The organism is Loktanella salsilacus (assembly GCF_900114485.1).
Taxonomy (GTDB): domain Bacteria; phylum Pseudomonadota; class Alphaproteobacteria; order Rhodobacterales; family Rhodobacteraceae; genus Loktanella; species Loktanella salsilacus.
The window spans coordinates 56,051-156,135 of record NZ_FOTF01000010.1 but is presented as its reverse complement, the minus strand read 5'-3'; the positions used below and the strand labels follow the sequence as shown (position 1 = coordinate 156,135).

The 100,085-nt window shown below is 61.7% G+C and carries 95 protein-coding genes, 2 tRNA genes, 1 pseudogene and 1 riboswitch (1 of these 99 cut by a window edge); of the genes and pseudogenes, 38 read left to right on the top strand and 60 right to left on the bottom strand.

Annotated elements, in window-relative coordinates; all coding sequences use genetic code 11:
• From tnpC to BM131_RS11000, 6 genes and pseudogenes are all read right to left on the bottom strand, one after another.
• On the bottom strand, positions 1-1,056 hold a 1,056-nt coding region (gene tnpC / locus BM131_RS11030), incomplete at its 3' end, for an IS66 family transposase (RefSeq protein WP_090189395.1).
• A 62-nt stretch (positions 1,057-1,118) separates the two neighbouring features.
• Positions 1,119-1,466: an IS66 family insertion sequence element accessory protein TnpB gene (tnpB, locus tag BM131_RS11025; RefSeq protein ID WP_090189393.1), complete on the bottom strand. Its 348-nt coding sequence runs from the start codon at positions 1,464-1,466 to the stop codon at positions 1,119-1,121.
• A complete protein-coding gene (tnpA, locus tag BM131_RS11020; protein WP_090189391.1) occupies positions 1,463-1,837 on the bottom strand; it encodes an IS66-like element accessory protein TnpA in 375 nt (124 codons plus the stop codon). The genes tnpB and tnpA overlap by 4 nt, the downstream gene beginning before the upstream one ends.
• Before the next feature lie 310 nt (positions 1,838-2,147).
• Positions 2,148-2,519, bottom strand: a complete 372-nt coding sequence (locus BM131_RS11010; protein ID WP_090189389.1) for a hypothetical protein — start codon at positions 2,517-2,519, stop codon at positions 2,148-2,150.
• 102 nt (positions 2,520-2,621) lie between these two features.
• Positions 2,622-2,834, bottom strand: a pseudogene (locus tag BM131_RS11005) (ATP-binding protein); the annotation flags it as partial.
• Complete coding sequence (locus BM131_RS11000) at positions 2,798-3,295, bottom strand: DUF3987 domain-containing protein (protein WP_175499284.1); 498 nt, start codon at positions 3,293-3,295, stop codon at positions 2,798-2,800. The pseudogene BM131_RS11005 and the gene BM131_RS11000, both read right to left, overlap by 37 nt.
• Before the next feature lie 623 nt (positions 3,296-3,918).
• On the opposite strand from BM131_RS11000, the gene BM131_RS10995 reads away from it, so the two are divergent.
• Entirely contained in the window at positions 3,919-4,182 is a 264-nt protein-coding gene (locus tag BM131_RS10995; RefSeq protein ID WP_090189385.1) for a hypothetical protein, read from the top strand.
• Positions 4,183-4,186: 4 nt separating this feature from the next.
• On the opposite strand, the gene BM131_RS10990 is transcribed toward BM131_RS10995, so the two are convergent.
• Together BM131_RS10990 and BM131_RS10985 are read right to left on the bottom strand one after the other, a co-directional pair.
• On the bottom strand, positions 4,187-5,527 hold the full coding sequence (locus tag BM131_RS10990) for a DUF6538 domain-containing protein (RefSeq protein WP_090189383.1): 1,341 nt from the start codon (positions 5,525-5,527) through the stop codon (positions 4,187-4,189).
• 139 nt (positions 5,528-5,666) lie between these two features.
• Positions 5,667-5,756 (bottom strand) — tRNA-Ser (locus tag BM131_RS10985).
• A gap of 223 nt (positions 5,757-5,979) precedes the next feature.
• Between BM131_RS10985 and BM131_RS10980 the strand changes: the two genes are divergently transcribed.
• The 7 genes from BM131_RS10980 to BM131_RS10950 are packed head-to-tail and all read left to right on the top strand — an operon-like array spanning position 5,980 to position 12,395.
• Positions 5,980-6,870, top strand: coding sequence for an SPOR domain-containing protein (locus BM131_RS10980; protein WP_245754215.1), 891 nt, complete (start codon positions 5,980-5,982; stop codon positions 6,868-6,870).
• A gap of 20 nt (positions 6,871-6,890) precedes the next feature.
• Positions 6,891-8,093 carry a D-alanyl-D-alanine carboxypeptidase family protein gene (locus tag BM131_RS10975; protein WP_090189381.1) on the top strand — a complete coding sequence of 401 codons (1,203 nt, stop codon included), beginning with the start codon at positions 6,891-6,893 and terminating at the stop codon, positions 8,091-8,093.
• The gene (tmk, locus tag BM131_RS10970; protein ID WP_090189379.1) at positions 8,090-8,701 is read left to right on the top strand and encodes a dTMP kinase; all 612 of its coding nucleotides are present in this window, start codon (positions 8,090-8,092) and stop codon (positions 8,699-8,701) included. The genes BM131_RS10975 and tmk overlap by 4 nt, the downstream gene beginning before the upstream one ends.
• Positions 8,698-9,816, top strand: a complete 1,119-nt coding sequence (locus BM131_RS10965; protein WP_090189377.1) for a DNA polymerase III subunit delta' — start codon at positions 8,698-8,700, stop codon at positions 9,814-9,816. The genes tmk and BM131_RS10965 overlap by 4 nt, the downstream gene beginning before the upstream one ends.
• A 16-nt stretch (positions 9,817-9,832) precedes the next feature.
• Positions 9,833-10,618: a TatD family hydrolase gene (locus tag BM131_RS10960; protein ID WP_090189375.1), complete on the top strand. Its 786-nt coding sequence runs from the start codon at positions 9,833-9,835 to the stop codon at positions 10,616-10,618.
• The gene (locus BM131_RS10955; RefSeq protein WP_090189373.1) at positions 10,615-11,409 is read left to right on the top strand and encodes an MBL fold metallo-hydrolase; all 795 of its coding nucleotides are present in this window, start codon (positions 10,615-10,617) and stop codon (positions 11,407-11,409) included. Before BM131_RS10960 ends, BM131_RS10955 begins: the two co-directional genes overlap by 4 nt.
• Before the next feature lie 56 nt (positions 11,410-11,465).
• The gene (locus BM131_RS10950) at positions 11,466-12,395 is read left to right on the top strand and encodes an AEC family transporter (protein WP_090189371.1); all 930 of its coding nucleotides are present in this window, start codon (positions 11,466-11,468) and stop codon (positions 12,393-12,395) included.
• Between the two features lie 25 nt (positions 12,396-12,420).
• Here the strand turns inward: BM131_RS10950 and BM131_RS10945 are convergent, their stop codons facing one another.
• The 6 genes from BM131_RS10945 to BM131_RS10920 all read right to left on the bottom strand — a co-directional run bounded on the left by BM131_RS10945 (position 12,421) and on the right by BM131_RS10920 (position 18,412).
• Positions 12,421-13,650, bottom strand: a complete 1,230-nt coding sequence (locus tag BM131_RS10945) for an ABC transporter permease (RefSeq protein ID WP_090189369.1) — start codon at positions 13,648-13,650, stop codon at positions 12,421-12,423.
• Positions 13,651-13,655: 5 nt separating this feature from the next.
• On the bottom strand, positions 13,656-15,320 hold the full coding sequence (locus BM131_RS10940; protein ID WP_090189367.1) for an ABC transporter permease: 1,665 nt from the start codon (positions 15,318-15,320) through the stop codon (positions 13,656-13,658).
• Between the two features lie 2 nt (positions 15,321-15,322).
• The gene (locus BM131_RS10935) at positions 15,323-15,610 is read right to left on the bottom strand and encodes a DUF1330 domain-containing protein (protein WP_090189364.1); all 288 of its coding nucleotides are present in this window, start codon (positions 15,608-15,610) and stop codon (positions 15,323-15,325) included.
• A 103-nt stretch (positions 15,611-15,713) separates the two neighbouring features.
• Positions 15,714-16,829: an extracellular solute-binding protein gene (locus tag BM131_RS10930; protein ID WP_090189362.1), complete on the bottom strand. Its 1,116-nt coding sequence runs from the start codon at positions 16,827-16,829 to the stop codon at positions 15,714-15,716.
• A 76-nt stretch (positions 16,830-16,905) separates the two neighbouring features.
• The gene (locus BM131_RS10925) at positions 16,906-18,000 is read right to left on the bottom strand and encodes an ABC transporter ATP-binding protein (RefSeq protein ID WP_090189360.1); all 1,095 of its coding nucleotides are present in this window, start codon (positions 17,998-18,000) and stop codon (positions 16,906-16,908) included.
• Between the two features lie 325 nt (positions 18,001-18,325).
• Positions 18,326-18,412 (bottom strand) — tRNA-Leu (locus BM131_RS10920).
• 112 nt (positions 18,413-18,524) lie between these two features.
• Between BM131_RS10920 and lipB the strand changes: the two genes are divergently transcribed.
• Entirely contained in the window at positions 18,525-19,187 is a 663-nt protein-coding gene (gene lipB, locus BM131_RS10915) for a lipoyl(octanoyl) transferase LipB (protein ID WP_090189358.1), read from the top strand.
• 11 nt (positions 19,188-19,198) lie between these two features.
• On the opposite strand, the gene BM131_RS10910 is transcribed toward lipB, so the two are convergent.
• Positions 19,199-19,588, bottom strand: coding sequence for a hypothetical protein (locus BM131_RS10910; RefSeq protein ID WP_090189356.1), 390 nt, complete (start codon positions 19,586-19,588; stop codon positions 19,199-19,201).
• A gap of 271 nt (positions 19,589-19,859) precedes the next feature.
• On the opposite strand from BM131_RS10910, the gene ctaD reads away from it, so the two are divergent.
• Entirely contained in the window at positions 19,860-21,533 is a 1,674-nt protein-coding gene (ctaD, locus tag BM131_RS10905) for a cytochrome c oxidase subunit I (protein ID WP_090189354.1), read from the top strand.
• A gap of 57 nt (positions 21,534-21,590) precedes the next feature.
• A complete protein-coding gene (locus BM131_RS10900; RefSeq protein WP_090189352.1) occupies positions 21,591-22,007 on the top strand; it encodes an ASCH domain-containing protein in 417 nt (138 codons plus the stop codon).
• Here BM131_RS10900 and BM131_RS10895 read toward each other — a convergent pair.
• A complete protein-coding gene (locus BM131_RS10895) occupies positions 22,004-22,456 on the bottom strand; it encodes a GNAT family N-acetyltransferase (protein WP_090189350.1) in 453 nt (150 codons plus the stop codon). The genes BM131_RS10900 and BM131_RS10895 overlap by 4 nt on opposite strands.
• A 129-nt stretch (positions 22,457-22,585) precedes the next feature.
• On the opposite strand from BM131_RS10895, the gene BM131_RS10890 reads away from it, so the two are divergent.
• Complete coding sequence (locus tag BM131_RS10890; protein WP_090189348.1) at positions 22,586-23,074, top strand: DUF2244 domain-containing protein; 489 nt, start codon at positions 22,586-22,588, stop codon at positions 23,072-23,074.
• Positions 23,075-23,204: 130 nt separating this feature from the next.
• Here the strand turns inward: BM131_RS10890 and BM131_RS10885 are convergent, their stop codons facing one another.
• Positions 23,205-23,669, bottom strand: coding sequence for a GatB/YqeY domain-containing protein (locus BM131_RS10885; RefSeq protein WP_090189346.1), 465 nt, complete (start codon positions 23,667-23,669; stop codon positions 23,205-23,207).
• 158 nt (positions 23,670-23,827) lie between these two features.
• Between BM131_RS10885 and carA the strand changes: the two genes are divergently transcribed.
• On the top strand, positions 23,828-24,991 hold the full coding sequence (gene carA, locus BM131_RS10880; RefSeq protein WP_090189345.1) for a glutamine-hydrolyzing carbamoyl-phosphate synthase small subunit: 1,164 nt from the start codon (positions 23,828-23,830) through the stop codon (positions 24,989-24,991).
• Positions 24,992-25,080: 89 nt separating this feature from the next.
• A complete protein-coding gene (locus BM131_RS10875; RefSeq protein WP_090189343.1) occupies positions 25,081-26,997 on the top strand; it encodes a glycosyltransferase family 2 protein in 1,917 nt (638 codons plus the stop codon).
• Here BM131_RS10875 and BM131_RS10870 read toward each other — a convergent pair.
• The gene (locus BM131_RS10870) at positions 26,951-27,604 is read right to left on the bottom strand and encodes a GntR family transcriptional regulator (RefSeq protein WP_090189341.1); all 654 of its coding nucleotides are present in this window, start codon (positions 27,602-27,604) and stop codon (positions 26,951-26,953) included. The genes BM131_RS10875 and BM131_RS10870 overlap by 47 nt on opposite strands.
• Positions 27,605-27,713: 109 nt before the next feature.
• On the opposite strand from BM131_RS10870, the gene BM131_RS10865 reads away from it, so the two are divergent.
• On the top strand, positions 27,714-28,904 hold the full coding sequence (locus tag BM131_RS10865) for a UbiH/UbiF family hydroxylase (RefSeq protein WP_090189339.1): 1,191 nt from the start codon (positions 27,714-27,716) through the stop codon (positions 28,902-28,904).
• Here the strand turns inward: BM131_RS10865 and BM131_RS10860 are convergent.
• The 3 genes from BM131_RS10860 to BM131_RS10850 form a co-directional block, all read right to left on the bottom strand.
• Positions 28,901-30,034, bottom strand: a complete 1,134-nt coding sequence (locus BM131_RS10860) for an aminotransferase class V-fold PLP-dependent enzyme (RefSeq protein ID WP_090189337.1) — start codon at positions 30,032-30,034, stop codon at positions 28,901-28,903. The genes BM131_RS10865 and BM131_RS10860 overlap by 4 nt on opposite strands.
• Positions 30,035-30,100: 66 nt before the next feature.
• Entirely contained in the window at positions 30,101-30,550 is a 450-nt protein-coding gene (locus BM131_RS10855; protein WP_090189335.1) for an Lrp/AsnC family transcriptional regulator, read from the bottom strand.
• Positions 30,550-31,005 carry an Lrp/AsnC family transcriptional regulator gene (locus BM131_RS10850; RefSeq protein WP_090189333.1) on the bottom strand — a complete coding sequence of 152 codons (456 nt, stop codon included), beginning with the start codon at positions 31,003-31,005 and terminating at the stop codon, positions 30,550-30,552. Before BM131_RS10850 ends, BM131_RS10855 begins: the two co-directional genes overlap by 1 nt.
• A gap of 133 nt (positions 31,006-31,138) precedes the next feature.
• Here BM131_RS10850 and ilvC point away from each other — a divergent pair, with 133 nt between their 5' ends.
• Positions 31,139-32,161 (top strand): ketol-acid reductoisomerase, encoded by a 1,023-nt coding sequence (gene ilvC, locus BM131_RS10845; protein WP_090189418.1) that lies wholly within the window; start codon positions 31,139-31,141, stop codon positions 32,159-32,161.
• 48 nt (positions 32,162-32,209) lie between these two features.
• Here the strand turns inward: ilvC and BM131_RS10840 are convergent, their stop codons facing one another.
• Positions 32,210-33,616: an aldehyde dehydrogenase family protein gene (locus BM131_RS10840; protein WP_090189331.1), complete on the bottom strand. Its 1,407-nt coding sequence runs from the start codon at positions 33,614-33,616 to the stop codon at positions 32,210-32,212.
• A 158-nt stretch (positions 33,617-33,774) separates the two neighbouring features.
• Here BM131_RS10840 and BM131_RS10835 point away from each other — a divergent pair, with 158 nt between their 5' ends.
• Positions 33,775-34,689: a DMT family transporter gene (locus BM131_RS10835; protein WP_090189329.1), complete on the top strand. Its 915-nt coding sequence runs from the start codon at positions 33,775-33,777 to the stop codon at positions 34,687-34,689.
• A gap of 74 nt (positions 34,690-34,763) precedes the next feature.
• Here BM131_RS10835 and glmM read toward each other — a convergent pair whose 3' ends face one another.
• The 8 genes from glmM to BM131_RS10795 all read right to left on the bottom strand — a co-directional run bounded on the left by glmM (position 34,764) and on the right by BM131_RS10795 (position 45,077).
• Complete coding sequence (gene glmM, locus BM131_RS10830; protein ID WP_090189327.1) at positions 34,764-36,107, bottom strand: phosphoglucosamine mutase; 1,344 nt, start codon at positions 36,105-36,107, stop codon at positions 34,764-34,766.
• The gene (gene folP, locus BM131_RS10825; RefSeq protein ID WP_090189326.1) at positions 36,107-37,114 is read right to left on the bottom strand and encodes a dihydropteroate synthase; all 1,008 of its coding nucleotides are present in this window, start codon (positions 37,112-37,114) and stop codon (positions 36,107-36,109) included. Before folP ends, glmM begins: the two co-directional genes overlap by 1 nt.
• Positions 37,111-38,034 (bottom strand): dihydroneopterin aldolase, encoded by a 924-nt coding sequence (locus BM131_RS10820; RefSeq protein ID WP_090189415.1) that lies wholly within the window; start codon positions 38,032-38,034, stop codon positions 37,111-37,113. The genes folP and BM131_RS10820 overlap by 4 nt, the downstream gene beginning before the upstream one ends.
• 63 nt (positions 38,035-38,097) lie before the next feature.
• Positions 38,098-38,772, bottom strand: a complete 675-nt coding sequence (locus tag BM131_RS10815; protein WP_090189324.1) for a cell wall hydrolase — start codon at positions 38,770-38,772, stop codon at positions 38,098-38,100.
• Positions 38,773-38,910: 138 nt separating this feature from the next.
• Complete coding sequence (locus BM131_RS10810; RefSeq protein ID WP_090189413.1) at positions 38,911-41,445, bottom strand: putative PEP-binding protein; 2,535 nt, start codon at positions 41,443-41,445, stop codon at positions 38,911-38,913.
• A gap of 139 nt (positions 41,446-41,584) precedes the next feature.
• Entirely contained in the window at positions 41,585-43,633 is a 2,049-nt protein-coding gene (gene glyS / locus BM131_RS10805) for a glycine--tRNA ligase subunit beta (RefSeq protein WP_090189322.1), read from the bottom strand.
• On the bottom strand, positions 43,633-44,160 hold the full coding sequence (locus tag BM131_RS10800) for a DUF6446 family protein (protein ID WP_090189320.1): 528 nt from the start codon (positions 44,158-44,160) through the stop codon (positions 43,633-43,635). The genes glyS and BM131_RS10800 overlap by 1 nt, the downstream gene beginning before the upstream one ends.
• Positions 44,157-45,077: a glycine--tRNA ligase subunit alpha gene (locus tag BM131_RS10795; protein WP_090189318.1), complete on the bottom strand. Its 921-nt coding sequence runs from the start codon at positions 45,075-45,077 to the stop codon at positions 44,157-44,159. Before BM131_RS10795 ends, BM131_RS10800 begins: the two co-directional genes overlap by 4 nt.
• A gap of 169 nt (positions 45,078-45,246) precedes the next feature.
• On the opposite strand from BM131_RS10795, the gene BM131_RS10790 reads away from it, so the two are divergent.
• The 3 genes from BM131_RS10790 to BM131_RS10780 all read left to right on the top strand — a co-directional run bounded on the left by BM131_RS10790 (position 45,247) and on the right by BM131_RS10780 (position 48,223).
• Positions 45,247-47,049, top strand: coding sequence for a trypsin-like peptidase domain-containing protein (locus BM131_RS10790; protein ID WP_090189316.1), 1,803 nt, complete (start codon positions 45,247-45,249; stop codon positions 47,047-47,049).
• Positions 47,050-47,147: 98 nt separating this feature from the next.
• Positions 47,148-47,585, top strand: coding sequence for a PACE efflux transporter (locus BM131_RS10785; protein ID WP_090189315.1), 438 nt, complete (start codon positions 47,148-47,150; stop codon positions 47,583-47,585).
• 155 nt (positions 47,586-47,740) lie between these two features.
• Positions 47,741-48,223, top strand: a complete 483-nt coding sequence (locus BM131_RS10780) for a hypothetical protein (protein WP_090189314.1) — start codon at positions 47,741-47,743, stop codon at positions 48,221-48,223.
• 36 nt (positions 48,224-48,259) lie between these two features.
• Here the strand turns inward: BM131_RS10780 and BM131_RS10775 are convergent, their stop codons facing one another.
• From BM131_RS10775 to metZ, 3 genes are all read right to left on the bottom strand, one after another.
• Positions 48,260-49,708, bottom strand: coding sequence for a TrkH family potassium uptake protein (locus tag BM131_RS10775; protein WP_090189312.1), 1,449 nt, complete (start codon positions 49,706-49,708; stop codon positions 48,260-48,262).
• Between the two features lie 54 nt (positions 49,709-49,762).
• Positions 49,763-50,866, bottom strand: coding sequence for a GTP cyclohydrolase FolE2 (gene folE2, locus BM131_RS10770; RefSeq protein ID WP_090189310.1), 1,104 nt, complete (start codon positions 50,864-50,866; stop codon positions 49,763-49,765).
• A gap of 114 nt (positions 50,867-50,980) precedes the next feature.
• Complete coding sequence (gene metZ / locus BM131_RS10765) at positions 50,981-52,156, bottom strand: O-succinylhomoserine sulfhydrylase (protein WP_090189308.1); 1,176 nt, start codon at positions 52,154-52,156, stop codon at positions 50,981-50,983.
• Positions 52,157-52,201: 45 nt separating this feature from the next.
• Positions 52,202-52,279, bottom strand: a riboswitch (SAM riboswitch).
• Between the two features lie 102 nt (positions 52,280-52,381).
• Here metZ and BM131_RS10760 point away from each other — a divergent pair.
• Genes BM131_RS10760 through BM131_RS10750 form a run of 3 tightly spaced genes read left to right on the top strand, consistent with a single transcriptional unit; the run spans position 52,382 to position 53,827 of the window.
• The gene (locus tag BM131_RS10760) at positions 52,382-52,705 is read left to right on the top strand and encodes a hypothetical protein (protein WP_090189306.1); all 324 of its coding nucleotides are present in this window, start codon (positions 52,382-52,384) and stop codon (positions 52,703-52,705) included.
• Positions 52,706-52,734: 29 nt separating this feature from the next.
• Positions 52,735-53,442, top strand: a complete 708-nt coding sequence (locus BM131_RS10755) for a glutathione S-transferase N-terminal domain-containing protein (protein WP_090189304.1) — start codon at positions 52,735-52,737, stop codon at positions 53,440-53,442.
• A gap of 55 nt (positions 53,443-53,497) precedes the next feature.
• Positions 53,498-53,827, top strand: a complete 330-nt coding sequence (locus BM131_RS10750) for a PilZ domain-containing protein (RefSeq protein WP_090189303.1) — start codon at positions 53,498-53,500, stop codon at positions 53,825-53,827.
• A 12-nt stretch (positions 53,828-53,839) separates the two neighbouring features.
• Here the strand turns inward: BM131_RS10750 and BM131_RS10745 are convergent, their stop codons facing one another.
• From BM131_RS10745 to ftsY, 3 genes are all read right to left on the bottom strand, one after another.
• A complete protein-coding gene (locus tag BM131_RS10745) occupies positions 53,840-54,451 on the bottom strand; it encodes an inner membrane-spanning protein YciB (protein WP_090189301.1) in 612 nt (203 codons plus the stop codon).
• A 12-nt stretch (positions 54,452-54,463) separates the two neighbouring features.
• On the bottom strand, positions 54,464-55,366 hold the full coding sequence (locus BM131_RS10740; RefSeq protein ID WP_090189299.1) for a DMT family transporter: 903 nt from the start codon (positions 55,364-55,366) through the stop codon (positions 54,464-54,466).
• Positions 55,367-55,439: 73 nt separating this feature from the next.
• The gene (ftsY, locus tag BM131_RS10735) at positions 55,440-56,573 is read right to left on the bottom strand and encodes a signal recognition particle-docking protein FtsY (protein WP_090189297.1); all 1,134 of its coding nucleotides are present in this window, start codon (positions 56,571-56,573) and stop codon (positions 55,440-55,442) included.
• Positions 56,574-56,687: 114 nt separating this feature from the next.
• On the opposite strand from ftsY, the gene BM131_RS10730 reads away from it, so the two are divergent.
• Positions 56,688-57,569, top strand: a complete 882-nt coding sequence (locus BM131_RS10730) for a lytic transglycosylase domain-containing protein (protein ID WP_090189296.1) — start codon at positions 56,688-56,690, stop codon at positions 57,567-57,569.
• A gap of 9 nt (positions 57,570-57,578) precedes the next feature.
• Here BM131_RS10730 and BM131_RS10725 read toward each other — a convergent pair whose 3' ends face one another.
• Positions 57,579-59,264, bottom strand: a complete 1,686-nt coding sequence (locus tag BM131_RS10725) for an NAD(P)H-dependent oxidoreductase subunit E (RefSeq protein WP_090189294.1) — start codon at positions 59,262-59,264, stop codon at positions 57,579-57,581.
• A 182-nt stretch (positions 59,265-59,446) separates the two neighbouring features.
• Between BM131_RS10725 and BM131_RS10720 the strand changes: the two genes are divergently transcribed.
• The gene (locus BM131_RS10720) at positions 59,447-60,466 is read left to right on the top strand and encodes an alkane 1-monooxygenase (protein WP_090189411.1); all 1,020 of its coding nucleotides are present in this window, start codon (positions 59,447-59,449) and stop codon (positions 60,464-60,466) included.
• Positions 60,463-60,846: a hypothetical protein gene (locus tag BM131_RS10715; RefSeq protein WP_139222616.1), complete on the top strand. Its 384-nt coding sequence runs from the start codon at positions 60,463-60,465 to the stop codon at positions 60,844-60,846. Before BM131_RS10720 ends, BM131_RS10715 begins: the two co-directional genes overlap by 4 nt.
• Here BM131_RS10715 and xseA read toward each other — a convergent pair.
• The gene (gene xseA / locus BM131_RS10710; protein WP_090189290.1) at positions 60,843-62,300 is read right to left on the bottom strand and encodes an exodeoxyribonuclease VII large subunit; all 1,458 of its coding nucleotides are present in this window, start codon (positions 62,298-62,300) and stop codon (positions 60,843-60,845) included. The two genes, BM131_RS10715 and xseA, sit on opposite strands and share 4 nt — an antisense overlap.
• A gap of 72 nt (positions 62,301-62,372) precedes the next feature.
• Between xseA and purD the strand changes: the two genes are divergently transcribed.
• Entirely contained in the window at positions 62,373-63,641 is a 1,269-nt protein-coding gene (gene purD / locus BM131_RS10705; RefSeq protein WP_090189289.1) for a phosphoribosylamine--glycine ligase, read from the top strand.
• A 153-nt stretch (positions 63,642-63,794) separates the two neighbouring features.
• Here purD and BM131_RS10700 read toward each other — a convergent pair whose 3' ends face one another.
• The 5 genes from BM131_RS10700 to BM131_RS10680 all read right to left on the bottom strand — a co-directional run bounded on the left by BM131_RS10700 (position 63,795) and on the right by BM131_RS10680 (position 68,702).
• Positions 63,795-64,304, bottom strand: a complete 510-nt coding sequence (locus BM131_RS10700; RefSeq protein ID WP_090189287.1) for a CarD family transcriptional regulator — start codon at positions 64,302-64,304, stop codon at positions 63,795-63,797.
• A 201-nt stretch (positions 64,305-64,505) separates the two neighbouring features.
• Positions 64,506-64,841, bottom strand: a complete 336-nt coding sequence (gene fdxA, locus BM131_RS10695) for a ferredoxin FdxA (RefSeq protein WP_090189285.1) — start codon at positions 64,839-64,841, stop codon at positions 64,506-64,508.
• Between the two features lie 51 nt (positions 64,842-64,892).
• Positions 64,893-65,279, bottom strand: coding sequence for an RNA-binding S4 domain-containing protein (locus BM131_RS10690; RefSeq protein WP_090189283.1), 387 nt, complete (start codon positions 65,277-65,279; stop codon positions 64,893-64,895).
• The gene (locus BM131_RS10685) at positions 65,276-68,113 is read right to left on the bottom strand and encodes a helicase-related protein (protein WP_090189281.1); all 2,838 of its coding nucleotides are present in this window, start codon (positions 68,111-68,113) and stop codon (positions 65,276-65,278) included. The genes BM131_RS10690 and BM131_RS10685 overlap by 4 nt, the downstream gene beginning before the upstream one ends.
• Positions 68,114-68,141: 28 nt before the next feature.
• Complete coding sequence (locus BM131_RS10680; protein ID WP_090189278.1) at positions 68,142-68,702, bottom strand: tetratricopeptide repeat protein; 561 nt, start codon at positions 68,700-68,702, stop codon at positions 68,142-68,144.
• A gap of 72 nt (positions 68,703-68,774) precedes the next feature.
• On the opposite strand from BM131_RS10680, the gene BM131_RS10675 reads away from it, so the two are divergent.
• The 6 genes from BM131_RS10675 to BM131_RS10650 all read left to right on the top strand — a co-directional run bounded on the left by BM131_RS10675 (position 68,775) and on the right by BM131_RS10650 (position 75,741).
• Positions 68,775-69,062 carry an SCP2 sterol-binding domain-containing protein gene (locus BM131_RS10675; RefSeq protein ID WP_090189276.1) on the top strand — a complete coding sequence of 96 codons (288 nt, stop codon included), beginning with the start codon at positions 68,775-68,777 and terminating at the stop codon, positions 69,060-69,062.
• Complete coding sequence (locus tag BM131_RS10670; protein ID WP_090189274.1) at positions 69,062-69,997, top strand: alpha/beta fold hydrolase; 936 nt, start codon at positions 69,062-69,064, stop codon at positions 69,995-69,997. The genes BM131_RS10675 and BM131_RS10670 overlap by 1 nt, the downstream gene beginning before the upstream one ends.
• Positions 69,998-70,194: 197 nt before the next feature.
• A complete protein-coding gene (locus tag BM131_RS10665) occupies positions 70,195-71,217 on the top strand; it encodes a ligase-associated DNA damage response exonuclease (protein ID WP_090189272.1) in 1,023 nt (340 codons plus the stop codon).
• On the top strand, positions 71,214-72,803 hold the full coding sequence (locus BM131_RS10660; RefSeq protein WP_090189271.1) for an ATP-dependent DNA ligase: 1,590 nt from the start codon (positions 71,214-71,216) through the stop codon (positions 72,801-72,803). The genes BM131_RS10665 and BM131_RS10660 overlap by 4 nt, the downstream gene beginning before the upstream one ends.
• 12 nt (positions 72,804-72,815) lie before the next feature.
• Positions 72,816-73,865: an endonuclease/exonuclease/phosphatase family protein gene (locus tag BM131_RS10655; protein ID WP_090189269.1), complete on the top strand. Its 1,050-nt coding sequence runs from the start codon at positions 72,816-72,818 to the stop codon at positions 73,863-73,865.
• A 55-nt stretch (positions 73,866-73,920) separates the two neighbouring features.
• Positions 73,921-75,741, top strand: a complete 1,821-nt coding sequence (locus BM131_RS10650; protein WP_090189267.1) for a M3 family oligoendopeptidase — start codon at positions 73,921-73,923, stop codon at positions 75,739-75,741.
• 41 nt (positions 75,742-75,782) lie between these two features.
• Here the strand turns inward: BM131_RS10650 and BM131_RS10645 are convergent, their stop codons facing one another.
• From BM131_RS10645 to BM131_RS10635, 3 genes are all read right to left on the bottom strand, one after another.
• Positions 75,783-76,739 carry a Gfo/Idh/MocA family protein gene (locus tag BM131_RS10645; protein ID WP_090189266.1) on the bottom strand — a complete coding sequence of 319 codons (957 nt, stop codon included), beginning with the start codon at positions 76,737-76,739 and terminating at the stop codon, positions 75,783-75,785.
• An 80-nt stretch (positions 76,740-76,819) separates the two neighbouring features.
• Positions 76,820-77,716, bottom strand: coding sequence for an RNA polymerase sigma factor RpoH (gene rpoH, locus BM131_RS10640; RefSeq protein ID WP_090189264.1), 897 nt, complete (start codon positions 77,714-77,716; stop codon positions 76,820-76,822).
• Positions 77,717-77,879: 163 nt separating this feature from the next.
• Entirely contained in the window at positions 77,880-78,911 is a 1,032-nt protein-coding gene (locus BM131_RS10635; protein WP_090189262.1) for an RluA family pseudouridine synthase, read from the bottom strand.
• A gap of 305 nt (positions 78,912-79,216) precedes the next feature.
• On the opposite strand from BM131_RS10635, the gene BM131_RS10630 reads away from it, so the two are divergent.
• From BM131_RS10630 to BM131_RS10620, 3 genes are all read left to right on the top strand, one after another.
• Positions 79,217-80,506: a M23 family metallopeptidase gene (locus BM131_RS10630; RefSeq protein ID WP_245754214.1), complete on the top strand. Its 1,290-nt coding sequence runs from the start codon at positions 79,217-79,219 to the stop codon at positions 80,504-80,506.
• Positions 80,507-80,805: 299 nt separating this feature from the next.
• Entirely contained in the window at positions 80,806-81,450 is a 645-nt protein-coding gene (locus BM131_RS10625) for an aspartate/glutamate racemase family protein (protein WP_245754213.1), read from the top strand.
• Positions 81,443-82,195, top strand: a complete 753-nt coding sequence (locus BM131_RS10620; protein ID WP_090189260.1) for a hypothetical protein — start codon at positions 81,443-81,445, stop codon at positions 82,193-82,195. Before BM131_RS10625 ends, BM131_RS10620 begins: the two co-directional genes overlap by 8 nt.
• On the opposite strand, the gene BM131_RS10615 is transcribed toward BM131_RS10620, so the two are convergent.
• The 9 genes from BM131_RS10615 to BM131_RS10575 are packed head-to-tail and all read right to left on the bottom strand — an operon-like array spanning position 82,155 to position 91,414.
• Entirely contained in the window at positions 82,155-83,507 is a 1,353-nt protein-coding gene (locus tag BM131_RS10615; protein ID WP_245754212.1) for an amidase, read from the bottom strand. The two genes, BM131_RS10620 and BM131_RS10615, sit on opposite strands and share 41 nt — an antisense overlap.
• A 7-nt stretch (positions 83,508-83,514) precedes the next feature.
• Positions 83,515-84,420 (bottom strand): N-carbamoyl-D-amino-acid hydrolase, encoded by a 906-nt coding sequence (locus BM131_RS10610; RefSeq protein WP_090189258.1) that lies wholly within the window; start codon positions 84,418-84,420, stop codon positions 83,515-83,517.
• A complete protein-coding gene (locus tag BM131_RS10605) occupies positions 84,413-85,531 on the bottom strand; it encodes a diaminopropionate ammonia-lyase (protein WP_090189256.1) in 1,119 nt (372 codons plus the stop codon). The genes BM131_RS10610 and BM131_RS10605 overlap by 8 nt, the downstream gene beginning before the upstream one ends.
• Positions 85,528-85,989 carry a RidA family protein gene (locus BM131_RS10600; RefSeq protein WP_090189255.1) on the bottom strand — a complete coding sequence of 154 codons (462 nt, stop codon included), beginning with the start codon at positions 85,987-85,989 and terminating at the stop codon, positions 85,528-85,530. Before BM131_RS10600 ends, BM131_RS10605 begins: the two co-directional genes overlap by 4 nt.
• The gene (locus tag BM131_RS10595) at positions 85,986-86,957 is read right to left on the bottom strand and encodes an ABC transporter ATP-binding protein (protein WP_090189253.1); all 972 of its coding nucleotides are present in this window, start codon (positions 86,955-86,957) and stop codon (positions 85,986-85,988) included. Before BM131_RS10595 ends, BM131_RS10600 begins: the two co-directional genes overlap by 4 nt.
• On the bottom strand, positions 86,954-87,997 hold the full coding sequence (locus BM131_RS10590) for an ABC transporter ATP-binding protein (protein WP_090189251.1): 1,044 nt from the start codon (positions 87,995-87,997) through the stop codon (positions 86,954-86,956). The genes BM131_RS10595 and BM131_RS10590 overlap by 4 nt, the downstream gene beginning before the upstream one ends.
• Positions 87,984-88,877 carry an ABC transporter permease gene (locus BM131_RS10585; protein ID WP_090189249.1) on the bottom strand — a complete coding sequence of 298 codons (894 nt, stop codon included), beginning with the start codon at positions 88,875-88,877 and terminating at the stop codon, positions 87,984-87,986. The genes BM131_RS10590 and BM131_RS10585 overlap by 14 nt, the downstream gene beginning before the upstream one ends.
• Positions 88,874-89,827, bottom strand: coding sequence for an ABC transporter permease (locus BM131_RS10580; RefSeq protein ID WP_090189248.1), 954 nt, complete (start codon positions 89,825-89,827; stop codon positions 88,874-88,876). Before BM131_RS10580 ends, BM131_RS10585 begins: the two co-directional genes overlap by 4 nt.
• Before the next feature lie 42 nt (positions 89,828-89,869).
• Entirely contained in the window at positions 89,870-91,414 is a 1,545-nt protein-coding gene (locus BM131_RS10575) for an ABC transporter substrate-binding protein (RefSeq protein ID WP_245754211.1), read from the bottom strand.
• A gap of 569 nt (positions 91,415-91,983) precedes the next feature.
• Between BM131_RS10575 and BM131_RS10570 the strand changes: the two genes are divergently transcribed.
• Complete coding sequence (locus tag BM131_RS10570; protein WP_090189244.1) at positions 91,984-93,174, top strand: NADH:flavin oxidoreductase/NADH oxidase family protein; 1,191 nt, start codon at positions 91,984-91,986, stop codon at positions 93,172-93,174.
• A gap of 82 nt (positions 93,175-93,256) precedes the next feature.
• Here BM131_RS10570 and BM131_RS10565 read toward each other — a convergent pair whose 3' ends face one another.
• The 4 genes from BM131_RS10565 to BM131_RS10550 are packed head-to-tail and all read right to left on the bottom strand — an operon-like array spanning position 93,257 to position 97,451.
• Positions 93,257-94,291, bottom strand: coding sequence for a glycosyltransferase family 4 protein (locus tag BM131_RS10565; RefSeq protein ID WP_090189242.1), 1,035 nt, complete (start codon positions 94,289-94,291; stop codon positions 93,257-93,259).
• The gene (locus BM131_RS10560) at positions 94,288-95,268 is read right to left on the bottom strand and encodes a glycosyltransferase family 2 protein (protein ID WP_090189240.1); all 981 of its coding nucleotides are present in this window, start codon (positions 95,266-95,268) and stop codon (positions 94,288-94,290) included. The genes BM131_RS10565 and BM131_RS10560 overlap by 4 nt, the downstream gene beginning before the upstream one ends.
• Before the next feature lie 20 nt (positions 95,269-95,288).
• Positions 95,289-96,209 (bottom strand): glycosyltransferase, encoded by a 921-nt coding sequence (locus tag BM131_RS10555; RefSeq protein WP_090189239.1) that lies wholly within the window; start codon positions 96,207-96,209, stop codon positions 95,289-95,291.
• Positions 96,210-96,215: 6 nt separating this feature from the next.
• Positions 96,216-97,451 (bottom strand): oligosaccharide flippase family protein, encoded by a 1,236-nt coding sequence (locus tag BM131_RS10550; RefSeq protein WP_090189237.1) that lies wholly within the window; start codon positions 97,449-97,451, stop codon positions 96,216-96,218.
• Between the two features lie 240 nt (positions 97,452-97,691).
• On the opposite strand from BM131_RS10550, the gene BM131_RS10545 reads away from it, so the two are divergent.
• On the top strand, positions 97,692-98,879 hold the full coding sequence (locus BM131_RS10545; protein WP_090189235.1) for a polysaccharide biosynthesis/export family protein: 1,188 nt from the start codon (positions 97,692-97,694) through the stop codon (positions 98,877-98,879).
• A 92-nt stretch (positions 98,880-98,971) separates the two neighbouring features.
• Here the strand turns inward: BM131_RS10545 and BM131_RS20670 are convergent, their stop codons facing one another.
• On the bottom strand, positions 98,972-100,085 hold the 3' portion of the coding sequence (locus tag BM131_RS20670; RefSeq protein ID WP_090189233.1) for a WecB/TagA/CpsF family glycosyltransferase. It continues 266 nt past the right edge of the window; only the last 1,114 of its 1,380 coding nucleotides appear in the window; its start codon lies off the right edge, out of view; it ends in the stop codon at positions 98,972-98,974.

Sequence of the window (100,085 nt, the reverse complement as noted above, 5' to 3'; positions counted from 1 at the left end):
GTGCGCCCAACAGGCCGCCTCGCGTAAACGGGGGGTGCCGTCAGGCTCTGGCTCATAAAGCTTAGCATAGCCCTTGTAGCCGTCAGCCTGAAGGATGCCGCGGGCGCTGGCCAGATGGCTCAGGACATGCTCTTCCTTCCAGTCCTGTGCGAACCGATAGACGGCCCCGGGCGGGCTTGATCCAGCCCAAGGGCGCTGGTCGCGCACATAGGCCCAGATCCGGCCCTGCCTGACGCCTTTACCAAGCCCCTTGTCGCGCAACGACCGGTCCAGCACACGGATCGGCGTGTCATCTGCGTGCAGCAGATCGCTGCCCATGATGTCCGCCTCAATCCGTTCGATCAGTGGCGAAAGGGTCTTCATGGCCCGCCCGCACCAGCCCACAAGCGTGGTCTCGGGAATGTCTGCGCCCATGCGGGCAAAGATCTCGTGCTGGCGATACAAAGGAAGATGATCATCAAATTTTGAGACCAGAATATGGGCCAGCAGGTTCGGACCTGCCATGCTGCCCGGGATTGGCCGGCTGGGCGCAGGCTCCTGCACCATTCGCTCACAGCGCCGGCAGGACTTCTTGATCCGGGCGATCTGGATCACCTTCATCTGGGCTGCAATCATGTCCAGCAGTTCGCTGACATCCTCGCCCACAACCCGCAGATCGCCGCCGCAGTCAGCGCAGCATGTGCCGGGATCAAGCTCACAACGCTCGCGCGGTGTCGCATCAGAGACACGTGGGCGGCGGCGCAGAGCGGGCGCATCGGCAGCCTCTGGAGACGGCTCATTGTGTCCTTCGTCGATGGGCGCTTCATCACCCTCGGCCACGGCCAGCAGCAAGTCTTCAAGCGCCAGTTCCAGTTGCTCGATCTCGCGTTCGATCTTCTCGGAGGATTTGCCGAAAGCCAGCTTCTGCAACTTGGCGATCCGCAGGCGCAGGGCCTGAACCAGCTGGTCGTGGACCCGCAATGTCGCCGAGATCTTGGCATTCTCGGCCTGCAAAGCCGCAATCATCGTTTTCAATATGGCGGGATCATCTGGCAGATTTTGCGTTACATTTGACATGCACATTTCTACCACAGGGCACGTGATAGCGCTATAAAAACAAAGCGTTTTGAATCATATATTCAGCCCACACGGGCCGGCGGTCCGCCCCAATCCGGCCTGCGCCAGTCAATGCCTTCCCAGAGCATGGCGAGCTGCGCGGACGTCAGCCGGACGGCACCCTCGGTCATCGCAGGCCAGGGAAAGCGGCCGCGCTCCAAGACTTTGTAGTAGAGACAAAAGCCCTGGCCGTCCCAATACAGAAGCTTGAGCCGGTCGCCCCTGCGGCCGCGAAAGGCGAAGACCGCACCGCCCGTCGGCTTCTGGCGCAGCACATCCTGAGTCAGCGCCGCAAGACCGGCGATGCCTTTGCGCATGTCCGTCACGCCGCAAGCCACGTAGACGCGAACGCCAGTGCCCGGACCAATCATACCGCTTCCACTGCGCGGATCAGCTGCGTCAGCGCCACTGCAGCCATGTTGCTGTCGAAGTGCAGGCTGCGGCCGTTGCGCAGGCGCACCTCGACCGCCATCGGGGCCGCAATGATGGGCGTGTCTGCAATGGCGGGAACGCCATGCGTCGGAATATCAAAAGGAAGGAAGAGAGTACCAACGTCAGGCGACCAAAGTCCTTTGTTCTTCAGATCATGTCGCCACGCATAGATCTGTTGCCGCGTGATCTCGTGACGCTGCGCCACCTGCGTGACCGTCGCATCATCTACGCCCACCGCCATGACAATTCCGAGTTTCTCCTCGTCGCTCCAGCGACGCCGACGTTCAAACCCAAGTATCTCACCACGCATCGCCGAACCCACCTAAGATACGTCGCTAACGACGTCGTTAAGCACGTATCTTAGCAAATCAGCCGGAAATCAGGCAGGCGGTCACAACGAAGTGGTTACTCTACACCGGGGTCACCCGTGGCAAGAAACTGGTCGTTCTGGTCGGTCAAAAGCGGGCCGTCGCCATCGCTGTCAAAAACGTATCGGGGCGCAAGCGCTGGTCGAAACTTGATGACTGGTTGAGAGACGGAAAACTATCCCTGATAGGTAAACGTTAGCTGTATCGCACCAGCGGGTTAGCTTTCCGGTCCAAAGTTCCGCACCAAGTTGATTAAGTCAGGCGCTGGTCAGGAAAGGCCTCCGCACCCTCTGTGACCAGCGCCTTGGTATCCCCCCAGACAGAAACCGAGATATGAGCCTTTTTGTCGCCTGACAGCTTCGAGGTTATCAGCTCAACGATGCGGACCCTGAGATGAGAGTTCCGTGCCAACGCCGGACGCAAGAGGCTGGCTGTTTGTTCTCCCAATGTTCCGATCCGGACCAAACGTCTCTTGCCGAACAAAAGGATCCACCGCTCCTTGTTCACGGCGTGGGATTTCACCCTTCCATCTTCCAACATTCTCAGCTCCACGGCATCGCCCAGCGTGAGCCAATCGGGACACTTCTCAACCATCAGCGCTGTTTTGTAGATCAGGACATCCATGTCTTTTCCGGTCGCTTTGAGATCTGCTGTGTTGATTGTCACTGAGAACTGACCCGGCATTGTCACCGAGACTTGACCCACCCAGTTGTTATGTTCTTTGCGTCATGATGGCGTCAATGCTGCTGTCTCCTTTCGTTTCTTTTTCGCGGTCTCTGAGCTGGCCTTGAACCGATAGCTGTCATTACCGGTATCCAGGATGTGGCAGCGGTGGGTGAGGCGGTCGAGGAGCGCGGTAGTCATTTTCGCATCGCCGAACACGCTGGCCCATTCGCTGAAGCTCAAGTTGGTTGTGATGACGACGCTGGTGCGCTCGTATTCGCATCGTTGGTACCCGTCGCCGCCAGGATGCGTTGATGCTGCGCATCGTCCGCAGCGATTTCGGCACGCTCTCGTTCAGTCAGGTCCCGATCGTCCCCATGCGCGGCCCGCAGCCGCTGTTCGAGCTTTTCGTAAAGATCGACAACGGCCCAGATGGCAGGCGACTTAGCCGCCCCGGACGTGCCAACGGTCATGATCCACAGCACGGCTAGGAACCAGGTGCCTGGCCCCGCGGTCGCAACGCGCGCATTGCCGATGGCCGCACCGCATTTTCCCAGAAGAACCGCCAAGAACGTGCCACCGGCCTGCGCCCTCTGCTCAGCCCAGTCTGTATAGGTCGACCGCAACGTCTCTGCCGGTACGCCGACATCGGGCGCGTCGCCGGTCGCTTCGGCAGCGGGCTTTAGCCAGTCCGCACCGACGGCGCTATCACCGCTCTCGCGTGCGGATTTCTGCATCGGTCGAGGTGCTGAGTCTGGTTGGGGTTCGGGCTGGCCCGTCGGCGACTCTTTCGCCGCAGGCGGACCGATCGGGCGGGGCGGCCCCTTCGGCCATTCAGGCTTGTCGTTCGTCATGATTCACGTTCTCCGTTCTCGTGTTTCGCGGCCACCGTGGAAAATCGACGTTGGCCTTAAAGACGGTTTTCGGAGTGAAAAGTGGACTCACGATGTAGCAAACTTGGCTAAGTTGGGAGAACAATCTAAATTTGGACGACTTGCCAGTTTGCGCGGTCATAGACTTCCGAGGTCAAAATTCCCCATGGGAGCGACAATTCCGCTGCAGATCTTCGTGACGCTGGATCAGGGGTCTTGCGGGGCCACGTCCCGGTCCAGCGACGCGCCAAGGCGTTCATGGCAAACAGTTCAAACGCAGCGGCCGATCGTCTCGGAAAGACGGCCTTCAAAACGCGATGCAAGTGTCTCGATGCCGCCGTCCACGGAAACTTCATGCGTATCCACAGCTTTCTCCTGGCGATCAGGTGTATTTGCGTTCCGGACCTGATAAATCTAACCCATCGCGTCCCTGACGCTCTCCCGCCCAGTCACACCCCAAAGGATGCGCTCACGCGCACTGAAAAGTCTTGCCTATTGATCTGACATCGCAAAGCAACGCCGCCGACTGCGCCCCTGCGCAGCCGGCCGCTTCGCGTGCGCAGACAAAAGGGCAGGTCATTGACGTTGCACGCATAGAAGCCGCACTTGAGCTTGTCGCGATCCTGCTTGACGAGAACGAAGCTTACCTGCCGATTTTCCTGCGTCTCGAGGCCGAGCTCGAGGCCGCGCGAGTCTCCTCCAGCGCCTTGGCCCGAGCAAGAGCGCTAGCCAAACAGGCTCGCGCCCGCTGACAGGTCACATCAGGTGTTCGGGAACAGGAAGGGCGATCTTGGATACCACATTGCGCCGCATTTGCAGTTCGATATCGTCCCCATAGACTTCGCGCCCACGAATTTCCTTGACGCTATGGCCCATGATTTCGCCCCTGTCATCCATGGCCACGCCGGCTGCCTTCAATCGGCTTTCCCACATGTGGCGCACCCCGCCTATTGTCACACCCTTAGGTAACAAATCGTTCTCACGCAGAAACTTGTTTACGGTATCGGAATAGTTTCGCGTGTGGCGATACCGCGGGAAGCCGTCTGGGTGGCGCCTCGCGGCGGCCAGCGCGAGACCGACAAGCGGCACCTGACGCTCAGAATGAATGTTTTTGATCTCCCGTCGGTCAATCTCATCTTTTTCGCCATCTTCATTAGCGATAAGAAGGTGAGGAATAGCGACATTTAACTGGAATGCGTGGGCCGGCAGCTCGAAGATTTCCGACTGGCGACATCCGGTCTCGATGCTAATTAATAAGATATCCCGCGCCTCGTTGTTCAGGCCGTCAAGCGCGCCGGGCTTCAGCCAGCGCTCTGTGATCCAGTCGACAGGCACTTCCTTTTTACGTGCAGGTTTGGCGTGCCGGTCTCTAATCGTCACGCCGGCGTAAGGCCGCGGCGGGTCGGGATGCTCGAGATGGTCGTAGTATCGCCGCAGCATCCCGCTCATATAGGTGAGATCCTTGTTCGCGCTGTCAATCTTTAGCTTCTCGGTTACTAAACGCGCCTTCCACCACTTGCGATGCACGCGCGCCTCAGCCGCGCCGATCTGCGCGACAGAGCGATCTCCACCGAGAGCTGTAATTAAGTTGGCAACCGACCGCTTGCGATCATTGCGCCACAACCGCATTTGCTGCGTGCTTTTGAAGCGGTTCTCATGAGCCGAAATCTCTTCGATGTGCGCCACCAAGTCGGAGAGCAGCAGTCCCGGTTCCTCGACCCCGCCCAAGACTGCCAGCGCCGTTTCCGGCTCCGGTAAGCCAATCTTGATCTGCGTTGATTCCACCCTTGCAAGCAGTTCAGCCAACGGCAGCGTCGATACGGCCTCCGCTGTCAGAAAAGCATATCCTCTCGTCGCCGCCAGGTTGCGGGCGGCGCGAAAGCGAGCCTCGGCATCGCCGTCACGTCCGGCGAGCTTCGCCTCCCATCCATCCAGATATCCGCTCCAGACCCGCTCCAATTTCTGGCCCGCGATCGTCCTAGAATCGGTCTTCAAGCTTTCCCAGATCACAGGGCGCGGCTCAACCTCCGCATACCGCGACGGCACACGACGCTTCAAATAGTAGGTCTTGCCGCGCAGGATGAGATTGTCAGACATTGCTTCCACCACCGCCTAGTGTAGCAGAATGTGGGGCAAAATGGGTAGCAAATCAAGGCTGATAACTAATACTACACAGAAATTTATTAGTTAAGTATCTAAAATATAGTAAAAAATTTAAAATAAGTCAAATTCAATCTGGCGGAGGCTCAGGGATTCGAACCCTGGGAGGGCTCACACCCTCGCCGGTTTTCAAGACCGGTGCATTCGACCACTCTGCCAAGCCTCCGCGATGCGCGCGTCATAAGGCAAGCTGCGGGGCGCGTAAAGTCACTTCACGCTTTGGGGAAATCCGCGCAGGGGCTGCGCGGAACTCTTTCAAAACGGCAGGCATAGCGCTAGGGTGCGGTTAATTGCGGCCTCCCCCTTGGGGGCGGGCTGCGCATACGGGTGTGCGCTGATCAAGGCCGTGTGAAACGGTAGGCCACGCCCAAAGATCAAAAGGGCGAGCAATGGCGGACACATCGCAAATCACGGCAGCTTCGAACACACTGCGGCGGACCGCCGGGGTGATGGCTTTGATGGCAGCGACGGCACTGGCCGGATGTGACAAGATGCCAAGCTTTGGCGCGGGCGCGACCGGAAACGGCGCGGCAGGTGCGGTTGCCACGGACGGCATGTCGCTGGTCGAACGCGACATCGAAGCACCAGAAGTGTTTTCGATCTCAGAAGCAGGCCTGTGGGACGGTCGCCCGTCGCTGGGCGGCGTTTGGGTCGCCCACCCCACCGTCACCGACCCAGAGCGTGTGATCATCCGCAACCCGTCCAACGGTAAGTTCGTGATCGGTGCCCTGTTCCGCCGAGAGCTGGAAAACCCCGGCCCCGCGCTGCAAGTGTCGTCTGACGCGGCAGAAACGCTTGGTATCCTTGCTGGATCGCCCACAACGCTCAGCGTCATCGCGCTGCGCCGTGAAGAGGCCCCAGCGCCGACGGAAACTGCGATCACTGATTTCGACGCACCTGAAGTCATCGCCGCCACGCCGCTGGAACCCGCTAGCACCGAGCCCACCAGCACAGGCGCAGAGCCTGCCCCCGCCGTGACGACCGAACTGGCCGCCGCAACACCTGCGCCCGCCCCGGCCCCGGCACCCGCTGCGACAGGCTCTTCGCTTGATAAGCCTTTCATCCAGATCGGTATTTTCAGCGTAGAGGCAAACGCCAACACCACAGCTGACCGTCTGCGCGACAACGGCTTGTCGGCGCAGGTTCTGGCCGGAAACAGCCAAGGCAAAGCCTTCTGGCGCGTCATCGTTGGCCCCGCCCCAACAGCGGGCGACCGCAGCGCCGTGCTGACAAAGATCAAGGGACTTGGCTTCCCGGATGCCTACGCCGTTACCAACTAGACCCTGCCGGAGCGCTTTTCATGTTTGCCACTCTTCGCCCCTTTGCGGCCCTGCTGATCTGCGCCGTCGCTGGCAGCGCGCAGGCGCAGGCCTTTAACACCTCTGCGCGCGCGGCCTATGTGCTGGACGAAAGCACTGGCACGGTCCTGCTGGCCAAAGACGCCGACCGGCCCTTGCCGCCTGCGTCCATGTCCAAGCTGATGACAATCTACATGGCGTTCGAGGCGATTGCCGATGGCCGCCTGCGCATCGACGAAGAACTGCCCGTGTCGGAACATGCCGCCAGCTATGACGGGTCGAGCATGTTTCTGGACACCACCGACCGCGTCAAAGTCGAAGACCTGCTGCGCGGCGTGATCGTCTTGTCCGGCAACGACGCCTCTGCCGTGCTGGCAGAAGCGCTGTCGCCAGACGGCACAGAGGCCGGCTTTGCCCGCATGATGACCGACCGGGCGCGGCAGATGGGGATGATGAATTCGACCTTTGCGAATTCGAACGGCTGGCCTGCCAAAGGCCACGAGATGTCGATGCGCGACCTTGGCACGCTGGCCGATCACCTGATCACCGACTACCCCACGTTCTATCCGATCTTTTCCGAACAGGAATTCCTGTTCGATGGCCGCGTGCCGTCCAACAGCCAGAATCGCAACCCGATCCTTGGGCTTGGCATCGGGGCTGACGGTCTGAAAACCGGCCACACGACAGAGGCGGGCTACGGCCTTGTCGGGTCCGCCAAACAGGACGGCCGCCGCATCATCTTTGTCCTGTCGGGCATGGACAGCACCGCAGAGCGGCGCGAGGAAAGCGAGAAAGTCGTCAACTGGGCCTTTCGCCAGTTTGCGCAAAAGGACGTCGCGACCAAAGGCACCGTGATCGCCGACGCCTCTGTCTGGATGGGCGAGGCTGAGCAGGTCGGTCTGACCGTGGCGAACGATTTGTCCTTGCTGATCCCCGTGATGCAGCAAGACAACCTGACCGCCGATGTCGTCTATGACAGCCCCGTGCGCGCGCCGATTGCAGCAGGCGAGCAGTTGGGCGAGTTGGTGATCAACCTTGAAGGCATGCCCGAAAAGCGCATCCCGCTGGTCGCCGACCGCGACGTAGCGCTTGGCGGCTTTATGCCCCGCATGAAAACTGCCGCGAATGTGCTGATGGGCAAAATCACCGACGCCGCCGCGAATGACACCCCGGCAGAGGCAGACGCCCCCGCCGACCCCGCATGAGCGAAGCGCCACGTTTCATCACCTTCGAGGGCATCGACGGGTCCGGAAAATCCACGCAGGCCCGCCTGCTGGCCGATGCCCTGCGCGCGGATGGCACGGATGTCGTCCTGACGCGCGAACCCGGCGGCAGTCCGGGAGCCGAAGAAATCCGCAACCTGCTGCTGACCGGTGACACCGACCGCTGGTCTGCGATGACGGAAATCCTGCTGTTCACAGCCGCCCGCCGCGATCATCTGGAAAAGACCGTGTTGCCTGCGCTGGACGCGGGCAAAATCGTCATCAGCGACCGCTTTGCCGACAGCACCCGCGTTTATCAGGGCGCGACGCGCGGCGATCTGCGCCCCACCGTCGATGCCCTGCACAAGCTGACCATCGGCCGCGAGCCTGACCTGACCCTTATCATCGACATGGACCCCGCGATTGCGCTGCGCCGCGGCCTTGCCCGGTCCAGCGGCGAAGACCGGTTCGAGGATATGGGCCTAAGCTTTCAGGAAACCCTGCGCCACGGCTTTCTGACCTTGGCACGCGACAACGCCGATCGCTGCGTCGTGATCGACGGCAACCGCGATCCCGCTGCTGTCGCCTCTGAAATCCGGGCCCACCTGTGAGTGACGCGCCAGAGCCTGACCGCATCGCCGGTGCCCCGCACCCGCGCGACACGCCTGTGCTTTTCGGCCAAGACGCTGCGATGCACGACTTTCTAGACACATGGAACGCGGGCCGCATGCACTCTGGCTGGCTGATCACCGGACCGCGCGGCGTGGGCAAGGCGACGCTGGCGTGGAAACTGGCGACGTTTCTGCTGGCTGACCGCCCGGCAGAAGGCGGCCTGTTCGGCGACCCGCCCCCGGTCACGTCGCTGAATATCGACCCTGAAAATCCCGACGCCCGCCTGATCGCATCCGGCGCGCACCCGCGTCTTTACGTCGTGCGCCGCCCGGCAGACGAAAAAACCGGCGTGCTGAAATCGGAAATCACCGTGGACGCCGTGCGCGGCATGCGGGACTTTTTCCACATGTCCGCCACCGACGGCGGCCGCCGCGTTGTGATCGTCGACGCCGCAGACGAAATGAACCGCTCTGCCGCCAACGCGATCCTGAAAGAACTCGAAGAGCCCCCAGCCCGCACATCCCTGCTATTGATCGCGCACCAGCCCTCGCGCCTGCTGCCTACCATCCGCTCGCGCTGCCGCGTCTTGCGCTGTGCGCCGCTATCGCCAGACGACCTTGGCGCAGCGCTTGAACAGGCGGGCCTGTCGACGGATGCGACAGAATCGCTCGCCACCCTCTCTGCCGGGTCTGCTGGCGACGCCGTGCGCCTGCTGACGCAGGACGGCTTGCAGCTTTATGCGCAGATCATCGGCTTGCTTAGCGGCCTGCCCCATCTGGACCGCAACGCCGCGATCAAGCTGGCCGAAAGCTGCGCGGGCAAGGTCAACGACACCCGCTTTGCACTTGTCCTAGACCTGATCGACCACTTCTTGGCCCGCACCGCCCGCGCTGGCCTGCTGGGCGAGCCGCCAAGCCAAGGGGCCCCCGGCGAAGCGCGCCTGCTGACCCGCCTTGCGCCGCATGACTACGCCGCCCGCGCCTGGGCCGATCTGCAGCAAAAAGCCTCTGCCCGCGCGCGGCATGGACGGGCGGTCAACCTTGACCCTGCGGCGCTGATCCTTGATATGGTGTTAAGCATCGAACAGACGGCGCAGGCCAGCGTCTCAGCCTGAAAGCACCCCCCGGTTTATGACACTGCCCATCCTCGTTGACGCCCATTGCCATCTGGATTTCCCGGATTTCGACGACGAACGCAGCGCGGTGATCGACCGCGCCCGCGCCGCTGGCGTCACCCGCATGGTGACGATCTGCACGAAACTGCCCAACGCCCCGCGCGTCGCTGCAATTGCTGATGCATATGACGGCGTATTCTGGGCCGCAGGCGTACACCCGATGAGCGTGGGCGAACACGCCCCCGTCACCGTCGAAGAACTGGTCACACTGGCCCAGCACCCCAAGTTTGTCGGCATTGGCGAAACCGGTCTTGACTATCACTACACCGCCGAAACCAAGGCCGCGCAGCAAGACAGCCTGCGCCTGCATATCGAGGCGTGCCGCCAGACCAAGCTGCCCCTGATCATCCACGCCCGCGACGCCGACGACGACATGGCCCACATCCTGCGCGAGGAATATGACGCAGGCAAATACACCTGCATGATGCACTGCTTTTCATCCACCCGCGCGCTGGCAGAGGCCGCTTTGGATATGGATTTCTATCTGTCCATGTCCGGTATCGCCGCGTTTCCGAAGTCAAAAGAGCTGCGCGATATCTTCAAGGACGCGCCGCTGGACCGCATCCTGACAGAAACCGACAGCCCCTATCTTGCGCCGCCGCCCTTCCGGGGCCGCCGCAATGAACCGGCTTATACCGCCCATACCGCGCAGGTCGGGGCAGATACGTTTGAGCTATCGCTCGACGACTTTGCAAAAGCCACCAGCGCCAACTTTGATCGCCTATTCTGGAAAGCCGCATGAGCTATCGCTTCACGATCCTAGGCTGCGGATCGTCGGGCGGTGTGCCGCGCCTTGGCGGGCATTGGGGCGACTGCGACCCGAACGAGCCAAAGAACAACCGCCGCCGCTGCTCCTTGCTTGTCGAACGCGATGGCACGGGCGGCACCACGCGTGTGCTGATCGACACCTCGCCCGACATGCGTGCGCAATTGCTTGATGCGGGCGTGGGCGAACTCGACGCTGTCGTCTACACCCACCCTCATGCCGACCACGTCCACGGCATCGACGACCTGCGCATGCTGGTGTTCAACATGCGCAAACGCCTTGATGTCTGGGCCGACACGCCAACCTCTGCCGCGCTGCGCGAACGCTTTGACTATGCGTTCGAGACGCCGCCCGGCTCTGCCTATCCGCCGATCTGCGATCTGCGCCACATCCGCGGTGATATCATCGTCAACGGTGCCGGCGGCCAAATCGTCCTGACCCCGTTCGAGGTTGAACACGGCACCATCCCGGCCCTTGGCTTTCGCGTGGCTGGCATGGCCTATCTGCCGGATGTCTCAGACATCCCCGGCCCGTCATGGGACGTGCTGCAAAACCTTGATCTGTGGATCGTCGACGCCCTGCGCCGTACACCCCACCCCAGCCACAGCCACCTCAGCCAAACTCTTGACTGGATCGCCCGCGTCAAACCAGCGCAGGCTGTCCTGACGAATATGCATATCGACCTTGATTACGCCACGCTCTGCGCAGAACTCCCCAGCGGCGTCACCCCTGCTTACGACGGCCGCACGCTGACCCTGCCCGACTGATCACCTGGCGATAAATACTCCCGCCGGAGGCATCCGGCCTTTCGGAAAGCGCCACCATGAGCGATCTGCTCGTCGTCATCCTGCCTGTCTTTATCGTTATGGGCTTTGGTTATGTGGCCGTCTGGAAGGGGCTTTTCAGCCACGAGGGCGTCGATGGCCTGATGCGCTTCACCCAGACCTTTGCGATCCCCTTCCTGCTGTTCCGCGCGATCAGCCAGCTCGATCTGGCGCAGAACTTCGACGTCGCGCTCCTCGCGACCTTCTACACCGGGGCGACGGTCTGCTTTATCGGCGGCATCCTTGGCGCGCGCTATCTGTTCAAGCGCGACTGGGAAGACTGTGTGGCGATCGGGTTTTGCTGTTTGTTTTCCAACACGCTGCTGCTGGGTCTGCCGATCACCGAACGCGCCTATGGCACCGATGCGTTGCGCTATAACTACGCGATCATCTCGATCCATTCGCCCTTTGGCTACCTGCTGGGCATCACCGCGATGGAAATCGTGCGCAACACCGGCCAATCCGCCCGCGCCCTGCCCCTCAAAGTCATCAAAGCGATGTTTCATAACGGGCTGATCATTGGCATCACGCTCGGCCTGATCGTGAACCTGACGGGCCTGCCCCTACCCGGTGTATTTACGGATGCGGTCGATCTGGTCGCCCGCTCTGCCCTGCCAGCCGCACTGTTTGGCCTTGGAGGCGTTCTTTATCGCTACCGGCCAGAGGGCGACATGCGCGCGATTTTGTTCGTGGTGGCCATTAGCTTGGTCATCCACCCGGCTATCGTCTGGGGCTTGTCCGGCGTCGCACACCTTAGCGTGCCTGAACTGCGCTCGGCCATTCTGACCTCGGCGATGGCGCCGGGGGTAAATGCCTATGTCTTTGCAAATATGTACGGCCGGGCCCGCCGCGTCGCTGCCAGCGCGGTGCTGATAGCGACGGGCGTATCGATCCTGACCGTCTGGGGCTGGCTGGCGATCTTGCCGTAGGGAAGCGGAAAAGTCTTTCCCTCGATCAGCCCGGCGACATGCCCCGCAGGCGTTCCGAGCGGCGGCGCAGCATTTCCACGACAGTCAGCAGCGTGATTGACACGATCACAAGGATCGTCGCCACAGCCAGAATGGTCGGGCTGATCTGCTCGCGCAGGCCAGTGAACATCTGCCAAGGCAGCGTCTTTTGCGCAGCAGCGCCAACGAACAGCACCACGACAACCTCGTCAAACGACGTGATAAAGGCGAACAGGCCGCCAGAAATCACACCGGGCAAGATTAGCGGCATCTGGATTTTAAAGAACGTCGTAACCGGGTTCGCCCCCATGTTCGCCGCAGCGCGGGTCAGCGACTGGTCAAAGCTGACCAGCGTCGCGGTCACTGTGATGATGACGAAAGGCACACCCAAAGCGGCATGGGCTAGAATGACCTTAATGTAGCCGGTCAGGGTCTTGGACATGCCAAGGTAATTCTCCATGAACAGGCCCATCTGGCTGTAGAAAAAGAACATACCCGTCGCGGAAATGATCAGCGGCACAATCATCGGCGAAATCAGAATGGCCATAATCGCGCGGCGGCCCGGGACGTGGGATTGCGACAGGCCGATGGCGGCCAAGGTGCCCAGCGTGACAGAGATGACCGTCGCAAAGGGCGCGATGATCAAAGAGTTTTTCAGCGGCTGCAGCCAAGCATCATTGCTAAAGAAGTCAGCATAATGCTTCAGGCTATAGCCCGCCGGGTCCAGCGCCAGCATTTCCGGCGTGAAGGTAAAGAAGTTTTGCGCGTTGAACGACAGCGGGATGATCGTGATGATCGGGGCGATCAAAAAGAAGAAGATCGCGCCGCAGATGAACTTAAAGCTGTTGTGCCACAGCACTTGGCCAGAGGTCGCATAGACCGGCACGCCCCGGCGGTAATCGCCCCGGTGCAGCCAATAAATCGCCCAGCCCAGCAGTGCGCCAAGGATAATACCGCCCAATGCGCCCGGAAACCCGCCAGCACTGAAACCAAGTGCAGCGCAGATTGCGGTGGCCAGCCAGCGGCCCGGCCGGGGCGCCACAAAGCGCGTTAGGCCAAAGGCCAGCGCAGCCGCGATGACCGCGCCAAAGATGAACCCTTCTAGCGGGCCAAGGCCAGCGGCTTGCCCGCCAATGAACCCCAGCAACCCGCCAAAGACAGCGACCAGCGGCAAGGTAAAGGTGGCAAAGGGGTGCAGGGGGCGGCCCTGCTCGGGGTTGAATGCAACAGAAGACATATGCTTCAGCCTCCTAGCTTGACGTTATCGATACCGACGATCCGGTCGTAGGCCCAGTAGAAGCCCAGCACGATCACCAGCAAAATGGCACCCAAAGCCGCAGCCAAACCCCAGTTGAGCGAGGTCGAGATGTGGTAGGCGATCCGGTTCGAGATGAAGACACCCTTAGTGCCGCCCACGATTTCCGGCGTGATGTAGTAACCGATGGCCAAGATGAACACGAGGATCGAGCCTGCGCCGATACCCGGCACCGATTGCGGGAAGTAGACGCGCCAGAAGGCGGTCCAGTTCGTCGCGCCAAGTGATTTGGCAGCGCGCAGATAGGACGGCGGGATCGTTTTCATCACGGAATACAGCGGCAAGATCATGAACGGCAGCAGGATATGCGTCATCGAAATGATCGTGCCCGTCGCGTTGTTGATCAGCGCGAGCCTGTTGTCGTCCGCGACGACCCCGATCCAGACAAGCAGATCGTTAATTACCCCCTGATCCTGCAGCAGCACCTTCCAAGCCGAGGTGCGCACCAGCAAAGAGGTCCAGAACGGCAGCAGCACAAGGATCATCAGCAGGTTCGCTTGGCGGCTGGGCAAGTTCGCCAGCAGCCATCCGATGGGATAGCCCAGCAGGATGCAGGACACGGTGATCGCAGTGGACATGATCAGTGTGCGGATAAACAGCGTGACATAGACGCGCTCGTTCTCTGGCCGCCACGCGACACCGTCGGGTGTCAGCTGCAGGTCGGCGGAATTCAGGAAGTAACCGGTCGTGTAGGGCGCGGAATAGGTTTGAATGATGCGCCAGACATCGCGGTCGGCCCAGTCTTTGTCGAAAGAGACGAAGTCGGCCAGCACGTCGGTGGTCGTAAAGCTTGCGGCGGCGACCTGCGCTGCGTTCAACATGTCGGCATGCGCCATATCGGCGGGGATAACGGCACCCGCTTGCAGGTCTTCGTACAGCGCAAGATAGACCGTGTTCCATGGCTCTTCTTCTGCCGGATTGTCATCATCTTCGGTCTGAACAACGCGGGCGAAGTCACGGTAAATGCTGGCAGTTTGCGGCAGCACCTCCCCAATACCGGCGGCTAGCCGGAAGGTCGGGCGCGGCCCCTCGCCGTCATATTCAGCGTTGGCATCCAGCCAGCGCGGACCGGCGAAAATGTCGATAAAGGTTTGCGGATCTTCCCATGCGGGATCAAGCGCTACGAACTGTTCGGTATACCCTTCACCGACGTCATCGACGCCACGTCCAGTTTTACGGAACAGGGACGACAGGCCAGAGGCTTCGTAGTTCAGGCGCGAGCCAAGGCGCGTGTGGTTCTTTTCCTCGGTGGCGACCATCATGTCTTTGGCCAGCGCCGAAAATACGGCCGGGCCAGGAATGTCGGATGCCTCTGTGTCCCAATCCGCCAGCACACGCACAGTGCGCGGCAGGGTGTCACCGACGATCTGGTTCTCGACAGAGCGGAACAGCATTTCGCCGATGGGATAGATGAATGTGACAAGGATAAAGACCAGCAGCGGCGCGATCAGAAACAGCGCGCGCCGCTTTTGTTTGCGCAGCGCGCGGTTCAGCGATGTTTTAAGCGGCGTGCCGTCAGCAGCCAGCATCGGGCCACTGGGATCGGTTGTCACGCTTTTATCAGCGGCAGAACCATGCGTTGCGTCGGTCATGCTCAGACCCCTTCGACAAGGATCATGGTGCTGGTCGCACAGCGGCGGCGGATCTCGGCGACTTCTTGATAGTCGGGATCGTTGTAGGCGGCTTTTGCAGCCTCGTAGGTATCAAATTCGATGACGACGTGGCGGCCCATGTCTTCGCCTTCTGGCGTTTCGGACTGGCCACCGCGCACGATGAAACGTGCGCCGTGCGATTGCAGGATCGGCGTGTCACGCGCCACATATTCTGGGTAGCCTTCGGGGTCCGTCACTTTGACGTGGCCGATGATGTAGCCTTTTGGCATTGCGTGCATCCTTGCATCTTAATCTTGGGCATCTTGGTCTTGGGGGGGGTGGGGCAGGCCCGCAAAGGCCCGCCCCTATTCGCTAAATCAGGCTAAGCCTGACTTATTGGGCCAGCCATGCCTGGAACTTGGAGTCCAGGTCATCGCGGTAGTCGGACCAGAAGCCGTAGTTCGTCACAAAGACGTTGGTGGCGTTGGCCGGATCGGTTGGCATGTGCTCTGCCATCTCGATGCCCAGTTCAGCGTGGGTGCTGACCAGCGGTGCGGACGACGCACGGGCCGGACCGTAAGCGATGTATTTCGCCTGATCGGCCAGACGCTGGGTGTCGGTCGCGAACTTCAAGAAGTCCATGACGCGGGCCAGACGCTCTTCGGACAGACCATCGGGAACAACCCAACCGTCAAAGTCCAGCATCTCTGCATCCCAAAGCATGCCGATGGGCTGGTCCTGCTCTGCAATCGCAGAGAACAAGCGGCCGTTGTAGGTCGAGCCCATCACGACTTCGCCGTCAGCCAGCAACTGCGGGGTTTCTGCGCCAGCGGTCCACCAAACGGTGTCTGCCTTGATGCTGTCCAGCTTGGCGAACGCCTGAGTCTGACCTTCGTCGGTGGCCAGCACGTCATAGATGTCGTCCTTGGCCACGCCGTCACACAGCAAAGCCCATTCCATGTTCGCCAGCGGACGCTTGTTCAGCGCGCGCTTGCCTGGATAGGTTTCGGTGTCGAACACAGCGCAGATGTCTGTCGGAGGCGTGTCGCCAACCATGTCTGTGCGGTAGCCAACAGTGGTCGAGAACACGATCTGCGGGATAAAGCAGTCGGACACGAGGCTATCGCCAAAGTCATCCGTTGCGGTGGAGCCGTCGTCGCCAGCGGCCAGCGCCTCATCAACGTCGATTTCCATTGCCAGACCTTCGTCGCACAGACGAATGCCGTCAGCGGCTTCGACGTCAACCAGATCCCAAGTGATGTTGTTGGCTTCGTTCATGGCGCGCAGTTTTGCGACAGCCTCGGCCGAGGATTCGTCCCAGACGACGTTCACTTCAGGGTGCAGGGCGACGTAGGGCTCTACATAGGCCTTCAGCTGGCTGTTCTGATATGCGCCGCCCCAAGACACGATGGTCATGTCGTTGGACATTGCAGCGTGCGATTCAGCAAAAACGCCGGTGGCAGCCAGTGTCAGTGCAGTTGTCGCGGCAAGTGTTGTCTTCAAAGTCATTCGTAAACTCCCGTTAGGTTACCCGGTCTTATATTGTCGGGCGATGCCGCCGGGCGCGGCAAAGCCCTGTTCCACATCAGGCGTCCAGCGCGCGGCAATCCCGCGGCAGCCAGCCGATGTCGATTGTAGTGCCCGGTGTCAGTTTGGTCTGATCGGGCGAATTGCGTGTCTTGATGACAAAGTTATCGATGCCAGCAACCTTGAGCCGCGTGCGGAAGATGTCACCCATATAGATGAACTCTAGCACTTCGGCCTTCAGCGTGTGGGCGTTGGGGCCCAGCTTGGCTGTATCAACCTCGACCCGCTCTGGGCGGATGCTGACCTTGGTGCGTTCGCCAACTTTGCTGACGTTCACGGGGACGGCGTCGATCACTTCGCCGCTGTCCAGTTTCACAACGCAGGTGTCACCTTTGATTTCCGCAACAACGCCTTCCAGCGTGTTGTTTTCACCGATGAATTGCGCAACGAAGCTGTTCTGCGGCTCTTCATACAAGGTGGCAGGCGCGGCCAACTGTTGAATGCGGCCATTTTCAAACACGGCGACGCGGTCGGACATAGTCAGCGCTTCAGTCTGGTCGTGGGTCACATAGACCACGGTGATGCCAAGCTGGTGCGCCAGATTGGTGATTTCAAACTGCAACGTTTCGCGCAGCTGTTTATCCAGCGCGCCAAGCGGTTCGTCCATCAGTACCAGTTCAGGTTCAAACACCAGCGCACGCGCCAAGGCGATCCGCTGCTGCTGACCACCAGAGAGCTGAGTCGGACGGCGTCCGGCAAAGCTGCCCATCTGGACCATATCCAGTGCGCGCATCACCTTTTGCTTTTGCACGTCCTTGCTCATCTTGCGGACTTGCAGCGGAAACGCGAGGTTTTCCGCCACTGTCATATGCGGGAACAAGGCGTAGTTCTGGAACACCATACCAATGCCGCGCTTGTGCGGCGGGATGTCATTGATCGGTTTGCCGTCCAGACGAATATCGCCATAAGTTGCTGTCTCGAACCCGGCCAGCATCATCAGGCAAGTCGTCTTGCCGGACCCCGATGGCCCGAGCATCGTCAGAAACTCGCCCTTTGGCATCGACAGGTTCAGATCTTTAACTACGAGGTTTTCACCATCATAGCTCTTTTGAACGTGGTCAAATTCCACGAAAGCGTCGTCGCTTTGCGCCACGCCAGTCTCCCCGTTGTCTCCGGCGGGTTATCCCGCACTCTTCAGCTTTGAAATAAAGCAACCGCCCAAGCAAAGTGCAACTGATTTCCCGGTCAACGTCGAGATCGGCCTAAATGGAGTGGATTGATCTGCGCCTTGCTTAAAATGCAGGACAAATGGCTAGCGAACTGCCGATGAAAGCGGCGCGCAGTATACCGGGGGTTGCGGCGCATAGCAGCCTAACGCCGCCCGCAACAGGCGCGCCATGCGCAAACGCACTTGCGCCGCAGCCACAAAAGCTGCCGCGCTCAACGGGACATTCAACGATTTAGGGATTTGTTTACCCTGGTGCGGTCGGGGGGACTCGAACCCCCACTCCGATTAAAGAACAGCGACCTCAACGCTGCGCGTCTACCAATTCCGCCACGACCGCAAGTCAGGGCTGCGGCGCGTATAGAACAGCAAACCGGGCATGCCAAGGGGGGAATTGCAGCTGATTTTGCCAAGCTCTTTTCAATGCCCGCGCGCAGGGTCATATAGCGTTCATGGTTGAATGGATTACCTCTGACACGCCCGTCCCCTACGCCGATGCGCTGACCTTTATGGAGGCGCGGGCCGAAGCGATTGCGGCCGGCACCGCGGATGAGGCGATCTGGCTGCTGGAGCATCCGCCGCTTTATACCGCTGGCACCTCTGCCAAGATCGCCGATCTGGTTGATCCAGACCGTTTTCCCGTGTTCGAGGCGCGGCGCGGTGGACAATATACCTATCACGGCCCCGGACAGCGCGTGGCTTACATTATGTTGGACGTCGGCAAACGCGGCCGCGATGTGCGCCGTTTTGTACAAGAGCTAGAAGCATGGGTCATTGCGACACTGGACCAGTTCAACGTCAAAGGCGAAATTCGCCCCGGCCGCGTCGGCGTCTGGGTCACGCGCCCTGATAAGCCGCTAACCGCCACGGGCGCGGTGCAAGAGGACAAGATCGCAGCCCTTGGCATTCGCCTGCGCAAATGGGTGTCGTTCCACGGGCTGTCGATCAACGTCGAACCGGATCTAAGCCATTTTGATGGCATCGTGCCCTGCGGCATCAGCGATCACGGGGTGACCAGCCTTGTAGATCTGGGTCTGCCGGTCACCATGGCAGACCTAGATGTCGCACTACGCCAAAGCTTTGATACAATCTTTGGCGCGGCGCCCCCGGCGTAAACCGGGGTGGTTTAGTTAGAGGTGGCAGCCCCCTCTGGCGGCATTGTCAGCGCATCCATGATGGTCGCGCCAGCATTGGCCTCGCAGGCTTCGCGCATGACGCGCATCGTTTCGCCCGGCTCTGGCGGCGCAGCGGCGACGGCGGCGGCAGGATCAATGCCCGCGGCGGCCAGCGCGGCAAGGTCTTCAGCAGTGGGCTGGGGAATTTCGGCATCCAATGCCTGCTCTACCACAGCCGCGACTGTGTTCTTTTCGCCATCCTCCATTGCCAGAAATTCAGCGCAGGCCACCTGCCCGCCCTGCGGCTCGGCACCGCCTTGCGTTTGGGCCGTTGCAGGCGCCATCAAGGCGCTGGCGACAGCAATCGCTGCATAAAAGAACGTTTTTGAGTGGCGGATCATCGCAGATATCCTGTTTGAACTTGAAAGCTCACACCGAATAGCCGCCCTTTGCGGCACGATTATGACCGCCGCCCTGCCCTGCGACCGGCGGCCTGCGATTTTCCGCCGCCCCGCCCCTCGTAATTTGCGCGCCCTGCGCCAATATATCCCATGCTCTGCGCGGCTTTGAATGTTGCGATAGGCAGGCCGGTCCACTAGAACCAGCTATATTCAGGATGCGGGGCTACGACTCGCGCCCCTGTATCCGTAGCCAATTCTGAGGGAGAGCCACATGGCAGACGCCGCCATCCACGGCCATGACCATCACGACGAGCGGGGCTTCTTTACCCGCTGGTTCATGTCCACCAACCACAAAGACATCGGGATTCTGTACCTGTTCACCTCGGGCCTTGTCGGCTTTATCTCGGTGGCATTCACAGTCTTCATGCGCATCGAGCTGATGGAGCCCGGCGTCCAGCACATGTGCATGGAAGGCGCGCGCCTGTTCACAGATGCCGCGTCCACCTGTACGCCAAACGGCCACCTGTGGAACGTTCTGATCACCTACCACGGCATCTTGATGATGTTCTTTGTGGTTATTCCGGCCCTGTTCGGCGGCTTCGGCAACTACTTCATGCCGCTGCAGATCGGCGCGCCAGACATGGCGTTCCCGCGTATGAACAACCTGTCCTACTGGATGTATGTTGCTGGTACGGCTCTGGGCGTCGCGTCCATGCTGGCCCCTGGCGGCGGCGGTCAGGCTGGCTCTGGTGTGGGTTGGGTCATGTATCCACCCCTGTCCACGTCAGAGGGCGGCATGTCGATGGACCTTGCGATCTTCGCGGTTCACCTGTCGGGCGCCTCGTCCATCTTGGGCGCGATCAACATGATCACCACCTTCCTGAACATGCGTGCCCCTGGCATGACCATGCACAAGGTACCGCTGTTTGCGTGGTCGATCTTTGTCACCGCATGGCTGATCCTGCTGGCGCTGCCCGTTCTGGCTGGCGCGATCACGATGCTGCTGATGGACCGTAACTTCGGCACCACCTTCTTCCAACCAGAAGGCGGCGGCGACCCGATCCTGTACCAGCACATCCTGTGGTTCTTTGGCCACCCGGAAGTCTACATCATCATCATCCCCGGCTTTGGTATCATCAGCCACGTCATCGCGACCTTCTCTAAGAAGCCCGTGTTTGGCTACCTGCCCATGGTCTACGCGATGGTTGCGATTGGTGTTCTGGGCTTCGTCGTCTGGGCGCACCACATGTACACCGTTGGTCTGTCGCTGACGCAGCAGTCCTACTTCATGATGGCCACGATGGTGATCGCGGTGCCCACCGGCGTTAAGATCTTCTCTTGGATCGCAACGATGTGGGGCGGCTCGATCGAGTTTAAGACACCGATGCTGTGGGCAATGGGCTTCTTGTTCCTGTTCACCGTCGGCGGCGTGACCGGTATCGTGCTGTCGCAGGCTGGTATCGACCGCGTCTATCACGACACCTACTACGTTGTGGCACACTTCCACTACGTGATGTCGCTGGGTGCTGTGTTTGCCATCTTTGCGGGTATCTACTTCTACCTGCCTAAGATGTCGGGCCGCATGTATCCCGAATGGGCTGGTAAGCTGCACTTCTGGGCGATGTTCATCGGCGCGAACATCACCTTCTTCCCGCAGCACTTCCTTGGCCGTCAGGGTATGCCACGTCGTTACATCGACTACCCAGAAGCCTTCGCCACCTGGAACTACGTCTCCAGCTGGGGTGCGTTCCTGTCCTTCGCGTCGTTCCTGTTCTTCATCGGCGTGCTGTTCTACACCCTGTTCCGCGGTAAAAAAGTCACCGAGAACAACCCGTGGAACGAATACGCAGACACGCTGGAATGGACCCTGCCCTGCCCGCCGCCCGAGCACACGTTCGAGCAGCTGCCAAAGCAGAGCGATTGGGACAAAGTCCACGCCCACTAATCCAACGCAAAAGGCCCCGGAGCGATCCGGGGCCTTTTTTCTATCTCAGGTAACGCCATGACCGACCCCGCCGCCCTGATCGCCCTGCGCAACCGCTATCCCGGCGCTGAAACCTTCACCTTTGGCGATGGCCCAGACCTATGCGCGCGCCTGCTGACGCTTGTGCGCAGCGGGCATAAAACCGCAAGCACCGGGGCCCTGCGCGACTTTGAAAGCGGCGATCCCATGCCCGTCCCCGGCCGCCGCGACATCGCGCTGCATTGGGACGGCCGCCCGGCCTGCGTGATTGAAACGCAGCAGGTCATCACCTGCCCCTTCAATCAGGTCACCGCAGAGATGGCCTTGGCAGAGGGCGAAAATCCCGACCTGATCGGCTGGCAAAACGACCATATCGCCTACTTCACCCGCACCGGCGGCTTCGCGCCGGACATGCTGGTGGTCTGGGAACGGTTCAAACTGATCGAGGCCTGCTAGATCTTGATGTCGTAGGTCACCCAAGGCGTGCGCAGCGCGACCCGGTCATAAACCCCGCGCGCGCGGTAATTGTCCTCTGCCGTAATCCAGCGGATCACCGTCCACCCCCGGGCCGCGCCTATATCGCGCAGGCCTGCGATCAGCGCATCCGCCGCCCCGCTGCCGCGAACGCCCGGGTCCACAAACAAATCATCCAGAAACCCGCCCGTGCTGGCGGACAGCGGCCGGGCAAAGGCGCGATAATGCGCAAGCCCGATCAGCGCCCCGTCCCCGTCGCAGGCCACCAGCCCGCCAGTCTGATGCCCCGCATCCATCAACCAGCCCCAGACGGCATCACGCATCGCCTCGGTCTGCGGCACCTGATAAAACGCGGCATACCCCGCATAAAGCGCGCCCCACGCCGCCCGGTCCGCAGGCTGAGCAGCCCGTATCATCACAGTCACAGCCATCACCCTTCTCAATCAACTCACGTCTTGTCACAGATCCCCATTCACCTTGCAAAGAAAACTCCCGCCGGAGGCACCCGCGCGACCAACGGGCGCAGTTGCCAGCGCATCGCCCCCTGCTAGAACTACGCTATGCCCTACGAATGGACGCCCAAACCGCCGCACACGACCCCAGACTGGAGCCTGTCGCTCTGGCCTTATCGATCCTTGCTGCGCCGAGATTTCGTGTTGTTCATGGGGGCAACGGCGACGATCATCACCCTGCCGCTGCTCACCGTGCTTGGCACGGCGGTGCTCTGGGCGCTGCTGCCCTTCTTTGCCATCATGTTCACAGGTCTGTGGTACGCCCTAAACCTCAGCTACAAACGCGGCGAGGTCCTAGAAGAGCTGCACGTCACCGCGCAGGTGGCACAGCTTATCCGCCACAACCCCAAAGGACCGCGTCAAGATTGGCAGGCAAATCGGTATTGGGTGACGGTGCACCTGCACCCCAAGGGCGGGCCGGTGGAAAACTACATCACACTACGCGGCGGTGATCGAGAGGTCGAGATCGGCGCCTTCCTCGACGCCGCAGAGCGCCTTGCCCTCTACGATGACCTCAAGCGCGCGCTGCGCGTCTAAGGTTCTTCTTCGGGTCACATATATCGTGGGCCTCGCGGACTGTGCGCCACTGGTTCAGTGACCACCGGCACAGGCGAAGCCTAAAAAAGGGGTGGGCGGGCGGGCCCGCACACCCCAGAAACTCAGACCATCAGCCCAGTTTGTTCTTTACCATCGGCCCGACGCGGCCAAAGTCCATCTGGCCCGTATACTTGTCCTTCAGGACAGCCATCACCCGGCCCATGTCGCGCAGGCTTGCAGCTTCCGTCTCTGCAATCGCGGCTTCAACGGCGGCGGCGGCTTCATCTTCGCTCAGCTGACGCGGCAGGAATTCCTCGATCACCTTGATCTCGGACAGCTCCTTTTCCGCCAGTTCCAAGCGGCCACCTTCCTCATAAGCGCGTGCGCTTTCTTGGCGCTGTTTGACCATGCGGCCCAGAATCGCCAGCACGTCGCCTTCGGACACAGTCGCCCCTTCTTCGGCCCCGGTGCCGCGCAATGCGATGTCCCGGTCCTTGATTGCGGCATTGATCAGCCGCAAGGTGGACAGACGGTCTGCCTCTCTGGCCTTCATCGCATCCTTGAGTGCTGCGGAAAGTCGCTGTCGCACGTCCATGTCAGTCGTCCCATATCTTAGATCGGCGCAACATAGGGTCGCGGCACCCCACTGACAAGCACCCGAACGCCGCGTCACCCACACCGCCTTGACCCGGCCCGCCTGCCCCCGTAAGACGACACGAATTTGCGCGCCCGCACTGCCAAAGGGGACCCCGGATGACCGCCACCGACACCGCAAAACCGACTGCCTGCCTTGCCCTAGCCGACGGTACCGTCTTCTTCGGCAAAGGGTTCGGCGCAACCGGCCAAACCACCGCCGAGCTGTGTTTCAACACAGCCATGACCGGCTATCAGGAAATCATGACCGACCCGTCCTACGCGGGACAAGTCGTGACCTTCACCTTCCCCCACATCGGCAACACCGGCGTCAACGCCGAGGATGACGAGACGAACGATCCTGTCGCCGCTGGCATGATCGTCAAGTGGGACCCAACGGAGGCGTCGAACTGGCGCTCTACCGAAGAGCTGACGACTTGGCTTGCCCGCCGCGGCCGCATCGGCATGGGCGGCGTTGATACCCGCCGCCTGACCCGCGCGATCCGCCAGCAAGGCGCGCCGCATGTCGCACTGGCCCATGATCCGGACGGCAACTTTGATATCGCAGCACTGGTTGCAGCCGCCCGCGGCTTTGCCGGTCTGGTTGGCCTCGATCTGGCCAAAGACGTCACCTGCGCCCAAAGCTATCGTTGGGATGAAATGCTTTGGGCTTGGCCTGATGGCTACAAAACCCAAACCGCACCCCGCCATAAGGTCGTCGCCATCGACTATGGCGCAAAGCGTAACATCCTGCGCTGCCTGGCCTCTGCTGGTTGCGATGTCACCGTCCTGCCCGCCACCGCCACGGCCGAAGACGTGCTGGCCCTGAACCCTGACGGCGTGTTCCTGTCCAACGGCCCCGGCGATCCCGCCGCGACGGGTGCCTATGCCGTGCCGATGATCAAGGGTGTGTTGGAACGGGCTGATCTGCCGGTCTTTGGCATCTGCCTTGGCCACCAGATGCTGGCGCTGGCGCTGGGTGCACAAACGGTCAAGATGAACCACGGCCACCACGGTGCGAACCATCCCGTCAAGGATATGACCACCGGCAAAGTGGAAATCACCTCGATGAACCATGGCTTTACCGTCGACAGCCAAACGCTGCCAGAAGGTGTGCAGGAAACCCACGTCAGCCTGTTTGACGGGTCCAACTGCGGCATCGCCATGACAGGTCGCCCGGTGTTTTCCGTGCAATACCACCCAGAGGCAAGCCCCGGCCCGCAAGACAGCTACTATCTGTTCGAGCGTTTTGCCGATGCGATGACAGCCAGCAAAGCCGGCTGATCTTAACGCGGATTAGGGCCATCTTAACCCTAATTTAACGCCAAATTAACGATCAATCTGCCAAATGGCCCTGCAGTGAAAGCAGGGCCATGAACGTTTCCGCCACGATCACACCCACCCACGGCCATGATGCCCCCTTGGATGTCGGTCCCGATCTGGTGGTCGGGCATCTTCTTAGCACGCAGCATATCTGTGCCGAAACCGCCCGGCAGGCCCGCGATATCGCGCTGCACGAACAGCTTCCTGTACTGGATGTGCTGCGCACGCGGTTCAGCGTTTCGCCCCGCGTCATGCTGATGGCAGAAGGCGAACTGCTTGGCACCCGCGTCATCGACCCCGCGCTGCAGCCCCCCCATACCGCGCTTGTGCGCCGCTACGGTCCGGCGCGGGCGATGACGCATATGGTGCTGCCGTGGCGAACCACTGGCAATTGCACCCTGATACTGGCGCCCTGCTACGACATTTTCCTGCAGCACCGCCAAGGCCTGCAAGACGTCTTTGGCCCCGTCCGCATGGCGCTTTGCACCCGTGATCAGATCAGCGCGGCGCTGGTGCACAGCTTTGCCGCTGATCTGACCCACCGCGCCGAAACGCGCCTGCCAGACGCGCAAAGCAGCCGTAGCTGGCAGTCGGGCCGGGCAATGCAAGCAACTTGCCTTGGCGCGGTTTTGCTGGGGGGCCTGACGCTGCTCGCCCCGGTCGCCGTCATCACCGCGCTTTCAGCGCTTGCGGTGATCCTGCTGGTGCTCTCGGGTGCGGTAAAGGCGGCAGCGGCGCTCTGCGGTGTGGGTCCGCCGCAGCCTCCGCCCCGCGGCAGCGGGCCGCTACCGGTCATTACCCTGCTGATCCCGCTTTACCGCGAACGCGCCATCGCGGAACATTTGCTCACCCGGCTAGAGGCGCTGAATTACCCTCGCGAACGGCTTGATGCCTGTCTGGTGCTCGAAGACAACGACGACACGACCCGCCGCGCCCTTGGCCGCACCCACCTGCTGACATGGATGCGCCCCATCATCGTGCCCGAAGGCACCCTGCGCACAAAGCCGCGCGCACTGAACTATGCCTTGGATTTTGCGCGCGGCAGTATCATCGGCGTTTATGACGCAGAGGATGCGCCAGACCCCGATCAATTGCATATCGTCGCCGCAACATTCGCAAATGCCGGGCCAAAAGTTGCCTGCCTGCAAGGCGTGCTGGACTATTATAACAGCGCCGCCAATTGGCTAACCCGTTGCTTTACCATCGAATACGCCAGCTGGTTTCGCGTCGTGCTGCCCGGCTATGCGCGCATGGGGCTGGTGGTGCCCCTTGGCGGCACGACGTTGTTCTTTCGCCGCGACATCCTGGAAAACTTGGGTGGCTGGGACGCCCACAACGTAACCGAAGACGCGGATCTGGGCCTGCGCCTAGCCCGCGCGGGGTACGAGACTGTCTTTATCCCCTCGGTCACCCAAGAAGAGGCGAATGGCCGCTTTTGGCCGTGGGTCAAGCAACGCTCGCGCTGGCTCAAGGGCTACGCGGTCACCTATTGCGTCCATATGCGGAATCCCGCCCAGCTTTGGCGTGATCTGGGGGCGCGGCGGTTTTGGGGCGTGCAGATCCTGTTCGCGGGCACGCTCTCGCAATTTCTGCTCGCGCCGCTGATCTGGTCGTTCTGGCTGATCCCGCTGGGCTTTCACCACCCGGCGGTGAACCTGCTGCCGCCTTGGGCTTTTTGGACTATGGTCGGCCTTTTTGTCACATCAGAAGTGGTGAATTTCGCCATCTCGGCCCTCGCCCTGCGCCGCGCAGGCAAGGCGTGGCTGACCCCATGGGCATTAACCTTGCAGCTGTATTTTCCGCTGGGGGCGATTGCCGTCTACAAGGGCCTGATAGAGCTGACGTGGAAGCCGTTTTATTGGGACAAAACAGCCCACGGCATCCTGCTGCCAAAACCCGCGGCGGCGCATGGGCCGCAGCCTAGTCAGCCGCCTCCACCTTTGCCGCATCAAGCCGCAGCCGAGTAACAAACGCCTCAGAGATGTGGGCGCGCAGGGCCGCATCCGCCGCCTCGCCGTCACCAGCGGCAATCGCCTCGACGATGCGGCCATGTTCTTGCAAGGTATCGCTGCCGCGCCCTTCGGCGGCGATGGATGTCGTCGCCAGCAGCGCCATGGATCGGTGCACAAGGTCCAGCTGCTGCACCAAAAACCGGTTATGCGACGCCAAATGGATCTGCTTGTGAAACCGCCGATTGGCGCGGGCCAGTGCGTCTGGATCGTTCTTCAGCGCCTGATCAGCCCGCAGCATATCGCGCAGCACGGCGACCTCTTCTGGCGTGGCGTGGCGGGCGGCAAGGCGCGCGGCGAGCCCTTCCAAGGTGCCGCGCACGACATATAGCTCTGCCATTTGCGTGTGATCCAAGGACGCCACGATCAACGACCGCCCGTCGCGGGTCAGCAGGCTTTGCGTCTCTAGCCGCTGCAACGCCTCTCGCACCGGGGTGCGGCTGACGCCAAGGCGGTCGGCCAGTTCGCTTTCCACCAACCGATCGCCCGGCTTGTAAAAATGGCTGTCGATCGCCTCCAATATCAGGGCATAGGCGTCTTTTTGCGGTGTCGCGCGGTCCTGCATCGTGCTTCCTTATATCTTCGCCGGACCATAGCCGCGATTACGGCGGGCGGGCAAGGATGTCGCAGGGCGCGGGCTTTCCCCGCCGCCTCGCGCGGCCTATATCAAGGACATGGATAGAATTCGCACAGACATCGTGATCAGCGGCGGCGGCGTCGCTGGATTGGCCGCAGCGGTTGCATTCGGCGCGGCCGGCTTTGACGTGATCGTGGTGGACCCCGCCCCGCCCGTCACGGACGCCGCACAAGACGGCGCTGATCTGCGCACCACCGCATTCCTGCAGCCCGCCAAAGCGTTTCTGGACCGCGCCGGCCTGTGGGAGGCGCTAGCCCCCTACGCCACGGCGCTGGACGTCATGCGCATCGTGGACGCCGCAAAAGAGCCTGCGACCACCCGTGATTTCGTCGCCGATGACATTTCCGACGCGCCCTTTGGCTGGAACTTGCCGAACTGGCTGCTGCGCCGGGTGATGGTCGACCGGATCGCGCAGATGCCAAATGTGACCCTGCGCACGGGCACCGGTTTCGCCAGTATGGTGGCGCGGCTGGATCAGGCGCTGGTCCGGCTGAGTGATGGAACGCAACTGTCGGCCAAACTGGTCATCGGTGCGGATGGTCGCAATTCGGCGGTGCGGCAGGCGAACAACATCGACGCCGCGACCACTCGCTACGGCCAAAAGGCCGTGACCTTTGCGGTCACGCACCCGCAGCCGCACGGCGGCATCTCGACCGAGGTGCACCGCGACGGCGGCCCGTTCACGCTGGTGCCCCTGCCCGATGTCGATGGGCAGCCTTGTTCCTCCGTCGTCTGGATGGATACCGGGCCAAAGATCGCCGCGCTGATGGCGCTGGATGATGCCGCCTTTACCGCTGCCGCGAACACCCGCAGCGCAGGCGTGAATGGTCCGCTGACGCTGGTCGGCAAACGATCTGTCTGGCCGATCATCACCCAGATCGCGGATCGCATCACCGCCCCCCGCACCGCGCTGGTGGCAGAGGCGGCGCATGTCATGCCCCCCATTGGCGCGCAGGGGCTGAATATGTCGCTGGCCGATATGGCAAGCCTGCTGGATCTGGCTGCGGACAACCGCGACACGCTTGGTCAGCCTGCGATGCTGGCGGCCTATGAAAAGGCACGGCACAGCGATATGCGCCTGCGGGTCACAGGCATCGACGCCCTGAACCGCACCTCCATGGCCGCAAGCCCGCTGATCCACGACCTGCGGGCCATGGGCGTCAAGGCGCTGCACGACGCAGCGCCCATTCGCCATCGGTTGATGAAGCTGGGCCTTGGCGCGTCCTAAAGGACGCGGGTCAGCACCGGCAGCAGGCGGTCCAAGGTAGCTGGCACGTCGTAAAGCTTGTCCAGCCCGAACAGCCCCAGCCGAAAGGTCATGAAATCCGCAGGCTCCCCCACCTGCAACGGCACGCCGGCCGCGATCTGCATGCCCTCAGCGACAAAAGCCGCGCCAGATTTGACCGCCGGATCATCGGTATAGCTGACGACGACGCCGGGGGCCTCGAACCCTTGCGCCGCGACCGACGCCACGCCCAAATCGGCCAGATGCGCCCGCACGCCGCGGCCCAGTTCCCACTGCGCGGCCATCAGCTTGTCAAAGCCATAGTCCCGCGATTCGATCATCGTATCACGCAGATCGCGCAGCCCGTCCGTGGGCATCGTCGCGTGATAGGCGTGGCCGCCGTCCTCGTAGGCTTTCATGATCTGCCGCCACTTTTTCAAATCCCCGGCAAAGCTGTTCGACGTCGTCGCCTCGAGCCGCTCTGCCGCGCGATCCGACAGCATCACCAGACCTGCGCAGGGTGTGGCGGACCACCCCTTTTGCGGGGCAGAGATCAGCACGTCGACGCCCGTCGCCTTCATATCGACCCAGATGCAGCCGGACGCGATGCAGTCCAGTACCATGATCGCGCCGACCTCATGCGCGGCACCCGACATCGCTTTCAGGTAATCATCCGGCAGAATCATCCCAGCGCTGGTTTCCACATGCGGGGCGAACACCACATCGGGCTTCGCATACCGGATCGCCTGCACGACATCAGCAATCGGTGCGGGCGCAAAGGGTGCACGGCTGTCGTTGCCGGTCTGATGCGCCATCTTAACGGTCGTTTCAGCCGCAAAGCCGCCCATGTCGAAAATCTGCGACCAGCGATAGGAAAACCAACCGTTGCGCACGATCAAGCAATGCGCCCCGGTGCCAAACTGCCGCGCGACAGCCTCCATCCCAAAGGTGCCACCGCCGGGCACGATCGCAATCGCGTCTGCCTTATAGACGTCCTTCAACATGCCGGACACATCCCGCATCACCTGCTGAAAAACCTTGCTCATGGAATTAAGCGAGCGGTCGGTAAAGACGACGGAAAATTCCATCAGGCCATCGGGATCGACGGGGGTGCGGGGGGCGGCAGTGTTCATCATACTCTCCTTGCGTTGCCGCAACAGCTAGGCCGGAAAGCGGCCTCTGGCAAAAGCTATCTGCGCCTACAGCGGTCCGGGGCGGCGTTCCTCGCTTAGCATCACATTCGCCTCGACGTTGCCGACGCCGGGCAGCGTCATGATCCGCCGCCGCAGCACGCGTTCAAAATCCGCCAGATCCCGCGCCACAACCCGCAAGCGATAGTCATAAAGGCCCAAAACATGCGTGACGACCTGCACCTCTGGGATGCCGCCAACGGCGCGCTCGAAATCCTCCATCCCGACGCGGCCCTTGGTCGCCAGCTTGATCCCAAGAAAAACCGTCACGCCAAATCCCAGCTTTTCCGCGTCCAGCAACAGCCGCCGCCCGGTCAGGATTCCCGCCTCTTGCAGCCGTTTGATGCGCCGCCACGTTGCAGGCTGGCTTAGCCCCAACTGCCGCCCCAGCGCGCTAGCCGATTGCCCGGCGTCCGCCACCAGCAAGGTCAGCAAGGCGCGGTCCGTCTCGTCCAGCATCACAGCGGCAACCTTTCGTCCGATTTGACCGCCGCCACATCCATCAAAGCCTCGATATCCGCGATATGCGGCAAGGCAAGGATGCGGTCGCGATATAACGTTTGATAATGCTTCAAATCCCGCGCCACCAAGACCAGCCGCACATCAACACGGCCAAGGAAGGTCTGGATTTCCAGCACCTCCGCCACCTCGCGCGCTGCTGCAAGAAAGGCGTCAAAGGCGCTTGGCACTGTCTTATCCAGCGTCACACGCAAACTGACCTGCAATGGGTAGCCCAGCTTGGCCCAGTCGATCACCGCCGTCTGCCCCCGGATCAGCCCTTGATCCGTCATCCGGTCCAGCCGCCGCGCCGCCTGCCCCGCCGTCACACCAGCAAGGGCCGCCAGTTCGGGGACCGTCAGGCTTGGATCTGCCTGCAATCGGCGCAAAAGCGCCCTGTCCTTGTCATCAAGCATGAATATCCCGAAAAATGCCAATCTCGCGCATGATATATATCATCTTGCCAAAAATACTCAAAAAATCGACCTATCGCCGACCGCGAAAATCCATATTGTGCGTTTCAATGCAACCAACCAAGGGATATTCCCCATGCGCGTTTACTACGACCGCGATTGCGACGTGAACCTGATCAAGGACAAAAAAGTCGCCATTCTGGGCTACGGCTCTCAGGGCCACGCCCATGCGCTGAACCTGCGCGATTCGGGCGCGAAGAACCTCGTCGTCGCCCTGCGCGAAGGCTCCCCCTCGGCCAAGAAAGCCGAAGGCGAAGGCCTCAAAGTCATGGGCATCGCCGAAGCTGCCGCATGGTGCGATGTCATCATGTTCACCATGCCGGACGAGCTGCAGGCCGAGACGTATAAGAAGTACGTCCACGACAACCTGAAGGACGGCTCTGCCATCGCTTTCGCCCACGGCCTGAACATCCACTTCGGCCTGATCGAAACCAAGCCCGGCATCGACGTCATCATGATGGCGCCAAAAGGCCCCGGCCACACGGTCCGCGGCGAATACACCAAAGGCGGCGGCGTGCCCTGCTTGGTGGCTGTCCACCAGGACGCAACCGGCAAGGCGATGGAAATCGGCCTGTCCTATTGCTCTGCCATCGGCGGCGGTCGTTCCGGCATCATCGAAACCAACTTCCGTCAGGAATGCGAAACCGACCTGTTCGGCGAACAAGCTGTCCTGTGTGGCGGTCTGGTCGAACTGATCCGTATGGGCTTCGAGACGCTGGTCGAAGCTGGCTACGAGCCCGAGATGGCCTATTTCGAGTGCCTGCACGAAGTGAAGCTGATCGTTGACCTGATCTATGAAGGCGGCATCGCCAACATGGACTACTCGATCTCGAACACCGCAGAATACGGCCAGTACGTGTCCGGCCCGCGCATCCTGCCCTACGAGGAAACCAAGAAGCGCATGAAAGACGTGCTGACGGATATCCAGAACGGCAAGTTCGTGCGTGACTTCATGCAGGAAAACGTTGTGGGCCAGCCCACGATCAAAGCCTCGCGCCGCTCGAACGACGAGCACCAGATCGAAGTCGTCGGTGCCAAGCTGCGCGCCATGATGCCTTGGATCTCTGCCGGCCGTATGGTCGACAAGGCGAAAAACTAATCCGACCGGATAAGTAACGAAAAGGCCCGCCACTCTGGCGGGCCTTTTTTATTGCACAAGGCGCTGCACCAGCTTGGCCAGCTTTTTCACCCGCCCCGTATAGGGCGGAAACAGCAGCGTCATCGGCAGAAAGCGGTTCCGCAGCACGGGCCGCATATGGCTGAACGCGGCAAAGCCCGCCTGCCCATGCGCCGCCCCCATGCCCGACGTGCCCACCCCGCCAAACGGCAGATTACCGTGGATAACAGGCATGACCGTCAGGTTAACCCCGACAGAACCCGACGTGGTCCGCGCAACAACGTCACCCGCCAACCCCTTGCTGCCAAAGACATAAAGCGCCAGCGGATGCGGGCCAGCATTGATACGCTCTAGCACGACATCCAGATCATCATAGGGAATGAGCGGCAGCACAGGGCCAAAGATTTCCTCGCGGCTGACGTCCATGTCCGCAGCGGTCTGTTCTAACAATGCCGGTGCCAGCCGCCGCGCGCCCATGTCGGCCTGTCCGCCCGCGACAACCTTGGCCCCGGCCTTGACCGCGTCCGCGATCAGCCCGGTCACCCGCGCGAAATTGCGATCATCGACAATCCGCGCCAAAGCGGGCGACGTCGCGGGATCAGCCCCGTACATCGCCGCAATCCGCCCCTGCAGCGCATCCGTGAGCGCCGCGCGCTGGCTGGCGTGCACAAACACATGGTCCGGCGCGACGCAGGTCTGCCCCGCATTGATGAACCGCCCCCAAGCGATCCACTTTGCAGCCTTCGCAATATTCGCATCCGGCCCGACAATCACCGGGGACTTTCCGCCCAGCTCTAACGTGACCGAAGCCAGCGACTTAGCCGCCGCCGCCATCACGATCTTGCCCACCGCCGGGCTGCCGGTAAAGAAAATATGGTCAAACGGCAGCGCGAGCAGCTGCGTCGAGGCCTCTACCCCGCCTTGAACCACCGCCACCAGATCCGGCGCAAAGCAGTCCGCGACCATGTCCGCAATCAGCGCAGAGGTCGCAGGCGTCATCTCTGACGGCTTGATAATCGCGCTACACCCAGCGGCCAGCGCCGACACCAATGGCCCCAACGCCAGTTGAAACGGAAAATTCCACGGCGCGATAATCAGCGCGACACCGCGCGGCTGCGCCTCGATCCGGGCAGAGGTGCCGATCATCATCAGCGTCGGCAGCACCCGCCGCGGCCGCATCCAGCGCCGCAAGTGGCGGCGGGCATGGCTGATGTCCTGCAAAATGGGCAGGATTTCTGTCAGACGCACCTCTACCGGGTGTTTGCCGAAATCGGCTGCCAGTGCGGCGATGATATCGTCTTGCCGGTCCAGCACCGCTTGGCGCAGCTTCGCCAAAGCTGCCAGCCGCGCATGCCGATCGAAGGATACGCGGCGCGCGGGAACCGCCGCCTTATGCGCGGCAAAAAGGGCCGCAAGATCTTGATGTGTTTGTGTCATGCCCCATGATCCCTGCTTGCGCGCAGCAATCAAGTCTAACGCGTCGTCACGGCGCGGCCTAGCCCGACACTTTGGCACGCGCGCCCCCTTTGCGCGTTCCCATGCCCGCAATCCTGCGCTAGGCAGGGCCAGTTCCCAATCCAAAGTTGCCCATACCCATGCAAGCCGCCCAAGCCTCCGCCCCGACCACCAGCAATTGGGCCTCGATCGGGCTATTAGGCGTCATCTGGGGCGGCACATTCATGGTCGTCGCAGTAGCTTTGCAGGGCTACGGCCCGCTGACTGTCGCCTGCGCACGCACATCGCTTGGCGCGCTGGCGCTCTTTATACTGCAAGCGGCCATGCGCCGCCCTTGGCCAGAGTTCACGCCGCGCCTGATCAAATACCTTGCCTTCATTGGCGTGCTGAACACCGCGCTGCCCTTTGCCCTGCTGTCGTGGGGGCAACAATATGTGCCTTCTGCCTTCGCCGGAATTTCGATGGCGGCGCTGCCGCTTTTCGTTCTGCCCTTGGCGCATATTTTCAGCGACGAGCCGCTCTCCACCCGCCGCCTGATCGGCGTCTGCGTCGGCTTCTTGGGCGCGCTAGTCCTGATCGGCCCCGGCGTGCTGCGCATCGGATCGGGGATGGAGCCGCTGGGCCAACTCGCCTGCCTGACCGCCGCAGGCTCTTACGCCATCGCCAGCATCATGACGCGGCGCTGTCCGCCAATCGACCCGATTGTGCTGGGCGCGCTGACCCTCGGCGTCGGCTCTGCCGTGCTGATCCCCGCCATGCTGCTGTTCGAGGGGGTCCCCGGCCCCGCCGCGCCGCTGCACATGGCCGCCATCGTATTCCTCGGCCTGTTTCCCACAGCCCTTGCGACACTCCTGCGCGTTATCGTGATCCGCTCGGCAGGTTCGGTCTTTATGACGCTGGTGAACTATCAAGTCCCGCTGTGGTCGGTCCTGTGCGGTGCGCTGATCTTGTCAGAAACGCTGCCGCTCCGCTTTTTCGCAGCCCTTGCCCTGATCCTCTGCGGCCTCGCAATCAGCCAATGGGGCAGCCTGCGCAAACTCTTCGCCCGCGCCTGACCCGGGCCACCCTTCTTCTGGTCGGAAATACCTCGGGGTCTGGGGCAGAGCCCCAGTCCGCCAATGCCTTAAACTCACCCCGCCCGCGAAACTTCGTCGACAATCCCGTCCACGACCTGCAACAGCAAATCCGGGTCCTCGCATTCCGCCATGACGCGAATAAGCGGCTCGGTTCCAGATTTCCGGATCAGCAGCCGCCCTTTGCCGACCAGCTGCACCTCGGCGGCTGCAATACAGTCCTGCACCGCCTGCGCGGCCAAAGGATCACTGCCAGCGGTGTAGCGCACGTTTTTCAGCATTTGCGGCACGGTTTCAAAACTATGGGTCAGGCTTGATGCGGGCTGGCCCGTCTCGATCATCGCGGCCAGAAATTGCAGGCCCGCCAGCAGGCCGTCACCCGTGGTGGCATAGTCGGTCATCACGATGTGACCTGACTGTTCACCGCCCAGATTGTGGCCCGATTTGCGCATTGCCTCGACCACATAGCGGTCACCGACGTTCGTGCGCTCCAGCCGCAGCCCCTGCGCCTCCAAATAGCGCTCTAGCCCCAGGTTCGACATCACTGTCGCAACCAGCGTGCCATTCGCCAGCTTGCCCGCCTGCGCCCAGCGATGCGCCATCAGCGCCATCAGCTGGTCGCCGTCAGCCACGCGGCCTGTCTCGTCCAGGATCATCACCCGGTCCGCGTCGCCGTCCAGACAGATGCCCACATCCGCACCGTGACTGATAATCGCCTTCGCCGCAGCCGACGTATTGGTAGAGCCGCAGCCGTCGTTGATGTTGTACCCGTTCGGCGCGGTGCCCACAGGGATGACCGTGGCCCCCAGCTCCCACAGCACCTCTGGCGCGACTTTGTAGCCTGCGCCATTGGCGCAATCGATCACGACCTTCAGACCATCCAGCCGCATACCCGCCGGGAAAATCGCCTTGAGCCGTTCCGCATAGCGAAAACGGCCATCGTCGATCCGCTTCGCGCGGCCGATATTGTTCGCCTGCGCAGGCTCCACCCCGTCAAAAACCAGACGGGTAATTTCCTCTTCTGCGGCGTCCGACAGTTTAAACCCGTCAGGGCCAAAGAACTTGATCCCATTGTCGTGGTGCGGGTTGTGGCTGGCAGAGATCATAATCCCCATATCCGCCCGCATCGAACTGGTCAGCAGCCCCACCGCAGGCGTTGGCACAGGTCCCAGCAGCAGCACATTCATGCCCGTGCTGGTCAGACCCGCCGTCAGCGCGTTTTCGAACATATAGCCCGACAGGCGCGTGTCCTTACCGATCACAACGCGGTGCCCGTTGGACCCGTCGTTGCGGAAATAACGACCCGCAGCAGCCCCGATGCGCAGGGCCATATCGGCGGTCATGGGATAGGCGTTGGCCTTGCCGCGAATGCCATCGGTTCCGAAAATCTTATCTGCCATCAGTCCTGTCCTCGTAGGGCGCGGGCCATATCACAGGCCGCTTTTGCCTCTTTTGTATCGTGCACACGGTGGATTTGCACCCCCTGCGCGACGCCTGCCAATGTCACCGCAAGCGAGCCCGCCATCCGGCCCGCCGCCGCCTGCGCCCCTGTGATCGTGCCGATGAACCGCTTGCGCGATGCGCCCAGCAAGATCGGGCAGCCAAAGGCGTGGAACAGCGACAGACGCCGCAATAGGGCAAGGTTATGCTCTTGCGTCTTGCCAAATCCGATGCCCGGATCGACGACGATGCGATCCCGGGGAATGCCTGCTGCCTCTGCCACGGCAATGCGGTCTGCCAGATAGTCAAAGACATCCAGCAGCACATCGTCGTACTGCGGGCCCAACTGCATCGTTTCGGGATCACCCTTGGCATGCATCAGGCAGATCGGCTGGCCACTATCCGCCGCAATCTGCGCCATCTGCGGGTCCCAGGTCATCGCAGAGACATCGTTGATCAGGCCCGCCCCCATAGCGACCGCCGCGCGCGCAACACCGCCCTTGCGCGTGTCGATAGAGATCGCGATGTCGCTTTGTTCGCGCAGGGCGGCGATCACCGGGGCGGTGCGGGCAAGCTCTTCGGCGTCGGGTACGAGCGCTGCGCCGGGCCGTGTGCTTTCGCCGCCAACGTCGATGATACTTGCGCCATCCGCCTGCATCGCAAAGGCTTGGGCCAGCGCCGCATCGGGCGCAATGAAGGCCCCCCCGTCGGAAAAACTGTCCGGCGTCACGTTCAGGATGCCCATGATCTGAACTTGGCCCATGCCCAGCCCTGCGACCGGCGCGCGCGGCGCGGTCAGGCGCAGCAGCACGTCTTGGGGCACGTCAGCGGCTGGAACAATCCGGGGCGGCGCGGTGCGGGACAACACCTCGACCTTGTCGAACCAGCACCAGCCCCCCGCAAGGGTCAGCGCGTCAGCCGGACGCGCGGCGTCTAGCTGCGGCAGCGGGCGGTAATAAAGGCTCATGTCAGGCGCGGCGCATCGACAGGCAAAGACCGTGCTGGCACAGGTGCACCCTGCGGCGTGTCCGCGCCAATCAAGACCAGTTCTGCCGCGTCCATCTGCCCAGCAAACCACGCGACCAAGGCCGCCGTGTCCTGTGATCCGGCTGACGGCCCGTCGACAGCATCGAGCACGATTTTAGAAGGGGCCCAGATACAGGTCTGGCCGTTTTTCATCGCCCAATCCAGTTCCGTCCGGCTGCCAACCACGATCAAGCGCGGATCGCGGGCGGCCAAGACCCACGCGTTTTGCTCAATCGCCAGCAGATCAATCCGCCGCTGGGCCAAGGCGTGACGGGCCTGCGGGGCGGGGCTGTCAGCAGCGCCGACGCACACGATCAGCGGGGCGTCCATCGCGATCGCCTGATCCAGCCAGCCGGTCAGGTGATCGGCATGCACCGCCTCTTGCGACAGGAACAGCACGCGCGGATGCGGGGCGACGGCGTGTTCCTGCCCGGCTGGGCGATCACCGCCGCGCGCGCGCATGATTTCAACGCCCAGCGAAAACGGACCACGATCCAGCTTTTCGATGCGCACGAACACGCGCTCGGCCTGCGGTTCCAGCAAGATGCGTTCCGCAACACGCGCTGCGAGGGTTTCCAGAAGGTTGATCCGCTCTGCCTTCAGCTCTTCGCCGATGGCTTCGGTCACGCGGTCATAGGACAGGATACGGTCGACGTCGTCGTCGATGGGGCCAGTCTGCGGCAACACCTCGACCACGACGTTAAAACGCACACGCTGCAGGTGGCCGCGTTCCTGCTGAAAGGCACCGATTTCGACCTCGACCACATAATCCCGCAGGGAAATCCGGTCATAGGGGATATCGGTGCTGGCAGCGGCCCGCTCTGACGGGTGCGCAAAGGCCAGTCGAATGTCGTCGGTCATGCCCTGCCCCGCGTTTTGTGATGGCGTCGGCATAACGCCGACACCGCAAGGCCGCAAGGAACCTTAGTTCGAGGCGCTGCGCGTGGGCTGCTTATAGAAGTAATGCGCGCCAATGCTGGCGGTGCGCGGAAAGCGGTTCGCCCAGGATGGGTGCACGGCTTTGGTGTGGTAATGCGTCGCGCCAGACGTCAGGCGGCGCGGCAGACCGTCGACCAGCAGTTTCGCAACCTTGCCGACGCGGCCAAAGGCGGCTGGATTGCCGATCGCGTCAGAGTTGTTGTCGCAAGTCCACGTAAACTGGCAGGCAAATTTCCGGCCCGTCCCCTGATGCACCACACCGCAGATCGTGTTGGGGTATTCGGCGCTGTCGACGCGGTTCATAATCACCTCGCCCACGGCAAAGATGCCCTGAAGCGATTCGCCGCGTGCCTCGAAATACAGGGCATCGGCCAGACATTCCCATTCGGAATTACCCTTGGGCGTGGTCATGGTGGACAAAAACGACTCCGTCATGACCGCATCACCGTCCGTTGGCATCGCGTTGCGCCGGGCGCTTTCGGGAACGGCCGTCAACGCAGACAGGCGGGTATCGGGAACAATTTGCAAGGCCTGACGTTCTTGACCCAGAACCGCACCCAACCGGGCAGAGATCACTTCTTCAGCGGACGCCGGTACGGCGATCGAAACGCTGACAAGGGTAATCGCTGCAATCAGCGTGCGGCGCAGGGTGATGGTCATCAGTCGGGCTTTCATTCCGCACGGTCAGCCCCGTACAGGCCGCGCCGTCATAGGGAAAATTTATCTGATGGTCCACCTTTGGGGCTGGCAGATTCTTGCCGTACCTGTCTTGGCCCCTAAATTCGCGCCCGATTCACCTTATTTCATTGAGATTGGCGGCATCGTCGCACGGCGCCCACCTGCGGGCATCTGCTCTGCCAGCGCCAGTTGGGCGGCGGAAAGTCGCGCAAGCGGCACCCGAAACGGAGAACAGGAGACATAATTGAATTTCTGAGTCCTGCAGAATCCGATCGCGGCCCGCGTACCGCCATGTTCGCCGCAAATCGACACCACAACATCAGGCCGCCCGGCCCGGCCCCGCGCCGCGCCAATCGCCAAAAGCTCTCCTACGCCATCAAGGTCCAGCGTGTGAAAAGGGTCCTCTTCATAGACGCCTTGCTGCACATATGCAGACATAAAACGCCCCGCATCGTCGCGGGACAGACCATAGGTCATCTGCGTCAAGTCGTTCGTTCCAAACGATAAAAACGATGCATACTTAACGATATCCTGCGCCCGCAATGCGGCACGGGGTGTTTCGACCATAACGCCAAGCTTGAAGGCAAAGCTGACCCCCGTCTCGCGCTGCACGGCTGCTGCGATGGCGTCGATGCGGCCCTTGATCAGCTCGACCTCGCGCATGGCGCTGATCAAGGGAATCATGATCTCTGGCTGCACCGGAAGGCCGCGCCCAGCGACATCAGCGACCGCCTCAAAGATGGCGCGGGCCTGCATGTCATAGATTTCGGGCACAGCGATTCCTTGCCGCACGCCGCGCATGCCCAGCATCGGGTTATATTCCGAAAGCGCCTGCACACGATCGGTCACGATGCTGACCGGCATGGCCAATTGTTCCGCCAGATCGCGCTGGCCTGCTTTATCGTAGGGCAGGAATTCGTGCAGCGGCATATCAAAGAGGCGAATCGTCACGGGCTGCCCGTCCATGATGCTGAAAAGCTTGACGAAATCAGCGCGCTGCATCGGCATCAAACGGTCCAAAACCACCCGGCGATCATCGGCGGTTTCGGCAAAAATCATCTCTCGCATCACGCCAAGGCGGTCACCTTCAAAGAACATATGTTCCGTCCGGCACAGCCCGATTCCCTCGGCGGCAAAGTTGCTGGCGGTCTGCGCATCGGCGGGCGTATCGGCGTTGGCGCGCACGCCAATGTCACGAAAATCATCGGCCCAAGCCAGCAAAGTTTGAAAGGCATCGTCCAAAGTCGCCTCTAGCATGTCTGGCGCACCAGCAAGGACCGTTCCGGTTGTGCCATCCACCGTAATTGTGTCGCCGGACGCGAATCGGCGCCCGCCGGGGGCCACGATTTCCTGCCGCTTGCGGTCGATCGTCAGGTCAGACGCACCCACAACGCAGGGCACGCCAAGGCCGCGCCCGATCACGGCGGCATGGCTGGTGATTCCCCCGCGCATCGTCAGCACGGCCTGCGCCGCGTGCATGCCGCGAATATCCTCTGGCGTCGTCTCTCGGCGGACCAGAATACACGCCTCGCCGCGCGCGGCGCTGGCCTGCGCTTCGGCAGCGGTCAATACGATCCGGCCCGTCGCGGCGCCGGGGCTAGCCCCGATGCCGCGCACAATGATGTCGCGGATGGCAGAGGGGTCGACTTGCCGGTGCAGCATTTCCGACAGCGCATTGGGCGGCACGCGCATCACGGCCTCTTCGCGCGGGATCACTTCATCGGTGGCAAGCGCCACAGCAATTTGCACCAATGCGCGGCTAGACCGCTGGATGCGCACCGCGTCTAGGATGTGCAACACGTTGTCTTCTAACGTAAATTCGATCTGCATCTCTTCGCGCAGACGGGTCCGGGCAATCGCGCCGTAACTAACAAGGGCTGCGAAATTATCCGGACTAATATCCTCTAGCGCGGGGCCGCGCGGGTCAGAGGTCAGGTAAATCGCGCCTGCGCGGTCATTCAGCGCCTCGCGGCCCTGACTTTGACTCAGGTAACGGCCAATAATCTGTGGCTGCCCCGTGGCAGAGCTGACGAACTGAATAACGCCAGAGCCGCTTTCATCCGCGCCAACCCCTAGCGCGAGCGCCTGCACAACCAAACCTAGGCCCGCATCGACGGGCGCGCCTTTCGCCTCGCGCAGCAGGCGGGCACTGGTGCCGTCCCAAGCGCGCGCCATCGACCGCAGGACTTCGGACAACTGGACCGAGACATCCTGAGGAAAAGGCTCATCAGCCTCTGCTTCAAAGGTTTCAAGCGCGGCGCGCAGAACGCTCGCATCCGAAAGGTTGGGAAAATCGAACACATCAGGGTCCAATCGGACCACGTGGATTGCATAAGATTGCACAAATCGAACATAAAGCGCCGTTGCCGCTGCCTCGCCCACGCGCTTGGACAGTGCGGCGTGGCTTTCGTCGTTCATGCCGATATTCAGGATCGCCCCCGGCCCGCCCCAGTCAGGGTCTTGCGAAGACGGCCGCACGGATAGCAAGGGACTTGGCCCAAAGGGGTCCAGCATCGCAGCCAAATCTGGCAAATGCCCTTTGGCAATCTGCAAGACCGCATCGAATGACAGCGCGAGCGTTGTCGGCACTGGCATGCCAAGGCGAATGAGCCGCTGCAAACATTTGGCGCGCCCCCCGTGTACGGCCGCTGACATGGCTGCGGTTGGCGTGATCAATGTCACGTCCTGAAAGTCGATTTGCTGCACTGCGGCGATCCTTTGTTCACACGCAGCATAGGGTGCAGCATGAGCGTGTGTAAAGAAAAGGTAACGCCGTTAGACTTTCGTCGCAGCGTTAGCCTTCGATTTTGGTCAGATCGGCCACTGACAGACAGATCTGGCGAATGCGCGACAGCATGTTCAAGCGATTGCGTCGCAAGATCTGGCTTTCGGCATTTACCTGCACATCGGTAAAGAACTGGTCAATCGGGCCGCGCAATGTAGCCATCGCCGCCATCGCTGCGCCGAAATCCTCGGCCTCCATCGCTGGGGCGATCAGGGCTTCGGCGGTATCAAGGGCTGTGAACAGCGCCTTTTCAGCCGGATCTTCGGCGAACTTGATGTCCGCGCCATAAGAGTATTCGACGCCGTCCTTTTCTTCGGCCTGCGTCAGAATATTGTTGGCGCGTTTGAAGCCTTGGATCAGGTTTTCACCGTCGTCAGTCTCCAACGTCGCTTGCAACGCCTTTGCGCGCTTGACCAACAGCGTCAGGTCGTCGCTGCCCGGCATCGCGATGCAGGCGTCGATGACGTCGTGGCGGATATTCAGGTCTTTCAGATAGACCTTCAGGCGGTCGTGGAAGAAGGCCAGCAGCGACGGAGACCAAGAGTTTTCACCGAAAATCCGGTTCAGCGTCAGGCGCAGGTTGTTTTCCAGCACGAGGCGAATGACGCCAAGGGCGGCACGGCGCAGCGCAAAGGGGTCCTTGGAACCCGTCGGCTTTTCGTCGATCGTCCAGAAACCGGTCAAGGTGTCCAGCTTGTCAGCCAGCGCGACGGCGACGGACACGGGCGCGGTGGGGACCATGTCGGACGGGCCTTGCGGCTTCCAATGCGCCTCGGATGCGGCGGCGACGGCTTCGGCGCGGCCAGCGGCCAGCGCATAGTAACGGCCCATAAGCCCTTGAAGTTCAGGGAATTCCCCAACCATTTCAGACCGCAGGTCAGCCTTGGCGATCTGCGCGGCCTCAAATGCTTGATCCGCATCAGCCCCGACAACGGGCGCGATGTCGCGCGCTAGGGCGGCGATCCGGTCGATCCGGTCACGCTGGCTGCCCAGTTTGTTGTGGAAAGTAACATTGGCCAGACCGTCCAGCCATGGCTGCATGCCAGCCTTAGCGACCCGCAAGTCATTGTCCCAGAAGAACTTTGCATCTGCCAAACGGGCAGACAGCACGCGCTGGTTGCCGTTCAAAATCGTCGCGCCATCGTCGGCGGTTTCGATATTGGCCACGGTGATAAAGCGTTCGATCCGGCCCGATTTCGCATCACGGACAGAGAAGAACTTCTGATGCTCTTTCATCGAGGTTTGCAAAACCTCTGCCGGCAGGTCCAGAAACTGGTCGTCAATCCGGCCCATTAGCACGACGGGCCATTCGACAAGACCCGCGACTTCGGCCAGCAGACCGCGATCTTCGACCACGTCGAGGCCGTTCGCAAAAGCCTGCGATGTGGCATCCTGCCAGATCGCATCGGCGCGCTCTTCGGCGCGCAGCATGACCTTGGCGCGCTTTAGCTTCGCCTCGTAATCCTCGAAAGAGGTTACAGAAAAGGCGTCCGGCCCCATAAAGCGGTGGCCGCGTGTGGTGTTGCCAGCGGCGATGCCGTCGACATCCATCGGCACGACCTCTGCCCCGTCGTCACCGACAAGGATGCATAGGATCGTATGCAATGGGCGGACCCAGCGCAGCGTGCCGTTGCCCCAGCGCATCGACTTGGGCCAGGGGAAGTTGCGGATCGTTTGTTCCAGCACTTCGGCGATAATCTCGGCGGCTTTGCGGCCCGGCTTATCGATCACGGCGACGTAGAACGCGCCTTTTTTGTCTTCTTGCTGTTCCAGCTGATCAATCGTCAAACCAGTGGATCGCAGGAACCCTTCAAGCGCCTTTTCCGGCGCGCCGACCTTGGGGCCCTTACGCTCTTCGCGCACGGCGCGGCTTTCTGCGGTCAGGTCTTCGATAGACAGCACCAAACGGCGCGGCGTCGCAAAGGCGGCGGCGGCGGCGTAGGTCAGGCCAGCCTCGACCAGACCATTCGTGACCAGCTTTTGCAGATCGGCAGCGGCTTGCGCCTGCATGCGGGCGGGGATTTCTTCAGAGAAGAGTTCAATCAGAAGATCAGGCATCAGCGCGTGCTTTCTGGCGGAGTTGGGCAGCCTTCGGGGGCGGGGTTACCGTCAAAGACGACCTCGCCGCAGGCGTTGATTTGGTGCCAAGCATAGGCCCGGCCATCGGGGTAGACGGCGACGATGCGGTCGATGCCGTATTTCACGTCATTCTGGCCAACAAAGCCGACGGCAACGCCCGCTTGGATATCGTCACCGATTTGGTTCGCATCAAAGCAGTCGAACCAGCCCGGCGCGACGCGGGGTTCGGCGTCGTCGGCGATCTGGTAAGTTTCCGTCAGCATCGCAAGGCTAGCGGGCATGTCATAGCAGGCGCGGTAGCGCAGCGGGCTGCTGTCGCTGTCGATCGCCTTGAAGTTACCGAACGCAATCGGCTCTGCGTCGCCGCTGGTCAGGGACACAAGTTGCACATTTGCGTCCTGCGGTGCGATTTCGACGTAATAGGCATAGACCTGCAGATAATACAGGGCGGCACCGGCGATCAGGGCTGTCAACATGATGAAGATAATCCAAATTTTCGCGATCATGCGGCGGCACCGCCTGCGGGCGTCTGCACGAAGGCATCAGCGCAGGCCTTGGCCAGATTGCGCACCCGGCCGATATAGGCTTGGCGTTCTGTGACCGAAATCACGCCGCGCGCGTCGAGCAGGTTGAACAGATGGCTGGCCTTGATCGCTTGGTCATAGGCCGGATGCGCCATGCGAATGGTCTTGCCGGTCTTCGGATCGACGGCGTCCTGATCCAAGATACGGGCGCATTCGGCCTCTGCATCCTTAAAGTGCTGCAGCAGCGTGTCGGTGTCGGCCACGTCAAAGTTCCAACGGGCATATTCCTGTTCGGTCTGCAAAAAGATGTCGCCATAGGTCAGCGGTGTCGGCGCGTCCGGGTCGTTGAACGGCATATCCATGACGTGATCGACGCCAAGGACATACATCGCCAAACGCTCTAACCCGTAGGTCAATTCGCCCGACACGGGGCTGCAATCATGGCCCCCGACCTGTTGGAAATAGGTGAACTGCGACACTTCCATGCCGTCGCACCAGACCTCCCAGCCAAGGCCCCAAGCGCCCAGCGTCGGGGATTCCCAGTCGTCTTCGACAAAGCGCACATCGTGCACCGATGCGTCGATTCCAATCGCCTTGAGAGAGCCAAGGTACAGATCCTGCAGGTTCGGCGGGCTTGGTTTGATGATGACCTGATACTGGTAATAGTGCTGCAACCGGTTCGGGTTTTCGCCATAGCGCCCGTCGGTGGGGCGGCGCGATGGCTGCACATAGGCCGCGGCCCACGGCTTTGATCCCAGCGCCCGCAGGGTCGTGGCGGGGTGGAAGGTGCCTGCACCGACCTCCATGTCGTAAGGCTGCAGCATGGCGCAGCCCTGCGCGGCCCAGTAGGACTGAAGCCGTAGGATGATCTCTTGAAAACTGCGCGGTTGGCCTGACATCTCGCCCTCTTTGCAAAGTCGGTGTTGCATAGGCCGCGCAGGCCACAGGGTCAATCGTGCCACAGCGCCTTAATTTGCGCGGGAACACGCCGAATTGTGCTGCAAGCAGGGGCGGGTCTGGTAAAAGCGCGCGAGTGATCTGTGCGAAGTTATGAAGGACTGTAAGCAGATGAAACCATTGGCAATCTGGATTGCAGCCGCAAGCTTTAGCCTGACGTCCCAAATCGCTTTCGCACAGGCCGCGAGCGGCACCTATATTCAGCTAGAAGCGCAACCGACCCAGACCGCCGCTGATACGCGGGTGCGGGTCTATGCCAGCCAGACGGAAAATGTCTTTGGCTACCGGCTTGGCCGTAGCTGGTTTGCCGTCGTCATGGGCCCCTACGCAAGCCGAGAGGCCGCCACGGCTGCCCTGCGCGAAATGCGGCAAGCAGGTCTGGCCCCGTCCGATGCGTTCCTGACAAACGGAGAGCGCTTTGGCGATCAGTATTGGCCGGCGCCGGGCGATGCCCGCCCGCCCCTTGCACCCCCTGCCCCCGCGGCAGAGGCAGAGGCCGAAACCGCCCCGGCTGTTGAAGATGCCGCACCGCAAGTCGTTGATGCGACCCCTGCCGCACCGGAACCCGCCCCTGAAGTTGAGGCTATTCCAGAGGAATCCGTACAAGACGCCCGGGTGTCCGAACAGGCGTTGACCCAAGACGAAAAAGAGCTGCTGCAAACCGCCCTTGGCTGGGCTGGTTTCTATGACGCCGCCGTTGACGGTGCCTTTGGCCGCGGCACCCGCGGCGCGATGGAGGCATGGCAGCTGGCGCAAGGCTTTGCCCCCACAGGCGTGCTGACCACGGCGCAGCGCGCGCAGCTGGTCGGCGCATATAACAGCGTATTGGACGGCATGAACCTGCAACTGGTGCGCGACACTGCCGCCGGGGTCGAGGTCCTGATTCCCACCGGCGCTGTCAGCTTTACCGAATACGAGCCGCCCTTTGCCCGTTTTGGTTCCAAGGGCGACATTCCCGCGCAGGTGCTGCTGATCAGCCAAAGCGGCGACCAGAACCGCCTCTTTGGCCTTTATGAAATCCTGCAAACTTTGGCGATTTTCCCGCCAGAGGGCGAGCGTAGCCGCAAAGACGCCAGCTTTGAAATCGCGGGCACAAGCGCAGATGTGCAATCCTACGTCTCGGCCCAGCTTGAGGACGGGCAGATCAAAGGGTTCGCCCTTGTCTGGCCCGCAGGCGATTCTGCGCGCTTTGACCGCATTCGGGACGAGATGAAGAACAGCTTTAATGCCATCGACGGCGTGCTGGACCCCGCAATTGCCAGCCCGGACGAGGATCAGGCAATTGATCTGGTGGCTGGCCTGCAAATCCGCAAACCAAAAACGTCGCGCACCGGGTTCTATATCGACATGCAAGGCCGCGTATTGACCGATGCGATGGCTGTGGAATCCTGCGAAGAAATCAGCATCGACGGCAGCCACCCGGCCACGGTCACCATGACCGATACAGACCTTGGCATCGCCGTGCTGACCCCGGATGAGGCGCTGTCGCCCCAATCTGTCGCAGCGTTCCAAACGCAGGTCCCGCGCTTGCAGACCGAAATCGCCGTCGCGGGTTATCCGTACGGCGGTGTGCTGGTGACGCCGACGCTGACCTTTGGCCGCCTGGCCGATATTCGCGGCCTGAATGGCGAAGAAGACCTGAAGCGTCTGACCCTGACCGCCCGTGACGGCGACGCGGGCGGCCCTGTGTTCGATAACGGCGGCGCCGTGCTGGGGATGCTGCTGCCAAAGGTCGCGCAGGACGGCCAGCTGCTGCCGCCTGACGTCAGCTTTATCATCGATGCTGACCGGATTGTCGCGGCCCTGTCTGATGCCGGGATCGCGACTGACACTACGGACACGCTGGCCTTTATGCCCCCCGAAACCCTGACCCTGCGCGCCGCCGAAAGCACGGTGCTGGTCAGCTGTTGGTAGGCTTGAAGTTGCGCGGGGAAACGGCCATGTAAAGGGCGAGGACGACCTCTGAGACATGATCATAGCCGGGACGACCCAGCACCTAATCAGAGGGTGTCATGCGCACTTTAGCCGACCGTATCCGTCACGCCATCAGCTTTGAGGTTATCGCCTTGATGCTGGTTATTCCGCTCGCGTCCTTCGTATTCCACCAGCCGATGCACGACATTGGCGTGATCAGCGTCGTCAGCGCGACGACCGCGATGCTGTGGAATGTCGCCTATAACTTCCTGTTCGATCTGTGGCTGAAGCGGACCACAGGCAATACGCTGAAATCGCGCCGGGTGCGCGTGCTGCACGCGGTGCTGTTCGAGGGCGGCCTGCTGATCGCGCTGATGCCCTTTATCGCGTGGTATCTTAGCATTACGCTGGCGCAGGCCTTTGTCATGGACGTGTCATTTGCGCTGTTTTACATGGCCTATGCCTTTGCGTTTAACTGGGCCTATGACTGGATGTTTCCGCTGGCAGAATGGAAGCAGGCCGCCGCGCAGGACTAGCGCACCGCCCCAACCAACTGCTGGTCGTAAAAACGGTAACATACGTCGCGCAAAAGAGAATTCGCGTCAGAAAAGCGTTGGTTGCCCCGCCTGCACCCCCCTCCTACCTACCTGTTCATCTTGCAGATGCAGCAAACAGTTAGGACCCGATACCAATGCTTCTCCCCCATGCCTCCCCTCGCATACAGATCGCCGCATCTGTCATCCTCGCCGGCCTGATTGGAGAGATCGTGTTCGAGCTTTACGCTTGGCTTATATCGCCGCTGCTGTTTGGCCCAACGCTGCAACCCTCGAACCTTGTCATCGCGCTTGCGGAAAAGCTGGCGGGTTTGCAGATTTCGCATCTGACCGCGTTCCCGGTCCACTTTGCCATCGGTTCTGTCGGGTTTGGCGTGTTTGTCTACCTGATCCGGTTGCTGATGCCCGCGCGGGTCTTCCTGACCGGGCTCGTGTCAGGACTGATCCTATGGTTCGTCGCCCAAGGTATGCTAGCCCCCTTTATCGGGCGCAGCTTTATGATGGATTTCGGCACCTACACCCAGTCATCCTTTGTCGGCCATGTCGGGATGACGCTGCTGATGTCCTATTTGATGGATCGTTTTTTGACAGGCGCACCCAAGCGGCTTGCCACGGCCTAGGCCCCAGCCCTTCGGCCGATCTGGTCGAAGGGCGCTTTATTCGCGCCAGAACCGCCGCGTCATGATGACAAGCACCACCATGATTTCCAGCCGGCCGATCCACATCGCCGCGGCCAGCAGCCATTTGGCGGTGTCATTCAGACCGACAAAGTTGCCAGCGGGGCCAATTTCCGTCCCCAAACCGGGGCCGACATTGGCCAGCGCAGTGGCCGCGCCAGACACAGAGGTGATGAAATCCAGCCCCGTCAGGCCCAGCAGCACGGAAAAGATGCCGACCAGCAAAATGTACAAAACGAACATCGCCATCACAGAGTTGAGCACGTCCTGCCCCACCGGACGCCCTTCGTAGCGGGGAATAAACACGCCGTGGGGCGAGTGGATTTGTCGGATCTGCGCCTTGAGCGAGGCGAAGAGCAGCTGGTAGCGGAACACCTTGATCGAACAAGCCGTCGATCCGGCGCAGCCGCCGATCAAGCCGATGAAAAAGAACATCACGACCGGAAATGTGCCCCAAGCCATGTAATCCGCGCTGGCATAGCCCGTGCCGGAAATGATCGAGACGACGTTGAACAGCGCCTCGCGGAAAGCCAGTTCGGTCACTTGGCCTTCGCGGCCCCAGACCCAGGCTGTGATCATCAGCACGCAGACCATGATGATCCAAAAGAACGTGCGCACCTGGCTGTCGCGCATCAGCGGCTTGGCCGAGCCGCCAAGCAGTTGCACATAACGCACAAAGGGCAGCGCGGCGCTGAACATGAAAAAGGCGCCGACATAGTGGATGCCCGCGCCGTAGATCCCAAAAGAGCTGTCAGTGTTCGCCATGCCGCCCGTCGATAGCGTCGTCATCGCATGAACCACCGCATCAAAGGTTGGCATACCCAGCGCGCTGTAGGTCAATGCGCAGGCCAGCGTCAGGCCGACATAGATGACCGAAATGCGCGACGCGATCTGGCCGGCACGGGGTAGGATCTTGCCCATCGTGTCAAAGGATTCAGACCGGAAAATCTGCATGCCGCCGACGCGCAGTTCCGGCAGGAACACCATGGCTACAACGATGATACCAATGCCGCCCAGCCACTGCAGCGTGCCGCGCCATAGCTTGATGCCTTCTGGCAGCGCCTCTAGCCCGCCAAGCACGGTGGCCCCGGTGGTGGTCAGGCCTGACATCGCCTCGAAATAGGCATCGGTAAAGTCGCAGTTCGTCGCCCCGATGATGAACGGGATCGCGCCAAACAGCGGCAGCGTGATCCAGATCGTCGAGGTCAGCAAAAACGTCTGCCGCACGGTCAGGCCAGCGGTCACGCCATTGGCGCAGGACATGGCCAGCAGCGTGCCGGTCAGGCTGGTGATGATCGCGGATTCCAGAAAGACCGGCCAATGCCCGTTCCCTGCCAGCAGGTCCGCCATAAATGACGGCAGCATGGTCAGCCCCAACGTGGCGACCAGAAGGCCGATTACATATCCAACAGGGCGTAGGTCAATCATTCAACCGAGGTGCATCGACGCCGCCGCGCTGTCAAGCGTCCAGCGCGTTCCGCCCTAACCGACGTGGAAAAGTGACGCAAAAAGGCGCGGGTCGATGGACTGTGCAGCAAAGGTCGGACCTTCGGTCAGGACCGACACGGCGTCATGGCTGTGCAGGCTTTCCTGATGGCTGGCGACGATGCGGTAATCACCGATGCGCGGGTCCATTTGCAACTGTTCGGCAAACAGACGGGCCGCGTCTTCGACAAAGATCGGGTTGGCGGCGTTCAGTTCGGCAAAGGCCTGCTCGTCCTCGCGTTTCACCATGACCTGTGTTTCCGTCGGCACAGCGGCGCGCGCCATCTCGATCAGGTCTTCGAACCAGGCGGTCTGCTGGCCGGGTTCCAGCACCACAGACACCCGCGCCACCGACCGCTGCGAATGCGGCGTGGCCAACTGGCCGCGGAACTGGCGGGCGTGTTCGGACAGCTCCAGCGAGCATGGGCAGGTGCTGGAATAAACATAATCGAGGTGGATGATCTTGCGGCGCACGCCGTCTGTTTCCACCAGTTCCAGCGCGATATCGTAATATTGATAGCCCGACAGGCCGGACCGTAGGCTTTCAACTTTCATCGGAAAGCTGAACCGCATCTGGATGCGGGCATCAAAGCTTTCGAGGTCTGTTTTATAGGCGTCCAAAGCGCGCTCAATCACCTCAAAGCTAAAGGTTTCCTCGGCGTGCTTGTAGAATGTCCGCATGATGCGGGACATGTTGATGCCCTTCTTTTCAGCCTCAAGCGACACAGTGCCCGTGACGCTGGTTTCGAGCGTCAGATCGCCCGCGTCGCGAGTGTGGAACCGGATCGGCAGGCGGAAGTTGGAAATCCCGACGTGTTGGATCTGACGCTGGGCGCCCCGGATCAGGCTGGTGGGGCCGTTCTGCAGGTCAGGCAAGGTCGCTTTATAGGCGGCATCGACCACAAAATCCTCGGGGTAGACCCGCGCCATGGCCGGATAATCAGACGCCGACTGACCGGGCAAAAGGCTGCCGATCTGGGGATCAAGGGTCACAATTTCCTCGGCGCTTGCATCGCCAGCCCAACGCCGCAGCAGGCTCAGCGCGGCCTCTGCCTCGGCACGGCTCGGCTGGCGGTCAAGGTCACGGGACTGAATGTTCATGGCAGCACACACCTTTTGCGTTTCTCACCCCGTTAAGTGGGGCGTCGCTGCCCAGTTTCCAACTTTATTGCGACAGTTTGGCATAATGTCGCACCACAAGGGTGCGACATCTCCTTAGACCGCGTCAAGCGCTGCAAGCAGATCGCGCAGCAGATCATCCGGGTCTTCAAGGCCGACCGACAGGCGGATCAGACCGGGGGTGATGCCCAGATGTGCCTTTTGATCGGCGGGCAGACGCTGGTGCGTGGTGGATGCAGGCGGCGTTGCGATGGATTTCGCATCACCAAGGTTGTTCGAGATCAGGAAAATACCAAGCGCATTCAGCAGCTTGAACGACGCCTCTTGTGATCCAGCGTCAATCGCCAGCACCGTGCCGCCCGCGCCGATCTGATCCATGCACAGTTGATACTGCGGATGGCTTTCCAGCCCGGGATAGATCACGCGGGTCAGCTTGGGGTGGCCTTCTAGCCCTTTGGCGATGTGAAGCGCGCTGGCCGTCTGTGCGCGCACGCGCAGGTCCATGTGCTCTAATCCCTTAACCAGCATCCACGCGGTGAAGGGCGACATGGAGCCGCCGGTATGCTTCATATAGGGTTCGACCGTGCCGCGAATGAATTCTTTGCTGCCCAGGATCACCCCCGCCAGGGCCCGGCCTTGCCCATCGATATGCTTGGTCGCGGAATAGATCACGGCGTCTGCGCCCAGTTCCAGCGCGCGGGAATAAACCGGCGTGGCAAAGACGTTGTCGACCATGACCATCGCGCCGACGTCGTGCGCCAGCTTAGCAATGCCCGGCAGGTCAGCGACTTCGAGCGCGGGGTTCGAGATGGATTCGAAAAACGCGATCTTGGTGTCCGGGCGCAGGGCGGCCTTCCACTGGGCCAGATCGGTGCCATCAACGAATGTGACTTCGACGCCGTAGCGGGTCAGCACCTCTTCCAGCACATATAGGCAGGACCCGAACAGCGCGCGGGCGCTGACGACGTGATCGCCGGCCTTCAGGACAGACATCAAAGCGCCAGACACGGCGGCCATGCCAGATGCTGTGGCAAAGGCGTCTTCGGCCCCTTCAATCGCGGCGATGCGGTCTTCGAACATCGCGGTCGTCGGGTTGCCATAGCGGGCATAGATGAACTCATCCTCGCCCGCCTTCAGGAACCGCTGCTGCGCGTCCTCTGCTGTGTCATAGACAAACCCCTGCGTGAGGAAGATCGCCTCTGAGACTTCGTTATACTGACTGCGGCGCGTGCCTGCGTGAACGGCTTTGGTGCGCTTGTTCCATTCGGTCATGGCGTGCCCTTTCCGGCAAAGAAAAACCCCGACACCGACAGGTATCGGGGCAAACCCCTTACCCTTTTAGCGAATTGTTTAACGTGGCCCGCAATCTGGCATCAAATCACCACGGGTCCGCTATAGGCGGCGCGCAAAACTGCGTCAAGGCGGGCGCAGGTGTCACGGGCTGGTTACGAAATCGGGCTACGACAACGGCACACAAGATGTAGCGCGGGTTTGCCCATGACCTACCAGACAACCGAAGACCGCCGCCGTCCATTTCGCACGCGTTTGCAAGACGCCTTTGCCTTGCCACCCGACGTGCTGGACGACGAAATCACCGAAATCACGCTGTTTCGCATGTCGCTGGTGCTTAACCGGGCCACCTTTGGCCCCGCCGACATGACCTTTTCCGCCCGCACCGCGCTGGCCTGTGACCGTGGCGGCAAAGGCTGCGCGATCTGGCGGATCGTGCGGGGCGGCATTGACCTATATTGCCAGATCATGCGGGCCGAAGTCTGCCATTGCGCAACGGCGCTGAGGAACTACCATCGCAGACGCGGCTAAATCTGGCCGCCTGCTGCGAAAGGCCTGCTATGTCCGCCCCGATTGATCTGTATTTCTGGCCCACTCCAAATGGTTGGAAGGTGTCCATCGCGCTGGAAGAGTTCGGCCTACCCTATACCACGCATCTGGTGAACATCGGCAAAGGTGACCAGTTCAAGCCGGATTTTCTGGCGATTTCCCCCAACAACCGCATGCCTGCGATCACCGACCCAGACGGGCCGGATGGTGCGCCGATCTCGATCTTTGAATCCGGGGCGATCTTGCAATACCTGGCGCGCAAAACCGGTAAATTTGGCGGCGCGACAGAGCGGGACCGGATTGCCGTCGATCAGTGGCTGATGTGGCAGATGGGCGGGCTTGGCCCCATGGCGGGCCAAGCGCATCATTTCCTGAAATATGCCCCCGCAATGGATCCGCCCAACGATCTGCCCTACGCCAAGAACCGCTACCGCACCGAGGTCGCGCGCCTGTACGGCGTGATGGACAAGCAGTTGGCGCGACACGAGTATATCGCGGGCAGCGATTATTCCATCGCCGATATGGCCTGCTGGGGCTGGGCGTCCCTCTGGGAAGGCCAACAGCAGACGCTGGACGACAAACCCCACCTTGCGCGCTGGCTGGACCAAGTCGGCACCCGCCCCGCCGTGCTGCGCGGCCGCGCCCTGCATGCAGAACTGCGCGGGGATTTTGCCAAGGATCGCGGCGCGCAGGATCAGCTGTTCTCTAAACCGTCCTAACCGAATGTTCATATCCCTGCGCTAGCACTGGTTTGCTATCGTAGGGGAATTGAACATGAACCAGAAATTCCGCAAACACCGCTATCCGACGGCCTTTGTCCTGACGGTGACAACGCCGCGCGACCGACAACGGGCCACCTTGATTGACGTCAATCAGGGCGGCGCGCGTCTGGAAGGTGTGGAAAATGTCGTAAGCGGCGAACGTGTCGCGCTAGAGGTGATGTCCGAAAAGGTCACCGGCACCGTGCGCTGGGTCACCGCGCACCGTATCGGGGTCGCCTTTACAATGCCTGCGCGCCCCGCGCTTGTGGATCTGCTGCGCCAAGGCGTGCGCAGCAGTCCTGCAGCGCGCTTCAACTCTATGGCGCTGCGCGAAATGCGATAAGATAAAGGGCGGTTAGGCTTTAGGCCCGGCGTCTTCTTCGATCATATAGTCGCGCACTGCATAGAACTGCCAACCAAGAAAGATCATGCTGATCACTGGAAAGGCAAAGGTTTCAATCTTGACCCACAGGTCTGTCGATTGCGTGCGCCACAGCCATTCGTTGAACAGCGCCAAGGCGACACAGAACAGCGCAACGCGCAGGGTCAGGATCATCCAGCCCTTATGTTCCATCGGCAAGGCCGCACCCATCGCCCATTCCATATAGGATTTGCCGCGCAGCAGGCCAATGCCCAACACGGCCGCGATGACGGCATACACGATAGAGGTTTTCATTTTGAAAAACCGCTCGTCATTGAAATAAGCCGTCAGCCCGCCAAAGAAAATCACCATAAACGCGGTGAAAATCTGCATGCGGCTTAGTTCTTTGGTCAGCGCCCACAGCAGACCCATTGCGGCCAACAGAATCGGGATAAAGATCAGCGTGGATAGGATAAAGCCGGAATATTCCGTCCCGCCGATAGTAAAAACGTCGTCCTTGATCCGGGTGTAGACGATAAAGAACATGACCGTCGGGCCAAGTTCCAGCACCTGTTTCAGAAACGGATTGATCGGTTGCGTGGCCATGTTGGTCTCCCTCTAGCCGCCCATTTCCACGATTACCGCGCCCAAGGCAACCAGCGCCATCAGCGCGGCGCGGCGTTTACCCACCGTCTCGCCCAGAATGAAATAGCCGATCAGCGCCGCAAACACGGTAGATGTTTCGCGCAGCACGGCGGCCTCTCCGACTTTATCAAGGCGAGTGGCGAGCATGACGCCGCCAAAGGACAGCCACGCGATGAAAGACCCGAAAAAGCCGCGCAGCATCAGCGGCCCAAGGGCGGGCGGGTTGGCCATGCGGCGATAGCGGATCGTGGCAAGTATGGGGAAATCAAGTGCGGTGATAAAGAAGAACCACGCTAAAAACGTAAACGGATCAGCAGCTTGCCGGATGCCGTAGGCATCGTAGGTGGTATAAATCGCAACGATAATACCTGCCGCCAATGCCCAAAGCAGGCCGATTTGCATGGCCCGCAAGTCCAGCTTATTTTCGCGCAGGTTGACGAAAGCCAGCATCAGAATACCGCCCGACAGGCACATGACGCCGAGCCATTGCACCAGCGTAAAATGTTCGTGGAAAATCACGCTCGCGGCCAATACCGTGACCAGCGGCCCCGTTCCGCGCACGACTGGATAGACAACCGTATAGGCCGCGCGTTCATACGATAGCGCCATTGTGACTTTGTAAGCGAAATGGATCACCAATGCGCCCGCGAGCAGGAACGCCACCTGCCCCGTCGGCCAAGGCACGATAAACAGCGCGACGGGGGCCGAAATGACCACCAGCCAGCCGTCAATCGCGCCGCGCGACAGCCACGGATCATGCCGCCCTTTTTGCAGCGCGCCAAATGCGGCGTGCGCGACAGCGGACATCAGCGCGAGGAGTGTCGCAAGCCGCGCGCCCTCTGGCGTGCCGGCGATTTGCACGAGCCAGTCGCCCATTACCGCACCGCGCAGGGGGGCCAGCCCCCCGGCTGTCGCCGCCCCCCGGAGTTTTCCGGGCCAGATGAAGGGATCATGCGTCGAGCCCGACCAAAGCGCGGGCGAAATCCTCGGGATCGAAGGGGGCAAGGTCGTCGATCTGCTCTCCGACGCCGATGGCGTGGATCGGCAGGCCGAACTTGTCCGCCAGCGCGACCAGCACGCCGCCTTTGGCGGTGCCGTCCAGTTTGGTCATCACAAGGCCAGAGACGTCGGCGAGTTCCTGAAACACTTTGACCTGTTGCAGGGCATTTTGACCCGTCGTGGCATCAAGCACCAGCAAAGTGTTGTGCGGCGCGTCAGGGTCTTTCTTGCGGATCACGCGAACGATTTTGGACAGCTCCTCCATCAGATCGGCGCGGTTTTGCAAGCGGCCAGCGGTGTCGATCATCAGCAGATCAGCTCCGTCCGCCTGCGCCTTGGTCATGGCGTCAAAGGCGAGCGAGGCAGGGTCAGACCCTTCGGGTGCAGTCAGAACGGGCACGCCAGCGCGGTCGCCCCAGACCTGCAACTGTTCAACAGCCGCCGCGCGAAAGGTGTCACCAGCAGCGATGACAACGGATTTGCCCGCTGCCTTAAACTGACTGGCCAGCTTGCCGATGGTCGTGGTCTTGCCAGAGCCGTTCACGCCCACGACCAGCACGACCTGCGGTTTTTGGTTATAAAGCGGCATGGGCCGGGCGACGGGTTCCATGATGCGGGTGACTTCGTCGGCCAGCAGTTGTTTAATTTCGTCCACGGACAGGCGGCGACCCATGCGGCCTTCGGCCATATTAGCGGTCACGCGCAGGGCAGTATCCACGCCCATATCGGCGGCGATCAGCAACTCTTCGAGCTGTTCGACCATGGCGTCGTCAAGTGTGCGGCGCACAACCTCTTTTTGCTCGGTGCCGAACATGCGGCCAAGGATGCCTGCGGGTTTGGCGGCGGGCGGCGTGGGTGCAGGTTCTGGGGTTGGGGTTGGGGTCGGCGCGGGCGGTTGCGGAACAGGCGGCGGCGCGGCAGGTTCGGGCGCGACCGGTTGGGGGGCGACAGGTTCAGGGGCGACAGGTTGGGGCGCAGTCGGTTCAGGTCCGGTGCCCCCTGCACTGACAATCGCGTCCAAGCCTTCGTCCAGCTTGTCCGACGACCGGAACATGCGGTCCTTCAGCTTCTTGAAAAATGCCATGAGCGCTGCCTCGCGGATAAGTGTTGGCTTTAGCTAGTGCCAAGCCGGGGCAAAGGAAAGAGTGCGCGCCCTGCCAGTTGACGGCACGGCACTGCCCGCGTCTAAGCTGGTGCCATGTTGCGCCTGATAAGCCTTGTCCTTTTGCTGTTCTTGCCGGGCCTTGCCCGCGCCGAAGGCGGCACGCTGTGTAGCACCGGGCAGTTTGGCGCAGTGCAGTGCATTCGCCCCGCGCATTTCGTGGCCGACACCTGTCAGGCCATCGACGCCTTTGCGCAGGAAAACGCCATGGACCCCGCGTTTTTCGCGCGGCTGATCTGGCAGGAAAGCCGCTTTGATCCCAACGCGTTATCGCCTGCGCGGGCGCGCGGCATTGCCCAGTTTATCGACAGCACCGCTGAAATGCGGGGTCTGCGCGACCCTTATAACCCGGCCGAAGCGCTTGAATTTTCAGCGCAGTATCTAGGCGATCTGATCGACCGCTTTGGCAATCCGGGGCTGGCGGCTGTCGCCTATAATGGTGGAGAGTCCCGCGCCACGGGGTTGATTGCAAAAAGCGGTGGATTGGCCCGGGAAACCGTCGATTACGTCCAGATCATCACCGGGCTGACGGCAGAAACTTGGCGCGACGCCCCGCCAGAGGTACCTGATTTCCGCTTGCAGGGTGACATGCCGTTTCGCGCCGCCTGTCACGATATGGCGCGCAACCGGACCTATACGCAGTTCAAACCACCCGCGCCTTCGTATGCGCCGTGGGGTGTGCAGTTGGCCTTTGGTAAATCGGAAAGCCAAGCCCGCGCTGCCTTTGATCGGCGGGCGCAGGCGTGCCGCGGGACGCTGTCGGGCAAGCCCGTCGATCTGATTTTCACCCGCAATCGGGTGTCGGGGCGGCAAGGCTATTACATGGCCCGCGTTGGTGCGCAGTCCTCTCGCGAGGCGAACAAGCTGTGTAACGACATCCGGCGTCAGGGCTGCACCTGCGCCGTTTATCGCAACTAAGTCAGCGCCTTACACCTCGTCCTTAAAGTGATTTAGCACCGATTTTATCGGGTTCGGCGCAGCTTGGCCAAGGCCGCAGATACTGGCGTCCGTCATGACTTGGCACAGGTCGGTCAGCAGATCGGCGTCCCATTTAGGCGCGGCCATCAGGCCGACCGCCTTTTCGCAGCCCACCCGGCACGGGGTGCACTGACCGCAGGATTCGCTGGCGAAAAAGTCCAGCATATTCAGCGCTGCGCCGCGCGCGCTGTCCGTATGTCCCAGCACAACCACCGCGGCAGAGCCGATGAAGGTGCCGTAGTCGGCGAGTGTGTCGAAATCGAGCGGCACGTCATTGATGCTGGCGGGCAGCAGGCCAGAGGACGGCCCGCCCGGCTGGTAGGCCTTGAAGGTGTGGCCGGGGGCCATGCCGCCCGCCGCATCAATCACATCCAAAATCGTTGATCCGGCCGGCAGCAGATAAACGCCCGGCTGTGCCACCCGGCCAGAGACCGAATAGTTGCGCAGACCCTTGCGTCCATTTTTCACCACATCCGACAGAATCTGCGGCCCCTCGCGGCAGATGCGCGCGACCCAGACCAGCGTTTCCACGTTATGCACCAGCGTCGGGCGGCCAAAGACACCGGTTTGCGCGACATAAGGCGGGCGGTGGCGCGGGATGCCGCGCTTGCCCTCAATGCTTTCGATCATCGCGGACTCTTCGCCGCAGATATAGGCGCCCGCGCCGCGCCGCAGCACGACGTAGCCTGCAGCGATGATGCCGGCGGCTTCCAGCGCGGCAATTTCCTGGCGCAAGATCTGGATCGCGGCGGGGTATTCGTCGCGCATATAGATATAGATCCGCGCCGCATCGACGGCGGCGGCGGCGATCAGCATCCCTTCTAGAAACACATGCGGCGCGTCTTCGAGGTATTTGCGGTCTTTAAACGTGCCCGGTTCGCCCTCGTCCCCGTTGACGGCCATCAGGCGGGGGGCCTCTTCGGATCGCACAAAGCTCCACTTTTTGCCTGATGGGAAACCTGCGCCGCCAAGACCGCGCAGGCCGGATGATGCGATGCTGTCCTGCACCGCGTCCCAATCGCCGTGATCGCGCAGCTCTGCCAGTTTGATATAGCCGCCATCGGCGCGGTAGGCATCAAAGCCTTGGTATTCGGGCATATCTGCATGAATGTGGCCCGCAGCGATGGCGGTTTTCACCTTATCCAGCGTGGCGTGATCGATCGAGTAGTGCCCCAGATGCACGGCCGGCGCAGTATCGCAGCGGCCCATGCAAGGTGCGCGCAGCACGCGGACCTGCGCGGGGTCGAGCCCATCTGTCAGCGCCTGTTTCAGCGCCTGCGCACCGGCAAGTTCGCAAGACAGCGAATCGCAGACGCGAATGGTCAGGGCGGGGGGCGGTGTTTCCTCTTCTTTGACCACGTCAAAGTGGGCGTAGAAGGTTGCGACTTCGTAAACTTCGGCCTGCGACAGGCGCATTTCCTCGGCCAAGGCGCGCATGTGGGCGGCGGACAAGTGGCCATAGCGATCCTGCACAAGGTGCAGATATTCGATCAGCATATCGCGTGGGTGCGGCCCGTCGCCGATCAGCGCGCGCACCTCGGCCCATGCCGCGTCAACCAGCTGCCGCCCCTTTGGCGTGCGCCGTCCCTTACCACGGCCCGATTTCCAGACCCCGTCCTTTTGATCCAGCGCCATGACTGCCCCTCGCCTTTTGTTCGGTCAGCATAAGGGGGTGGCGCGCGCGGGGCGATGGAAAAGCGACACCTTGCGCCACACCTGCGGTGCGACCAATGATCATGCCTGCGCCATTTGCCGCCAAACGCCGTGCGGATGATGGTATAGCAAAGGCGAATCCAACTCTGACCTGCCGATTCCCCATGTTCCTGTTCGCCTTCGCCACGCTTTTACCGCTGCCCCTGCTGGCGCTCGCTGCCTTGCAGGGCGGGGTCTGGGTGCTGGCGGCGCTGCTTTACATGACGGTTTTTACCTATCTACTGGACCAGCTTGTTGTCACCGCGCAGCCGCGAGCCGCTGATCCCGCTGCTGAATTTCCCGCCGCTGACGCACTATGCGTCGTGCTTGGCATTGGCCATCTGGCACTGCTGGCGTTGATCGTCTGGACCATCGGGCAGCGTCCCCTTGGGCTGCCCAGTACGATCGGGCTGGTTGCAGCGGCGGGGCTTTATTTCGGACAGGTGAGCAATTCGAACGCGCACGAGCTGATTCACAAGGGCGGGCGCGGACTGCACCGGCTGGGGCAATGGGTCTATATCTCAATGCTTTACGGGCACCACACCTCGGCGCATGTGCTGATCCATCACCGCCTTGTCGCCACGCCTGATGACCCCGCGACCGCGCGCCTTGGCGAAGGGTTTTGGGCCTATGCCCCCCGCGCTTGGATCGGGGCCTTTCGCGCAGGGATGCAGGCCGAAACGGCGCGGCTGGACCGTGTCGGCCGCAGCACGTGGCATCATCCTTATGTTGTCTATCTGGGCGGCGGCGCGGCGATGCTGATCGCGGCCATTGCCCTTGGCGGCGCGCGCGGGTTCGCCGGATATCTGGCGCTGGTCGCCTATGCGCAGGTGCAACTGCTGCTGTCTGATTATGTGCAACATTATGGTTTAATGCGCAAAACTGGCCCCGACGGCAAGCTAGAGCCGGTCGGTGCCCGCCATAGCTGGAACGCACCGCATTGGTTTTCCGCCGCGCTGATGCTGAACGCGCCGCGCCATGCCGATCACCATGCGCATCCCGCGCGCCCGTTTCCGGCGCTGAATATCGACACGGCAAGCCCCACCCTGCCAAGGTCCCTGCCCGCAATGGCATCGCTGGCGCTGATCCCACCGCTGTGGCGGCGCGTCATGGACCGCCGCGTGCGGCGCTGGACGCAGGCATGATTCGAGCGCTGGCATTGGCGATATGCTTCGCCACGCCTGCAGCGGCTCAGGTGCTGGATGGGGACGGCTTTGACGCCTATGTCAGCGGCAAAACCCTGACCTTTGCCCAGCCCGACGGCACACCCTTTGGGGTAGAGGCTTATGGCGCGGACCGCAGCGTGACATGGTCCGCCGCGCCGGGCCTGTGCCAGACGGGCCGCTGGTTCAGCCGGGGCGAGCTGATCTGCTTTACCTACGGCACTGATCCGGCCCCGAAATGCTGGACCGTGACCCGCACTGAACGGGGCCTGCGGGCGCAATCCACCACCGGCACCGTGCTGTTCGAGGCGACAGAGGCCCCTATCCCGCTGGTCTGCCCGGGGCCAGAGCTGCTGTCCTAGACCGTCACGCGGCCATCGGCGAATTCAATCTCGACCTGCGCCGCATCTTTGACACCCTGCGCCGTCGTCACGACCGCACCAACCGCGCGCACCACGGCATAGCCACGCTTGAGCGTTTCCTTATACCCCAGCGTTTCACGGACGCGGTCAAGCTGCGCCAGACGGGCGCGGCGCTGATCTTGCTGGCGGGCGGCGCGGTCAGACAGGCGTTGCAGCCAATCGTCCAGCCGCTCGCGCTTGCGGGTTAGGTCAGGCGGGATCAGCCGTTGCCCAGCCAGTTTCGCCCCGGCGTCCGCCACGCGGCGCTGCAAGGCCGGGTCCAGCCGCGCGCCAAGGGTATCAAGCCTGCGCCGCTGCTCTGCGATGCCGCGCTGCAAGACCGCAGGGCGCAGGGCAGCATTCGCCAGCTGCACCCGCTTTTTCGCCGCCGCCGCATTCAAGGCTGCAGGCAGGCGTTCACCCAGATAATCCAGCCGCTGGCGCGGCCCCTGCAACAAGGCGTCGGACTGCGGCAAGGCGCGGGCCAAATCGCGTACTCGCTGCTGGCGCAGGCCCAGACCTTGGGTCACGGCCCGGCTGATGCGCGCGCCTTGGTTGTCCAGCGCCGCGAACAGATCCATCCGCACCGGCACAGCCATTTCGGCCGCTGCCGTTGGGGTCGGCGCGCGGCGGTCCGACACGAAATCGATCAGCGTCGTGTCCGTTTCGTGCCCCACGGCAGAAATCAGCGGGATGTTGCTGTCGAATGCGGCGCGGGCGACGATTTCTTCGTTAAAGCCCCAAAGATCCTCGAGCGAGCCACCGCCGCGCGCGACGATCAACAAATCAGGGCGCGGCAAGGCCCCGCCGGGGGTTAGCGCGTTAAATCCGCGAATCGCCGCCGCGACCTCTGCCGCGCATTTCGCGCCTTGCACGGCCACGGGCCACACCAAGACCTTGCGCGGAAAACGATCCCGCAGACGGTGCAAAATATCGCGGATCACCGCGCCAGAGGGGGATGTGACGACGCCGATGATGTCCGGCAGGAACGGCAGTGGCTGCTTGTGCGTGGCTTCGAACAACCCCTCGGCCTGCAGCAACGCTTTGCGCTTTTCCAGCATCGCCATCAGGGCACCGGCCCCGGCGGGGGCGATATCTTCGATGATTATCTGATACTTAGACTGACCGGGGAAGGTCGTCAGCTTGCCGGTGGCGACGACTTCCATGCCTTCTTCTGGCAGTTGCGGCAGCGCATCAGCGCGGCCTTTCCAGATGATGCCAGAAATAACCGAACGGTCGTCCTTTAGGTCCAGATACATATGCCCCGACCGGGGCCGCGACACGCGCCCGACCTCGCCGCGGATGCGGACATGGCCAAATTCACCCTCGATCATCGTCTTCACGGCGCCAGAAATTTCACTGACCGTAAATTCGGGTGCATTGCTGGCGGGGGTGGCGTGTTCAAAAAGGTCCATCGGTGCGCCCTTGTGGTGTGTCGGCGCTGACCTTAGAACGCATCCCAACCAAGGCCAAGCGGAGAGACCCCCATGAACATCCTGATCCTGGGCAACGGCGGACGCGAACATGCGCTGGCCTGGGCCATCAAGCAGAACCCAAAGTGCGATCGCCTGATCGTCGCGCCCGGCAATGCGGGCATCGCGCAGGTTGCCGAATGCGCCGCGCTGGACATTCTGGACGGGGCAGCGGTGGTCGATTTCGCCGCGCAGAATGCGATTGATTTCATCATCGTCGGGCCAGAGGCCCCCCTTGCTGCCGGTGTTGCCGACACATGCCGCGCCGCAGGGTTTTCAGTTTTCGGACCTTCTGCTGCCGCAGCGGCCCTAGAATCGTCGAAATCTTTCACAAAAGCGATCTGCGATGCCTGCGACGCACCGACAGCCGCTTATGGCCACTTTACCCACCGCGATGACGCGCGGGACTACGTGCAGACCCAAGGCGCGCCCATCGTGATTAAGGCTGACGGCCTTGCCGCAGGCAAAGGCGTCGTCGTCGCCATGACAATGGAAGAGGCGCTGGCCGCCATCGACGACATGATGGGCGGCCAATTCGGCGACGCCGGGGCCGAGGTTGTGGTCGAAGAGTTCATGGACGGCGAAGAGGCGTCTTTCTTTGTGCTGTGCGACGGCAAGACCGTGCTGCCGATCGGCACAGCGCAGGACCACAAACGCGCCTATGACGGCGACACCGGCCCGAACACGGGCGGCATGGGGGCCTACACCCCTGCCCCGGTGATGACGGACGCCGTGACGCAAAAGGCGCTGGACCAGATCGTGCGCCCGACGATGGCTGCAATGGCCGCGCGCGGCACGCCGTTTACCGGCGTTCTGTTTGTCGGGCTGATGATCAAGGACGGCCAGCCGCGTCTGGTGGAATACAACGTCCGCTTTGGCGATCCGGAATGTCAGGGGCTGATGATGCGCCTTGGCGGTCAGGTCTTGGATCTGCTGCAAGCCTGCGCCGAAGGGCGGCTGGACGGCGAGCAGGTGCATTGGGCAGACGATCATGCGCTGACGGTCGTGATGGCCGCCAACGGCTATCCGGGCACCTATGAAAAGGGCACCGCGATCCACGGCCTTGGCGATCTGCCAGAGGACAGCTTTCACATGACCTTTCACGCGGGCACGGCCGAATCGAACGAAGGTCAGATCATCGCGAACGGTGGGCGCGTGCTGGGAATCACCGCGCGCGGCGACACGCTGGAGCAGGCCCACGCGCGGGCCTATGCCATGGTCGATGCGATTGATTGGCCCGAAGGGTTCTGCCGCCGTGACATCGGCTGGCGCGCACTTAGCTAAGGCTAGCTGCCGATTTTTCGGACGGAAAATCGGCAGCGGTCAGGCGCGGGCATTTCGCCTAAGCGCCTCGTTTCATTAAAAAAATAAGCCCCAACACGAAGAAAGGCCGCACCCTCCCAAGTGCGGCCTTCCCTCCTCCCTGATAGATCGGGCTTACGCCGCGCGACCCACCAGAACCGAACCGATCTCTTCTGCTGCGGCCTTCTCGTCGTTGCCGGCCACGGCAGCAATCTCGCGTGTCAGACGCTCCAAAGCGGCCTCATACAGCTGACGCTCAGAGTAGCTTTGTTCGCGCTGGTCATCTGCACGATGCAGGTCCCGAACGACTTCTGCAATAGCAATTAGATCGCCAGAGTTGATCTTTTGCTCATATTCTTGCGCGCGGCGTGACCACATGGCTTTCTTGACCTTGGCCTTACCGCGCAGCGTTTTCATGGCGTGGCTGACGACGTCAGGCGTGGACAAAGCGCGCATGCCGACTTCGGTGGCCTTATGTGTCGGCACCCGCAGCGTCATCTTGTCTTTTTCAAAGGCGATGACGAACATTTCCAGCTCGAATCCCGCCACTTCCTGCGTCTCGACCGAGACGATTTTACCGACGCCATGGGCGGGGTAGACAACGAATTCGTTTGGTTGGAACTCTTTTTTCTTTGACTTGCTCATGGCAATCCTTTCTGTGACCCGAACGGCAAAAGACCCCGGCGGTGACAGTCGTCATCGTCAGGGCTGGTGGCGCCGAAATTGGGTCAGGTCATTGGCAGCATTGCGCTTACCATACCACAAAATTCACCCCCGCGAAAGGGTCGTGTATGGTAGATCAAAGCTGCGCAAAACCAAAGGCTTGCGCAGCAGCTTTGTGCCGAATCAGCCGCCTTCGCCGGGGGCTTCGCTGAACAGGTCCATCTTGCCCGGCTTACCGTCCATTTCCTCTGCATTTGGCAAAGGATCTTTCTTGGTGATGATGACCGGCCATTTTTCCGAATACTTACGGTTAAATTCGACCCACTTTTCCATGTCCGGCTCTGTATCAGGGCGGATCGCGTCAGCAGGGCATTCAGGTTCGCACACGCCGCAGTCGATGCATTCGTCAGGATGGATCACCAGCATGTTTTCGCCTTCGTAGAAGCAGTCCACGGGGCAGACTTCGACGCAGTCGGTAAATTTGCAGGCAATGCAGTTGTCGTTGACGATATAGGTCATGGGCGTTGTTCCGGCTCTGGTTTGGGGGACTTGCTAGGCCAGCGGGCGGGATCATTCAAGCGCGAATGGATCGCCCCGGCCCTTGGCAGCCATCAAGTCTCGGCGATCTTTACCTGTCGGACGACCGCCGCCGTCGAATCGCGGATTGGCGGGGGTCTTTTCCACAGGCGGTGACATGTCTTCGTACAGCGCTTGCGCCTCTGGCGCGGGGCCCCGGCGGGTGCCGCAGGCGATGATCTTGACCACACGCACTTGGCGTTCTTGGGGAAAGGTCAAAACGTCGCCCTGCCCCACAGCCCTTGCGGGTTTAGGGGCAGGCGCGCCGTTTACACGGACATGGCCCGCGCTGATGACACCGGCGCTGATGCTGCGCGATTTAAAGAACCGCGCATGCCAAAGCCATTTGTCCAGCCGGACCGTGTCGCGCTCTTCGGTCAACTTGGCTTGAAGCCTTGCAAGGCGGCCGCAAAGGGGTTGTCCGGGTCGATTTTCTTCTCAGTCCGCTGCGGCTTCGCGGCAAAGTTTTGCGGCTTGTCGTCAGGCTTTGGCCCGCGCTTGCCTTGCGGCTTGCCCCGGCGCGGCTTGTCGCCAGCGGGCTTGTCGCCGCCCTGCTTGCGCTGCGCATCACCACCGCGACCAGCGGGACGACCCGTCTGACGTGCGGCGCGGCCACCCCAAGTGAAGGTGTAGAACACCTCCATCTCTGCAGCAGTCGCATCAGCCTGTGCCACAGCGTCTGCTTCTGCCTCTGGGGCAGGTGCGGCATCAGCGGCGGGTTCGACCGCAGGCGCGGCCTCAACCTCTGGCGCATTGCCTTCTTCGACCATACCAGTCGTCGAATCGCCGATTGCGTCCAGCTGCGTGACGATTTCAGCCTTTGCCGGTGCGGCAGCGGCTTTCACCTTCGCCCGCTCGCCCTTTTCGGCGGCATAACCAAGGCCGCCCATCAGGTCGGCAAATTGGTCCAGCGTGGTGCCCGTGATCGACAGCATGTCAGGAACAGCCTCGAACCCGGTTTTGCTGTTTTTGTCGCGCAGCAGGTCGGCCAGACGTTCCAGCATGTCGATGCGAATCGCACGTGTGCCAGCGGCGCGGTAACCGGCCATGGCGTAATAACCGGCGTGGGCATCCGTGCTTGCAGGCACTGTTACCAGACCGGGGGGCGGGCTTTCGGGGAATTCCTGCAGGTTGTTCTGCAGGGACCAGAGCACCAGCCGCAGCCGTGTCGGCGCGGGCTTCAGCAGCAGCGGCAGAAAGACAGTGAACTGACCAAAGCGGATACCATGCTTGCGCAATGCGCCGCGGGCTTCTTGGTCCAGCGCCTTCACCTCGTCGGCGACGTCGCCGCGGGGGATGATGCCAAAGTGTTCGGCCATGCGAAAGGCAAAGCCCTTGGCCAGACCGGTTAGCGTGTCGTCATTTTTCAGCGCCAGCAGCGGCTCCATCGCTGTCGCAACCTTGCGGTCGATGAAATGCTGCAGGCGGCGCTGCACCTTAGCAGCAACATCCGTGCCAGCCTCGTCATCAACAAAAGCGACGACCTTGGGCTTCATGGGATCATCGCCTTGGGCCAGTTTGCCCACGGCTTGATCGCCCCACATCAGGCCACCCTGTTCGGTAAAATCCATTTCCGTGTCGGGGGCGTTGTAGAAACGGTCCGCCCGCAGATGGAAATGCGGCACCAGCGCTTGCGCGCTTGCTTGCCGCAGCGTCTTGGCCTCGTCCGGGCTTCCTGCTTTGTCCATACGGAACCGGAAACCTTCAAGACGACCGATGAATTCACCCTCGATCGTCACTTCGCCCTTGTCGTTTACGTCAGCCAAGAGGCTCTCCTTCTGTTTGAGCCGGCGAAGCAATACGGATGTCCGCCGGTCCACAAATCTTTGCGCCAATGCACCATGTAGTGCATCCGATAGGCGGTCTTCTACAGCGCGGGTCTGGTCACGCCAATGGTTTTCGTCCCGCAGCCAGCCTTTGCGCTGTGCCACATAGGTCCAAGTGCGGATATATGCCAATCGTTTCGACAATGTGTCGATATCGCCGTCATCCCGGTCAATCCGCGCAACCTGCAATGCAAACCAGTTTTCGTCGATATGACCGATCTGGTGCAAGTCAGTGAATATACGCGTAAGTAGGCCCGCGTGTTCCCCTTTACTGATGCCGCGAAAGTCCGGCACGCGGCACACATCCCACAAAAGGCGCACCGAAGGGCCGTCCTTGGCGCGGGCTGCGATAATCTCGTCATTGCCCAGCGCGCGCAGGGCTGCCAGATCGTCGCTTTCGCGCACGCGGGTCAGCCAGTCGTTGTCAGTCCGCTCTTCGAGCGTTTGCAAAAGCCGCTTGATAGAGCCGAATTGCAAGGATGAGTTGCGCCAGTGCAGTTTTTTGATCGGTTGGAACTGGTGATTGGTGATCTGATTGATCACCCCCTCGTCCAGCTCTTGCGCCTCTCCCGTCACGCCAAAGGTGCCGGGGGCAAGGTGCCGCCCGGCCCGGCCCGCGATCTGCGCCAGCTCGTCGGGGCGCAACTCGCGCATCCGGTGGCCGTCGAATTTCGTCGTGGCCGAAAAGGCGACATGCTTAATATCAAGGTTCAGCCCCATGCCGATGGCATCGGTGGCGACCAGATAATCGACATCGCCGTTTTGATACATCTCGACCTGCGCATTGCGGGTCCGCGGGGATAGCGCGCCCATGACAACCGCAGCGCCGCCCTTTTGGCGGCGGATCAATTCGGCGATGGCATAGCAGTTTTCAACCGAAAACCCGACAATCGCGGCCCTTGGCGGCATCCGGCTTAGCTTTTTCGAACCTGCGTAGGTCAGCTCCGAAAACCGCTCTCGGCGCATGATCGTGACCTCTGGGATCATCGCGATGATCGCCTGCCGCATGGTGTCAGCGCCCATGAACAGCGTCTCGTGCAGGCCCCGTGCATGCAGCAGCCGGTCGGTAAAGACATGGCCCCGCGCGTCATCGGCGCAAAGCTGGATTTCATCCACCGCCAGAAAATCGCATCCCAGCCCCTCTGGCATCGCCTCGACAGTGCAGACCCAATAGGCAGTACGCGGCGGCACGATGCGTTCTTCGCCCGTCACCAGCGCGACCACCCCTGGACCCCGCGCCTTGACGATGCGGTCATACACCTCGCGCGCAAGCAGCCGCAGCGGCAAGCCGATGACCCCCGTGCGGTGCCCCAGCATCCGCTCGATCGCATAGTGAGTCTTGCCGGTGTTTGTCGGCCCCAAAACGGCCGTCACGCGGGATGGTTGCATATCGGTCCCCGCAGGAACGGCACTGACCTTACAGGGTCACGCCGTCCATTTCGACAGTCAGACGGTCGGCAGCGTCCTGCACACCTTCCGCGTTGGGCGCAATCTTTAGGATTCGCGCATAGACCTCAAGCGCGTCTTGCGGCCGGTCCAGTTCTTCCAAAATGACGGCCAGACCGCTCATGGCACCAAAATGGCGCGGGTTCAGCGCCAGCGTGTCCTGAATATCGGCCAGTGCTGGACCAATTTGGCCAGACAGATAAAACGCCGTGGCGCGGCCGTTATAGCCTTCGGCAAACTGAGGGGCATGATCGATCAGCGCGCTATAGTGCTGGATCGCTAGTGGAAGATCGCCCGCAGTGATCGCATCCTGCCCCCGGCGTAGCAGCAAATCCATCGCAGCAGACCCGCTGCGCGACCATTGCGCCGCGATTTGCCCTTGGATCTGCGATGTCTCCTCGGGGTCCGCCTGAACCAACCGGTCAAACAGCGCGTCCAGCTCTGCGGTTTGCGCAAACGCAGGCGCGGTGCTGAGGATCCCCAGCACAAATGCCGCAGCGGCACGATTGATGACTTTTCTAACCTTGGCCATACATCCAATGTAACGTAACCAGCGCCCGATACCAGTGGCGCTCCCTCACAACCGCGACAAAGGATTAATCACATGAGCGATGTCATCACCCAGGCCGTGGCCCAGTTGAACGAAAAAATGGACGGCGGCTTTGACGGCACGGCCAAGTTCGTTGTCGAAGGCGAAGGCGCGATCATGATCGATCAGGACGGTGCACGCGCGGGCGACGACGACGCAGACGTGACCCTGACTGCATCCCGCGACACATTCGAGGGCATCCTGAACGGCGAAGAAAACGCGACCGCCGCCTTTATGACCGGCAAGCTGACCATCGACGGCGACATGGGCAAGGCGATGCAGCTCGCCGCCGTGCTGGCCTAATGCGGTACGCCCCCCTGCATGCGGACGTCGCGGATGGCCCGGATGCAGGGGCGGCGCATTGGCTGCAAACCACTGACAACGCGAAAATCCGCGTCGGTCACTGGGTTTCGGACGCGGATCGCGGCACAGTCCTGCTGCTGCCCGGCCGCACCGAATATATCGAAAAATATGGCCGCGCAGCCGCTGATCTGCGCGCACGCGGCTATGCCACAATCACGATCGACTGGCGCGGCCAAGGCCTGTCAGATCGCGCCGCACCCGACCGCGCGACGGGCCACGTTGCCGACTTTGGTGATTTCCAAAAAGACGTCGCCGCCATGCTCACCCATGCCCGCGATCTGGGCCTGCCCAAACCATTTTATATGATCGCGCACTCCATGGGCGGTGCCATCGGCCTGCGGGCCTTGATCGAAGGCCTGCCGGTACGCGCCGCTGTCTTCTCTGCCCCGATGTGGGGCATCCAAATGGCCGCCGCCCTGCGTCCTTTCGCTTGGGGCATCTCATCCATCGCCCGCCGCGTCGGCCTCGATTCCCGCATGGCCCCGGGGCAAGAGCGTGAAACCTACCTGAACCGCATCGCAATGGGTGAAAACACCCTCACCTCTGATCCAGAGATGTTCGCCCATATGCAGCGTCAGCTCGCGACCTACCCTGATCTCGCCTTGGGCGGCCCATCGCTCCGCTGGCTGAACGAATCGCTGATTGATATGCGCCGCATGTCCCGCCTCGCATCCCCCCGCGTGCCCGCGACAACCTTTCTTGGCACCGCCGAATCCATCGTCGACCCCGCCCGCATCCACGACCGCATGGCCCGCTGGCCCGGCGGCACATTGGAAATCGTCGAAGGCGGCAAGCACGAAACCATGATGGAAGGGCCAGAGGTGCGCAGCCGTTTTTTCGACACCGCCGCCGCCCTCTTCACCGCACATACTTAGGCCAAGTCCCCAAGCTTTCGTTTCCCCCCAAATCCGCCCGCCTACGGCACCCTTAGCGCTCAGATCGCAAAAAATTTCAGTTCACCCCCATCATCTTGCCCCAAATACTCCCGCCGGAGGCTCGATCCCCGCAAAGGCAATCCGCCCGCGCCGTAAATCCCCCTCGCCAAACCGCCCCCCTGCCCTAAATCCGCTTCATGGCAGATGTACTCACCTTCACCGACAGCGGCATTTACTGCCCAGCAGGCGATTTTTATATCGACCCTTGGCGGCCCGTAGACCGTGCGCTGATCACCCATGGCCACGCCGATCACTCGCGTTGGGGGATGAAAAGCTATCTGGCAACGCAGGCCGCCGCCCCTGTGATGCGGCACCGCCTTGGCGATGTGTCGATCGACACCATCCGCTACAGCGAAACCCGCCAGATCGGCGGGGCCAAGGTATCGTTCCACCCCGCTGGCCATGTCCCCGGATCGGCCCAGATCCGGGTCGAGGTCGCGGGCGAGGTCTGGGTCGCCTCGGGCGATTATAAAACCGTGGCTGACGGGCTGTCGGAACCGTTCGAGCCGGTCCAATGCCATGCTTTCATTACCGAATGCACCTTTGGCCTGCCGATCTTTAAATGGCTCGAAGAAGCCACTCTGACCGCCCAGATCAACGCCTGGTGGGCCGCCAACGCGGCAGAGGGACGCACGTCGATCATCGGGGCCTATGCCCTTGGCAAGGCGCAGCGCCTGCTGACCTGCGTTGATCCCGCCATCGGCCCAATCCTGACGCATGGCGCAGTGGAAAACACCAACGCCGTGCTGCGGGCGCAGGGTGTCAAGCTGCCGGATACCATCCGCGTGACGCCGGAAACCAAAGGTGCCGATCACCCCGGCGCGCTGGTGATCGCCACGCCCAGCGCGCTTGGCACGTCCTGGGGGCGCAGGTTCGGGCCGTCGTCCACGGCCTTTGCCTCTGGCTGGATGGCCTTACGCGGGGTGCGGCGACGCAGGGCGGCGGACCGGGGTTTTGTCGTCAGCGATCACGCCGACTGGGACGGGCTGAACACCGCAATCCGCGAAACTGGCGCGACCAAGATTTTCGCCACCCACGGCTACACCGCTGCCTTTCAGCGCTGGCTGGCAGAGGAAGGCTATGACGCCCATATCGTCAGCACCGAATATAGTGGAGAGCAGGTAGACGAGGCTGACGACACACCGGCAGAGCAGTCATGAAAGAGTTTGCCGCCCTTTACGCCCGCATCGACGAATCCACCAAGACCACGGTCAAGGTCGCCGCCTTGGCCGACTATTTTCGCACCGCGCCGGATGACGACAAGTTATGGACCGTCGCCCTCTTTTCCGGCCGCCGCCCCAAACGCACCATCACCGCCACGCGGCTGCGGGAATGGGCGGCAGAACGGGGCGGCATCCCGCTATGGCTGTTCGAGGAATCCTACGGCATCGTTGGCGATTTGGCGGAAACCATCAGCCTGATCCTGCCCGACGCCACAGGCACCGACGACCGCTCGCTGACCTATTGGATCGGTGAGATTGCCCGCCTGTCCGCCACCGACGATGACACGCGCAAGGCTGGCATCCTTGCCGCATGGGACAGCCTGCCCGGCCCGCAACGCTATCTTTTCACCAAACTGCTGACCGGATCATTCCGCGTCGGCGTCAGCCGCAAACTGATGACCCGCGCGCTGGCGCAGGCAACGAACGGGGACGAGGCGAACCTGACCCACCGCCTGATGGGCAACTGGACGCTTGATACAACGACGTGGGCTGCGCTGATCGAAACCACCGATCCCAGCACTGATCTGTCACGCCCTTACCCGTTCTACCTTGCTTACGGGCTAGAGGATCTTGCCGATCTTGGCCCCGCCAGCGATTGGTCGGCAGAGTGGAAATGGGACGGCATTCGCGGCCAGTTCATCATGCGCGGCGGCGAGCATCACCTGTGGTCGCGCGGCGAAGACCTGATGACCGACCGCTTTCCCGAATTGGCGCAGCTGCGCGACTATCTGCCGGACGGCACGGTGATCGACGGCGAAGTCCTTGGCTACCGCGACGGCGCGCCTTTGTCGTTCAACACCCTGCAAGCCCGCATCGGCCGCAAAACCGTGCCGAAAAAGCTGCTGACCGAAGCGCCCGTGATCCTGATGGCCTATGATCTGCTAGAGGACGCTGGCACCGATATCCGCGACCATCCCTTCGCCGACCGCCGCGCCCGATTGGCGCAGATCATCGGTGCCGCGCCAAACAGCGCCCCGCTGCGCCTATCGCCTGCCGTGGATTTCACCGATTGGGACAGCCTTGCCGCCCAGCGCGACACCAGCAGGGACCGTCTGGCCGAGGGCGTGATGCTAAAACGGCGCGACAGCCCTTACCTTGCGGGACGCAAAAAGGGCGACTGGTGGAAATGGAAAGTTGATCCGCTGACGATTGACGCCGTGATGATTTACGCGCAGCAAGGATCAGGCCGCCGCGCCAATCTATTTACCGATTATACCTTTGCAGTGTGGGACGGCGACGACCTTGTCCCCTTTGCAAAGGCGTATTCCGGCCTAACGGATGCGGAATTCCGGCAAATCACCGCTTGGGTACGCAAGAACACCTTGCAGAAATTCGGCCCAGTGCGGCAAGTCACGGCAGAACATGTCTTCGAGCTTGCGTTCGAGGGCATTCAAGCCAGCCCGCGCCATAAATCCGGCGTCGCCCTGCGGTTCCCTCGGATGCTGCGCTGGCGCCACGATAAACCGCTGCGCGAGGCGAATACGCTAGCAGACCTGAAGGGGATGTTGGCACAATACGGATAACAGGAGGCGCCGATGCGTCGTTGGATCACCCGGATCATTGCTTTACCGCTGCTGGTCCTGATCATCGCCACGATTATCGGGCAGCTGAACACCGACCAATGGTGGGTGCGCGCCTTAGACTTTCCGCGTCTGCAAATTGCAGCGGGGCTAGCCGCGCTGACTGCGCTGTATGCGCTGATCGCCGGCTGGCGCGGTTTCATCGTGACCGCCGCCGCGCTCGGGGCACTTAGCGTGCAGGTCTGGACGCTGTGGCCCTATCAGCCCATCGCCGCCAAGATGGTCGCCCACACCCCGCGCTGCGCCGATGATGGCCGCCTGCGGGTGCTGTCGACGAATGTGCAACTGGGCAATCAGGACGCGGGCCAAGTGCTGGCTATGATCACGGACAGCAACGCCGATATCGTGCTGGTGATGGAAACCAACGACCGCTGGGATCGCGACCTTGCCCCCCTGAACCAGACCTATGAACACGTCATGCAGGCGCAGCCCATCGATGCCCGCTATTACGGGATGCAGGTCTATTCACGCTATCCACTGGCCGACGCGCGTTTTGAATACCCTTTTGACAGCGATACGCCGCTGTTTGTCGGCGATGTCGAACACCCGCGCCAAACCGTGCAATTCATCGGCGTCCACCCGCGCCCGCCGCAAATCGGCCAGTCCAGCACCATGCGCGACGCTGCTGTGCTGACCGCGGCCAAGCTTGCGCAAGACAGCGACGCTGTCAGCATTGTCGCCGGTGATTTCAATGCCACCAGTTGGAGCGATACCTCGCGGCTGGCCCTGCGCACAGGCGGCTTGCTGGACCCGCGCCAAGGGCGTGGACCGATGGTCAGCTTTGATGCCGAAAGTCGCTGGATGAAATGGCCGCTGGATCAGGTCCTGTGGCAAGGCGGGCCGGGGCTGCTGGACTTTACCATCCTGCCCGCCGTCGGGTCAGATCATTACCCCGTGCAGGCCGATTTGTGCCTGACCACCAGCGCCGAAGGCACCCCCGCTGCCCCCCGCGATGGCGACGCTGGGGCGGTGCAAGCCATCTTTGACGCGGCGGCAAAGGGTTGAGAGGACCCACCGCAAGACCTATGTCAAAAGTAACACCATCAGACAGGATGACCGCATGACCCGATCCATCGCCTATGACGCCCCGCAAGATGCTGGCGCCGCCGCCTTTGGCGATCTGCCCGAATGGGACCTGACCGACCTTTATCCGTCCCCCGACAGCGCCGAGATTAAGCGCGACATGGACTGGCTCGAAGCCGCCTGCGCCGATTTCGCGACCGACTACGAAGGTAAGCTGGCCGATCTTGACGCCGCTGGCCTGCTGGACGCAGTCAAGCGCTACGAGAATATCGACATCATCGCCGGGCGCATCATGTCCTACGCGGGCCTGCGCTACTACCAGATCACCACCGATGACGAGCGCGGCAAGTTTATGGCCGACGCGCAAGACCGCATGACCACCTACACAACGCCGCTGGTGTTCTACAGTCTGGAATTCAACCGCCTAGAGGACGCGCATCTGGCAGACTTGCTGGCGCAAAACGCTGAACTGCGCCGCTACAAGCCGATCTTTGACCGCATGCGCGCCATGAAGCCGCATCAGCTGTCGGACGAGATGGAAAAGTTCCTGCACGACCAATCCACTGTCGGCGCGGCCGCGTGGAACCGGCTGTTTGACGAAACCATGGCCGCGCTGATGTTCGATGTGGACGGCGAACAGCTGAACCTTGAATCCACTCTCAACTTGCTGACCGACCGCGACCGCACCAAGCGCGAAGCCGGTAGCCGCGCGCTGTCCGATGTCTTTGCAAAGAACGTCAAACTCTTTGCCCGCGTCCACAACACGTTGGCCAAGGAAAAAGAGATCGAGGATCGCTGGCGGAAAATGCCGACCCCGCAATACGGTCGCCACCTGTCCAACCATGTCGAGCCAGAGGTCGTCGAGGCGCTGCGCAATGCCGTCGTCGCCGCCTACCCCCGCCTGTCGCACCGCTATTACGCGCTAAAAGCCAAATGGCTGGGACTAGAGCGGATGGAAACATGGGACCGCAACGCACCGCTGCCGATGGACGCTGACCGCATCGTGACTTGGCCCGAGGCGGAAAAGATCGTCATGGACGCCTACGCCGACTTTGCCCCTGAAATGGCAGAACTGGCCAAGCCCTTCTTTACCGACGGCTGGATCGACGCGGGCGTAAAGCCCGGCAAAGCGCCAGGTGCCTTTGCCCACCCCACCGTCAGCACCGTGCACCCCTATGTGATGCTGAACTACCTTGGCAAACCGCGCGACGTGATGACCTTGGCGCATGAACTTGGCCACGGCGTCCACCAGCGCCTTGCCGCGGGTCAGGGCGAATTGCTGTCGTCGACACCGCTGACACTGGCTGAAACCGCATCCGTGTTCGGCGAAATGCTGACGTTCCAAAAACTGCTCGAAGGGGCAAAGACCAAAGAAGAACGCAAGGTCCTGCTGGCGGGCAAGGTCGAGGACATGATCAACACGGTCGTGCGCCAGATCGCGTTTTACGATTTCGAATGCAAACTGCACGCCGCCCGCGCCCAAGGAGAGTTGACGCCCGACGATATCAACGCGCTGTGGATGTCGGTGCAGGCCGAAAGCCTTGGGCCAGTGTTCGACTTTCAAGACGGATACGAGACCTTCTGGTCCTACATCCCTCACTTCGTCCACTCGCCGTTCTACGTCTACGCCTATGCCTTTGGCGACGGGTTGGTGAACGCGCTTTACGCGGTCTACGCCGAAGGCGATCCCGACTTTAAAACCAAGTATTTCGATATGCTCAAAGCGGGCGGGTCCAAGCACCACACCGAACTGCTGGCCCCCTTCGGCCTTGACGCGTCTGACCCGGCATTCTGGGACAAAGGCCTGTCGATGATCGAGGGGATGATCGACGAGCTAGAGGCGATGGAAGAAGATTAAACGATCATAAGGCCCCGGCGCTGCGCCGGGGCCTTATTCATTCAGCGGCCGGCGGCGTAGACCATATCCATCATCGCCTGCGTGCCGCGGCTGAATTCCAGCGGGCAAGCGTAATCCGCGCCGTGCAGCGCCGCTGCGGCAAAGGCTTCGACCTGTAACACATATTGGTTCACGCCGGGCCAGCGTTCGACCGTGCGGCTGCCGTTCTGCGTCTCAATCACCAACTCTGCTTGATCATAAACGCCCGCATTAAAGGGCGCGGTCATGGTCAGGATCCCTTTGTCACCGTGAAACGTGATGCGCTGCGCGGGCTGCATCCGGGTCGACACAAGGCCGGAATAGGTGAAACCCTCAAACTCCGCCGCGAACTGAGCGAACACATCCACGCCGCCTTCGAAATCGACCCGCGCATGGGTGACCGCGACCGGCTCTGCCCCCGTCACGAACCGCGCGGCCCCCAAGACATAGACGCCAATATCAGGCAGCGCCCCGCCGCCTGTGTCCGGCTTATTGCGGATATTGCCCGCGTCGGGGTTATTAAAGCTGAACAGCGCATCGACGTGGCGCAACTGGCCAATCTTGCCGCCCTGCACCAATTCACGGGCGCGGGCGAATTGCGGATGGTGCGTGATCATAAACGCCTCTGCCGCGAATTTGCCGCTGGCATCCCGCGCGGCAATCACCCGGTCAATGTCTTCGGCTTTCAGCGCAATCGGCTTTTCGCACAGCACATGTTTGCCAGCTTCCAGCGCCTTGATCGTCCAGTCCACATGCAGGTGGTTCGGCAGCGGGATATAAACCGCATCAATCCCATCATCCGCCAGCAGCGCATCATAGTCGCTGTGCACCCGCAGGCCCGGCGCAAAGTCGCTAAAGCCAGTCGCCTTGACCGGATCGGATGTTGCAAGCGCCACCAGTTCCGCGCCCTTGGCCGCATGAATCGCCGGCCCCATATGCTGGCGCGCAAAGTTCGCCGCCCCGAGTATTCCCCAACGCATCGCGTGTCCTTTTCATCTGGCAAAGAAAACTCCCACCGGAGGTACCGGCGGGAGCATTTAGAACAAGCCTAGCGAAAGGATTAGACGCTCTCAAGCATCCCCTTCTCAGCCGCCAATTCGCGCATGCGCTTTTGCAGCTTTTCAAACGCGCGCACTTCGATCTGGCGAATCCGCTCGCGGCTGACGTCATATTGCGATGACAAGTCTTCCAGCGTGATCGTTTCGTCGTTCAGGCGGCGCTGCATCAGGATGTCTTTTTCCCGGTCATTCAGAACGCCCATTGCCTCGGCCAGCATGGCGCGGCGGTTTTCCAGCTCGTCACGCTCTTCATAATCGCCAGCCTGATCGGCGTCTTCGTCTTCCAGCCAATCCTGCCATTGCATCGTGCCTTCGCCTTCGGACCCGACGGTCGCGTTCAGCGACGCATCACCGCCCGACAGACGCCGGTTCATCGACACGACTTCGGCTTCGGTCACGCCCAGATCGGTCGCAATCCGCTGCACGTTCTCGGGACGCAGATCGCCTTCTTCCAGCGCGCCGATGCGGTTTTTCGCCTTGCGCAGGTTAAAGAACAATTTCTTCTGGGCAGAGGTGGTGCCCAGTTTCACCATCGACCACGACCGCAGGACGTATTCCTGAATCGCAGCGCGGATCCACCACATCGCATAGGTCGCCAGACGGAAGCCTTTTTCAGGGTCGAACTTTTTTACGGCCTGCATCAGACCGACGTTCGCTTCGGAAATCACCTCGGCCTGCGGCAGACCGTAACCGCGATAGCCCATCGCGATCTTGGCGGCCAAACGCAGGTGGGACGTCACCAACTGGTGCGCGGCGTCGGTGTCTTCGTTTTCGGTCCAACGCTTCGCCAGCATGTATTCGTTCTCAGGCTCCAGCATCGGAAACTTGCGGATCGCCTGCATGTAGCGGTTCAGCCCCTGTTCAGGTGACGGCGCCGGAAGATTCTTATAATCGCTCATGTCGGTTCCCCTCTGCCCAATGTTTATGGGCTTAACATGGATATGGGTGTCCAAGGGCGGTCTTTCAATCATCCTCGGTGCAATGGTTTAACAACGTATGAACCTGTGCGTTCCGTCGCGCACCACCAAAGTCTGCGCATAAATGCACATCAAGCAGCGATTTTCAGCCCTTATACTGCAAATCTTGCAAGAGTTGTAACATATCCGCGGGTAATTCCGCAGCAAATTCCATGAATTCGCCGCTAATCGGGTGCTTAAAGCCAAGGGTTGCAGCATGCAGCGCCTGACGCGGGAAGGTACGCGCAGCGGCCACGCCTGCTGGTCCTACAGCCTTTTCCGCCAGCTTCTGACGGCCGCCATACACCGGGTCACCGATCAAGCCATGACCGCAGTGGGCCATATGCACGCGGATTTGATGGGTGCGGCCCGTCTCTAGCCAGCATTCCACCAAGGTCGCGACAGCCGGCGTACCCAATGTTTCAATAATGCGCACGCGCGTCACAGCATGGCGCCCGGTTTGAAACGAAACCGCCTGCTTTTGCCGGTCGCTTTTGTGCCGTCCAAGGAAAGTCTGCACCTTCAGGATATTGCCAGGGTCGAAACTCGTGCCCTTTACGCCGCGCAGTCGCGGGTCATTCGCGTCGGGCATGCCAAAGCACACCGCCAGATAGCGCCGTTCGACCGTATGGGCCGCGAACTGTGCAGCTAACCCCTGATGGGCGGCGTCGGATTTCGCCACGACCAACAGGCCAGAGGTTTCCTTGTCGATCCGGTGCACGATCCCCGGCCGCTTCATGCCGCCAACGCCGCTCAGGTCGTCGCCGCAATGGTGGATCAGCGCATTGACCAAAGTACCGTCCGGCGTGCCCGGCGCAGGATGCACAACCATGCCCGCAGGCTTGTTCAGCACGATCAGGTCGTCGTCTTCATAGATGATATCCAGCGCAATATCCTGCGCTACGATGTGACTTTCCTGCGCCTCTTCTACGGTAATCGCGACCTGCGCCCCTTCGGCCACCCGCGCGCGCGGGTCCGTCACAACGACGCCGTCCACCTGCACCGCACCGTCCGCAATCAGCTTGCCCAGACGCGAGCGTGAGAGCGTCGCATCCTCCGGCACATCGCGCGCCAGAACTTTATCAAGCCGCGGCAGCGGATTGGCTTGGATGGTGAATTCGACGGTGGTCTGGGGCATGGCAGTCTCTCCTTGAACGCGCCTCCTACCCTGCCCGCATGCCCTTGTCACGCAGCACGCAGTGGCTTCTTGTGGTCTTAAATACCTTTGCCGAAGGCTCTGATCTGCGCCAGCACATCAGACACCTAGCAAGATGGACAAGACGGCACCACGCTAAGGTGCCAAAGCCAGACACCAAAGCGTGAAGGCAAGGTCCCGCCGGTTGTGCCCACCCTTCATTGCAAAATCATGCAGAGCACTTCACTAACCCCTAAAAAGTATTTCGCGCAAACTGCGTAGAGGCACGAGGCGGTGCGGGACATGCAATGTTAATAAGACTACGATACTGGACAGCGCTGCTGGTGACCGGCGGCATTGCGTTTAGCGTATCGCAGCTGCTTGACGAACCGGCCAATCTGCCCGGCCCAGCCAAAGAAGCCGCCGCCCTTCCATCCCCCGCAGGTGGTACGGCGCAAGACACGTCCGGTGACGACGATTTTGCCGTGACAACGCCCGTGGCCGATTTGCCCGAACAGGCAGCCGACACCGTCAGCTGGTCGCGCGTCGTCGACGCAGGTGGCAGCCTTTCAGGACTTCTGGCCGAGGCGGGACTCGACACAGACGCCAGCCGTGATGTGACCGCCGCGATCGGGTCCGAATTTGACCTACGTCAACTAAAGCCGGGGCAACTCCTGTCTTTGAAAACATCCCCCGCGGGCACGCCTTACACGGCGACGCTCGAACTCGAAGATGGCTCGCGTATTTTGGCGCGTTTCGCACCTGCGCCTTCGGTCGAACGGCTTGCGCCTGACCTTGTCAGTGTTCCGCGCGCTGGCGAGGCCATTGTGAAAACCTCGATCTTTGGCGCGTTAGAGGCCGCCGGGATTCCCACACGCTTTGCGACAGACCTTGAACTAATCCTAGACGAAACCTTCGATCTGCGCACGCAGCTGAGCGGCGGCGAGCATATGCGCGTGATGTGGCGCGAGTACCGCGCGGGCGACCGTGTCGTGGGGGAACCGACCATCGATTTCGCACAACTGGATCTGAACGACGGCCGCTATGAGATTTTATGGCCGGACGACAATTCCCGCCGCACCCAGATCATGAAAGACGGCGAGCTGCTGCAGACCTTCGAGCAACCAATCCGTGGCGCAAGGCTTAGTTCCGCGTTTGGGCTGCGCATGCACCCGATCCACAAGACAAAGCGGATGCACAGCGGTCTGGACTTTGCCGCCGAACAAGGCGCGCCCGTGGAAGCGACCCAAGCAGGCAAAGTGGCCTTCATGGGCGAGCGCAGCGGTTACGGAACGGTTGTCGAGGTTGACCACGGGAGCGGCGTTCAAACCCTATATGCCCACCTGAGCGCCTTGAATGACGCGATCAAAGTCGGCGACCGCATAACCGCTGGCACCGAACTGGGCCGCGCCGGATCAACGGGCACGTCGACCGCGCCGCATCTGCATTACGAAATCCGTGTGGGTGGCAAAGCAGTATCGCCGCTTGCTGACACGCGGTTGCGCGATTTGGGCACTGGTGCCGCCACCGCAGGCTCTGTCACGCGCTTAAGCAGCGTGAAAAGCAAACTTGATCGTTTGCTTGCGATAAGGGGTTAATGCGCAAAGCATTTCGGCGGTCTTGGTAGTCTATCCTAAGCGTCTGATAATGACGGCCGAGAGTGGCGACCGTCCAACAACGCCTGACAGGCAATCGCAGCGCATGCGCGGCAGATGAGGGCAAAGCACATTCAGATGGCGCACTGAATATAGCACCTTTGCCGTTTCTTTCAGCGATGTCATGCCAGCCGTCGCCCTGCGGCGCGACCTATCCCGCACAGACAACGCGCCCACTTTTTCTAGCAGCCCCTCCCATCGTAGGCTGGGCCATCTCAGCCAGATCAAAGCGAGGCTTTACGTTGGCGCACGTCCTGTTGATGAACCCGAACCACAATCCGGCCACCACCATGGCGATGTGCCAGATCGCGGCGGTTGGCCTTGGGCCCCCCCCGACACCTTGGACCGCGCCGTCGGGTCCGGATCTGATTACCGACCCAGCGGCGCTTGCTGATGCGGCAGACCTGATTGCCAGTGCCGCCCTACCCCTGTGGCCCGATGGGATCATCGTGTCTGCCTTCGGTGATCCGGGGGCGGCCCGCCTTGCCCAGCGCGCGCCTTGCCCGGTGATCGGCATTGGTGCAGCCGCCGCGCGTCAGGCGGCGCAGGCCGGGCAACCCTTTGCGGTCGCCACCACGACTCCGGCGCTGGCCGCCCCTATTGATGCACTGATGATGGCCCACGCGGGCAATGCCACCTATGTTGGATGCTTTTGCGCTGATGCCGACCCTGCGGCGCTGATGTCGAACCAAGGGGCGTTGGACGCAGCCCTGCTCGCGCAGATCAACCGGGCCTATGCGGCTGGCGCGGCCTGTGTCATCATCGGCGGCGGGCCCCTTGGAACAGCGGCGGAACGGCTTCGCGCCGCGTCCCCCGTGCCATTGATTAATCCCATCCTAAGCGCCGCGCGTGCATTGCGCCTATTGATCGAAAGCGAACATGCCTAACACGACTGACATTGCGCAGGCCCTGATTGACGCCCACGAAAACGGCACCCGTATCACGCCAGATTGGGACGTGCTGACGCGTGCGCAAGTCTTGGCGATCCAATCGCGCGTCAGTGCGGCGCTTGGGCCTGTGACCGGGTTCAAGGTCGGTCATGCGGCCGATGGAGGCCCGCCGATTATTGCGCCAATCCAGTCGCGGTATGACGTCGCGGGCGGCGGCACGCGGATCGTCGCGGATCGTTTAGGGGTCGAGCTTGAGATCGGCTTTACCCTGACCCAACCGCTGCCCGCTGCCACCCTTCCGCTGCGGCCGCAGGATTATTTCGTGCCCTGCATCGCGCTGGAATTGGTGGACACCCGCCTGACCGGCGACGCGGCCACACGGGCAGATTTGAAATTTGCCGATTTCCAGATCAACGCCGGTCTGGTGCTGGGCCCCGCGTTGCCCGCATGGGACGGGTCGGATTTCGGAACGCAGGACGCGCGGCTTGGGACAGAGGCGCAAGTCACCCTTGATGGTCCCGCGACCGTGCCGGGCGGGTCGGCGCTGGCGAACCTTGCCTTGTTGCTGGCCCATCTTGGGGACCATTGCGGCGGGCTTCAGGTGGGTCAGACGGTGATAACGGGGTCCTTATGCGGGCTGCCTTGGTTCACGCCGGACGCTATCGTCACCGGATGGATCGCGGGCTTTGGTGAGGTGTCGATCAACCTGCAGGCGGCAAATTCGGCCAGCGAAACGGACTAATAATCTGCTCTACCGCGTCCATCAGCCAGCCTTCGCTTTGGGCGGGTCCAATCAGTTGCAGACCAATCGGCAATCCCGCCGCAATCGTCGCGGGAAAGGCGATGGCGGGCAGGCCTGCGGCATTGACCCAACCGGTATAGACCGCATGCCCGCGCGGCCCGGCAGGCTTGCCTGCGATCATCGCCGGGTGGCTTTCATGGGCGGGCCAAGGCTGCGCGGCAGAGGTCGGCGTCAGGATCGCATCATAGCCCCACAGCCCCTGCGCCGCGCGGCGCAGATCCGTTACAGCGTGCTGAATGGCCTGAAATTCGCTGGCGGGAAAGGCACGGCCCCGCGCTGCCATCGCCTGATATTTCTGCGCCGCTGCAGCAGCAACAGCAGGGTCCTGCTGGAAATAGGCGGCCAAACCAACCTCTGCGATATGGCCCCATCCGGCGTTCAGGTCCGACAGGTCATATGGCAGATCACCCGTGATCACCCTGTGTCCCCGCCCGCGTAGCGCCTCGCACATGTCCGCGAATGCCTGCAGGATGACAGGGTCACACGGCGCATCGCCCATGACAGGGATTGCAAGAATACGACCCTGTGCCCGCCCCTGCGCACGACCCGCTTGGCCTGACAGCACAGCATTCAGCAGCCGCAGATCGCGCAGTGACCGGGCGATGGGTCCGGCAACCTCGAAATCCAGCAAAAGTTGCGGCAAGCCGCCGCCCCGGGCGACGCGGCCAATCCCCGGCTTTAGCCCCACCAGCCCGGTATATCCTGCCGGTCTGCGGATCGACCCGCCGCCGTCTGTCGCCAGCCCCGCAAAGGCCATGCCAGAGGCCACCGCCGCCACCACCCCGCCGGATGATCCACCCGGCGTCAGAGCGGTGTCAAAGGGGTTGCGGGTCACGCCAAAGGTCAGGTTTTCCGTGTAGCCGTCGACGGCAAATTCGGGCGTATTGCCCTTACCGATGACCAGCGCACCAGCGGCGCGGAGCCGCGCGACCGGCACCTCATCATGCGCGGCCATGCGGGTGGACAGCGCGGCGTTGCCCCATGACGCGGGCAAGCCGCGCGACACCAGATTATCCTTCACGACGATCGGCACACCGTCCAGCAGCCCTTGCGGCACGCCCCGCGCCCAGCGGTCCGTCGCAGCCTGCGCCTCGGCCAGCAGGGTTTGGGAAAGGGTGGAATAGGCATTCAGCTTGGGGTCAATCCGCGCAATCCGGTCCAGCACCAGCGCCGCGGCATCATTCGGCGTGGCCATGCCTGCGGCGAACTGCGCCAGAAGTGCGGTGACATCGGCATGTTCTAAATCGTCCAAGGCCCGCTCACCCCGCCTTGGGCGCAGTCAGAAGGCCATAGGTCTGCGGCTCTCGGTGCTTGGCCAGATCAAAGATATTGCGGCGTATCTCGGCGCAGCGATCAAGGTCGATGCGGGCGGTGATCACCTCGTCCCCGACCCCAAGGGCCTGCGCCACGATTTCGCCGGTTGGGGCGACAATCATGCTGCCGCCGATCAGATCGCAGCCTTCTTCGTGCCCGGCCTTGGCCGCCGCCAGCGCCCAAAGGCCGTTTTGATAGCAGCCCGCCTGTATCGACAGGGCGTTGTGGAAATACTGCAGGTGATCATGTTCCGGCGCGGGCGGATAATGCAGCGGCGTGTTGTAACCAAGCGCCACCAGTTCCGCACCCTGCAGGCCCAGCATACGCCATGTTTCCGGCCAACGCCGGTCGTTGCAAATACACATCCCCGCCTTGCCGCCAAGTGCGTCAAAGACTGAAAAGCCCAGATCGCCGGTTTCAAAATACCGCTTTTCAAGGTGCTGAAACGGACGCCAGGGCTCTGGCTCTTGATGACCCGGCAGGTGGATTTTGCGGTATTTTCCGACGATCTGGCCCGCCTCGACCATGATTGCCGTATTAAATCGCTGCCCCTGCGGCGTCAGTTCGGCATAGCCAAGGTGGAAGGCTATGTTCAGCTTGGCCGACAAATCGAACAGCGGCTGCGTGGCCGCGTTCGGCATCGCTGTTTCAAACCACTGATCCAAATCGGCACCTTCCAGATGCCAGCGCGGAAAGAAGGTTGTCAGCGCCAATTCGGGAAAGACGACCAGCGATGCACCGCGGTCCGCCGCGTCGGTCATCATTGTACACATGCGCGCGACCGCGCTGCTGCGCGGCGCGTCCCGTGCGATTGGCCCCATCTGGGCGACGGCGGCGATCAGGTTACGCATGCAAATCATCCCCCGCGATGATGGAGCGGTACAGCGCCGGATCAGTCGCGCCCTCGGTCGCAAAGGTCAGCACACGCGACGCGGGGCCAAGGCCGATCGCATGCCGCATTGCGCCGTCTGCAGACAGACAGGCGACCAAGCCGGCCACGGCAGATTCCCCCGCCTCTATCGCGGGATCGCCGTTCGCGGGGGCGGCCAGTTGGCGCATCATCGGCCCGACCAAATGATCGGGCACGGTGATGGCGAAATCCCCGTGGTCCTTCAGGATGTCCCAAGCCAGCTCAGAGACCTCTCCACACGCCAGTCCGGCCTGCAGGGTGTCGACAGTGCCCTGCGCAACAGTCGGCTTTCCTGCGAAAAAGCTGTCGGCCCAGCACGCTGCGCCGGTTGGATCGGCAAGGATGATACAAGGCCGCGCATCGCCCCAGCGACGTTTTGCCAAACCGGCGACCGCAGCCGCAACGCCGCCAACGCCCGTCTGGATAAAGATATGGGTCGGCGGCGCGGGCAGCGCGTCAAAGGCCTCGGCGGCCATGATTTCGTAGCCTTGCATGACGTTGCGCGGCACGTCGGTATAGCCGGGCCAAGAGGTGTCGGACACAACGTGCCAACCCTCGCGCGCTGCGACATCGGCGGCGATGCGCACGCTGTCGTCATAGCCCCCTGGCACGCGCCGGACCTCGGCCCCGAAACTGGCGATCGCATTGGCCCGGCCCTGCGACACTGTTTCGTGGATGAAGATCACAGCGCGGCAGCCAAAGCGCTGCGCGCTCCATGCCACGGACCGGCCGTGGTTGCCGTCGGTGGCGCAGGTCACGACGATGTCAGCCGGGCTGGGGTGCTGCGCGAGCACCTGCGCCACGGCATAGGCCCCGCCCAGCGCCTTAAAGCTGCCAATGCCAAAGCGGCCGCTTTCATCCTTGATGTGCAGCGACGCAATCCCCGCCTGCGCGGCCAACCCCGGCAAAGCGTGCAGCGGCGTGGGCGCATAGCCATCCCATGATGACACAACCTGATGCGCCGCCCTTAGCGCGGCATCGGACAGGATCGCGTCTTGCACCTGCGTCCAAGGCGCGCTGCGCTGCGCCAGCGCGTTGGGCACCAGCCTCATGTATAGGCCAGCACGGCGTCCACCTCGACCGCGGCGTTTTCGGGCAGGCTTGATACGCAGACAGCCGTGCGGGCATGCTGGCCGGCATCCCCGAACAGGTCAATGAACAGCCGCGATGCGCCGTCGATGACCGCAGGTCCGGTTTTATAGGTCGGCCCCGCATTCACAAAGCCGCCGACGCGCAGCACGGCGCTGACGCGGTCCAGCGATCCCAGCGCCTCTTTGGTGCAGAACAGCAGGTTCAGGGCACACAGTTGCGCGGCTTTGCGGCTTTCCTCCATCGCGGTTTCGGGCGTGATCGGGCCCAGCCATTTGGGCGTGCCGTTCCATTCGCAAATCTGCCCCGACAGGAACAACAGACCGTTCCACGTGCGGTATTTCAGATAGCTGGCCCGCGACGGGCAATCGGGCGGCAGTTCCAGACCCATGTCTGCCAGTTTCTTTTCAATCTCACTCATAGGACGCTCTCTGCCTCTAATATACATGCGACGGCGCGGCCCGGTCCTTTGCTGATCAGCGGCGGGCGGGCAGCGTGACAAGCCGCCATGGCCACCGGACACCGGGGGGCAAAGGGGCAGCTTGTTGGTGGTTCTTCGAGTGTGGGCGGCGCGCCGGGGATGGCATCAAGGCGCGCGCCCTTGACCGCGCCGTGCAGGTTCGCGGCCAAAAGCCCCTTTGTGTAGGGATGACGGGGATCTTTGATGATTTCGGCGATGGTGCCGGTTTCAACAATGGTGCCCGCATACATCACCGCCACCCGGTCCGCGATTTCAACCGCGACGCCAATGTCATGGGTGACGAAAATCACCGACATGCCCATTTCCTGCTGCAACTCTCGCAGGAGCAGCAGCACCTGCATCTGCACCGTGGCATCCAGCGCGGTCGTCGGCTCGTCCGCCAACAGCAGGCGCGGGCCGCAGGCCAGCGCTAGCGCGATCATCGCCCGCTGCCGCATGCCGCCCGACATCTCGTGCGGGTAGTTCGACAGCCGCCGCTCCGGCGAGGGAATGCGCACCCGCTTCAGCATATCAAGGGCGCGCGCGTTGGCGTCGGGGCGGGATAGCCCCTCATGGCGCATAACGGTTTCGGCGATCTGGGTGCCGATGGCATAGACCGGGTCCAGCGCCAGCGACGGATCCTGAAAGATCATCGCGACCTCTGGCCCGCGAAAGTTCGCCAGCTCTCGGCCCTTGAGTTTCAGCACATCGCGGCCGTCAAAGGCGATCTTGCCGCCAATCTTGGTGCGCTTGCCGGGCAAAAGCTGCATCAAGGATTTTAGCGTGACGCTTTTGCCCGATCCGCTTTCCCCCAGCAGGGCGACGACTTCGCCCTTTTCCACCGACAGGCTGACGCCGTTCAGCGCATGGACTGTACGTTCGCCGCTAAAGCGGACGGTCAGGTCTTCGATTTCGACAAGCGCGCTCATGCTGCCACCTCTTCATATCCGGACGCGGGATCATGGAGGTGGCAAGCCACCTGATGCCCCTCATTCAGCGTGATGGCGCGGGGCTTTAGACTGCTGCACACCGATTTGGCCAGCGGGCAGCGGGTGTGAAACCGGCAGCCAGAGGGCGGATCGATGGGATTGGGCGGATCACCAGCCAAGGGCGGCACCTGCGTGCGCGCGTCCGGGTCCATTGACGGCATCGCGGAAAACAGCGCTGCCGTATAGGGATGCGCCTGCTTGTGATACAGCGCCTCTGCGGGGCCAACCTCGACCACCTCGCCCAGATACATCACCATCAGCCGGTCAGAGATGAAGCGGACCACATTCAGGTCGTGGCTGATGAACATATAGGTCAGATCAAAATCGCGCCGCAGGTCTTCAAGCAGGTTCAGTACCTGCGCTTCGACCGATTTATCCAGCGCGGACACGGCTTCATCTAGGATCAGCAGCCGGGGCCGCATCGCAAGGGCGCGCCCGATATTGACCCGCTGCCGCTGGCCGCCGGACAGCTCGTGCGGGTAACGGCCCGCGAACCGCGCGGGATCAAGGCCGATCCGGTCCAGCAGATCGCGGGCAATCGCCAAGGCCTCGGCCTGCGGCACGCCGTTCACCTTGGGGCCGAAGGCAATCGTTTCCTCGATCGTCATGCGCGGGTTAAGGGATGCAAAGCTGTCCTGAAACACCATCTGCACGCCGCGCCGCAGATCGCGCAGGCTAAGGTCCGCGTTCAGCTCTTGCCCGTCATAGATGATCTTGCCGCCCGTGATCGGGACCAGACCGATCAGCAAGCGGGCGGTTGTCGACTTGCCGCAACCGGACTCGCCGACGACGCCAAGGGTCTCTCCTTTTGCGATGGTAAAATCGATGCCATCGACGGCGCGGACCACCTTTTTCGGGGCCAGTATTCCGGCGCGGACCGGAAAGTGGCAGGTCAGGTCCTTGGCGGTGATCAAGGGCTGACGGGGGCCGCCGATGTCCGCCAATGACGGGGCTGTCGTGATGGTTTTATTGGCGGACATTCATCGCGCTCCTTAGACCGTCGCTGAGCAGGTTCAGGCAAAGGGACGTGATGAAGATCATCATGCCCGGCAGCGCCGCCACCCATGGATTGATGTAGATTGCCGTGCGCAGGGTGTTCAGCATCAGACCCCACTCTGGCTCTGGCGGTTTGACGCCAAGGCCAAGGAACGACAGGCCGGCGGAAATGATCATGCACACGCTGGTCAGGCTGGTGGCGTAGACAAAGATCGGCCCCAGCACATTGCCCAGCACCTGCACCCGCACGATGGTAAAGTTGCCCGCCCCGCTGGCGCGCGCCGCATCGACATAGTCCAGCTTGCGCACGGATGCGGTGACGCTTTCGGCGACGCGGGTGATCGGCGGGATGAAGACGATGGTCAGCGACACAAGCGAATTCACCACCCCCGCCCCCAGCGCGCCAGAGATCGCGATGGCCAGCAGCACAGACGGGAAGGCAAAGAAGATATCCGTCACGCGCATGATCATCGAATTGACCCAGCCGCCGACATAGCCCGCGATCAGACCAAGCGAGGTGCCAATCACAAAGGCTGCAACGACAGGCGTGATGCCAAGGAACAGAGTCAGCCGTCCGCCATAGATCAGCCGGGCCAGCATATCGCGGCCAAGCTCGTCCGTGCCAAGGATATGCCCCGGCGTCCCGATGGGTTTCAGGCGCGCGATCATTGATCCGGTGTATGGATCAGCAAAGCCCAGCCAAGGCGCAAAGATGGCGCAAAAGATCAGCGCCAGCAGGATCGCCGCACAGATCAGCGACACAGGATCGCGGCGCAAACGGCGCCAGACCCCGGCCCAATACCCGACAGTGGGGGCGGCTGGCACCTCTAGCGCTGTGGATGTGGAGGTTGCGGTATAGGTCATGCGCGCGAAATCCTTGGGTCAATCATGGATTGGGCGATATCCACCAGCAGGTTCAGCGTGACAAAGAACATCGCCAGCACAAGGATCGTGCCTTGCAGCATCGGCAGATCCCGCTGCAGGATGGCGACCGATAGCAGATAGCCGGAGCCGGGCCAGTTAAAGACAGTCTCGATCAGGATAGACCCGCCCAGCAGATAGCCCAGTTGCAGGCCGATGACGGACAGCGCCGTTGGGGCGGCGTTGCGGGCAACATGGCGCAGCACGCCGCTATTCGTCATGCCTTTGGCATAAAGCGCCTGCACGAAATCCTGATCCAGAATGTCAGACACCAGCGCCCGCGTCGTGCGCATGACGATCCCCATTGGCACCACGGCCAACGTGATCGCGGGCAGGACAAGATGGCGCATATGCAGCCAATCCCATGTCCAATCAGACGATCCACCCGGCCCCGCACCCATAGACGGCAGCCACGGCAAGGTGATTGAAAAGATGATGACCAGCACCATCCCCAGCCAATAATTCGGCGTCGATACGCCAGCGATGGCGGTGGCGGTGATGATCCGGTCCCAGACCGTATCGCGCAGATAGCCCGCCATGAAACCAAAGAAGATACCCAGCGGAAAGCCGATCACGCTGGCGGCGGCGGCCAATAGCAGTGTGTTGCCGACAGCGCGCGTTACCTCTGGCGCGACGGCGCGACCGGTGGCGATGGATCGGCCCAGATCACCCTGCACCGCATTTCCCAGCCAGATACCGAACTGCACAGGCAGCGGTTTATCAAAGCCGTAGACGGCGCGCATTTCAGCCTCTTGCTCGGCTGTGGCGTCGATGGGCATGACCGCGACCAGCGGATCGCCCGGGGCAATGTGAACAAGAAGAAAACAGATCAGGCTGACGCCAAGGGCGACAGGGATCACGTAAACGAGGCGGCGCAGGAGATATGTAAACATGATATATCGGACGGGGCGGCGCTGTGGCCGCCCCTGCCCTTTCTACTCCATCGTGATCGAGCTGAAGTTCTGGTACCAGTTCTGCGCCTGCACGAAGCCTTTGACATTTGCGTTCATCGCACGCGGTGCCACGTCGTGCGTGACCATCAGGAACAGCGCGTCATTGACGTACTTCTCATGCGTCTTTTGCAGGACTTTAGTCTGCTCTTCGGGATCAAAGGTGGTGCGGATCTGCTTGATCAGCTCTTCCATTTCTGGATCGCAGTAGTGGCCCCAGTTGGTGCCATTGGGTGCAATCAGGTCGCAAGACAGGTGCCGGATCAGACCGGTGAACGGGTCCTGAATGAAGTAGGTAAAGTTGATCGACTGGGCACCTTGGCTGCTGTCGTCAGCTGCGCCAGCACGCCAGATGTTGATCATCGTGTTCCACTCGACGACCTCGAATTCCACGTCGATCCAGACCTCTGCAAGGTTTTGCTGAATGAACTCGTTCATCGGCAGCGGCAGCATCTGACCAGACCCGGACGGAGAGATCAGCGCCTTGACCGTCAGGCGGTTGTCGGGGCCATAGCCGGATTCCTCCATCAGCGCCTTGGCGGCCTCGATGTCATAGGTGACCTTGAAATCCGGCGTGCCGAACCATTGCGAGCCGGGCGGCAAGAAGCCTTCTGCCGGGACCATCATGCCGCCCAGCAGCACCGACATGCCTTCGCGGTCGATGGCCAGGTTGGCCGCCTTGCGCACGTTGATGTCATTCCAAGGCGAGCCTTCCACGCGGGACAGGTGCCACGTCCAGTTATGCGGCAGGGTGTTGGACACGATCTCGAACCCGTTGCCTTGCAAGGCGGGGATCATGTCGGGGGCCGGTGCCTCGATCCAGTCGACCTGACCGGACATCAGCGCGGCAGACCGGGCGTTGGGTTCGGGCAGCGGGATCAGGATCATCTTGTCCAGTTGCGGCACGCGGGTGTCGTCCCAATAGGCCGCGTTCGGCAGCAGCTCTGCCCGTTCGCGCGGCACAAAGCTGTCCATGATCCAAGGTCCAGTGCCAGAGGGGTCTTCGGCAAAGGCGTCCCAGCTTTTGCCAAGCGCTTGCCACTGGGCAGGGGACGACATCAGGATCCACGCCAACTGGTAAGGCAGCGTTGCGTCAGGCACGTTGGTGACGATTTCTAGCGTTTGCGGATCAACAGCGCGGTAGCTGGCGACAGCCGGAATACGCGATTTACCCTGCGCGGACTGGCGCGGGTCGTATTGTTCGGATGTATCATCCAGCAGCTTGTCAAAGTTCCACACGACATCGTCTGCCGTAAAGTCAGAGCCGTCGTGAAATTTAACACCTTCACGGATCTTGAAGGTCCATGTCAGCTGATCCTCGCCAACGGTCCATTCCGTCGCAAGGCCCGGGATCAAACCCGACGGTTTGTCGGCAGAGGTCAGGTCCCAGTTAATCAGCGCGTCATACACCGTATACCCCATGAAGCGCATCCCCTCGCCCCCTTGGTCGGTCTGGCCGGTCGTGAGCGGAATGTCAGAGGCCGTCATGCCGATCCGCAAGGTGCCGTCGGCCCAAGCCGGAAGCGCCATAAGCGCAAGTCCGACGGCCGAGCTGAGAAGTCTGGTTTTGATCCGATGTATCATACGTGTGTTCCCCGAATGTGCGTGGCGTGACAGGCAACCCTGCCGCTGGGGACCAACCGGCGATTAATCATCTGCCCTGTCAAACCGGCGCGCAAAAAGGTTGCGCGAAATCAGTCAGGGATTCTGCCATGCTTAAATTTGCAGCGCCTGTGCGGGTGCGATGATAGATTTGAGGTCAGTTCGAAAGGATAGAGGCACATCAGAGTGCTGCGTGCCCTAGCCTGACCTATGGCCCTGTGATGATCTAAATTTGTCCGCACCTGTTTTCGGTAGTGCGGGGCAGGCTGTTTGTGAGTTCAACCCGCGGTCATTGGTCCACTGATGCCGCTGTTTTAAAACGACCCGAGACATAATCGAGGTGCGCACCCCCCTCGGCGCGTCACCTGCGGCCTGTGCAGGACGGTCATGACCTCCGCAGCGAATGGCTGGTTCGAGCCCGAACCTACACAAGGTTGCCCCGCCATGCTTTTTCATGAAAGTGTCGTCAGTAGCCAAAATTTGAAGGGGCCATTCTAATGCAACAAGATGATGTTCTGTTTAGTTCGTTGGAACTGCCTTGCGGTGTGATCTTGAAAAACCGGATTGCCAAATCTGCAATGTCTGACTCATTGGGCGAAGGCACAGGCATCCCCACCGCTGAACAAAATCGACTCTACCAACGCTGGGCCGAAGGTGGTGTGGCCGTGTCGATTATCGGGGAGGTGCAACCCTCGCCCAACTTTGCCGAAAAGCCCGGAAATCTTGTGTTGGACGTGAACTCTGATATGTCAAAATTCGAGTCTCTTGCAGAACACGGCAGCAGAAACGGCGCGCTGTTATGGCTGCAACTTGGACATGCTGGTGCGCTTGCGTATCGCCCAATCAGCAATCCGAAAGGGCCAAGCGAACTCGACTTGCCCGACCTGCAATGTGAAGGGATGTCGCTGGACGAAATTCAACAACTTCCTTTGGACTTCGCCAAGACAGCAAAGTTGGCGCAACAAGCAGGGTTTGGTGGCGTGCAAATCCATGCGGCACATGGTTTTCTCCTCAGTCAATTCCTGTCGCCGTTATTTAACAAACGCAGTGATGAATACGGCGGGACAATCGCCAACCGTATGAAAATGTTGCTTCAATCCATTGAAGCAGTGCGTAAGGAAGTCGGTCCCGACTTTCCTATTGCGGTAAAACTCAACTCCTCGGATCAATTGGTCGGCGGACTTGATGAAGATGATGCTCTTGAGGTTGTCGCAGCTTTAGACGCATCCTCCGTGGACCTTATCGACATCAGCGGTGGGACCTACTTTCCCGGCGCGAAAGCTGCCTCAGATGGAGCGGGGCGCGGGCCGTATTTTATCGAGTTTGCCAAACGTGCAAGAACCAAAACCTCCAAGCCTCTTATGCTGACCGGCGGTTTCAAAACACGAGCGCAAGCAGAAGACGCAGTGAGGAGCGGTGTGGTTGATGTCGTGGGTCTCGCCCGTGAGCTTGTTCTTGCGCCGAGCCTTCCCAATCTGTGGATGGAAAACCAGATGCCAGAACCATCCTTTCCAAGATTTTCGGATGCGCCAGAGGGCGGGATAACTGCTTGGTATACTATGCGGCTAACAGACATAGCGGCTGACAAAGAAACAGACGAAGTTGGCGACCTTACCCGCGCGATACGCGAATACGAAGTGCGCGACGCGAAACGCACAGAAATCTGGTCACGCCACTTCGAGGGCTGAAGGTGATTGAGAGGCTGAATGTTGGGCGGCATAGGTGTCGCTATGTCCGCACAGCAGACTCTCACTCAGCTTGCCACCGAAGTCAGCTTTGAGACGGCTGTAGCCCCGTGCCCCTTGCGGACCACCGGTGTGACGCGCCTTGATGCGCTATCAGGTCGCTCCAAGATTGAAGGAATGCATCCTCGAGCACACGCACAGACCGGTTTTGCGCCACAAGGCCCGTCCCCCGCGTCATAACACGCGACAGCGCGTGGCAAATCTCGCTCTTTGTGCCAAGCGGCACGACCATTCCACCGTGGGCGGCGTGATCGTTCAACCCGTCCACATCGGCGCAAATCACAGATCTGCCCGCGCTCAGCGCTTCGATGGCCACAAGGCCGTAAGCCTCCCAGCGGGACGGCATGATCACCGCATCGACGGCCGCGAAAGCAAGGGTCGGCGCGGCAGAGAAGCCTTTGAAATGTATGCGCGGATCATCTGACGCAAGACGGCGCAGTGACGCCTCTTCATCACCTTGACCGTAGATGTGCAGGGCCATTTCTGGACTTGATAGCGTGCGGAATGCAGCGATGAGGGTGTCGAACCCTTTTTGCCGATCAAGGCGCCCGATCGCGCCAAACACCCGAACCGGGCCAGCGTGACCAGGGACGGCGCGAAAGGCCTGCAGATCAACGCAGGATGGAATGACCGTGATTTTGTCAGCGGGGCACAGGGCATTTTCGTCGATCCATTTCGCCTGCGCGGCGCTGACAGCGACGACCTTGTCGAAGTTGGCAAACCCAAGGCGCAGCATCGCAAGGAAACGCCCGGGGCAAGAAACATTATGCGTCACAAAGCCAGCCGTATAACTGTGTTCGACGTGGATCATCGGGGTGCGCAGATTGACGGCGCGCAACGCAGCCAGCCCCGGCATGCCGCGCCAGTTTAAGGTAAGATGAGAGACGATGACGTCCGCTTTTAGACGCGCGGGCCGGATGCGGCCACGGGCGACCTGCTGCGTGACATGCCGGGCCTGCGCCTGCAGGTCGCCAGAGGTCACGAGGAAATCGACGACGCGCATCACACCGCCAGCGGTGGTGTCATCGACAAGGTGCAGCACGGTAGGACGGCGGGTCATGGTTTGTGCGCCTTTAGTGTCAGCAGCGATGCCATCACGGCCCGCCCGCCCAGCCGCAGGGCAAGGGCTGCGACCGCCGTGGTGACGGTCTTGATCGGCTCTTCGATCAGCGGAATCCAAGACTGGCGCAATGCATCGGTGATCATCTGCCACGCGTGCGCACCGTCACCGTCGCTGACCGCACGCCGCGCAAGATAGCGCAGTTGGTAGGCGCGTGCCGCCGGGGCAAGCCGGGTCATCATCGCTGGATCAAGGGGCGTCAGCTTGGCGATCATCGCCTCCCATGCGGCCAACTGGCGATCGGTCGCGGCGGACAAGCCGCCAGCGCTGATGCGGTAGCGGGTCAGCAGGCCGGGCACGCCTTCGAACCGCCAGTTGGTCGTCAGCGCGATCCGCACCCAGCATTCGATGTCTTCGGACTGCCGGAAGGTTTCGTCAAAATACCAGTCCCGCGCGATCTGGAACGCCGGGCGATAAGCGATGGCGTCAAACACCGCGCGGCGGATGACCGGCGCTGACCCATTCCCGATAGGATTGCGCTTAAGGATATGCGCCGCGTCGACCCCGGTCAGGCGCGGGCGCTGCGCCTGTTTCAGAAACCTGCCATCGTCATCGATCAAGGCAGAGCCTGCGTAGCTGACGCCGACAAGCGGTGCCGCGTCCAGATGCCGGACATGCGCATGCAGCTTCCACGGCTCCCACAGGTCATCGGCATCGCAGAACCCGATAAGATCACCCTTCGCGGCCGCGATACCCGTGTTGCGGGCCCCCGCAAGGCCGTGGTTGGGCTGCTGGATCAGGCGAACACGCAGATCACCCTGAAAGGATGTCGCGATGGCGGCTGTGGCGTCGCTGGACCCGTCGTCGACCACGACGATCTCGAAATCGCGAAAGGTCTGGTCCAGCAAGGCAGACAACGTGCCCGCAAGGGTCCGGGCGGTATTATAGGCAGGGACGACGATGGTGACACGGGGCATGATCGATCTCCTTTAAAAACTCAGCGCGTGAAAAGGCGGCGGGACAGCCTGCGCGGCATCGTTAGCGCGCCGCAGGCCCCAAGCAGCGTCAGCACCCCACGGCGGGGCGTTGAAAAGAATGCTTTGGGACTGAAGAGCAAACCGCGCAGAGTATAGCGCAGCGGTTTGATGCGCCCTTGATCAAGGCGCAGGGCCCGGCGGGCAAGGTAACGCTGGTGCACCGCCTCGGCGGCGCGGTCCGGCGCATAGCCAAATTCGGCCGCCGTCTGCAGCGCCATATCGCGTCCTTCCGCCATCGCAGAAAGGTCAGAGGATAGTCCGCCGGTGCTGGCCCGATACCATGTCTGGCGCTGGGGGGTGCCGACGATGTTGGCCCCCGCTCCGACCAAGCGGATCAGCCATTCCAGATCCTCGTTGTGCACGATCCTTGTGTCGAAACCGCCGGATGCTGCGAAAACGTCCTGCCGGACTGCGATGTTTGACATGGTGCAGACAGGGTTTTCGCCCAGCAGCATCGGGATGGTCAGCGGCCCTGTCGGCACGGTTGAAAACGACGATGCGCTTGCTGGTGCGCCTTTGAAAAAGGCGACCTGACCGAAGGCGGCATCAATCGACGGGTCGGCCAAGACGACGGCCAGCTGTGCCAGCTTCGCCCGCGACCAGATGTCGTCGGCGTCGCAGAAGGCGATGACATCGCCGGGTGACGCAAATGATGCGCCGTGATTGCGGGCATCGGATGGCCCTTTGCCCCGATTGCGGACCAGCGTGACGCGCGCATCTTGCGCGGACACTGCGCGCACGATGGCACGGGTCGCGTCCTTGGATCCATCGTCAACGCAGATCACCTGCAACGCCGGGTGGGTCTGGGATGTGATGCTGGACAGCGTGTCCAGCAGTGTCGCAGCGGCGTTGTAGCAGGGAATGACAACTGTGAATTTCATTTTGGATTAAACCTGTGCTGGACGGTGGAAAAAGGCGGCGCGGATCGCAGGAAGCGAGGCGGCGACGAAGATGGTCGTCGTGGTGATGGCATAGCCGGTGGCGACGACGGTCAGGCCTAGCGGAGCAAGCAACACCGTATTGGCAATGACGCCGGCGGCCAGCGCCACGGTCACGGCCAGTTCAACCTGCGGCCGGTTGTTGGCCCGCAGCCAACCAGCGGCGGCGGTCCAAAGCGTCGTGGGGATCGCCACAAGGCAAAGGATCGATACGATGTCACCGATCTCGGCCCAACTCTCGCCCAGCAGGACCGGGATGTAATAGGGGGCTGCCAGTGCTTGCAGGACCACCACCGGACCGATCACGCCGACACCGATCAGAAAGCTGCCGCGCAAAGCCGCATTGCGGTTGGCGGTCTGGGTCAGATGCGGAAACAGGACCGTGGCAAAGGCGACGGTAAAGGCGTTCGACAGGCCAAGACCCGCGTTGAAGGCCATGAAATATAGGCCCAGCGCCTTTGATCCCATCAAAAGGCCGACGATCAGCTTGTCAGCCTGCATCCGCAGCGCCTTGACCAGCTCCACCCCCAGCACAGCCCAGCCGTAATCGACGAAGGGGCGCAGCGGGGCAAAGCCTGCGGCGGCGTTGCGGGTCCAAGGGTGCAGGCGGCGTATGGCGATCAACCAGATCGGCGCGGACAGCAGGCGCGGCAGGATCAGTGCCAGCGCTGACGGCCAGACAAGCACCAGCAGCACAGACATCAGGTTCGCCCCCACGACCTGCGCCCCCGCGATGGATGCGGTGCGCCGCAGCTTGCCTGCCCGCATCGCAAGCGCGCCTTGAACCAGACCTGCCGGCATGAACAGGTATTCAGCACCGAGCAGGAAAATCAGCATCGACAGCGTCACGCTGCCGCCCGACAGCCAGAAGCCGGCGGCGATGGCGGTCTGCACGGCGAACAATCCGATGCTCCACCCCCAAAAGATCCGATGTGCGGTGGCGCAGACAGCCTCTAGCGCGTCGTCGCGCGCGGCGATGATCCGTTGGCCGACACCGTTTTGCGTCAGCGATTTCAGGATGTCGCCAGCCGCCATCGCCGTTGCGGCGACACCGATCTGCGTCAGGTCCAGCGTCCGGGCGACGGCGATGACAACGATCAGGCGCGACGCCTTGGCCGCGACTTCGGATGCGCCGTAGGCCATCAGATTGCCGATCAGGTCCTTGGATCGTGACGTCGCCTGCATGTTTCAGTTGTCCCGGTGATTGCGGTAAACAAACTTTAAAGGCGCCCTACCCCGTCTGTCCCCGCCCCCTCAGGCCAGCGGACCCGCGCAAAAGGGCAACAGCCTACCCATCCGGATAGGGCTTGATCCAGCTGCCCCTTGGACCGTCACGTTGAATCGGCATAGGCTACTTACAACGACAGATAGCAGAGGTTCGCGTTGGCCCATTCACTCCACCTATCCTGCGCCCTGTCAGTCCTGATGTTGACGCCGGCCTGTACCGCTTACGACACGCCCGACAACATCGAGGCGGTGGCCACAGGCGACGCCTATCAGGCCCAGTACCGCGACCCCGCCGTGACCCGCCAGAACGCGATGTACCTGCGGTCAGAGCCGCTGAACGCGCAAAAGTGTCTGCCCTTGGGCGGCGTCGACGCGGCTGGCGCAAGTCTTGGCAAAGGCAGCACGATGGCTGCTTCCATTCTGCAGGGCGAACGGCTGACCCGGAACGACCTTCTTGATGTGCGTGTTGGCGATGATCCGACATTTAGCGGGTCCTACGTCGTGTCACGCGACGGGACGTTGAAACTGCCGTTCCTTGACCCGATCCAAGCGCAGGGCCGATCTACATCCGAGGTAGAGGCAGACATCCTGCGCGGCCTGCACTCCAAGGATTTCTACGCCGATACACCGCAGCTGTCGGTCCGCGTGACGGATTTCGCCTCTGTCAACGTGGCCGTATCGGGCGCTGTGTTCGAACCACATGCGGTGGAAATTGGCGGCGTGATGGGCGACCGCCTTGATGTCGTGCGTCAGACGGCCCTTGGTGCCTCGACCGAAGGACGCAACCTATCCGCCGCCCTGCGCGCTGTCGGCGGCGTGCGGCCTGATGCTGACATATCCGCAGTGGAAGTGCGGCGCGGCGGTGCGCTGTACCGGCTGGACATGCGCGGCGTATTCGAAGGGCAGAACGCCGTCGACATCATGCTGCTAAGCGGCGACGAAATCCGCGTCCCAAGCCGCCAGTGTTTCCAAGAAGACCTGATGCGGCCCAGCCCGATCAGCCCGCCGGGCGTCAGCCTGTTCCTGTCGAACCTGACCCAGCCCGCGACCAATAACGCGTCCTCTGCCATCGGCCAGACCGTGCGAGAGGTGCCATACGGCACGCGTTACCTGCAAGCGGTGATCGACGCGAACTGTGTCGGCGGGCCGCGTAGCACAAGCGCGGACCGATCATCGGTGCTGTTCACCCGCAACCCGATCACCGGCGTGTCCGCCGTGATTGAACGCGATATCGAAGATTTGCTGCGCCGCGCCGACCGGGACGATTACGACCCCTACTTGCTGCCCGGCGATGCGCTGGCCTGTTACGATAGTACGGTCACAAATATAGCAGAGATCGGTCGGATCTTCGGCGTTCTGGGGGCCGCGACCCTGCTGGCAAGGTAAACACGTCGCGGGCGTGTGGTGATTGGCTGCTATCTGCAAACGCAAACAGGCAGCCCGGGGGCTGCCTGCTTTGCCACTTTGTGACCAGTCAGTTAGTGGGCGCCGCGGCCCGACAGAACGGCGCGGAATGTGCGGGCGATCAGCGTCAGGTCAAGCATGATGGTCCGCGACCGGGCATAGGTCAGGTCCATATCGATCATCTCGTCGAATGCGATATCGGCACGACCAGAAACTTGCCACATCCCAGTGATGCCCTGCTTCACGGACAAACGCTGCATCGCGCGGGCCGGATAGGCCGCGACTTCGTCCGGCAGCGCAGGGCGCGGACCAACGATTGCCATATCACCGCGCAGAACGTTCAGGATTTGCGGCAGCTCGTCGATGGACAGACGCCGGATCACCTTGCCAACCTTTGTGATGCGCGGATCGGATTTGGATTTAAAGCAGATGCCGTCGCGGTCAGACGTTGCCAAAAGGGCCGCGCGGCGCGCCTTGGCGTCCTGCACCATCGACCGGAACTTGAATATCGTGAAGGGCTGGCCGTTATGTCCAATGCGGGTCTGCTTGAACAGCACCGGCCCAGGCGAGTCTGCCTTGATCGCGATCGCCGTCAGCGCCAGAACCGGGGCAAGCGCCACACAGGCGGAGCCTGCGACTGTGACATCAAGCGTCCTGCGCATCGCGCTTGCCGCTGACACACGGCGCAGTGTTGCCACACCTGCGCGCGCCAGAAAGGTCAGATTGCCCGCAAGGTAGCGACGTGCAAGGCGGCGCGGTTCCTGCGCCAGACGCCAGATCCATTCGGACCGGGCACGGCGCACCCAAACGGGCGCACGGCTGACATTGCCAGCCAGAAAATCCAGTGCCGCGCCGACACCCGTCACCAACTGCGCGTCCAGTTTGTGGGCGTGTTGGTCGATCCAGTTTTCCTGCAGCGGCACGCCAAGGGCGACCAGCACAATGTGGGCGCCGCTGGCATTGATGTCAGCGATGACCGCGTCGGTGTTCTGCGCACCTGCGAACCCGTCGCGGGTACCCGCGACCTGCAGATCTGGAATGCGCTGGATCAGGGTGGCCGCCGCAGCGTCCGCTGTTCCCGGCGTGCCCCCGAATAGATAGACCGACTTGCCAGCCTTCGCCGCCTGCGTCAGCAGCGCGGGGATCAGGTCCGTGCCGTTCAGGTTGCCGGCAAGGCGCTGTCCGGTC

What these genes read in the sequence shown, in the direction of transcription:
- tnpB (WP_090189393.1), bottom strand. Translation starts at nt 1,466, where the DNA reads ATGATTGGTCCGGGCACTGGCGTTCGCGTCTACGTGGCTTGCGGCGTG.
- tnpA (WP_090189391.1), bottom strand. Translation starts at nt 1,837, where the DNA reads ATGCGTGGTGAGATACTTGGGTTTGAACGTCGGCGTCGCTGGAGCGAC.
- BM131_RS11010 (WP_090189389.1), bottom strand. Translation starts at nt 2,519, where the DNA reads ATGGATGTCCTGATCTACAAAACAGCGCTGATGGTTGAGAAGTGTCCC.
- BM131_RS11000 (WP_175499284.1), bottom strand. Translation starts at nt 3,295, where the DNA reads ATGCAGAAATCCGCACGCGAGAGCGGTGATAGCGCCGTCGGTGCGGAC.
- BM131_RS10990 (WP_090189383.1), bottom strand. Translation starts at nt 5,527, where the DNA reads ATGTCTGACAATCTCATCCTGCGCGGCAAGACCTACTATTTGAAGCGT.
- BM131_RS10980 (WP_245754215.1), top strand. Translation starts at nt 5,980, where the DNA reads ATGGCGGACACATCGCAAATCACGGCAGCTTCGAACACACTGCGGCGG.
- BM131_RS10975 (WP_090189381.1), top strand. Translation starts at nt 6,891, where the DNA reads ATGTTTGCCACTCTTCGCCCCTTTGCGGCCCTGCTGATCTGCGCCGTC.
- tmk (WP_090189379.1), top strand. Translation starts at nt 8,090, where the DNA reads ATGAGCGAAGCGCCACGTTTCATCACCTTCGAGGGCATCGACGGGTCC.
- BM131_RS10960 (WP_090189375.1), top strand. Translation starts at nt 9,833, where the DNA reads ATGACACTGCCCATCCTCGTTGACGCCCATTGCCATCTGGATTTCCCG.
- BM131_RS10955 (WP_090189373.1), top strand. Translation starts at nt 10,615, where the DNA reads ATGAGCTATCGCTTCACGATCCTAGGCTGCGGATCGTCGGGCGGTGTG.
- BM131_RS10950 (WP_090189371.1), top strand. Translation starts at nt 11,466, where the DNA reads ATGAGCGATCTGCTCGTCGTCATCCTGCCTGTCTTTATCGTTATGGGC.
- BM131_RS10945 (WP_090189369.1), bottom strand. Translation starts at nt 13,650, where the DNA reads ATGTCTTCTGTTGCATTCAACCCCGAGCAGGGCCGCCCCCTGCACCCC.
- BM131_RS10940 (WP_090189367.1), bottom strand. Translation starts at nt 15,320, where the DNA reads ATGACCGACGCAACGCATGGTTCTGCCGCTGATAAAAGCGTGACAACC.
- BM131_RS10935 (WP_090189364.1), bottom strand. Translation starts at nt 15,610, where the DNA reads ATGCCAAAAGGCTACATCATCGGCCACGTCAAAGTGACGGACCCCGAA.
- BM131_RS10930 (WP_090189362.1), bottom strand. Translation starts at nt 16,829, where the DNA reads ATGACTTTGAAGACAACACTTGCCGCGACAACTGCACTGACACTGGCT.
- lipB (WP_090189358.1), top strand. Translation starts at nt 18,525, where the DNA reads ATGGTTGAATGGATTACCTCTGACACGCCCGTCCCCTACGCCGATGCG.
- BM131_RS10910 (WP_090189356.1), bottom strand. Translation starts at nt 19,588, where the DNA reads ATGATCCGCCACTCAAAAACGTTCTTTTATGCAGCGATTGCTGTCGCC.
- ctaD (WP_090189354.1), top strand. Translation starts at nt 19,860, where the DNA reads ATGGCAGACGCCGCCATCCACGGCCATGACCATCACGACGAGCGGGGC.
- BM131_RS10900 (WP_090189352.1), top strand. Translation starts at nt 21,591, where the DNA reads ATGACCGACCCCGCCGCCCTGATCGCCCTGCGCAACCGCTATCCCGGC.
- BM131_RS10895 (WP_090189350.1), bottom strand. Translation starts at nt 22,456, where the DNA reads ATGGCTGTGACTGTGATGATACGGGCTGCTCAGCCTGCGGACCGGGCG.
- BM131_RS10890 (WP_090189348.1), top strand. Translation starts at nt 22,586, where the DNA reads ATGCCCTACGAATGGACGCCCAAACCGCCGCACACGACCCCAGACTGG.
- BM131_RS10885 (WP_090189346.1), bottom strand. Translation starts at nt 23,669, where the DNA reads ATGGACGTGCGACAGCGACTTTCCGCAGCACTCAAGGATGCGATGAAG.
- carA (WP_090189345.1), top strand. Translation starts at nt 23,828, where the DNA reads ATGACCGCCACCGACACCGCAAAACCGACTGCCTGCCTTGCCCTAGCC.
- BM131_RS10875 (WP_090189343.1), top strand. Translation starts at nt 25,081, where the DNA reads ATGAACGTTTCCGCCACGATCACACCCACCCACGGCCATGATGCCCCC.
- BM131_RS10870 (WP_090189341.1), bottom strand. Translation starts at nt 27,604, where the DNA reads ATGCAGGACCGCGCGACACCGCAAAAAGACGCCTATGCCCTGATATTG.
- BM131_RS10865 (WP_090189339.1), top strand. Translation starts at nt 27,714, where the DNA reads ATGGATAGAATTCGCACAGACATCGTGATCAGCGGCGGCGGCGTCGCT.
- BM131_RS10860 (WP_090189337.1), bottom strand. Translation starts at nt 30,034, where the DNA reads ATGAACACTGCCGCCCCCCGCACCCCCGTCGATCCCGATGGCCTGATG.
- BM131_RS10855 (WP_090189335.1), bottom strand. Translation starts at nt 30,550, where the DNA reads ATGCTGGACGAGACGGACCGCGCCTTGCTGACCTTGCTGGTGGCGGAC.
- BM131_RS10850 (WP_090189333.1), bottom strand. Translation starts at nt 31,005, where the DNA reads ATGCTTGATGACAAGGACAGGGCGCTTTTGCGCCGATTGCAGGCAGAT.
- ilvC (WP_090189418.1), top strand. Translation starts at nt 31,139, where the DNA reads ATGCGCGTTTACTACGACCGCGATTGCGACGTGAACCTGATCAAGGAC.
- BM131_RS10840 (WP_090189331.1), bottom strand. Translation starts at nt 33,616, where the DNA reads ATGACACAAACACATCAAGATCTTGCGGCCCTTTTTGCCGCGCATAAG.
- BM131_RS10835 (WP_090189329.1), top strand. Translation starts at nt 33,775, where the DNA reads ATGCAAGCCGCCCAAGCCTCCGCCCCGACCACCAGCAATTGGGCCTCG.
- glmM (WP_090189327.1), bottom strand. Translation starts at nt 36,107, where the DNA reads ATGGCAGATAAGATTTTCGGAACCGATGGCATTCGCGGCAAGGCCAAC.
- folP (WP_090189326.1), bottom strand. Translation starts at nt 37,114, where the DNA reads ATGAGCCTTTATTACCGCCCGCTGCCGCAGCTAGACGCCGCGCGTCCG.
- BM131_RS10820 (WP_090189415.1), bottom strand. Translation starts at nt 38,034, where the DNA reads ATGACCGACGACATTCGACTGGCCTTTGCGCACCCGTCAGAGCGGGCC.
- BM131_RS10815 (WP_090189324.1), bottom strand. Translation starts at nt 38,772, where the DNA reads ATGACCATCACCCTGCGCCGCACGCTGATTGCAGCGATTACCCTTGTC.
- BM131_RS10810 (WP_090189413.1), bottom strand. Translation starts at nt 41,445, where the DNA reads ATGTCAGCGGCCGTACACGGGGGGCGCGCCAAATGTTTGCAGCGGCTC.
- glyS (WP_090189322.1), bottom strand. Translation starts at nt 43,633, where the DNA reads ATGCCTGATCTTCTGATTGAACTCTTCTCTGAAGAAATCCCCGCCCGC.
- BM131_RS10800 (WP_090189320.1), bottom strand. Translation starts at nt 44,160, where the DNA reads ATGATCGCGAAAATTTGGATTATCTTCATCATGTTGACAGCCCTGATC.
- BM131_RS10795 (WP_090189318.1), bottom strand. Translation starts at nt 45,077, where the DNA reads ATGTCAGGCCAACCGCGCAGTTTTCAAGAGATCATCCTACGGCTTCAG.
- BM131_RS10790 (WP_090189316.1), top strand. Translation starts at nt 45,247, where the DNA reads ATGAAACCATTGGCAATCTGGATTGCAGCCGCAAGCTTTAGCCTGACG.
- BM131_RS10785 (WP_090189315.1), top strand. Translation starts at nt 47,148, where the DNA reads ATGCGCACTTTAGCCGACCGTATCCGTCACGCCATCAGCTTTGAGGTT.
- BM131_RS10780 (WP_090189314.1), top strand. Translation starts at nt 47,741, where the DNA reads ATGCTTCTCCCCCATGCCTCCCCTCGCATACAGATCGCCGCATCTGTC.
- BM131_RS10775 (WP_090189312.1), bottom strand. Translation starts at nt 49,708, where the DNA reads ATGATTGACCTACGCCCTGTTGGATATGTAATCGGCCTTCTGGTCGCC.
- folE2 (WP_090189310.1), bottom strand. Translation starts at nt 50,866, where the DNA reads ATGAACATTCAGTCCCGTGACCTTGACCGCCAGCCGAGCCGTGCCGAG.
- metZ (WP_090189308.1), bottom strand. Translation starts at nt 52,156, where the DNA reads ATGACCGAATGGAACAAGCGCACCAAAGCCGTTCACGCAGGCACGCGC.
- BM131_RS10760 (WP_090189306.1), top strand. Translation starts at nt 52,382, where the DNA reads ATGACCTACCAGACAACCGAAGACCGCCGCCGTCCATTTCGCACGCGT.
- BM131_RS10755 (WP_090189304.1), top strand. Translation starts at nt 52,735, where the DNA reads ATGTCCGCCCCGATTGATCTGTATTTCTGGCCCACTCCAAATGGTTGG.
- BM131_RS10750 (WP_090189303.1), top strand. Translation starts at nt 53,498, where the DNA reads ATGAACCAGAAATTCCGCAAACACCGCTATCCGACGGCCTTTGTCCTG.
- BM131_RS10745 (WP_090189301.1), bottom strand. Translation starts at nt 54,451, where the DNA reads ATGGCCACGCAACCGATCAATCCGTTTCTGAAACAGGTGCTGGAACTT.
- BM131_RS10740 (WP_090189299.1), bottom strand. Translation starts at nt 55,366, where the DNA reads ATGGGCGACTGGCTCGTGCAAATCGCCGGCACGCCAGAGGGCGCGCGG.
- ftsY (WP_090189297.1), bottom strand. Translation starts at nt 56,573, where the DNA reads ATGGCATTTTTCAAGAAGCTGAAGGACCGCATGTTCCGGTCGTCGGAC.
- BM131_RS10730 (WP_090189296.1), top strand. Translation starts at nt 56,688, where the DNA reads ATGTTGCGCCTGATAAGCCTTGTCCTTTTGCTGTTCTTGCCGGGCCTT.
- BM131_RS10725 (WP_090189294.1), bottom strand. Translation starts at nt 59,264, where the DNA reads ATGGCGCTGGATCAAAAGGACGGGGTCTGGAAATCGGGCCGTGGTAAG.
- BM131_RS10720 (WP_090189411.1), top strand. Translation starts at nt 59,447, where the DNA reads ATGTTCCTGTTCGCCTTCGCCACGCTTTTACCGCTGCCCCTGCTGGCG.
- BM131_RS10715 (WP_139222616.1), top strand. Translation starts at nt 60,463, where the DNA reads ATGATTCGAGCGCTGGCATTGGCGATATGCTTCGCCACGCCTGCAGCG.
- xseA (WP_090189290.1), bottom strand. Translation starts at nt 62,300, where the DNA reads ATGGACCTTTTTGAACACGCCACCCCCGCCAGCAATGCACCCGAATTT.
- purD (WP_090189289.1), top strand. Translation starts at nt 62,373, where the DNA reads ATGAACATCCTGATCCTGGGCAACGGCGGACGCGAACATGCGCTGGCC.
- BM131_RS10700 (WP_090189287.1), bottom strand. Translation starts at nt 64,304, where the DNA reads ATGAGCAAGTCAAAGAAAAAAGAGTTCCAACCAAACGAATTCGTTGTC.
- fdxA (WP_090189285.1), bottom strand. Translation starts at nt 64,841, where the DNA reads ATGACCTATATCGTCAACGACAACTGCATTGCCTGCAAATTTACCGAC.
- BM131_RS10685 (WP_090189281.1), bottom strand. Translation starts at nt 68,113, where the DNA reads ATGCAACCATCCCGCGTGACGGCCGTTTTGGGGCCGACAAACACCGGC.
- BM131_RS10680 (WP_090189278.1), bottom strand. Translation starts at nt 68,702, where the DNA reads ATGGCCAAGGTTAGAAAAGTCATCAATCGTGCCGCTGCGGCATTTGTG.
- BM131_RS10675 (WP_090189276.1), top strand. Translation starts at nt 68,775, where the DNA reads ATGAGCGATGTCATCACCCAGGCCGTGGCCCAGTTGAACGAAAAAATG.
- BM131_RS10670 (WP_090189274.1), top strand. Translation starts at nt 69,062, where the DNA reads ATGCGGTACGCCCCCCTGCATGCGGACGTCGCGGATGGCCCGGATGCA.
- BM131_RS10665 (WP_090189272.1), top strand. Translation starts at nt 70,195, where the DNA reads ATGGCAGATGTACTCACCTTCACCGACAGCGGCATTTACTGCCCAGCA.
- BM131_RS10660 (WP_090189271.1), top strand. Translation starts at nt 71,214, where the DNA reads ATGAAAGAGTTTGCCGCCCTTTACGCCCGCATCGACGAATCCACCAAG.
- BM131_RS10655 (WP_090189269.1), top strand. Translation starts at nt 72,816, where the DNA reads ATGCGTCGTTGGATCACCCGGATCATTGCTTTACCGCTGCTGGTCCTG.
- BM131_RS10650 (WP_090189267.1), top strand. Translation starts at nt 73,921, where the DNA reads ATGACCCGATCCATCGCCTATGACGCCCCGCAAGATGCTGGCGCCGCC.
- BM131_RS10645 (WP_090189266.1), bottom strand. Translation starts at nt 76,739, where the DNA reads ATGCGTTGGGGAATACTCGGGGCGGCGAACTTTGCGCGCCAGCATATG.
- rpoH (WP_090189264.1), bottom strand. Translation starts at nt 77,716, where the DNA reads ATGAGCGATTATAAGAATCTTCCGGCGCCGTCACCTGAACAGGGGCTG.
- BM131_RS10635 (WP_090189262.1), bottom strand. Translation starts at nt 78,911, where the DNA reads ATGCCCCAGACCACCGTCGAATTCACCATCCAAGCCAATCCGCTGCCG.
- BM131_RS10630 (WP_245754214.1), top strand. Translation starts at nt 79,217, where the DNA reads ATGTTAATAAGACTACGATACTGGACAGCGCTGCTGGTGACCGGCGGC.
- BM131_RS10620 (WP_090189260.1), top strand. Translation starts at nt 81,443, where the DNA reads ATGCCTAACACGACTGACATTGCGCAGGCCCTGATTGACGCCCACGAA.
- BM131_RS10610 (WP_090189258.1), bottom strand. Translation starts at nt 84,420, where the DNA reads ATGCGTAACCTGATCGCCGCCGTCGCCCAGATGGGGCCAATCGCACGG.
- BM131_RS10605 (WP_090189256.1), bottom strand. Translation starts at nt 85,531, where the DNA reads ATGAGGCTGGTGCCCAACGCGCTGGCGCAGCGCAGCGCGCCTTGGACG.
- BM131_RS10600 (WP_090189255.1), bottom strand. Translation starts at nt 85,989, where the DNA reads ATGAGTGAGATTGAAAAGAAACTGGCAGACATGGGTCTGGAACTGCCG.
- BM131_RS10595 (WP_090189253.1), bottom strand. Translation starts at nt 86,957, where the DNA reads ATGAGCGCGCTTGTCGAAATCGAAGACCTGACCGTCCGCTTTAGCGGC.
- BM131_RS10590 (WP_090189251.1), bottom strand. Translation starts at nt 87,997, where the DNA reads ATGTCCGCCAATAAAACCATCACGACAGCCCCGTCATTGGCGGACATC.
- BM131_RS10585 (WP_090189249.1), bottom strand. Translation starts at nt 88,877, where the DNA reads ATGACCTATACCGCAACCTCCACATCCACAGCGCTAGAGGTGCCAGCC.
- BM131_RS10580 (WP_090189248.1), bottom strand. Translation starts at nt 89,827, where the DNA reads ATGTTTACATATCTCCTGCGCCGCCTCGTTTACGTGATCCCTGTCGCC.
- BM131_RS10575 (WP_245754211.1), bottom strand. Translation starts at nt 91,414, where the DNA reads ATGGCGCTTCCGGCTTGGGCCGACGGCACCTTGCGGATCGGCATGACG.
- BM131_RS10570 (WP_090189244.1), top strand. Translation starts at nt 91,984, where the DNA reads ATGCAACAAGATGATGTTCTGTTTAGTTCGTTGGAACTGCCTTGCGGT.
- BM131_RS10565 (WP_090189242.1), bottom strand. Translation starts at nt 94,291, where the DNA reads ATGACCCGCCGTCCTACCGTGCTGCACCTTGTCGATGACACCACCGCT.
- BM131_RS10560 (WP_090189240.1), bottom strand. Translation starts at nt 95,268, where the DNA reads ATGCCCCGTGTCACCATCGTCGTCCCTGCCTATAATACCGCCCGGACC.
- BM131_RS10555 (WP_090189239.1), bottom strand. Translation starts at nt 96,209, where the DNA reads ATGAAATTCACAGTTGTCATTCCCTGCTACAACGCCGCTGCGACACTG.
- BM131_RS10550 (WP_090189237.1), bottom strand. Translation starts at nt 97,451, where the DNA reads ATGCAGGCGACGTCACGATCCAAGGACCTGATCGGCAATCTGATGGCC.
- BM131_RS10545 (WP_090189235.1), top strand. Translation starts at nt 97,692, where the DNA reads ATGTTGACGCCGGCCTGTACCGCTTACGACACGCCCGACAACATCGAG.